This window comes from Flavobacterium cutihirudinis (assembly GCF_003385895.1).
GTDB lineage: Bacteria > Bacteroidota > Bacteroidia > Flavobacteriales > Flavobacteriaceae > Flavobacterium > Flavobacterium cutihirudinis.
On record NZ_QRDQ01000009.1, the window covers coordinates 1 to 115,343 of the forward strand.

Genomic DNA, 115,343 nt, shown 5'->3' on the forward strand with positions numbered 1-115,343 from the left:
GTGCTATACCCCTCGACTTGCATGTGTTAAGCCTGCCGCTAGCGTTCATCCTGAGCCAGGATCAAACTCTTCATCGTATATTTTTATATTATATAGTCGATGCCTTATCTAGTGGTTCTTTTCGAATCTTGCGATCCTATTACTCTTATTCTATTTGTTTTGAGATCGCTCCCAAAACGGCTGTCAATTCAATATGTCTACGAACGTGTATTCTTTTTTTGTTTCGCTTGTTTCTCAAAGCGGGTGCAAAAGTAGAAAACTTATTAGCATTTACAAGCCTTTTTGTAATATTTTTTTAAATATTTTTAGTACATTTTAATTAACTCACTGATAACATAATACTTGAGGGTTAAAATTTCTAGCTGAATATTAAAGATTTTACCTACAATATTAAATTTCAAACAGAAAATCATTACAACACTCACTGATCTTATTATGTACTCGAGCTTATACATTAAATAATATCGCATCATTAAAATAGAAGAATTACCTTTTGTACTACAAAAAATCAAACAATTACAAAAGGTATTACGAAATTTCATTTTCGACATTAAAAAAACATCTACAATTATAAGAAAGACCAATAAATACGATTAAAGTTAAAACAAGCATTAAAACAGGCAATATCATCCAGAAATTAGTTCCTATTTCTCCTTCCGACATCCCGCCGATAACTGTCAAAACTAAAACGTCTGTAAACATGTAAAAACTACTATAATATATATTGCGAGTTTTTAGCAATTCCTAAACTGCTAACCATTTGGTTAAAAATTAAGAATACGAAGAAAAAAAGAGCTGGTAAAAAATTCAATTAAGAAGTAAAAACTAAGTATACAACAATCCCTCCTACAATCATATGCGCAAGCAGATGCGGTACTTAAATTTATTTTATAAAAACGGAATGTATAAAATGATGATAATATAGATAAGAAATTTCGAAATCGGATATGCCATTTGAACTATTATATGACGTATACTTAGCTACATTTATTGCTATTTATTGGATGAGTAAGTTAATCCGGAAAATTTCACTTTCTAGTTTTTACAACAAATCCACTTTCACACTATTAATTTTACCATCAAATTTAAAAGGTGCTTTTTTATAATATCGGATGGAAACTGGTCCTCCAAGATCTTCACCAACATCAAAAGTTTCACTAGCTGTAAAGGCAACTGGAACAGTTCGTTTTACTTCGCCTTTGGCATATTCTTTTCCGTCAACTGAAATAACAATTTCTGCAAGAGCTCCAGGTTTTGCAATTGTGGTTAAAACTTCTATTTTATGTTTTCCTGCGGGAACTTTTGCGGAAGATTCAACATTATAGCGTTCAATAATCAGCATGTTATATTCGTAAACTAACTTTCCGTTATCCATAAACAAAGTCACACCGCCACCAGAACCACCAAGTGCATACAAAACCCCTGAAGCATTTTCTTTAATTTCAACATCGGCCACAACTTTATTACTTTTTTTACCTAAACCGGGCGCGCTGAATTCGGGCATGCGTTTAGTGGTTTCATCAAAAGTCCATGAAGTATAAGGCGCTTTTATAACATCTTCAGGATGAATACGAAGCCAGATTCCGGCTCCAATTGGATAATCTTTATTCTTTTTGGCTTCTTCATTAAAGACTTCCTGAAGTTCCTTAAGTTTCTGCGGATTCTTAGATGCTAAATCATTAAACTGAGTATAATCCTCCTTGATGTTGTACAGTTCCCAAACATCTTTCGTTGAATCCCATTCGGCTAAACCTTTTTGAGCAGGAATCCAAGGGTATAAAGGTCCAAAAGTACAGGCGTACCAGCCATCTTTGTAAACTCCCCGGCTTCCGTTGTTATCAAAAAACTGAACTTTGGATACTTCTTTTGCTTTGGCATCATTAAATGTGTATTTAAAACTGACCCCGTCTATTGGCATTTGCTCAAAACCATTTACGACTTTTGGCGCTTTAATATTCAAAATATCATAAATAGTCGGCACAACATCGTTTATATGATGAAACTGACTTCTAGGCGTATTATCCGGTTTTATCATTTTTGGCCAGCGAACAACCATTGCATTCTGCGTTCCTCCAAAATGAGAAGCGACCAATTTTGTATGTTTAAAAGGTGTATTTCCGGCCCAGGCCCAAGCTGCATGATAATTATTTTCTAAAAGAGGACCACCAATTGCATCTAATCCGCCGAGTTTGTTTAAAGCATCTAGCTGTTGCTGAATGGTGTTTGAAACTCCGTTTTGAGCCAATAATTCACTGATGGAACCATTTTGTCCTTCGGCACTTGAACCATTGTCTCCCCAGATAAAGAAAACGATTGTATTGTCTTTTTGTCCATTCGCTTCAAGCGCATCCAAAACTCTTCCAACTTCATGATCTGCATGCTCAACATAACCCGCAAATACTTCCATCATACGAATCTGAAAAGCTCTTTCTGATTTTGGAATACTTTCCCAAGAAGCCATAGTTTTGTCTCTCGCCGTTAGCATGGCATTTTTAGGAATCCAGCCTAGTTCTTTCTGACGTTTAAATACTTTTTCGCGATAAGCATCCCAGCCGTCATCAAATTTTCCTTTGTATTTATCTGCCCATTCTTTAAAAATATGATGTGGAGCATGACCAGCACCCGGAGCAAAATACAGTAGAAATGGTTTATCTGCAGCGTAAGATTTATGTTGATTCATCCACTCAATCGCGTGATCTGCCAAATCAGTTGTCAGATGGTATTTTTCGTCTTTTGGTGGTTCAACCGGAGTAAAATCATTTATCAATCTTGGTTCATATTGTGAAGTTTCTCCAGCAAGAAATCCGTAAAAATGCTGAAATCCGTAATTGACCGGCCAATAATCAAATGGTCCAGCAACTGTTGTTTGGTTAGCAGGAGTATTGTGCCATTTTCCAAAAGCAGAAGTACTATAACCATAATCTTTTAAAACTTCGGCAACTGTGGCAGCTTCTTTCGGAATAATTCCAGTGTAACCGTCCCAATCTACGGCTCTTTCGGCAATAGTTCCGTTTCCTACATGTGTATGGTTTCTGCCTGTTAGTAAAGCAGCACGGCTTGGCGAACAGATTGATGTAGTGTGAAATTCATTGTACGCAATTCCTTCTTTGAACACTTTTGTTAAAGTTGGCGTGTTTACACCGCCTCCAAAAGTTGAGGGCGTACCAAAACCTAAATCGTCCATCAAAATAATAATGATGTTTGGTGCATCTTTTGGCAAATGATCAGGCTGTGCTCTTCTTTTGTGCGTACTTTCTGCAAGGGTTTCATTCGCAATACTAGCACTTGGAACTGGCGGAAAAGGCAACACATCCTGAGCATAAATTTTAATGTTACTGATAATAATCAAAACAAGTAATAAAAATATACTACAACCTTTGTTTCGAAAAGAGCCGTTAAATTTTAAATTACTGATTTTCTCTAAACTATAAAATTCTTCCATGATTTTCAAATCTTAAAGGTTTTGATACAATTTTTAAAACTGAGTTTATCAACTTTTCTTTGTATATACAATTTTAGTTTTTCCAATTTTTCCATTAAATGAAAATGGAGCCTGATCAAAATAATCTAAGGAAACTGGCGAATCTAAATCGGTTCCGATATCGAAAGTGGCATTTGATGTAAAATGAAGAGACATAGCTGTTGGAACCTTTCCCTGTCCAACCGACGAACCATTTACTTTTAACGTCACGTTCATCGAGCCGCCAATTTTATCAACCAATTTTGACTCGATTTCGATTTTTACTTTGCCTTTCGGTAGTTTATCTTTCGATTTAATTTTTGTTCGTTGTACTTCAAACAAATTAAACTCATAATTTAAATAACCCTCTTTTACATAACAGGTAACACCGCCAGAAAATCCCGCTAGCGCATACAAAACACCATTTGCGTTTTCAGGAACTTCCACATCCATTGTTACGGTGCTGCTTACTTTTCCTAATTTTGGCGCTGCAGATTCCGGCATTCCTTTAATAGGCGAATCAAAAGTCCATTCTGTCAAAGGCGAAGAAGGTGCGTCTTCAGGATGATACAGCGCAGTTGACCATAATCCACCGCCAATTGGAAGGTTTTTATTTTTTGCTGATTCCGTTAAAAATAAAGCTTTTAGTTCTTCCAATTTTTTAGGTTCTTTCGCTGCGAGATCAACTGCTTGAGACCAATCCTGATCAAGATTATACAATTGCCAAGTATCTGTAAGTGGTGACCATTGTTTAATACCTTTCGGAATTCCTCCTACCCATGGCTCTCTTGGTCCTCTGGCGCTTGCAAACCAACCATCCTGATAGATTCCCCGGCTTGCCATAATATCAAAAAACTGTGTATGACGTGTTCCTTTTGCTTTCGGGTCAGTAAAAGTGTAAACCATACTTACTCCGTCTAATTCATCCTGAGCAAAACCATTTACTACTTTTGGAACCGGAATTTTATCAATTTCATAGATTGTCGCAGCGATATCAATTACATGATGAAACTGCGGTCTTGGTGTTTTATCGTGTTTGATTCCTTTTGGCCACGAAATAGCCATTGGCTGACGAGTTCCACCAAAATAAGCACCCTGCAATTTTGTTCCCTGATACGGCGTACTTGTAGCCCAAGCCCAACCTGCATTGAACATATTATCGGTTTTTGGCCCGCCAAGAACATCTAAACCTCCTAATTCATTTAAAGCAGTAATATGTTGTTCTATTTTTGTTGGAATTGCATTTTGTGCCAATTGTTCACTAATTGTTCCATTTAAACCTTCTGCAGAAGAACCATTGTCTCCCCAAATATAAATTATCAATGTATTATCAAGTTCTCCTAATTTTTCGATTTCGTCGATAACTCTTCCTGCATTAAAATCGGCATGTTCTGCAAAACCAGCCCAGATTTCCATAAGTCGGCGCTGAAAAGGTTTTTCTGCTTCTGGGATATTTGCCCAAGAAGTCATCGATTCAGCCCTTGGCGTAAGCAAAGTATTCTGCGGAATCCATCCCAGCTCTTTCTGGCGTTTGAATACTCTTTCGCGGTAAGCGTCCCATCCATCATCAAATTTGCCTTTGTATTTGTCTGCCCATTCTTTCATCACATGATGCGGACCATGCGCTGCACCGGGCGCCCAATACACAAAAAACGGTTTTTCGGGTGCATATGCTTTTTGTTCAGTCAGCCACAAAATTGCATCGTCGGCCAAATCCTCTGATAAGTGGTAATAACCATGACCTCCAGAAGTTTTTGGATGTTCTACATAAGTTGTATTTCGTACCAAAGTAGGTTCATACTGCGAAGCTTCTCCGGCAAGGAAACCATAAAAATATTCAAATCCATAACCTGTCGGCCAATAATCGAAAGGCCCTTTTGACGTAATTTGTTCTTCGGGCGTATTGTGCCATTTTCCAAATGCTGCGGTGTTATAACCATAATCTTTTAGTATTTCGGCCATTGTAGCAGAACTCTTTGGAATGGTTCCGCTAAAACCATCAAAATCATTGGCTATCGCGGCAATCTGACCATTACCTACACGTGTGTGATTACGTCCCGTAAGCAAAGAAGCACGCGTTGGCGAACACATGGCTGTGGAATGGAAACGATTATATGAAATTCCTGTATTTGCAACTCTGGATAATGTTGGCGTATTGATTTCTCCACCATAAGTTGAAGGCGCTCCCGGACCTGCATCATCCATTAATATTATCAAGATATTTGGTGCATCTGCCGGCAAATGTTTTGGTTCTGTTCTTTTTTTATAAGTCGATGTTTCAATTGTTACACCAGCCTGAGAAGCCGATGGAGCTGGAGGAAATGGCAATACATCCTGCGCATTTACAAAAAACACGGATAAAAAATTTATACTAAAAAAGACAATGATCTTTATATGTTTTTTAGCTTCCATTACAGACAGTTTATTATTTGAATCTTTACTTTTTCTACATTTTATAATGCACTAGAAGAATTATTACTCAGCACCCGGTTTCTTCAAACCAATATCCTTCATTGGATATTTTTGATAAGTTGCCAAATGAGCAGCTATAAGACCCATAACACCCGGAATTCCCCATTCGAAATAACGGTGTCCTTGGCTCAATTGTTCTTTTGGATCAGCATAAATATTATAAACCCATGGACTCATTCCGATACTTTGAATTGTGGACTGATCCAGATTTCTTCTTGTTGCCGAAGTATTAAAAACATTCATGTGCACTTTATATTCCTGCCAACGAATCGCCATAAATTTAGTTTCTGAATACATAAAAACAGCATTTCGATTCGATACCCCTTTATCTGACAAGAAAAAAGATAACTGATCTACTCCATCAATATAATTAGATGCCGGAATCTTATCTACAACTCCTGCTGCCGAAAGAGAAGTATTAAACATATCACAGATATCAAACAGACCATCGCTGATACGTCCCGGAGCAATCATGCCTTTCCAGTAAGCAATTCCCGGCACTCTTACACCGCCTTCCCATGTGGTTCCTTTTCCTCCTCTAAATGGTGTGTAACCACCGTCTGGCCAGACATCTTCATTAGGTCCATTGTCAGAAGTAAGGAATACTAATGTATTTTCATCAATTTTTAAATCCTGTAAAAGTTTCATTAGTCTTCCCACAATATCATCGACTTCTACAATTGCATCTTTATACGGAATTGCTGCTGGGCTTTTTCCTTTATAACCTTCAGATACATAGTTGTCATTATGCACTTTTGAAAAAGAATGAATCAAATAAAATGGTTTATTTTCTTTTACCGAACGTTTGATGAAGTCCTCACTGTAATCGGCAAAAACCTGATCTACTTTAGACAATTCTTCAATAGTCGAAATGGGTTGTACTACTTTATTTTCTTCTCCTTTTTTACCTGTCAGGATATTTTGATTTACCATTTTTTTAACCGCATTGAGTCTTTCTGGTTTATTAATTAAATCCGGATAAATCCACTCATTTACAAGCTGTGCATATTCTGACTGAACAGAACCAAATCCTAACCATTCATCATAACCTACTTCGTTTGGAAGACTTCCTTTGCTTTCGCCTAAATGCCATTTACCAGAAATGGCCGATTTATAACCATTTTGAGAAAGTATTTTAGCCGTTGTATTTTCTGAAGCCCAAGGATTAACTTTCGGATTTTCTCCAGTTAAAGTCGGCCTTGTTAGTCCCGATCTTGCCGGAATTCTTCCCGTCATAATTGCTGCGCGACTTGGTGTACAAGTTGGTTGCGCATAAGTCGAAGTTAGCTGTAAACCTTCATGCGCCAATTTATCCATATTTGGAGTTGGTGCGCCAATCGCTACACCTCCACCATAAACACCAATATCTCCATATCCCATGTCATCAATAAGAATGATCAAAATGTTGGGTTTCTTTTTTAATTTGCTCATTTTGTCCTTCATTTCTTTATCCTGATCTGGATGCGGAATTGCAGGTTCTAAATACTCTTTTACTTTAACTGTCGGATTAAAATAATTTTGCTACGCGCTGATTTCAGTAGCAAAAGCCAAAACAACGAATAAAACAAGGTACTTTCTCATAATTCTTTATTTATGCTAAAATTTTTAATTTACAATTCACCATTTACAATTAATAGCTATTTCAGGTCAATATTCACCTTGTCAATTTTTCCAGTAAACTTAAATGGAAGCTTATACGAATAGGCAACCGGAGATCCCGTATCTTCGCCAATTCCAAAAGTATCGATTCCGAAACGAGCTGCTACGGTTTTATCAATTCGTCCTTCACCTACTAACTTATTATTGATATAAAGTTTTCCGGTTCCTCCTTTTCCAGTTCCACCGCCATCATAAGCAAAATCAAATCGTACGGTGCTTTTTCCAACTGGTAATGCTTCTTTTGAAGTAATGACATAACGGGCATCATCAAAATAATTATAATGATATACCAGTTTCCCGTTTTGAACATATAAAGCAAATCCTGCTGAGCTTCCGCCAGAAGCCACAATAATACCGCTATCTGATTTAGATTTCAGCTCAATTTCAGCTGTAATGCTATGCGATTTATTTTTAGTGTTTGGCGAAGCCGTTTCAGCCAGTCTCGTTGCTCCGGCATAAAAGGTAAAGTGTTTGCGTTTAGGATCTGACGGTGTAGGTTTAGGTGAAATCAATCGGCCAGTTCCTCTGTCATCTAGCGGATAAACATTGTATTTTTTTGCTTCTTCATTAAAAATAGTTTTCAATTCCTCAAGCTTTTCCGGATATTTTTTAGCCAAATCAACCGATTCGCTGTAATCTTCCTCAATATTATAAAGCTCCCATTTATCTTTATCCCAATTTCCCGGTGCAAAATCCTGTCTCCACGGGAAAGTGTGTTGCGTTGCCGCAACCCAACCATTATCATAAATGGCTCTGTTACTGAAGATTTCAAAATATTGTCTGGTTCTAACCGGTTTGGCATTTTTATCTGTAAAAGTAGACAAGAACGAAACTCCATCCATAGGTTTCTGTTCCACACCGTCAACCGTTTTTGGCGCTGGCAAATGAGATGCATCTAAAACTGTTGGAAGCACATCAATCAAATGCACAAACTGGCTGCGCATTCCACCTTTATCTTTTATCACTTTTGGCCAGCTTACTACCATAGGATTTCGGCTTCCGCCAAAGTGAGAAGCTACTTGTTTTACCCATTGAAAAGGCGCATTTCCTGCCCAAGCCCAACCTACAGGATAATGAGGCTCTGTATTAGGATTTCCAATTTCATCAAGATGTTTTAAGTTGTCTGCCAAAGGAGTGGCTATTCCGCTCAATGCTTTAATTTCGTTGACTGTTCCTTCCATTCCTCCTTCAGAACTTGCACCATTATCTCCAACAATATAAAATATCAGCGTATTATCTGCATCAGGAAGTTTGCTGATGGCTTCTAAAAGTCTTCCTGTTTCATGATCGGCAAACGAAAGATAGCCTGCATAATTTTCCATCAAACGTGCAAAAAGTTTTTTCTGATCTGCTGAAAGTTTGTCCCAAGGTGTAACCCAGTCTGGTCTTGGAGTTAATTTTGTTCCTTTTGGAATAATTCCCATTTTTAACTGGCGCTCGTAAGTTTCTTGTCTTACCACATCCCAACCTTTGTCAAACTGACCTTTAAATTTATCACGCCATTCTTTTGGTGCATGATGTGGGGCGTGTGCAGCTCCGGGAGCAAAATATAGCATAACCGGTTTTTGTGGTGCAACAGATTTGCTGTATTCCAACCAGTTGATTGCTCTATCGGTCATATCGGTCATGAAATGATAGCCTTGTTCCGGAGATTTGTCTGGTTCTACAGCTTTGGTATTTTCAAAAAGAACTGGGTAATACTGATGAGTCTCTCCTGCATTAAACCCATAAAAGTAATCGAAACCTAACCCCGTAGGCCAACGATCAAAAGGACCTGTAACAGAAGTTTCCCAATCTGGCGTATTATGATTTTTTCCAAACCAGCTGGTGCTGTATCCGTTTCCTTTTAAGATTCTTCCTGATGTTGCAGTGGTTTTAGGAATCATACAATTGTAACTTGGATATCCTGTCGCCCATTCGGCCAAGAAACCAGATCCAGCATTGTGATGATTTCTTCCTGTCAACAAAGCGGCACGCGATGGTCCGCAAATTGCTGTTGTATGAAATCTATTGTATTTTAAACCATTTGCAGCGAGTTTATCCAATTCCGGAGTTGGAACAGGACCGCCGAAAGTACTTACTTGTCCAAAACCAACATCATCTAAAAGAATGATAATTACGTTTGGTGCACCTTGCGGTGGAGTAACCAGTTTTGGCCATTCTTCTTTGGAATCTTTATATGTTTCCCCAATTTTTCCGCCAAAAGGTGGTTCTGGAATTGGAAGTATAGTTCTGTCTAATTCTCCCGAATCTGTTTTTTCTGTTACAGAATCATTTTGTTTTGATTGATTGCAGCTGAAAAAAAAAACAGCTAAAATTAAGAATAGCTTTGGGCTAATAAACGATTTCATATTCGAAGATTTTGAGATACGCACTAATTTACAAACACTGGCAGTACAAAATCTTTTGATGATGTTGCAAATTATAATTTGCAACCAATTTTTAAAACTAAAGCATTTAATTTCTTTTCATAATTCCTTTATCAGCAAAAAAAGAATGTTTTTTTCACTTGACAACATCTCAATCATCTCCTGAAAAAAAACTAAAAATCATAAAAAAAGGTGTTGCTTCAAAACGAAACAACACCTTTTAATTTTAATTGTATTTTATTAATTCTTCTTTTTAACGCCTTTCGGTTTACTTGCTGAGAATCCCAATTTTAGTTGAAATCCAGCAGAAAAATAATTACTTTTTTGTACAATCGTTTTATTTTCAGAAACACCATTTGCCTGCGTATTTTCAATTCCGTTTGGGGCATACGTAACTATATTGAAGTTTTCAGTATTTTTTACCAAATCTGAAAATCCGTAGTCAGCAAAAATTCCTGTGTAAAGCTGTAAACCTTCTTTAAGTTTAAAGCTCAAGCCTGTTTCTAAACTTGCTAATAATGAAGTTTTAAGATCAACAGAAGTCTTGTCTTGCCAATTTTCTATTTTCCCAAATCCGTGTGATGGCAGATCATCAATCACAAGATCAATATCCGGATAATAACCGCTTAACTGCAATTCATTGGCAGAAGCTTTTACATTTTGTTTTCCGGAAAATAAAATTTTTCCACCAAAACCCAAATACCACTGAGATTGGTTTGAAATTGCAGTTCTGTATTGTAAAAGTAACGGAATTGCAAAAGAAACAAAATGTTGTTTTTCCTGATATTTTTTTGGCGCGACTCTGTATTCGAATGCCGACATTTGATCATCAACTTCATTAGAATTGATGGTTATTCCTTCCTTTAACTTAAAAGTATTCTGATTGTAAAGAACATCAATACCTGAATTAATTCCCCAATTATTATTTAGGAAATAAGTGTAACCAAGTCCCAGACCTCCGCCAAATTCTAAATTTCCATTTCCTACGGCACTCTCATAAAGAATGCCAGACGAACCTCCGCTAAGTTTTATGTTAATTTCCTGTGCCTTTATAGAACTGCATAATAAAAATATCGCGATTGCTATTTTGATTTTCATTTTGATTTTAATTTTCATTGATCTTACACTAAAACTCATTTTATTTTACCAACAGATTAATCGTTTTTTGCTCGCCATTTGATAACGTAAGTAATACAATATAAATAGCGGTCTGTGAAGGTGCAATTATTTGATTCTGAGTTTTCACGTTAGAAACTGTCTGCACTAATTTCCCATTGATATCAAAAATAGTTATAACAGCATCTTTCAGTTGTGCCTCACTAAAATTACATTCTAAAGTAAATTCGCTTGACCATTTTACCGGGTTAGGATATATTTTCATACTATTTGAAAATACAATTCCATTGATTTGAAACAAGCAAGATTTAATTTTATTTCCGTCTTTATCTGTAGCTACAACATAGTAATTGCCATATAAAGCTTGATTTTCTTTAAAATACTGTTGGGTTGCACCCGAAATAGCAGTTCCGTTTTTATACCATTGCCAAGAAACAAAGTCTTTGTTTTTATTATCAAAGAAAAGAACATCAGACCAGTGTTGTTTTATAAGTCCGCTCTGTGTAACTTCTACAGGTTTTAGGACTGATAATGCCGGATTATGATTTTGATCTCCATTCTGAGATGCTGTAACCGAAGTGTATCCTGATTTTTTTATTGCTAAATTATTACCTGAAACCTCAGCAATATTGGTGTTCTCTACCGAATACGTTATTGGCAATCCACTGTTAGAAACTGCATTAAGATTTATATTATTTTCGGATTCGCATCCAATTTCTAAAACTTGATTCCAAAAAATAACCTGATCGGCTTTGATAATTTCAAAAGCAGCACTTTTAAAAGCAATTTTGTAATTTTTGCCTGCATCAATTGTCCCCCCCTGAATGTTGTATTTCCCAACATTTTCGCCTGCTTCTCGCGAAAGAGCTCCTGTTACAATTGCCTTTGTATCGCCATTTACAAGTCCTGAAACTGTATATCCAAAAACTGGATCAGTTGTACCAAAAACTTTCTGATGTTCCGCCGAAGCAGTAACAGTAAGCGTATATTTATCTGTGGTAAAACTAATTTCATTTCCGTAAGTCACAAATCCATTACTGTTTATTGCATAGGCTTTTACATAATAATTTGTATTTCCTTTTAAGCTCACCAGCGTAGTACTGATTGATCCTAATGTACTACCTACAACAATCTTACTATCTGTTATTAGCGGATTTGCTTTAAGCGAATAAACAAATCCTGTTTCTGTCAAACATTTTCCATCGTTAGTTTCTGACGAAATTGTTCCAGAAACCACTGCTTCAGAAACCGTTATATTTGATGCGGCTAATGTATTTACTGCGAATGACGCACCTTCTTCAATTTCGACAGTTTTTGTAATAGAACAAGAATTTGCATCCGTTATTGTTACAGAATATGTTCCCGGCGCAAGTCCAGTTGCTGTAGCTTTATTTCCCGCTTTTGATGACCACAAGTACACATAAGGTTCAATTCCTCCACTAACATTTACAGATGCAGTTCCATCGTTTCCTTTATAACAAGATACGTTGGTTTTTGAAGTCACAGCTTCCAGTAATTTTGGTTCAGTGATAGTAAAACTTTGTGTTGCTGTACAATTTTTTTCATCGCTAACAGTTACTGTATAAATTCCCGCGCTAAGCCCTGAAGCTGTTGCTGCATTCCCGCCAGATGGAGACCATTTATAAGTATATAAGCCTGTTCCGCCAGTTACATTCACTGTCGCTGAGCCTGTATTCCCACCATGACAAGCGATATTGGTTTGAGGACCAACTGATACTACTAAAGCATCTGGTTCCGTAATCGTAAAACTTTGTGTTGCTGTACAATCATTTTCGTCGCTAACAGTTACTGTATAAATTCCCGCGCTAAGCCCTGAAGCTGTTGCTGCATTCCCACCAGATGGAGACCATGAATATTTATACAAACCTGTTCCGCCACTTACATTCACTGTCGCTGAGCCTGTATTCCCACCATGACAAGCAATATTGGTTTGAGGACCAACTGATGCTACCAAAGCATCTGGTTCTGTAATAGTAAAACTTTGTGTTGTTGTACAATCATTTTCGTCGCTAACCGTTACTGTATAAGTTCCGGCACTAAGTCCTGAAGCTGTTGCTGCATTCCCACCAGATGGAGACCATTTATAAGTATATAAACCTGTTCCGCCCGTTACAACTACAGATGCCGATCCTGTATTCCCACCATGACAAGCGATGTTGGTTTGAGGACCAACTGATGCTACTAAAGCATCTGGTTCCGTAATCGTAAAACTTTGAGTTGTTGTACAATCATTTTCGTCGCTAACCGTTACTGTGTAAGTTCCGGCGCTAAGTCCTGAAGCTGTTGCAGCATTCCCTCCAGATGGAGACCATTTATAAGTATATAAACCTGTTCCGCCAGTTACAACTACAGATGCCGATCCTGTTGTTGCACCGTGGCATAATAAATTAGTTTGAGATGGTGTAACTGCTAAAGCTGACGGTTCAATAATTGTAAAATTTTTCACAATAGAGCAACCATTTCCAGCACTAATCAGTACAGAATAATTCCCTGCAGCAAGACTACTTGCGGTAGCATCCGAACCACCAGTCGGTGACCAAACATAGGTAAAAGGCCCCGGTGTCCCAGAAGCGACTACCGTAGCTGAACCTGTGTGAGCACCATTACATAAAATATCATTTTGACTTGTAATAGCAACTAAAGTGTTGGTTGTAGTAATAAAAACGTTTTTGGTAAGTGTGCATCCGTTAGCATCTGTGATTACACAAGAATAACTGCCAGCAGCTAATCCCGTTGCTATTGCTGATGTTTGACCCGAAGACCATAAATAAGAATAAGGACTTACACCACCGCTAACACTTACAACTGCCTGACCACCTGATGCACAGGTCGCATTTATTTGAGATGTTGAAGCGCTTAAGGCAGCAGGCTCACCGATAGTAACTGATTCTATTACAAAACAACCATTAGAATCAGTGACTTTACAATTATAAATTCCAGCTTTCAAACCAATTGCTGTTGCTGCGGTACCTCCAGAAGGTGACCATAGGTAAGAATACGTTTTACTTCCACCTACTGGAACTGCAGTTGCAGTTCCTGTTGCTCCACCGTTACATAATACATCTGTTTTACTAAATGACAATGTCAAAGGTGCAGGTTCATCTATTATAACGCTTACTTTGCCTGTACATGAATTTCCATCTGTAATAGTGACCGTATAAGTACCCTTTGAAAGTCCTGAAGCAGTAGCTTCATTGCCACCAGTAGGTACCCATACATATGTGTATGAACCTACTCCACCTGAAGGTGTTACAGTTGCGGATCCGTTTGTTCCTCCACTACAAGAAACATCTGTTTTTACTATTGTACCAGATATTTTTTCAGGTCCATCCACTTCAACAGTCTCAACTAAAGTACATCCTTTTGCATCTGTAATTGTACAAGTATAATTGCCGGCAGCAAGTCCATAAGCGACTGATCCTGTTCCACCAGAAGGTGCCCATGAATAAGAGTAAGAAGGGCTTCCTCCTGATACCGCTACACTTGCACTACCATTTGCTCCTCCAAAACAGCTAACTCCCACTGATGCCGTAGTTGCTGAAAGGACACTTCCTGGTTGATCGATAGTAAAATCCTGAATTGCTGTACAACCATTTTCATCTGTAATAGTAACACGATAATCTCCTGCTGTTAATTCGGTTGCTGTAGCACCTACACCTCCAGACGGCGACCAAGCGTAAGAATAAGAACCCGTTCCGCCCGTTACATTTACAGTGGCTGATCCTGTTGCTTCTCCATGACAATTTACATGAATGATTGTTCCTTGAGAAGCTGCCAATGGATTTAAAGGTTCTTCAATTGTAAAACTTTTTGTTGCCGTACAAGAATTTTCATCAGTAATGGTAACCGTGTATGTTCCTGCTTTTAGTCCTGAGGCTGTTGCTGCATCTCCACCAGATGGAGACCATTTATAAGTATATAAACCTGTTCCGCCAGTTGCACTAACTGTAACTGATCCTGTATTTGCGCCATAACACGCAACATTTGTCTGAGACTCTTTTGATATTACAATTGGTTCTGGATTTTTAATTGCGAAACTCTCCGTTATTGAACAATAATTTGCATCGGTCACGGTTACTGTATATGTTCCTGCTCTAAGTCCCGAAGCTGTTGCTCCGTTCCCGCCAGAAGGTGACCAAGAATAATCATATGCTCCAGTTCCTCCTGTTACACTTACTGAAATAGATCCATCAGCATCACCGTTACAAGTTGGATTCGTTTTTGTTGGCGTAATCACGAAAGCCTCTGGCCCGGAAACTGTATATGTTTTGTTTACTATACAGCCAGTCGGAGTAGTTATAGCTACTGTATAATCTCCTGCTGTTAATCCTGTTCTGTTTTGTGTAGTTATTCCATTACCCCAATCATAAGTGTAATTATCATTTGTTGGAAGAGTTAATGTGATTTCTCCATTACTTCCGCCATAACATCTAACATTCGTAATTGCCGCTGTGGGCTCAATCAGATTAAACTTTATATTTCCTCGTGACTGACCTCTTTCTTCTGCAATACGAAATTCAACTGTACTATTACTGTCTAAGAAACCGTGCCAAACATTTGTATGTCCCTCACAACATTTATCATCACTATATTCCAGTTGGCCATTCACATATAGTCTAATCCAATCATCGTGCATTGGAATATCAATTGTATAATATCCGCAAGGAAATCCTTGTCTTTTCGCGCTCCAGGAATGATTATCACCATTTACTTTGCATCCTTGGTAACCTGGAACAGAAGAAGGAACATCATAATCTGCAAAATAATCTTCAGAATTAAAATTTAATCCGCTAGCTGTAAAATAGCCTGAATAATCGGATTGCCAAGCTAGACTATTATAGGTACCTTCATTCCATGCATATACATTCCAAACATTATCACCAAAAACAGTAGGATCACCTACCGGAGTTGTGGGGTTAAGACTAATATTAACACTGCCCGTAGTGCTACAACCATTATAAATATCTGTTGCAGTTACGGTATATGTTCCCGCAGCCAAACCCGTCACAGATTGGGTTAATTGTGCTGGTTCTGTATTCCATTTATATCTATAATACCCCGTGCCACCTTTTACTGCAACTGTTGCTGAACCGCTTACAGCGCCGCCACAAGAGGAATTCGTCTGGACAGCTATTGCCTCTAGTTCTCCGAGACATGGCATTACTGTGATACTTGCATAGTTCATCTGACCTATGTCATCAAAGACAGTTACAGAATATTCATTTCCTTCAATTAAATCAGATATGGTTTTAGTCGTTTCACCAGTTGACCATGAATACCGATAAGGAGGAAAAAGTTCCTCATCAATATTGACAGTAAGCGAGCCCAGTGGCGAAAGTGGACTCATATCTGTTCTGTCTATGGTAAATGAAAGTTGCCCAAACATATTGGCTGAGGCAAAGAGAACGAAAATAAATGTAAAAATTAAATGTAGTTTTTTCTTCATATTTTGGGGTTAGTTTATTCTTTTTGGATATAAAACACTGATAAAAAAGAATCAATACATTTCTTGGCTATATCCTTTTTTATAAAAATATAGGCTTGTTTTAAAAAAATAGTAATGAAACTTTGCGCGCAAAATTAGATAAGTGGAGAAGTTCAAAAGCACTCCAAAAAGTTTTGGCAATAAAAATCTATAGCCCAAAAAGTTTTTTAAGGATGGAAAATAGAAGAGAAATAAAAAAAGATTTTAAACTGCAATCTCAAATTCCTGCTTTTGCAGTTCAGACGGCAGAATACCATGATATTTTTTAAAAGCTGCAGTAAATTTGCTGGTATTTTCGTAACCCAGTTTATACGAAATCTCTTTGATCAAAAGTTTGTTTTCAATGATAAGTTCTTTGGCCAGCAACATTTGTTTTTCTTGGAAATATTTGTAAATAGGTTTTCCAAAAAATTGTTTGAATTCTGATTTAAGTTTACTTTCAGAAATTTTAAATTTTTCTGCCAACCAATCTATTCCCGGAAATTTATCATATAGATTGCTGGTTAAATAGTTTTCTACTTTATTGATACTAAATTTATCTTTATAATCAATTGCAAAATGCTTCTCGATCACTTGCTGGTCGATGCAAATCTTCAAAAAGTCAAAAATTAAATTTAAGGTACAAAGTTTAAACTGCAGAAAATCGATATGGCTTGCTTCATTATTCATATTCATAACCTCATCAAAAATGTTGAAGTTTTTCACTACTTCTTCATTTTCGTTAAGCGGCCAGGCGATGTAAGGTTCATCAGATGAGATAAACTTATTTAATCCGGCTTCTGAAAATAAACTGTTTTGAACCAGATTTTTCTGCAACCATTCTTCATTAAAATACAAGGTGATGTATTTATTGTTGGCACCTTTAAAATTTAAATCACAATTACGTTCTTTTGGTTTAAAAAATGTCCAACTGTAATTTGAAAAGCACAATTGTTTTTCACAAATATCTGTCTCGATTACTGCCTTATTGGTAACATTATTAAGACTAAGCATATAATAGCCTTTGTCTTCCATTTTCATTTCTTCGGGATTATCATAAACAAGATCAAAAGCCACATTGGTTTTGTATTTCATTTTTGAATAAATAACCCAAAGTCCTTCTTCTAATTCTTGATAATTGAAGCCACCTTCACAAAATGGTGTATTGGCAAAAATGCTCTGCTTAACTTTATTGTGTTTTATAAATGGATAGTTGGCAAAACTATCTACAAGCGCTTGTGGGGATTTACTGCTGTAAGGAAGATGATAGAAACCGTCGCTGTACGTAAAAAAGTACTGCTTAAACTGATTGAGCCATTTCTTTAATGTTTTTTGGAGCATTTCGACGCCAAAGATAAAATTTATTTAAAGTTTACCAAATCCTTATAAAGCTAAAAATCTGAAATAAAACAATAATTAAAGTACTCTTAATGAGCAATTCAATAAATGGAATTTTAGATAATTTAACTAAACGATTTTTCCTATATTCATTACTCAACAACTTCCCTAGCAAATCAACAGTAACCGATATTCACCTTCATTTTCTATTGGCGCTCTGTGAATACACGGTAGAACTTGCTGTTTTGGATGATCTACAGCCAGTCGCCAAAGATGTCCTAAACCTAAATTAATCGGTTCTGCATCTGCATGTAACTGATAATGCAAGTCAAAATAATTTTCCTTCAGAAAGCTTTCGAATCCTTCTGCTGGACCATCATAAAGTTCTTTTAGCTTTGCCCTGATTTCCGGAATTAAGATTTTTTGCTCTGCTTGCGAATTAGAAACAATATCACTTGCAGCTCCGTGATAGGTACATAAAAAAGTATCTGTCGCGATAGGCGAACGATCAACATGAAACGAATACACATCGGTTGATATGAAATCAAATTCATCATCACGTTCGTAACACTTTAGTAAATTAAGAGAGGGTGAAGCTCCAAAATCAGTTAATAATTGCAAATCATTTAAGATTATATCCCTTGCTATATTTCCTTTTTCTGATAGTTCGAGTGCAATTAGATCTTCGGGAGAAACTTCCGTTATATTTTCTTTTAAAGACAACCTGGCAACAATCTCATTAAAATCGCCATCCAAATTTCTGTACCAGCATAACGCATTCATTTCACCTTTGAAATCTGTATTTACAAGTTCAGAGAAAGTAGATACCATTGCAATTTGGCTGCTGTCAGAAAATGTATTGCTCATAGAATGATAAAAAAAAATCGTGTCGCAATTTAGAAAAATATTACGAAATGCCTTAAACTACGAAGGTTCATTTTCTCCCACTCTATTAGATCTTTTTTTGTGCTTCTAAATTGTATTCTTCATAAAAATATCCAGCTGCAACAAGATCTTCTAAAGCGTGTCCAACTGATTTAAAGTAGGTAATTTCAGTATCAGATGTTCTGCCGGTTTTTGTATTACTGCAGAGCTCAAACAAATCTGCTTTAATGGTTTCTTTTGTGATAATTCCATTAGTCAGCGGAATCAAAATATCACCGCTTTCCTTAAGTCCGCCTTGATAGGTATCTAGAAACAGACTTGATTTTAAAACCGCTTCATCATCGGCCTCACGCATGTCTTTTTTGTACGCTCCAACGAGATCTAAATGCTGTCCTGGTTTCAGCCATTTTCCAAAAACAAGCGGTACAGGTGATAAAGTCGCTGTCGAAATAATATCAACTTGAGAAACAACTTCCTCTATAGTTGAAACTGGTTTACAAGTAAACGAAGAATTTTTGAGTGCATCGCAGACCAATTGTGCTTTTTCTATAGTTCTTCCCCAAACGTAAACCTCTTTTATAGGCCTCACACTTGCATGCGCCTGAATTAAATTAATAGCCAATGCTCCTGTGCCAATCATCAACATAGACGAAGCATCTTTTCTCGAAAGATAACTGCTTGCTAAAGCAGATGTTGCAGCAGTACGTTTTCCTGTTAGTGATTTTGCATCAAGAATTGCTTTTATGTTTCCTTTGTGTCCATCGAGATAAATATAAGTTCCTTGAATTGAAGGCAAATCATATTTACCATTATTAGGGCTTACCGTAACTATTTTTACTCCTAAATCTTTACCCGATTGAAACGCCGGCATTAGCAACAATGTCGAATCTTTGCCTTCCTCTGGATTTGGAAAATCATGATGATGGCGCATAGGCACTTCTATAGCCGAATTCGAAAACCCTGTTCGAAGTCTTTCTATAAGTTCTTTAAAATTACATTTTTCTTCTATGAAATGATCTGAAATAAGTTGTATTGGTTCCATGTATTCTGTTCAAATTTTATTAAAAATAGGAGATTTTTTTATCACAATACTATTTCACCTTCAATCAGATAATATACACTAATTTAAGGTTAATATAATACAACTTCATTAAGTCACTGTGATAAAAAAATCTCCTTTTTTTTTAATTTTTTGAGAATACAATTGTAATAGCTTTAAGCTTATTTCTTTTTATTCTTCTTCCTTTATTGCTTCAATTTGTGTTGATGATAAAATCTCATTGAATACTTTTAAATCTTTGATTTTTCCGATAAAAGAATTCTTGCCGCCTCCAATTTTATCAAGCGGAAAAAACAAGGTTTTCATCACCCAAATAGAGTCTTTTTCATATCCGGTCGGAATTTTTTCTCTTGTGAGTTTTTTAACCAATTCTCCGCTTACATACAAAGTCGTTGAATTATTATCTCCAGTAAAAACAACATTTGTCCATTTATTTTCCGGAATCGAAACACCAAAATCATAATCCTTTCCTTCGTGAGAAAAACCAATACTAGACGTATTGCCTTGTTTTAGTTTTACAACTGAATGATTCGATTCAAAAAGAACACTATTCGCAACATTATTTTGAGACGGATTTATTTTGAAACTAACCGTATAATTATATCCAATTTCATTGTATGGAAGTTTTACATAGCTATCATTTTTTTTCAAACTTAGAACCTTTCTGTTTCCATCAAGTACATAATCTGCATTTTGTAATTTCTTTATTTCCTTATCGTCTCCTTTCATCTTATAATTTAAAACCAAAGAATCTTTACCGGAAATTTTCCCTCTCAAATTAAGTCCCGGACCTTCATTTATGTCTTTAGCTTTCGCTGAAAACGCATTAAAATCTACCACCTCATTAGTACCGCTCCACATTTTCTCACTCAAAACCTGAAGTGCCGGAAATACTCTGTCTGTAACATCCTGAGCGGTGATTCCGTTTTTCGCAACATCATTCCATACCGCAAACATTCCGCCTCTAACAAAAGGATCTCCCATCTTGAAAACCACATCTCCAATGGCAACTGGTTCCCATTTATTATATAAATATTCCAAATTTAGATAATCATAATAATAACCTGCAGCAGGCACAATATATAGAAAACCATCAGGTGTACTGATTAACGGATAACCCAATTCTTTCATTTTCACAGGATCGGCATAGCCATTATACCAAGCGTTCATAGTAACGCCCTTTGTAGTAACCGGAGTGTTTCCTTGTGCGTGGGTCAAAGCGCCCCAAACCCTTACATCTTTACCAAAACTTTGCACATACTTTATAAAATGATCAGTGAACTTTCTAAAAGGTTCTGCTTCTTTTTTATCATATTCATCCGTTCCGATATGTACTTCTTTAAAACGGAAAACCGGATTTTCTCCTTCCAAATATTCTTTAAATATGTTTTCTACTATGGTATACGTTTCCGGATTTTTTATATCTAAATGGTCTTTACCAAATTTTGCACTTGCAATTTGCGGAAATGCCTTTGAAATAGCCAAAGAATGTGCTGGAACATCAATTTCAGGGATAATATTTACGCCATAATTTTCGGCAAGTATTTGCAAATCAATAAACTCTTTCTTGGTATAATATTCTCCTTTCGTAGGCAATTGTGGATATCTTTCATTTTCTAAACGAAATCCGCTATAAGTGCTGTCCCAGTCATTGTTAAACTGTTTTACAAAACCATTATCACTAAGATGCAACTGAAAATCACTTATCTTATAATAAGACATCAACTTCACATAATCCTGCAAAAAGTCGATTTTGAAATACTTTCTTCCAACGTCAAGCATAAATCCTCTTACCTCATATTTAGGATAATCTCTCGAAATTCCTTTTGGCAAAAAACAATGCTTTGGATCGCTTTCTAAAATTTGCAAAATAGTACGCGTTCCCCAAAAAGCGCCTTTATATTGCGCCGCATTGATCGAAACATAGTCTTTTATCGAAAGCGAATAACCTTCTATATCCAATTCTTCTTTATTACCATTTAGAGAGATAAAAATATCACCTGCTTTTGGAGTTCCTGAAAGAATAGCCGGCTTTATTTTGTAGTCATCAAACAAATCATTTTGAAAAATATTTGCCAACTTTTTAAGCGCTGTTGCATATTTTGGATCCAACACAATTCTTGTCTTAGCCGTCAATACAAAACTACCTTCGTCACCGTGCCACTCACGTAACGAAGGAATCACAAATGGTTTCGCATTCTTTCCCGGATCGTTGTACTTCCCTTCTACTTTTACCGAATACGGAATTTCAATAGAAGAACCGTCATTTATTTTACTTGCTTTAAATAACAAATTGACTGTGGTATTTTGCAAAGGCGTGAAAATGGTTCCCGATTTGGTTATTACCGAAAGATTGTCCGATCCTATTAGTTTCAATTCATATCCTTGCGGATTTACAGGCATCTTATAGGTTGAAGTTCCTTTTGCAATAAAAGGTTCCATTACTACTTTTTCTGCCAGAAAAATCGAATCTGACTTCATCATTTTGGATTGTGCCAATGCCTGTATCGATACCAATAAAGAACAAACAACCCCGGTGTAAAACTTGTAACTCATATTATTTTTATTGTATTTTAATTATCCTAGTTTACTGAAACTAAAGAAAATTTACAGCTATAACTGTATGTTTTAAATATACAAAAGAGATGATTATATCATCTCTTTTGTTTTTTGTTATTTTATTGTGCTTCCAAAATCCATTGTTGATTTGCAGTTCCAGTTGTGCCATTAATACTGTATTGAACAATCTTAGTGCCGCTTGTGGTGCTGCTTCCCGGATTATCCAGTACATAATGGTTGGACAAATTACTTTGAATGACATATTTATTGGAGCCCGCCGAAATCAGATTCCATTGTTGATTTGTACCATTTGAAATAGTATATTGAATAATATTTCCGCCTAATGTCTGTGTGCTTCCTGATATATCAAGTGCCTTATTACTATTGGCATTAACAATTACATAAGCATTTCCTTGAGCGTTAAATTTCCATTTTTGCCCGTTTCCAGTAGCACTTGTACTCTGAACAAGAAATGTACTATTTGCAGTACTGTTATTTTCAATGGCTAAATAAAGACCACTCGAAGCGTTTTTAATTTTGTACCAAGTATTGGCAACCGGACCAGATGTAACCGGTACTACTAGCGGAGTTGAACTTTGGTTGAAAATATCGGTAATCGTAATTCTTACCGAATAAGTTCCCGTACCAAGTGTGCTGGTAATAGTAGCAGATCTTTTTTGAGGCAACACTTCATTTACAGTACTTACTACAGTTCCGGAAGGATTAAGTAATTCTACTTTCGAAGAAAATTGTGGACTTTTAGTTTGATTGTTTGTCCAGTTTACCGTTACTATATTTCCACTACTAGAAGCAGTAGCCGATTGAATTTGACCAACAGTTAAAGTTGGCGCTGTACCCTGATTCGTTTGTACAGGAAGCGTTAAGGTGCGTCCCGTTCCAAATCCGGCGCTTGGCTGAACACTGCCACCATGCTCCATAAAATAAGCATCTTCTGTAGCATCATAACCTGAATTGAATGCTCTGTCGTAGATTCCGTTTCTTCCTTCATCGCCAGCATTTGCACTAAAACTTCTGCTGGTATGTTTTTCCCAAGTATTGTTTACATTTAAATTCCAACAATCCTTAAAAAAGGCTTTTCGAACAAAACTACCATCATAAGCAGTATCATATCCTGTCCAGTTTTCTAAAAAAGCATCATTGCTTGCGCCTAAAAAAGTTGTTCTTTCAGGAATAGCGAGTGTAGATGTATGAAACCAATTCCCGGTTGATAGATTTTGAATGAAAGTACCGATGTATAATTTACCATTCAATTTCCAGGCTCTTAAAGCGATATTATACCAAGTATTCATTGCCCATTGGTACGGATTAATGGTTTTGTATCCATCACCTTCGCCTCCAAATCTGCTGCTAATAGTTTCTGGGCCAGTGTAGGCAATTTCAGAAAAGATTCCACCCGCCGTATTAGGATCCCATAGCGAAGAAATCAAAATATTAGGTGTTCCAAAAGAAGTATCCGGAGTTTGTTGCAAACCGGCATAACCTCCTTCATAATTATGGACAGAGAAATATTCAGCATTCGCCGATTGTGTAATTTTTATTTTATGCAATTTAACAATGGCATCAGATGGAAAAGAAAAGTAAATATGTTCTGATGGAGCGGCATTTTCTCCGGTCACTTGCGCAGTCTTGGCAAAATTTTGTGCCGATTTTGATGATTGCGGATCTTTACCAACACTGGTATCTTTTTCGCAAGACGTTAAAATAGATAAAAGCGAAAACAAAGCGATTAATAGCCTTGAAAAACGAATATTTGATTTCATAATTTTAAAGTTTGTTATTGTTAATATTATATTTCATTTAATACAGGACAAAAAATATAGATTCAATAGTCCTTAACAAATCAACTGCTTAAAAACCGAAACAATAAACTGAGGTTCAGTTTGTCTTTTTTAATATTTATGCTATTCTATTGGTAACAATGATAAAAAATTCTCTACTTTAAAAGCCCCCCTTTTAAACCTTAAACAGTAAAAAAGGGGTGTCTTTCTCTAAATTTAATACTTACTAATTCAAAATTAATTTTTGGTTGTGTAAGGAATTTTCATTTTCAATTCCCACGTACCTGTGTCATTAATTTTTACGCCCCATCTGATATAAGCTCTGTTTCTGATTTTACCTGTAGCCGGATCAGTATAAACAGACCAATCTTTTGCTCCATTTGCTGCTTCAAAAGCTGCTTTATCTACTGTAAAAGCATCCGCTGTTGTAACGTAATACATTAAGTACGCATCATTTCCACCATAATTTCTTGCATATTGAGGAAATGGCGGAGCTGGTAATCCAAAAGTGGTACTTTCAGCATCCAAAACTACTCCGATCGTATTATCATGGTAGTTTTGCAAAGGTTTATCACCACTCATATTAAAAGTTACTTTGCTAGGATCAAGCGCTGCTCCATGACTATCAGCAATAATCATTTTTACTTTAATAGCCAATTTTGGTTCGTCACTAATTTTGGTAATCGTAATATAAGGATCAGTGCCGTTTAATACACCTGGCACTTTAGGATCATTGTCATTTAATACGGAATAATTATAACCCGTATCATAAACTCCTCCTCCTTTACCTAATTGCAATCTTGAACGCATTTCAGTTTTGAATTCAACTGGTACAAAAGGTCCCATTTTTATACGCGTAAACTTATCTAACTGACGTTCTCCACGAACATTTTTAGCATTTACATTCACAATAAAGTCATCCGTAACAACATTTTTGGAGGCTTGTGTAAAGACAAATTCTCCACTTACAGGATTCATTATTATAGAAGGCTGCGGACTCAATTTTAATTTTTTCATTGCTAATTCCAACGTAGTATCTGTCGTTGGGTCAAACGGAGCCGTCCAGGTCAAGATCTCATGCTGGTCTTGCAATTCGGTATTTGGATTACCATCTTTATCTGTAATGCTCGTGATTGCCCACTCCATCGGGTAAGTTGATCCTTCAACAGCAGGCGGTACAGAAGTAAAAAACACGCCACGAGGAACCGTTATAGTGTCCTGAAGTGAATGTATATTATCGCTAATATAGCCAACTTCAGGTTGTTCACAGGATATTGCAAATAGCGAAATCCCTAATAAATAAATTATCTTTTTCATATGTATATATTATTTTTAAAAAATATCAGAAATAGCTCCGAAAATTAATTCATGCAATTTCCTTTAATTCTAATATTGCTTCATTAAAAACGAGAAGTTAATCTGTGTAATTAGAAAAATGATGTGTTCCTTGTAATACATGAATTACTCCATTTGTCGAAATTAAATTAGAGGTTCTTACAAGAGTACGAACATCATCATTATTGCCACCTTCATTTGGATTAGGTCCCCAATAATCATCCTCTCCTTTGAAATAATAATAAACATACTCCGGGAATTCATCTAATTGATCATTGTATTGGTCAACAGGTTCTAGAGAAAGTTTTCTTTCTTCTCCATTATTAGCGATATAAATTTTACCTTCTTTTACCAATTTGCTGCGATCTAAACTTTGGTTGAATATATATCCGCCCAACATTTCTTTCAAATCGGCAACCGGAATATCATCAATACCATAATCAGGATTTTCTTCTATCTCTCTCATATGAAAAATATAATCTTTGATAGATAAGTTATTTGGAGCAAAAAGTGTTGTTGATTTAGCATTCACAACATCAATCATATCGGCTTTTTCAATCAGTAAAGCCAAAGTATCTAATTGTTTGTGCGACTTTAAAAAATCGTAAGTCGACACGCCAACATTCTGATCAGCTAAGCCACCGTCTATAAGGTAGTCGTCGTTTGTGCAGGAATACAAGCAAAATACTGCAACTATTATATATAAATATTTCATGTTTATGTTCTTTAAAAATTATTGGAATAAATTATAATTTTCCTTTCCAGTAGTCGGTTTGAATAATAGCCGAATTAATTGAAATTACACTTGGATCAATTGGCCAAAAGCATCCTTTGTGAGCAAGTCTGCTTGGATTCATCCAGCTCACTCCTGCATAGTAATTCATTCTGATTCTGTCAAATCCTGATTGTCCTTCGCCTACAAATTCAATAGCACGCTCATCAAAAATGGCTTTCGTAAGTGATGTAATGTCAGTCGCTCCTGTATAATTTGGCACATTAGCTTTAGATCGGATCATATTAATATCTGATACAGCCGCTGCAGTATTTCCTAATTTCATATTTGCTTCGGCACGAAGAAGATAAACATCTGCTAATCTAAAAATTAAGATATTAGATTCTGAAAATCTCGCATACGGATCAGTTGACTGACCGTCACGGCTTGTTTGAGAATACTTCATCAAAGAAGATTTTTCATTTGAATCAAAATTGCTAAAAAACAATTCCTTACGTACATCGTTGTCTCTGTCTGAATCTGAATCCATCATGTCTTTCCCATAAAAATCACCATTAATGATTGGTGCATTACTGTTTGCACCTGCAAAGAACGGTTCTGTTAATGTTAGTACTGTCGGAGTGCTATCTCCTCCATCAACACGGTACGATTCATTCATTGTAGAACTGATGTTAATTTCAAAAAGACCTGTTTTAGACTGACCAATACACATCTCGTTAAAACCTTCTACACCTTCATTTACATAATCAATAAGCGAAGCATTACTGTTTTGAATTACTGAATTGGCAGCGGCAACAGCCTGATTAAGCATAGTCGTATTATCATGATCTCTACTCGCATACCAAAGCGTGATGTGTGCTTTCAAAGCTTCGGCACTTGCTTTGTTGGCAGTAATAGCCCATTTTGGAGCATTAGGAGAAGAATACTCTAATAAATCAATGGCTTTATTTACAGCAGCCAAAGAAAAATCTAAAACTTTAAGTTCGCTTTCTCTTGGTTTTGTAACGATATTACCATCTTTAATCAATTGTTCAGATGACTCTAAAACCTCGTCTACAATAGGTGCATCACCCCAAATACGAGCCAAATAGAAATAAGAAAGTGCTCTCAAAAATGCTGCCTCTCCAATAAGCCTGTTTTTTTCAGCTTTAGATCTGAAGGCGCTGTCAGGCATTTCATCTACGTGTTTTTCGATTGCAAGCGCCCAGTTTGCTGTTCTGTAAAAACCTTTCCAATTACGAGAAGCGTCACGATAGGCCAAAACATAATTACCGCTTCCTTCTATATAATCTACAATCCAGAATTGACTGTCCATAAAAGTCATTCCAGTAAACTCTCCCCACAACATGAAGTTTGAATCTTGCATCAACGCCTCTTTAAGCAACCCATAATCTCCAGCTACTGCAGATTCAACGTTGGCTTGCGACACCCAAAAATTTTGTGGAGTTGCCAACCCCATAGGTTCCTGATCTAACATATCTGTACAGCCAAATAGACTAAACAAACATAAAGTCAGAACCGTTAATTTACTATATCTGTATTTTTTCATTTTCAATTCAATTAAAATTTAACATCCAATCCAAGAGAGATTGTTTTTGCTTGTGGATAACTATTTCCTAACGTATATCCCATTTCATCTACCTGAGAAGCATCTGCAACTACTTTAGAACGTTGCCATTGGTATGGATTTAGGATTGAACCATAAATACGTACGCGTGAAATGTGAATTTGCTCCAAAACGCGGCTTTTCTCAATTGTATAACCAATAGCTGCATTTGAGATTTTCCAGTAATCACCACTTTCTATCCATAAAGATTGACTAGTTCTAAATCTATAATAAGGAGTTTCATTAGGACGAGCCGGGTATAGAGCCGGGTAACGTGCTCCTGCAGCACCATCTCCAGGTTTTTCCCAGAAACTTAATCCACTTAAATCCTGAAGACCTTTCACAGCCCAATCATCTCCCCTGTCGTAATTATCTAAATAACTTGCTGACGCCGAATCGATAATATCAGAACCAAATGAGAATTGGCTGTAAGCTTGTAAATACCATCCTTTGTATCTTAAATTGATATTTAATAAACCTGTAAAATCAGGTGTTGATTTAAATGAAGTATTCAATTTATAATCACCAGCCTCATCTAACAAATAATCACCATTGTAGTCTTTCCATATTGGAGTTCCCGGTGCGATAGTTCCCCACGCAGATTTACCGTGAAGTACTTCTCCTGTATATGGATTTACCGGTAACTGGTTTAGGTCATCAAGAATATATTCGTTCTTGAATTGTACCGGAAGATTTAACGGCATCCCTACTACATATCCGTAATCTCTACCTGTATTTGGATCATATCCGTAATAATCTTTGTTTCCGTTAGGAAGTTTCGTTACGTAATTTTTGTTTTGAGTTGCTCCTACGCTAAGTTCCAGCTTCCAAGGATTGCTGATTGAAAAAATTTGGAATTTAACCAATGCTTCCCATCCATAATTCAGCACACCTGCAACATTTGATTTTGCCTGATTGAATCCTGAATAAGCAGGGAAAAGTGTTTCAAATAACAGATTTTCTGTTTTTTTGTTGTAAGCATCAAAAGTTACATTGATTCGATTGTTAAACAAATCCATATCGAAACCAATATCCCATTGTTTTGAAGATACCCATGTAAGATCAGGATTTCCGATAGTATTATAATCTGTCACAACTCCTGTTGTTCCTCCGTAAGTAGAAACAATCATCAAATTAGACCATAACGGATTTCCACCATATCCTAACTTATACGATCCGTATCTTAAGAAATTATCAGAGATTTCACCTCCATTTACACCATAACTTCCTCTTAACTTACCATAAGTTAAAACGTTTCCTACGAGATTTTTGATGAAAGGTTCATCAGAGAAAACCCAACCCAATGCTACTGAAGAGAAATTAGCATAACGAACATTTTCTCCAAAACGAGAAGAACCATCTCTACTGAAAGCAACATCAATCATATAGCGATCTTTATAACGATATCCTACACGACCAAAATAAGACAGTAATGCATTTGACTCTATTCCTGTATTACCATTAATTTGACCTTGAGTATAACGATCATTGATTACCTTAATAGCGTCTACACCAAATCCTTTAGCGTACATAAACATATTTTCGTATTTGTTGTAATCCGTTTTTTGCCCTACTACACCTGAAACGGTGTGATCGCCAAATTTTTGAAAATAGTTAAGGTAAAGATCAGACGATAAATTTTTACGATTATACAAGGCATAACTTGCAAAACCATCTCCATCTTCACGAACTGTTGATGGCTCATAATAATTTTTCTTTTCAGAACTATACACGTAATTAAATTGACCGTTCAATGAAAAAGCACTCGAAAAATCATATTTCATAAAATCAGATAAAGTCACTTGTATCACTTCATCCGTATTCAGTTTTTCAGATAATTCTCCCTGTAGTGATTGTATTTTTGCATCAGAAACATAAAATAAAGAAGAATTTAAGTTCGAAGGATCCGTAGGCAAAGTATTATTGAATTGAAATCCGCCTCCATCAGGATTTCCCTGACCTGTCTGATTTTCGGTTTGTACTAAATTCACACGAAACTGATTATCAAAACTTTGCCCTACTTTAGAGTTCAAGTTTCCGGCAAAAGTATAACGTTTAAAACCAGAGTTTTTAATAACTCCTTCTACATTATCGTATCCTAAAGCCAATCGATAATTGGTAGCTTCATTACCACCTCTCATACCTAAATTATATTTATTAGAAATTCCTGTTCTATAAAATAATCCCTGATAATCTACTTTATTATTAAACGCCGGATTCAAACTATCAGACAAAACCATTGGTACCGTTGAGTACTGAAGATCATCTGATCTCCACCATTTTTTTAACATCGCCATCTTAGCATTTCTCTCCGCAGATCCTATATTCATTGGTACTAAATTAGGAATAGGAGAAAATCCAGTATTTAATGAAAAAGTGAATTCCGGTTTATCTAAAGCTCCTCCTTTTTTAGTGGTAATAATAATAACCCCATTTGCTCCTCTTGATCCGTAAATAGCGGCCGCAGAAGCATCTTTTAAGAAATCGATTTTCTCAATATCATTTGGATTCAAAGAAGCCAAAAAGTCGGTATTGGAAGTATTGTATCCTGCTAAATCTTCTAAGGAAGTTTGTACACCATCAATTACATAAAGAGGGCTACTGTATCCGGAAGCAGACATACTAGTATTACCACGTATAACAAGCGAACCTCTTCCTCCTGGCGCACCAGTTTGTGTAGGAGTCTGAATACCAGTGGCCAAACTAGCAAGAATATTAGAAACACTAATTACAGGAATATCCTGTAAATCTTTGCTCGAAATAGTAGATACAGCGGCATTAACATTCTTTTTGTGTACTTTTTGGTAACCAATAATTACAACATCATTTAAATCGTTTTGAACCGATTTAATTTTAATGTTTAATTCTTTTTGCTTACCAACGGTTACTTCTTTTGTAGCATATCCCATAAAGGAAATAACTAAAACATCAGTCTCTTTCGCTGCAATAGAAAAACTTCCGTCCACATCCGTAGTCACTCCATTGCTAGTTCCTTTGACTTTAACAGTGGCTCCAAAAAGGCCTTCGCCTAATTCGCTTGTTACTTTTCCGGTAACGGGATTACTTTGAAAATACACCACATTTTCGTCTGCGTTTGTATTTCTCAAATCTTCTATTACACTTTCTTTCTCTGTGTTTAAGGAAAGCTTTGAAGTACTTGCAAAAGAAGATATACTAACTAAGGGGACAAAAATGAATAGTACTTTCTTTTTTGTCCAAAACAATATTTTTTTTCGTTTGGTTAATGGCCCCGTATTTACCGGGTCAAATTGGTTTTTCATAAAATTGTTTTTTGTTTGTTTATAATTGTGAGAACTGGTTAATTAGGAGTAGTACAGTTGCCTTATTGGGCACGTTGTTGGCGTTTTAATTTTAATTGGAAATAATCAAAAATTAGGATCAAAATAGATCCATAATGGCTTGATATAATTTGTTTATTTATTTTAAAAAAGGCATAAGAAAGGCCATTATCAAACTGAAAACAGCTTAATTTTCTTACTATCAGGCATTAAAAAATAATTGTGCTTTGGGTTTATTAGGAATTTAGGAACGTTTTAAAAAATGCTTTTATAGTCCTATTTTTTCCCTATAAATCTACCTATTACTTTGGCTTACCCTTTTCGGGTATCAGATGATCTAATAATGGAAGTTGAATCTGAAAAAAGTTTTGCTTTTTTTCCTTTTTTTGATCAAATATTTCAATCTCATTTGATTCTTCTTGCAACCAGTATTTATATAGCTGTAAGGTTTGCATTTCACCACAATTCACCTGAACGTATTTCTTAACTAAAAGAAAAATACTATCCGGAATAGCAAAAGCAGACTCCACTTTTTCATTGGCATTTACTGCTAACGAAAAGAATAAAAATAAGGCAACAAGACTTTTCTTCATATGAAACTATTTAATTTTAGCGGGCAATTCCATTAATTTTAGGTATAATTTTCACTTTAAATCTGTCTCATTTTCTGTTCAAAAAATAAAGTAGCACTAGAAAATGAGCTGTTTTTTTGTTTGCAGATATGACAGTACACTATCCATAAGCTTAATCTGCGTTTTTGCTCTTACTAAATTTTGATCTTCGTATGTTGTATTGTAATAACTATCATTGTTTAAGTAATCTCCCAAGAAACGGCAAGCTTGTTCGAAAAGAATTAATGGTAAGCTCAAATGAATATTTTTTGCCTCTTCTTCAGACATAAAACAAGATGCTTCATTTACATAAGCCTTCATAAAAGCTTCGTAAATTTCTACGTCAAAGCATACTTTTGACAGGTCTTTTTCTTCCTCAGTAGAGGTATTCGCTCCAGATCTTAAGGCATCACCTACGTCATGAAAAATACTTCCTGGCATCACCGTATCAAAATCGATGATACAAAGGATATTATTGTTTTTATCAAAAAGCATATTCCCAATTTTTGTGTCATTGTGAACCACTCTTAATGGTATTTTTTGTGCATTTATATCGCTTGCAACTCCTTCGATCGTTTTAAAATTAGATTCTAAAAACAATATCGATTCTTTAGCTTTTAATAATCTTTCTGAAGAAGCATTTTTTAAACTTTCTTCAAAATCAGAAAATCTTTTTATGGTATTATGAAAATCCGGAATTGTGTATTCTAATTCCGAAATAGGAAAATTGAGTAATGCTTTATGAAACTTACCAAGATAAGCCCCAACCTGACTTGCTACTATATTCGAATCAATTCGATCCAAAACCACTGAAGGAATATAAGTCGATAGCTGCCAAATTGTTTGACCTTGCTGCGAATAAAAATGGCCTTCTTTGTTTGCAATAAATTTCAAAGTAGGAAATCCGTTTGCGTTCAAATACCAACTGGTTTTTATCTTATTGTTCAGTAATGATTTTATATTTGGAAACACAACCTGATTCATTTTTTGCAAAATATAATCCCCATCAGCAGTCTCAATTTTGTAAGTACTATTGATTAGACCAAAATCGATGGCAGAATAAGTAAGGATCGTTTTGCCCGGATAAAAATCGTTAAAGACTGTTTGAATTAATTCTTCCATGCTTCTTTTTTAAAATTGCCTTGATTCTGTATTGTTTTAAGTTTTAATTCAACCATCATTAATGTTAACTTCATGTATTTCTATATTTTTTATTACTTTATACTAAAAACAAATCTTAATTTGTTTTGCTCAATTAACTCTTTAAGAATCTTCTGTTTAAATTAAAAAATGCTTGTTTTAAGACCACTATTCTACAATTTCAAAAAATACTTTAAACAGTGTTAATACTCCACTTATCCAATTCATAAAAAAAACTTAAATCAGAATGGAATAGTAAACAAATAATATCTTTATCATTAATAACCTACGAATTAGACATCATTTTTTACAATTATTTGACTAAACTATATTTTTTTTTTAACATAAAAAACAAAAATCGAAAAAAATGTGCTCGTGCACATTAAATTTATGTGTACGAGCACATTAAAATTGATATCTCAACCCATTTCTGCTCTTTTTTATGAAATATATTAAAATTGCAAAAAGTAAGAAAAATAATGCGATAAATTTTCTGGGATTAACACTGAATAAGAGTGTATTTTTTTGACTTTTAACTCCAAAAAAACATCCTTTTATCACGATAAAAATTTATTGCCAGTACAAGAAAAATAGTGTCGTATTTTGTATCGAAAGAAGCAAAAAACACAAGCCCTTCTACCGGCAGATTGTCCTGCTCAGAAAGATGAAAATCCTACAAAAAAAGCACTTGACCTTATTAAGAATGAAAGAGTATTTAAGTACATTTTACTAGAAAAAAACAAAAAAAATAGTGCAAGTCAATACAGTTTGAATCTTCCTGATGAACAATACTATTTAGAAGAAATAAAACCGATATCATGAAAAAAAAAAGCTTGCTGAAAAATTTTCAACAAGCTTTTTTTAATTTATTGTATCAAGCTACAAGCCTTTCCTAATAATGTAAAATCGTATTTCTTCCTCTAATTCTACTGCCAGATTTTCAAAATCCTGATTCTTCTGGAAATTACTCTCAAATTTTCTCTTGTAAATTTGGGCATTTGCAATGCTTTCGCAATAATTATCACAGATAACTTTGAATCTGTCATCTTGCAGATACATCTTTTTTATGGATTCAAAATGCTCTGCAAATTTTACATTATATAGTTCGTCAGGCAGTGCCATAGTTCTAAAGTTTTAAGATTATGATTAGTAGTAGACGACAAAACGATCTAAATTGTGTTTCAATCTCACAAAATAAAAATATTATAAGTCTACAATTTGTTTCATTGTAGGAACATAATTATTTAACTTCTTCAAAATCTCCAGGTTTCCAGGTTCCGTTAAATGCACCTCCTTCTGGGCCGTAAATTCTAAAATAGGCAAACCAACCTACATTTGGAATCGTTTTAATCCATTGTCCTTCTTTTCCGGCTGGTGCTTTTGGCCCAAAATACAAATCGATAGTTTGGCCACCTATTTTATCTTTTAATTCAAACAAAGAACGGAGTGCGGCTTTGTTTTGATCTGTTATAACCTGACTTCTCGTTTTCGCGTCATAGATTGTAACCGACCAGAATAATTTGGCAGGAACAGGTGTTGGTATCGTTAATTTGTACGTTTTACTTCCATCAACATATTTACCTGTATTGTCTTTAAGTCCAAGCCAATATAAAGAACCTCCGCCTTCTTTTCTTCTAAACATGGACGGAGAAGCCCCAATCGCCTGATAAAACCAGGTTTCACGAGCATCAAGATCAACATAATCCGGAGTATTGAAATCACCATCTTCAAATCTGAGTCCAACCCACTCCCACTGACGATCTTTCCAAACAACACGATCAGGACGACGGTCAGCAAACGACTGAACACGCATTTGTGCATTAGCTATTACAGCCGCTTTTTCAAGTATTGCTTTTAACCTTGCATCTGGTTTAAAAGGCTGCCCTTTTTTAATTCCAAGTACTGCAAGTTCTCCATAGTAGTTTCTATAACCTTCAAAAGTTGGCTCACGCTGAATAACATCGTTTAAATTTTCCCAATATTTGATGTTTTTTTCCCAGCCAATTGGTGTAGTGTTTTGAGGTTTATCGGTAAGATCAAGCCAATTTGGTTCGGTCCAATTTGCCGGTTTGTTTAACGGATAAACTTTAACCGTTTTTATACGGGTTATAGCAGCATTTACATCGCCGCCAACAGGAAGTGAACGTATTCCCACCGTCAAATTATTAGAAGAGGACTTCCAGACATAATAACCCGAAGCTGGAACTACGCCTTTGTATGCAGGCGGTAATAACAAATGTTTTCCACCGTTGCCTGCATCAGGTCCCGGAATTCCCATATCGGCAACCCAACGCTGATTGACATCCATTGCTACCACAATAAGTGGTCCTTTTGGAACATCTATAACCATTGGTCCTTTTGATAAATCAATTGGAATTGGCCCATAAGGCGTATCTGAATTTAGTGTAAAACCAATTTGTCCCGGCTTAGTATCTAAAGTTCCAAACGATTTATTTGGAATAATTTTAATACTGTCATTTCCTTTCACCAAGCCTTCTCCCGAAACTGTCGGATAGAAAAATTTATAAGCCTGTATGGCACGAGTCAAGTCGGCATCATCATAAGCTTTTTTAATAGTTGCTTCGGTTGGATAACCGCCTACAAATTCATAATCTGAAACTATTTCAGCCGAATCAGCGGTATTTTTTGCAGTTTCTGTTTCTTTCTTACAACTCGTAAAAACAAAAAGAACAAGACAGATATAAACTGATATTTTTTTCATTTAGTTTGATTTAGAGGATTAAACTTCAAAAGATTATCAAAGTTATACCACTCAATCAATTTTAAATTGTTCCAGAACTCAAATTAGGTTTCATTTTATAACTTGAAACAAAGTTTTGAAAGTAGCACATCTCAATAGAAAGGCTGATTTTTTTCTTTTTGGTAGTATTTGCAAATTATTTTTCATCACATTTTTTAAAACAATCGGCTGAACCTCTTTTAAAAATTTATCAAACCAATTTCCTTTTATTATAAAAAAAGCAGCATTTTTTTTCAATTTAGAATTTTATATCGTAATATTGCAATATAAAAATAAACCGATGGGCGCAACAAAAACAGATCACTTTACAGAAAGCCAAAATGAATTGGCTGTTTTAGCAAAAGCAATAGGACATCCGGCGCGAATTGCTATTATAGAATATTTATTGAAAGTAGATGCTTGCATCTGCGGAGATATTGTAAACGAACTTCCTCTTTCTCAGCCTACTGTTTCTCAGCATCTTAAAGAATTAAAAAATGCCGGCTTAATCAAGGGAAGCATCGAAGGAAATTCGATCTGCTATTGCATCAATGAACCTGGATTGGAAAAGATAAAAGGTTTCTTTGAGCATATATCAGCTCATCTTGCAAAAAAGAAAAACGAATGCTGCTAAATTAAAAGATTATGGAAATCAGAAAACTACTAGCCGAAGACTGGCAACTTGTTGAATTAATCTACAAAAAGGGAATACAAACCGGCAATGCAACTTTTCAAAACAGCACTCCATCATGGGACGACTGGAATCAATCGCATCTTGCATCCTGCAGAATAGTAATGGAAGATGATGGCAAAATAATTGGCTGGGCTGCTCTTACTCCCGTTTCTTCGCGATGCGTTTATGCAGGAGTTGCAGAAGTGAGTGTGTATGTTGATCCGGAACATTCAGGAAAAGGAGTCGGCCTCGAACTTTTAAATGAACTTGTTAAGCAAAGCGAAACTGAAGGTATCTGGACGCTCCAGGCTGGAATCTTTCCCGAGAATATAGCAAGTCTGCGGATTCATGAAAAAGCGGGATTCAGAATACTGGGAATAAGGGAAAAAATTGGAAAGCAAAATGGTATCTGGAGAGATACTGCATTGCTTGAAAGAAGAAGCACACTTATCGTTTAGAGATTATTGTTGAATAAAAATATAGTTTAACGAAATATAAAAAATTATGAAACTTTCAGAAATTAAAGAAGTACTAAAAACCATAGAAGCTGTAAATTTTGAACTTCCAAACGGAAATTTTGTTCCGGAATATTTTCACGTAACCGAAGTAGGTCTGATTACGAAAAACTTCATTGACTGCGGAGGAACCGTAAGAAAAGAAACTGTTGTAAACTTCCAGCTTTGGGATGCTAATGATTATGAGCACCGACTTAAACCACAAAAACTAATTCATATCATTGAACTTTCAGAAAAAGTATTAGGAATTGAAGATCATGAAATTGAAGTGGAATATCAGGACACCACTATCGGTAAATATGATTTAGATTTTAATGGCAAAAATTTCACTTTACTAAATAAGAAAACTGCCTGTCTTGCACAAGATCAATGCGGAATCCCATCAGATAAACCTAAAATAAAATTATCACAATTAAATGCTGATGCTGCTAATTCCTGCACGCCAGGCGGAGGATGTTGCTAATCAGTAAATATTAAAAAACTAATACGACCAAAAAACTATGTTATATTCAGAAATTGAAACTACTATTAATTCATTTGATTTTGATCAGATCTCTGCAGGTCGCAAAAATGTTCTTCAGCCATTGATAGACTATATCCAAAACAAAGTTGACAATGAGCTGGAAATCAGATTAAACTTAATTTGCACACACAATTCCAGAAGAAGTCATTTATCACAGGTTTGGGCACAGACTGCAGCTACCTATTATGATGTAAAAAATGTAACATGTTATTCAGGAGGAACCGAGGCTACGGCATTGTTCCCGATGGCAGCCGAAACTTTGAAGGATTCCGGATTTAGGATCAAAGCTATTTCAGAAGGTTCAAATCCGGTCTATTCAATTAAATTTTCAGCAAATCAACATCCTATAATTGGTTTTTCTAAAACATATGATGATGATTTTAACCCTAGAAACGAATTTGCAGCAATAATGACCTGTTCACAGGCTGACGGCGGTTGTCCGTTTATTGCCGGTGCCGAGAAAAGAATTCCGATTACTTTTGAAGATCCAAAAATTTCTGACGGAACACCACAACAGAAAGAAACCTATTTGAAACGCAGCCTACAAATAGGAGCTGAAATGTTTTATGTATTCTCACAAATCAAAAAATAAAACATTCATAAGTCATGCTTACTCCAATTCAAACCATTCATTAACTTCTCTTGCGATTGTATCTGTAATTCCAGGATTTTCAAATTCATTTGTTGCAGGATTATAGACGTAATCTTTCTTCCATTTTTTGTAATTCAATGCTACTTGCTCAATTGCATTACAGATAAACAAAAGTTCTTCATCTGTAGTTATTGGATGAAGTGACAAGCGCACCCAGCCCGGCTTATTGGTCTGATTTTTCTGCAACAACTCATTTGTAATTGCTCTGGATCTTTTCTCATCAATATTGAACAAATAATGCGCATACGTACTTGCACAAGACCATCCGCCACGAACCTGAATACCAAAACGATCGTTTAAAAGTCTAACAATTAAATTGTAATGAATATCTTCAATCACAAAAGAAACACAGCCAATACGTTTGGTTTGTAAATCTCCTAAAATAGACAAACCTTGTATCTTTTGGAGTTTCGAAAAACAAAGATTTAAAAGCTCTTTTTCTCTCTTTGCGATTCGCTCGACTCCCATTTTTTCTTTTAATTCTAAAGCCAATGCAGCTCTAATTACCTGCAAAAATCCGGGTGTTCCTCCATCTTCTCTTACTTCTATTACATCACTGTAACAATAATTTCCTGACGGATTGGTCCATTTTACATTTCCACCGCCCGGGTTATCAGGAAAATCAGATTGATATAATTTTTCATTAAAAACCAAAACACCGCAGGTTCCGGGCCCTCCCAAAAATTTATGCGGAGAAAAGAAAATAGCATCTAATTGTTCTTCCGGATCTTTTGGATGCATGTCAATTTTTACATAAGGTGCCGAAGCAGCAAAATCAACAAAACACAATCCTCCATTTTGATGCATGATTTTAGCCAAATCGTGATAAGGCGTAATAATTCCTGTTACATTTGAACAAGCTGTAAACGAACCGATTTTCAGACTTCTATCTGCGTATTTTTTTATCTCTTGCGAAAGAATATTGGGATCAACTAAATTGTCTTCATCAGCAGGAAGAATTACCACATCAGCATTAATTTCATACCACGGAACCTGATTCGAATGATGTTCCATATGTGTAATAAAAACAACTGGCCGATCTTTTTCATCTTCATAAATTTTTCTCAAACCTATAATACGCTGCAATTTTGATAATGCTGCTGTCATTCCTGTGCCAGTTGTCACTAAAACATCAGAATCATTGGCATTAACCAATTTTTTAATTATATCTCTGGCATATTGATATGCGTAAGTCGAAGTCTTTCCTGTCTGACTAGAAAGTGAATGCGTATTGGCAATCATCGGACCAATTTTGTTTAGCATAACATCTTCAATCGGCGCGTATAATCTTCCGCTGGCAACCCAATCTGCATACAACAGATTTCGTTCCCCATAAACCGATTCGAAAGTATGATCTATTCCTACTGTATTTTCTCTAAATTTAGAAAAGTAACACTCAGATTCTGTTGGTTTTGTTGTTGGTTCAATAGCATTCATTTCCCTATCATTTTTAAATTAACAAATTGTATTATAAATTGAATTTCGCAATATTGTCATTCCGAGGAACGAGGAATCTCACGCGTAACTCGACAAAGATTGACGAGCTTCTATATGGATTCTCTAGTGTGATTCCTCGTTCCTCGGAATGACAAGATTGTGTATTTTCTTTATTAAATTTTACTTTCCAAAAGCGATTTCAATGTCGATTGCAACTCTTCTCCATGAAGATTTTTGGCAACAATAATTCCTTTGGAATCCACTAAATAATTGGCCGGAATTGCTCTAACACCATATAATTTAGCTACAGCACTGTTCCAGAAAAGCAAATCGGAAACATGAGTCCATGTTAGATTATCATCCTGAATACCTTTGATCCAGTTTTCTTTCTTTTTGTCTAATGAAATCGCAATTATATTAAATCCTTTATCGTGAAATTCTTTGTAAGCCGCCACAATATTTGGATTTTCTCTTCGGCATGGACCACACCAAGAAGCCCAGAAATCAACTAAGGTGTAGCCTTTAAGATTTTCAGAAAAACGAATTGGTTTTCCCTCAGGATTATTTGCTGTAAAATCAGGCGCTTTTTTTCCGACTGCTAATCCATCAAGCACAATTGCCAGTTCTTTTAATTCTTTCACGTAAGTGGTACTTTGTTGGCTTTTATCTAGCAAAGCAATATTTTGCGTGATTTGTTCCGGAGTTAAACGATACGACCAGTTTCTGTATAAAACATAAGCCGAAACAATCGATGCCGGATGTTCTGTAATGAATTTACTGATTTCAACGTCTTTTGTTTTTTTATACGTTTCAAACAAATCCTGAGCAGTAGAACCTTCAACAACTGAATTCGTATAATATTTTTTCGGACTTAATTTAACTGTAATTGGCCCTTTTTCCAGAAAAATATACAATGGCGAATCTGCTGTATTAACGCTTAAACCATACAATTCCGGCGTTTTAACTTTAGTTTTAAAACTAAAACTTCCGTCTTTTACTTTTACCGAATCAATCGTGGTAAACATCTTATTGTGAAACTTTTGCAGGTAAACATATTGTGCAACGGTATCGACAACAGTACCTTTTAATTGCAAATTATTTTCCTGCGCCTGTGTTTGGAATATTCCAAGAAATAGAGCAAAACCTAATAGTATTTTTTTCATTTTATTTTGAGTTTTAAGATTATATAAGAGAATGTCTGGCCAATGTCAGAAGTCAATAGCAATAGCATTTATAAGAAAATTGAGGAGAGAAATTACGGCTTCACATTCGAAAGAAAGCAAAACTGTTTTCTTCGAAAATTGAATTTAAAAGTTCATAACCGGCGTATAAAACTGAATCTGTTTTCATTTTAAAAAAGTAAAGATTTAACATTGATGATCTTATCCGATTTTAGCAATCTTGTTTCTTATCTGTCCCACAAAACGGGAAGGATTTAGCACCTTATTCGGCAACAGGTTGCTAAGACTTCATTGGGCCAATTCCCTCAGTCTTTCTGGATAAGTATCATTATATAAATTTTGAACAATGCAAATATATACTAATTCTATTGATTTAGTCAAGTATTAAATTAAATATTTTCAAAAAACATGATACAAGCTTTACAATAAAGCTATAACAAACTAATCTACAGATAATTAACAATTATAAAAAACTTATATAATCATCTTAAAAAACAAAAACAAACGAGTTAAAATACTTTAATTTAACTCGTTTGTCTTTATTTTTACTTTTTAATTTCTGCAGCTGATTCTGCAGATGTAAGGAATTTGATAAAAAAACCTCTTAACAATTGCTTCCTTTTTATTGGAATGAAATTGTATCAGACAAGTTTTCTGCGCTGATAAAGGCTTCAATGTATTGTTGCACTTCACCTCTTTGCTCTTTTTCAGTTTCAAAAGTGTTAATATGAAACTCTTCGTCCTGATCTAAAATATGGATAATTTCTGTGTATCCTTTAGAGATCAGGCTTCCTTTTAATTTAATTACCGTGAGCTGCTGGCGCGGGTCCAAATCTTTTCTCACTTTAAGATGTATTGCTTTCTCCACTGCTAAAGATTTGTTGGTTAGAAGATTATATTTTCAATTTTCAAATATAATTATTTTAATTCTGACTTTGAGCCCTGTAAATGTTAAAAACAGCTACTGAAAGTGGAAATTTAACAATGACTTAAAAAAATTATGTAAAACTTAATCTGGTGAAAATTGTAATTTTAAAACCCTAAATAACAACACCTTACAAACTCCTAACAAAATCCCTCGCCATGAACTCAAAAAACAATCATTATCCAATGCGGAAATCAACTGATAACGCAACTTCATATGAAGAGCAACTGCTGCTGAATTATGATGCGTACTTACAAGGCACATTATCTTCTTCAATTTCTACCAAAAGGCATTTTATTCCTATTAATGATGATTTAGATCAAGATCTTGAGGAAGATTTCGAAGCTGAATATGATGAAAATGACTGGGAAGAAGAGACTATTGAACCAGAAACTTTTTCAGATGATGGATTTAAAGTTGACTAATCGAAGACACTTAACAAACTAGCTTCGAAAATAAGGTTTGAACAACAGCAACCTAAAAACATAATTTTTTTTTACTGAAAATTATATATTTTTACTTCAAATCATCAGTGGCAAATCCATTAGATGCAATCATGCCAAAATCCTCAATTTGAACAACAACAATCTTGTTTCCGACTATTATTTCCTTCAAAATGGAGGAGAATCAGCCCAGATTATCCAAAATATAGACTGGAGCAACCACTCGTTGGGAACTCCAGAAACGTGGCCCGAAAATCTAAAAAATACTTTGGCAACACTGCTTTCATCCAAATTTCCAATGTTTCTTTGGTGGGGTGATGATCTTATTCAGTTTTATAATGATTCGTATCGGCCAAGTTTGGGTAATGATGGAAAACATCCAAAAGCCATGGGAGGAAAAGCTATTGACAGCTGGCAGGAAATATGGTATTTTATTCATCCATTAATTACTAAAGTATTAACCACGGGAGAAAGTATTTGGTACGATGATTTGTTGCTTCCTATTTACAGAAATGGTGCGCTTGAAGATGTATACTGGACCTTTAGCTACAGTCCGGTGAGGGACGATAACCGTGAGATAAAAGGCGTATTGGTTGTTTGTACAGAAACCACAGAAAAGGTACATTACAATCAAAAACTGGAACAAAATAAGGACGAACTTGAGTTTGCAATTAATGCCGCTGAATTTGGAACCTTTGATCTAAATCCAAAAACCGGTAGGTTTTCAGCCAATGACAGGCTTAAAAATTGGTTTGGCCTAAAATGCGGTGATGAAATTCTTTTAGATGATGCATTAGCCGCAATATCAGAATTAGACAGACAACGTGTTATAGACTCGATCTCTACAGCACTTCGTTACGAATCCGGAGGCAAATACGATATCGAATATGATATCATCGATCCTCAAAGCAAGTCTAGCAGAACCGTTCATGCACTAGGAAAAGCATGGTTTGATGAGAACCAGACAGCGTATCGTTTTAACGGAACACTTCAGGATATTACTGAACATAAAAAAGCTACTGAAGAACTTCACAAATCAAGACAGCTCACAGATCTTACTATCAAAAGTATGGGTCTAGGGCTTTTTAATGTTGATTACACGGACAATAGCATAGATTATTCACCGGAATTTAGTGTACTACTTACCGGAAGTAAAAAAACTGATTTAAAGAGAAAAGATTTTTTAAAATACGTACATCCTGATGATTTGCACCTAAGAGCAGATGCTATTCAAAACGGAATTGAAAGCGGTACTTTTTATTATACACCGCGAGTAATTTGGGATGATGGCAGTATTCATCGCATTGCCGTTTCGGCTTCACGAATATTTAATGCCAAAGGAAAAGCAGCCGCATTTTCAGGAACAGTAGTAGATATTAGCGAACCAGAAAATAGTCGACTGGCGTTACAACAAGCTGAATCAAGACTCGAGAAAAGTAAACTTGAAGCTGACCGCCTTTTCCAGAATGTTACTGACAGTTCGCCAACCGGATTATGGCTTTCTAATAAAGAAGGTATTCTTAATTATTTCAATAAAACACTTATTGATTTTACAGGTCTGCCATATGAAGAACTACTTGCAGGCAATTGGTCGACAGTAATTGTCCCTGAAGATTTACAACAAACAAAGGATGCTTACTTAGAAGCAATTGCCAGAAAAGGGCATTTTGATGTGCTCTTTCGTGCCAGAAAAAACAATGGAGAAATGGTTTGGTGCAGAGCTGCCGGTGATCCTTTCTATGAAGCAGATGGCCAATATGGCGGATATGCAGGTTTTTGCATGGATATTGATGAAATAATTTCGGGTCGCAAAGCCGTTACAGAAATTCAGCATCAGGTGACCTCCATGATTGAGCAATCGCCGGTAGGAATATGTCTCTTTACAGGCGATGATATGAAAATTGAAATTGCCAATGATATTATGATTGGCTATTGGGGAAAAGACAGATCAGTAATTGGATACGCTTTAGAAGATGCTGTTCCAGAATTGAGAGGACAATCTTTTCTCGAAATTCTACAGGAAGTTTATCGCACCGGCGAAACCTATTATGGTCATGCCGTGCCAGCAGAACTAAAAATAAACGACGTCGTAAGCACTTATTATTTCGAATTTACATACACTCCAATCAGAGATTCAAACGGAAAAATTTACGGCGTAATGGATATCGCCATCGATGTTACTAAGCAGGTCACTTCATCTGTAAAACTTGAAGAAGCTAGAATAGCGCTCTCTGGTGCTGTTGAATTAGCTGAACTTGCGACCTGGCAACTTGACGCTCATAATAATACGATAACTTGTTCGGATCGTTTCAAAAATTGGCTTGGTGTTACAAATAATACAGCTGAAAGAGATGTATTCCTGGAACTAATTCCCGAGCCTTACAGACAAAAAATTGCGCTGTCTTTAGATGAGGCGTTGAGCAACTCCACTGAAAATTTTTATGATTATGAATTTTCTATTGTCAATCAGATAACTGGACAACCTCGCATAATTCATGCTAATGCTCAGGTACTGTATTCAAAAGACGGTCTTGTAGAAGGCATAAGTGGCACTGCACAGGATGTAACCAAAGAAAGACAGCTTCAGGAAGAATTAAAATTTAAGGTAAAAGAGAGAACCGCAGAACTCCACGCAGCCAATGCCGAACTGGAAATCAATAACCGTGAACTTTCGCAATTTGCTTATATCGCTTCACACGACTTACAAGAACCAGTACGAAAAATAAGTGTGTTTACGGATATGCTAAAAAACAGTCTGAATAAAGATCCGCAAAAAGTGAGCCTCTATCTGGATAAAATCTCAACTTCTGCCCGAAGAATGGAAAATCTTATTAAAGATGTTCTTCAGTTTTCCCGCCTGACCAATATTTCGCAAAAATTTGAACTTGTCAGCCTTGACGATATTATGGCTGATATCTTAACCGATTTTGATCTGACAATCGAGCAAAAAAATGCTTCTATTCATGTTGGAAAATTACCTCAAATTGAGGCTATACCGCTTCAGATGTCGCAACTTTTTGGAAATCTAATTTCTAATGCTCTAAAATACAGCAAACCGGATATTGCACCGGAAATTTCCATAATGGCTGAAAAATTGTCTCCATCTGAAAAGGAAGAAAACGGCCTGAAAAATGATGTGGAATATTTCAGAATACGCATTACGGATAATGGTATAGGATTCTCGCAACAATATGCAGAACAGATATTTAATATATTCCAGCGTTTGCATGGCAATGACCAATTCGCAGGAACCGGTATTGGCCTTGCTATGTGCCGAAAAATTTTGCAAAACCACAATGGAACTATCAATGCGGCCTCTCATGAAGGTATAGGAACAATTTTTACTATAATAATTCCTGAAACCCACGAAAAAATAGAGGGTTTTTAACATATATAATGTGAAAATTGTATATTTACTCCCTCTTACAGCAATAGATGAAAACCATTTTTTTAATTGATGATGATCCAGATGATCGCGAAATTTTCGCTGAATCATTATTATCTGATCATCCGTCATTTTTTTATCGTGAGGCCGAAAACGGTGCTGCAGCATTTGCATTATTGCAATCGGAATCATTTGTTAAACCAGATTTGATCTTTTTAGATCTTAATATGCCCATAATGGACGGAAGGGTTTTCTTAAAAAAGATAAAAGAGGATCCCGCTTTAAACAATATTCCTGTAATCATTTATTCTACATCTTCTAGTGAAGCTGATAAAATGTTTGCTGCAGAACATCAGGCAGCACTTTTTTTGACTAAACAATATTCTTTAGAGCTCATACGCGCAGATATTCGAAAAGCTTTGGAAAGTTTTCTAGGCCTGTAAAAATCTCGAAACCCAAATCCGTTTTGCTTTTCATAATTAGTTCTTTTGCTTTACAATCATATGCTTCAATAAAAGCTAAATCAAAATAAACTTTGAACTAATTAATAAAGATATAGCCCCTTTTTGAGAGGCTATATCTTTATTAATTAGTTATGAAATTTAGCTTTGAACTAAAAACTAGTTTGGCTAATATTTCCAAATATATCTGTTTCAACTTATTCAACATTTGTAATTTCAAGAATAACACTGCTTTCTTGTCTGGATGATGAAGTCTTCAATCCAATTTTCATTAAAAAATCACCGGAAAAAATAGTTCCTGATTCTTCAAATGTATTTTTACTATTCGGCATAGTATTAATTTCTTTTACCTGATATTTTTTAGCAGGATCTAATCCGTTTAGTTTTACAAAACCATAATTAGGATCGGTTAATGGATGCAGTGTATAAGAGAAAAGCACCGATTTTGTTTTATCCTCATTAACGTACATCAATACTGCCCTGCTATCTTCATAAGGAGAAACCAAACGATACAAATCCCCTTGTCCAATTACGGTGCTTAATCGCTTATAATTGGCGACTGCTTCCTGACAATATTTCAACTCGTTTTCTTTGAGATCTGCGACATGAATATCAAAACCCAGTTTTCCCATCATGGCAACATCTGTTCTGAACTTTATGGATTGTTTTCCCATAGAAGTTACATGATTGCAAACTGCCAATGCAGGATAAAAATTAGAATAACCCCATTGTATAAAAATGCGATCAAAAGGATCTGTATTGTCGCTTGCCCAAAACTCAGTAAAATAATTCAGCATTCCGTAATCAACTCTTCCTCCGCCTCCGGCACAGAGCATCATTGGCAAATTTGGATATTTGGTCTTTATTTTATCCAAAACCTTATATAATCCTCTGGTGTATTCAATGAACAAATGAGATTGTTTGTCTTTCAAATAAGTCGAATATGCACTGGTCATCATTCGGTTACAATCCCATTTAAAAAAGGCAACGCCCGATTGTGTCTGCATAATATCATCTACAACCTTAAAAACAAAATCCTGTACTTTTGGATTTGCTAAATCCAATACCAACTGCGTTCTATAAAGACTTTTTTCTCTGTTTGGCAGACTTAAAACCCAATCCGGATGTTTCTCATACAATTCGCTTTTTTCATTAATCATTTCCGGTTCGATCCAAATACCAAATTTCACATTTGTTTCTTTAGCTTTTTGCATTAGAAAACCAATGCCATCCGGAAGTTTCGTTTTCGTAGCTTCCCAATCTCCTAAACCTGATGTAGAACCACTTCTTGGATATTTATTTCCAAACCAACCATCGTCCAGCAAGAACATATCGACGCCTAAAGTTTTGGCATCATCAAACATTTTGGATAATTTATTCTGATCAAAATCAAAAAAAGTAGTTTCCCAATTATTCAATAAAGTTAAACGAGGTTTCTCCCCATCTTTTATTCCATATTTTCTTGCCCAGTTATGCAAATTTCTACTTGCCTGCCCTTTTCCGTTATTAGAGAAAGTATAAATAAAAGGAGGTGTTTTGAATACTTCCCTTGGTTCTAAACTATACTCTGAAGCAAACTCATTGATTCCTGAAATAACTCTTAACTCATTGTTATTATCAAGCTGAAATGTAAATTTGAAATTTCCCGACCATGCAATCGAACCCGCAATAACCTCTCCGGTGTTTTCTTCCGATTTTGCATCTAAAGAAAGAAAAAAACTTGGTGCAGAAAACATGTTGGTTCGTACTCCTAATTGTGAATCAATAACTTTGCTGCCACGCGTAAGCTGACTTTCTTCCATTCTCATTTCTTCTACAACATCACTATAAAACTGAGTCAGCCAATATTTATCTGCATCTAAATGAAGTGCCGAAGATGCAAAATTGTAGAGCGTTACGGCTTTTTTCTCCTCATGTTGTATTTCCGACCACGATTCTATTACATTTTCCTTATTGAATACTTTGTAATAAAGCGTAACATAAACAGGATATTGAGGATCCTTTAACTTAATACTGGTTTCTGATATATTAGAATCAATTTTCTTTGTAATATGACTTTGATATTCTAATTCTAATGAGGGATTTTTATCATTGTGCGTAATGCGAATAGCAGGTTCAAACAAATTGTCTGTACCAAAAGTCGGATACGCCGAATGACGAAGATCGATTAAAGGATTACCATCATTTATAACAAACTTTTTAGTGTTTTCTTTTGAAACGAATTCGTATTCTGAACCATTATTTAGCTTTGCGCCAAAATAGGTTTGATACAGTTTTTTATTTTTCCCCACTTTCAAAACTAAAGCTGAATTTTCGGTTTCAATTTTAATTAGTGAACTTTCCTGTGCCTGAACAGCAGAAAAAAAGATTGTAAAGAATAAAAGTAATAATCGCTTCATTTTTTTATTTTTTAATGATGATTTAGAAGTTTTAATTAATCTGTTCGAGATGACAATTAAACACATAGAAACATAGATTACCTTTCTCTAAAAAAGAAGATAAAAAGAAACTAGTTTCTAACACATAGCTGATAAATATAGCCCGAAGTTTCAACTTCGGGGACACAAAAATTGATGATTTAGAAATTAACTATGTTTGTTGTTGCAAGTGAAACGCCTTTTTAAGCGCAACAAAATCTATGTTTCTATGTGTTTAAAATTTTCATTGCAAATCAGCAAGCGTTGTTCCTGATAATTGAAATTCATACGGCCATTGTTCGTCCGGCGTTTTATCAGCATTATCGCCCCATCTTTTTGGTCTTTGCCAATGTTCTGTTGGCGCACCTAAAACTACCAACCATAAATGCTCGGTATCTTTTGGCACTTTAAAAGAAACTTTTCCAATGTTTTGTTTGAAGGTTTTGCTGTACACTCGTTTTCCATTTTTAAGCTGACTTACAAAACCATATCGCCAGCCTGCTTTTTCTATTTTTACTTTTGAAAAACCATCTGCTCCGGCAATTCCTTTAAAGTTTAATTCCAGTTTTGTTCCCGCTTTAGGAATCGTAAGTTTTATTCCGTTATAACCATAATTTTGAGGACAATTTATCGAATCTACTCTGTACCAATTGTCTTTCAATTTATTAATTTTAGTAAAATGTTTATTTGCATAAGGTTTGGCTACAGAATCGATTCTTTGTAAATCCCAGGTAATAAACCTTCTCGAAGCATCAAACATTTCATCATTAAATTGTTCCTGATTAATGGCATTTAAACGCTTGTAGGTCATCACGGCATCTTCACCTTCTTCAGAATTACGCATTAGTTTTCCAAAGAAATCTTTTCCGTGTTTTTGCGACCAATATTCTATTACATAAGGCGAATGATACATATTATACGGATGCAGAAATCCGTAATGTGTCCCTTTTAAATAATCGACTAAATGATAATTTTCAAAAGTCATCCAATCTGAATAAACCTGCCAAAGCATATATTGCGCCGACATTTCCATTATGGCACCGTCAGGCCCTTTTCCTGTATCGGCATGGCTTAAATATTGAAAACTGTGTCCTAATTCATGCGCCAAAACGCCATAAGGTTCTTTATTTACGCGGACGGCCGGTGTCCAAAAAATTCCAATTTTATCTTCATCGCCGCCACCAAATGCAGTTTTTTCTTCACCTTTAAATACAAAAACCAAAATTTTATACTTGTCAATAAGCGAATGTCCGGATTGAACCAATTTTAACTGGTTTACAAATACATCATAAATCCGTTCACATTCACTCAGCATTTTATCAGGATTAAATCGCTCAATTTCTTCTATATTATTCGGTGGACATTTGCCATAATCTTTGTGCCAGAAGATTGCAAAATTTTCTGAGGTAATCATGTACTCAAAGTTGTAGTCGCTCTTTGAATCTTTAAAGTCATTATTCTCAGGCAGCATCCATACTTTCTTAGGAATATAGAGTTCTTTCTTTTTTATTTCCTGAGCCGAAACAACGAAAAAAGCACCGTAGATGATGACTATTAAAAACTTTACAAAAGGACTTCTATTTTGCATTTAAGCTTGATTATTAATGACCTAACAGGTTTTAGAAACCTGTTAGGTCTAATTGATTACTAAATGATGTTTTATTTCAACTCTTGATTCGTATTAATATCCAAAAGGATTATCGACACTGTGCATTGGTGTAGTAAACCATTTTGGACCATTTTCAGTCATATAAAAATGATCTTCATGTCTGATTCCGAATTTTCCAGGAACACAAATCATTGGTTCATTACTTACGACCATACCTTCCTGTAGTTTTATTTCGCTTCCGCGGACTAAATACGGATATTCGTGAATATCAAGTCCGGTTCCATGCCCTACTCTGTGAGGCAATCCCGGTAAATCATAATCCGGGCTTAATCCCGCTTCTGATAATGTTTTTCTCGCTGCATCATCTACAGATCCGCATGACGCGCCAATTTGTGCGGCTTCAAAAGCGGCAAACTGAGTTTTCTGTTCTAAATTCCAAATGGTTTTATATTCTTCTGAAGGTTCGCCAAAAGCATACGATCTTGTAATATCAGAAAGATATCCTTCAAGTCTGCAGCCAGTATCAACAATTACAGCATCATTTTCTTTTAAAGGCTGAGGAACAGAAACACCGTGAGGATATTGTGTATCATCGGCAAACAAAACAATACAGAAATAAGAACCAGAAGAAATTCCAGCTTTTATATGCGCTTTATTAATAAAGTCAGTCACTTCGCTAACTGTAATTCCAGGTTTCAATATTCTTGCAGCGGCTCTTTGCACCTCCATTGTAATATCTTTTGCTCTTTGAATTATGGCAATTTCATTTTTAGATTTCTGCATTCTGCATGCCGAAGTAATTTGCTGCGCCGTTATAAAATCATACGAACTATTTGCTTTTGCAATTCCGTCAACTAAAAAATAAGCCGCCGATTCATCAATAGCAATTTGGCCGGAAACATTTTTAGCTTCTAATAATTTTCCAAACAAAACATATGGAGATTCATGTTCTTCCCAACTATTAATAGTCGATTGCACTTTCATATATTTTTTGAAAGTACCTTCTTCAAATTTTGGAGCGATATATTCTAAAGAACCGTCATCAAACAAAATACCTCCTACCATTCTTTCTGAAGCACTCCAAAGTGTTCCAGTAAAATAATACAGATTTGTTCCAGCATTAAGATAAAGTGCTTTTACAGAAAGCGTTTTCATCAACTCAACTGCCTTTTTAATACGTTCCTGATATTCTTCTAATGGAATAGCCTGAACACCTTGAGTTCTGTTTTCTATTTTTTCTAATTCAGCTATAGCATTTGAGCCACCTATACCTTTTGTCATTTTTATATATTTTATTATTGAAAAGCCTAAATTAGTATTTATTCTTATTTTGGCTTTGACTCATTCATCAGTTTAACTATTTCCTGTTCTTTAAGTGCATAATCATACAAGCGTAATGAAGCAATAAATCCCGAGAAATTCTCTCCAATATCTGATGCGCCAATTATAATCTTGGCTTTGTCAATAGCCGATGAAAGCAACATATTTTGCGAATTATCCAAAACGCCGTCTACATATACTTTTTCCACAACACCATCAAAAGTCAAAACGATAAAGTGCCATTTGTCTGCTTCTGGGACTTTAGTATATTTCATATCAAAATGACCATCTAAATGAACTCCTGCACCATAATTTCCGCTATTGTAAGCCAAAGCATTATAGGAATTTGCCAGACCAAATTCATTTCTGTCACACCATGAAACCAAGATTTCTCCTTCTTTTGGAATTCCAGGATTTTTAACCCAGGTCGCTACAGTGTATGAACCATTCCAAGCCAAAGTTTTTGGCACTGCTTTATCTAAAGTAAAAGCGCCGTTTTTGAAATTAAAAGCTTTTATTCCATCGACTTTTTCTAACGTTACGTCGCCACTTTTGGTAAAAATCCCGGCAAGTGAACCTTTGTTAGAAATCTTATTTATTGCATTTCCCTGAATTTTATTGGCATCAAAATCTACCAATAATTTCTTAGTACTTTTTACAGCCGGAAGATTTTTCGATGCTGCATTCTGCAATGGCAACGGAAGATCAAATAGAGAACTATACACTTTAATATTCCAAACGGCTGGATAAAGACCCATTTTTTCAGTACCAAAAACAGTAAGTTTAATGTATTGCGCTCTTACATCATTGTCATCAATCATTGGACTTCCTGCTGTTCTATTTTTTGATTTATCTGCGAACAGATTCCATTTTTTTCCATCATCAGAATACTCCAATTTATATTGATAATAATAACTCGCAAATTCAAATTGCGTCATTATTCTTTTAATCGTTTTTTGAGAACCTAAATCAATAATTAGATTTTGAGGAGTAGTATTGTCAGCTGCTTTCCACATTGTGGCATTATTATCGTCAGTTGCAAATGAAGGTTTGTATTCATAATCATATTGCGTAGATTTTAAATGATAAAATGAAGATGCTTTTATTTTAGCTCCAAATGCAATATCATCTGGCACATTCGATTTAACCAAATCGTCAATTCCTTTGCTTGAAGGTACCACTTTTGCGATTGTCGAGTCGTTCTCAAAAATCATTCTATCAACGCAAACTTGTCGAGCCATTCCGCCTCTTGTCATTGGATAATCGTGTTTGTGATAAACAATGTAATAATCATCTTTATCATGTAAAACAGAATGATGACCGGGGCCATGAACCGTCTGATCTTCGTTGGTACTCAAAATCGGATTATTTTTTCCGGGTGTAAAAGGTCCATAAGGCGAATCCGAATAGGAATAACGCACATTATATGTTTCATCATGACAAGATGCTCCGGAATACATTAAAATATATTTAGACCCTTTTTTCATCATATAAGCTGCTTCAAACGGTTCCGGAGTTTGCTCTAATGGAATATTCTTCGAATTAACCATTTCGCTCAAATTTTTCTTTAATTCTCCTACCGCGTAACCTCCATTATAATGTACCCAGGTTCCCCAATATCCATATATTTTGCCATCAGTATCTTTAAAAAATTGTGCATCAAGTGAAGGAAAATTTTCCCTTGGATATCCGTTTGAAATGACCGGAACATCATTCTCGCTTAGTTTTTTCCATGGTCCAACAGGAGTATCTGAAACGTAACCATATATATTACAGCCTATTTCGCAGTTTCCAAAATACAAGTAATATTTACCGTCATCACCTTCAACAATATCTGGAGCCCAAAAATTGGTAATTGATTTTGCCGAAAAAGACGGAATTTCCATGATGTAATTGTACCAGTTTTTAAAGTCTTTACTGTACCAAACTGTCGGTGCGCCGGAAGCCAGCATTTCGTTATCTGTAGTTGCATAGATATAATAAATGTCTCCAAACTTTTTGATAGTAGGATCAGCAAACCAGCCCGGCAAAATTGGATTTTTTGCTTCGGGAATATTTACCTCAATTCCTTTTTGAGCAAAAATTGTTCCCGTAAAAGCTAGTATAATAAGACTGTAAAATAATTTCATTTTTCTGTAACTCTTAAACTATATTATTTTAACACATAGAAACATAGTTTTTCTTTGTGTTAAAAGGTGTTTCACTTGCATCAATTCACATAGCTATGTGTGAAAACTTGTTTTTCTTTCTACTCTTTTTTAGAATTTACAACCTATGTTTCTATGTGTTTAAAAAATCATCTAAGAGATTATTCTTAATATTTCCACACCACTACATCAGCCGTTTTTATGGCTTTTGTTCCGATGATAACCTTTGCGGTTTGTGGCAAATTGATGTTGAAAACTTTATCTGAATAATTGACCGCAATTCCAAATCCATCACGATAATCGACCATAATTCCTTCAGGATAATTTTCTATAGAAACATTTTGCTTTTGATATAATTTCCTGATCACTTGCTTTTCTAAATCTCCATTTTTCGAATCTAAACCAATGTAAGTAACTGTTCCTTTGCCCAACTTGCGCGAAGTAATTGCAGCTGTTCCGGAATAAAAATCACCTTCGTGCGTTGCCCAGATTTCCGTTTCTTTTTCAGGTTTTAATAAGTCGCCCCAGCTTGTCCATCCAAATTCCTGATTATCAAATTTTATAATCCCTGGAGATTGTGGCATTAAAAGATCGTACGAATCCACTTTAGAACCAATTAAACTCCACATCGGTTCATAAAATTTAGCTTCCCAAAGATGACCTTGACGATTTTGAATTCCAGATCGACAGCTCAAAATTAAATTTCCACCGCTTTTGGCATATAAAGTCAATTTATCGATCATTTTCTGATCTATCATTTGATAGGCTGGCACTATCAGGAAAGGATATTTTGAAAAATCTGTTGTATCTCTAACAAAATCTACAGGCGCGCCTATTGATTTTGCGGCTTTATAATATTTCAGGAAATGTCCGATTGTGTTCCACTCTTTGGTTTGTTTATTTAGTTCGATGCCCATAACATTATCACCATTAAACAGAATTCCAGTTTTACGTTTTAAGTAATAATCTGGCAATTTTGCTTTAGCATCGTACTTTTTTCGAAGTGTATCAATTTCTTTTATAAACTGATGAAATTCTGTACCGCCTGGCGTTGGCGTTACACCGTCTGTACCAACAATTCCGTAGTGAAATTGCTCATAACCATACAATGGAGCACGAAAACGATATGTGCAAGCAAATTTACTTCCACCAGCAAAAACATGCCAAAGCCACATTCGTACACTACCCGGCAATGGTTGCGGATTGATACTTCCCCAGTTTACTTGTCCGGGTTGCAATTCCATACAGCCATACATCCCTTTTAAAGGACGGAAAAAATCATTTGACATTCCGATAGCGGCATAATCTCCTAAGCGATATCCTTTTGAACCAATTCCGAGACTTCCTCCGTAAACCAAATAACGAGTGTAGCAGTCAAAGTCTAATTCCTTGCTCATTCCAACAAAACTTTCGTCATAATTGGATCTGTAATTAGACGTAATCCATTGGTCTTTGCTAACATATTTTCTTATCGTCACAGCTTGCGAATCCAAAAAGGTTGCCGTTTCCTGATCAGCAAATCGATAATGATCTAATTGAGAGTGCAAGTTCATTCCCCATTCCTTATGTAAAGGGATATTAATTTGACTAAAGTCAGAATAGGTTCCGCTCCAAAAACTATTTCCCCAAGATGTATTTAGAGCGTCAATATTCTGATACTTTTCTTTCAGCCAATCTCTATAACGTTGCTGCGCATCTGAACCATAATCAAGAAATCTTGAAGGTTCGTTATCAACCTGCCATCCAATAATGTTTTTATTATTGCCGTATCTTTTCGCCAGCTGTTCGATCATTTTCAGCGAATAACTTCTATAATAATTACTAGAAAATGAAGCATGCTGTCTCGAACCGTGATCTGTTTTTGTACCATCCTCATACGTAGCGAGAATATCCGGATGCTTGCGAACCAACCATACCGGAGGTGTCGCCGTAGAGGTACACATTACAATTTTTAACTTATATTTTGCAGCAATTTCTACTGCTTTATCAAGCCATTTAAAATCATAAACTCCTTCTTGAGGTTCTAATTGTGCCCAGGCAAATTCGCCAAAATGAGTAAACTCAAAACCCATTTCGGCAATTTTTTTCAGGTCACGATCCCATTGACTTTCATCCCAGTGTTCCGGATAATAATAAACTCCTACTGTAGTCAGATCTTTTTTGGGAAAATACTTATCGAACTTTTGAGCAACTGAATTTAAACCAACGAGTAGTCCAAATAAAACAAATAGTACTTTTTTCAAGAAGGGTATTTTTGATTTCTGATTCATTACAATTTAATTTGAATCGCTTTATTTTTCAAAGCAATTTTGTAGGCACCTCTTACTTTTTCATAAGACAATTTCACATCCTGATCTACTCTTAAATAAGCATTTGGCGTATAAGTTGTTTTAGGATCTAACGTAATTGTAACTGCTCCCGTTTTAGTATTATAAGTTACTTTGTTAAAAGTTCCCGCGTCTAATGTTAGCCATAATTTTTTCGGAGCAACAAATACTTTAGATTTAGCGGCCGTTGTAATTTCTACTTCAATTTCATCCCCTTTCTCATTTACATTACCTCCAAAAGCCAGCCAGCCATATTCTTTTTCATTTGTAATAAAAGTAGCTGTGTTTACAGCGTAACCAAAGAATCCGGATCCGTAATCTCCCGATAAATAATCAATTCTTAAAGTTTCTGGATAAGAGTGGAAAGCAGAAGGACCAAAACCATCTTCAGTGATATTAGAAATTCCGCCTAATAATCCGCCATAACCCACTTTTAGCAAATGAAAATCTTCAGGTGTTTTTTTGAATTGTTCCAAAACCGGAATAGCATTCAACGCAGAACCGTAATGATGAATTTGACGTTCTACTCTCGATAATTTTCCTCCGTATAAGAAATCCCAATATCTGCGTGCATTACCATTATAAGCCCAGTGAGGCATTGTTGGCATATAAGCCAAAATTGCATCAAGCGTAACTTTTGCTTTATCATTATATCCAAAATAATCCGACCACATGTATACTTCTTCCTGACCAGTAGAATCCCAAGGCATTTCACTTCCGAAAGGATAATTAAGCGATTTCCAATGGTCAGCTCTTTCTTTCATTTTCGCCTCCAGATTATTTGCCATTTCGGTATAACCTTCGGTTTTTAAATCTTTCAAAATCAATAAAAATACCGTTCCTTCCATTTGTCCGAATTGTGCATAATAAGGTGCAACTCTTGTCATGGCAATACTGGTTTCGTATGCATTTTTCAAATACCAATCCCAACTATGATTGGTTACCAAACCATCATGGTATCTTGCTAAACGATACATTGTCCAGTGGGCAGCCGCAACGTGCGGATAATTATAAGATCTTCCAGGATCATCAGCACCTTTTTTGTCCCATGCAGCCCAGGTTTTATAATTAATATCTTTGCTGTACGTTCCTTCGGGCATTTTTGTAGGTTCGTAATAAAAAACACTTTTTTTAACGCCATACTTTAATGTATCGGCAGTGTTGTACTGAATACCGCCCCAAAGTGTATTATCTATAAACTTCTCCAACTTTTCGATCTCTTCTTTTTTAGGAGCAATTAATTCTTTCATTATCGCACCCAGCCAGCCTCCTGCTCCACCTTCGTCACTTAAACCGGCAATCCAGACACGACTGTCTTGACTTACTTGTTTTTTAGTTTCATAATCGTACGAAATCACAGAAGGGTTTCTATGAAAAGGATCATCTTTTTTATCGAACCATTGTGCCGTTGTCGAAAAATGTCCAAAATCATTTACTGTATTGGTTTCTGATTTTATGACTTTATAATTAATGGTTTGCTCTAATCCATCCTCGTAGGTAACTGTCAATCTTGCTCTTCCCCATTTTTTTCCGTGTACAACATATTGAAAATAACCGTTTTTGTTTTTTGATTTTTCTTCAACTGTCAAAGCGTCTTCCGGTTCAATTTTAAGTGATTTTACGGCTTTCTTATACTTCAAAAAAAGCTGTCCGTTTACATCCAAAGGCAAAACATATCCAGGAACTCCAACGGCAACTGGACGTTCATTTTTGATTAAAGAAGATTGTATGTTTTCAATTTGATCAACCAAAACAAACTTCAAAGCAAAACTTTTAGTCTCGCCTGATTTTAAAGTCAATGAAGTTGGTGTATTCCATTGTTCTGCCGATTTCCATTCCTGTTCTGCATAAGCTTTACTAAATGGCATCCACTCATGGAAACCTTCAAAAACAATACTTCTAGGTGTTTCATCGTCCAATAATGGTCTGTAAGCTTCAAATGGCATATTCGTTTCGGGCAGTAATAGCAATGCCGGACCGTGACCGCTTAATCTTTTTACTTCAAGATAACCCGCATCTTTACCAATATAAGGATCGAAAAATACGTTGTGAAGATGCGTTTCGTCTAATGTTTTTCCTTCCAGAATATTATTAAAAACCATAGGAACGCCTAACGCACCGATTTCCTGAACGGCATTTGATTTGTTCGTAATTTCAAAACGAAGAATTAAATTACCATCTTTCTGTTCGTAAAAACGTTTTATCGTTACCGGAATATCGGCAGGTAAAGTATTTGAAAGATCGGCTGCTGCCAAAGTATTTCCGGAAACATCTAAAGCTGTAACGGTAGCTCTTTTTGTAGCAGTTGAATAGCTTTTCCAGCTTCCGTCAGCCGCTTTGATTCGAAGATTTATATCTCCTAATTGATATAAACCATCCTTATCACGAATTGAAAGTCGTTCACCCGGCGTAAAATCGAAAGTCTTATCTGAAAGAGGAGACAACGCTGCAACAGTTTGAGAAGATTTCAATAATTTAAGTTCAAACGATTTTGTATTCAAAACCGTAACTCCTTTTTCTACTTCGAGCGTTGATTTTTTTGCTTTAATCTTATCCCAATATTCCTGTGACTGCAAGTTATTTGAAGCCATTGCGCAACAAAATACCAAAGCAAGTAGTTTAATATTCTTCATAATTTTTATTGTTTTTGGGCAATTTGTTTTATTTCGATTCAGCTTTTAAACCGTTGGTATACTTCATTTTTTTTTATTCAACACATAGAAACATAGATCTTATTTCAAGAAAAGAAACTAAAAAGAAACTAGTTTCTAACACATAGCTAACTATGTGTATTTGAAACAAGTGAAACGCCTTTTTAATCATTCCAAATCTATGCTTCTATGTGTTTAAATTAATTTCACCCAACGGGTTCAGCTTTTATTTTAATTATTTAAAATCAGTTGAGAACTTCCACTTCGTTTTGTAATCCTCAGAAACTGGTAAATCTTCTAATAGTATTCGCAGCATTTCTACCGGAACCATATTTTCTTTTAAAACACGGTCATGAAACTGTTTTTCTGTCCATCCTTTTGCTAATAATTCGTTTCTTAAAGCAAAAAATTGCAAACCTCCTGTCATATATGCAACTTGATAAAGAGGTGCGTCTCCGCTGGCAAACGAACGTCTTACTTCCGCTTCAGCGTTAGCCCTTTCGTGTCCAACTTCATTTACTAATAAATCAATGCATTGCTGTGGTGTCAATTCTCCTAAATGGTATTTTAAAGAAAAAATAATTCGGGCGCAACGATGAATTCTCCAGAATAACATTCCTAATTTTTGTTCCGGAGTTTGCGGAAATTGTTTGTTCCAAAGTATGATTTCCCAATACAAAGCCCAACCTTCCATCCAAAAAGGAGTATCAAAAGGCTGACGATACGATTTGTAACGGCTGTTCATGAAAAACTGCAAATTATGTCCCGGCAATAATTCGTGTTGTACAGTTGCAAAAGAGAAATTTGGATTGTTCCCACGCATACTCATCAGTTTATCTTTTTGATCCATATCCTGAGTAGGATATGAAATACTGATTTCCCAGCCTCCTGTAAAAAACGGATTTATTTTTTGGCGTTCCGGTGTCATCATGATCATTTGCCACGTTTCTTTTGTCAAATCCGGAAGCGTGATTAAATCCCTGTCTTCAATAAATTTTACCGATTGATTGTATAAATTCGTAATCGCCTGTGGCTGTTCGCCTGCAGGTACGTAAGTGTCTTTTACATGTTCTAAGGCTTTTTTCCAATCATTTCCATAACCTAATTCAGCAGAAGCTTTGATCATTTCTTTTTTGCACCATTCAAACTGACTTTGCGCAGCGGCAATTAATTCTTCCGGTGAGTAGGGAATATATTCGTAGGATAAACTTTTAACTACGGCATCTCTTCCAATTGGTTTTCCGATGATACCGCTTCCGTCATCTTTAACACTAGTCTGAGCATAATTTGTTTTTAAGAAATCTTCATAAGTTTTAAGTTTTTCGGAAAGCTTTTTATATGGTTTTTCCATCCACCAGGTAAAATCAGGATCGTAGCTGTAATAAAACTCATATGCCTCTTTTAGTGATCGCGCAAAAGAAGCTACAGATTTTGAAGCTTTATCTGCAGCAAACCAGTCTTTGAAAGGTTTCGTTTTTAAGAGTTCTGTTTTTTTATCAATCGCCGATCCAGCCAAATCAAAAGTCTTTGCCAATTGATTGGAAACTGGACGTTTTCCTCTTCTTCGTTGCTCAATAAAAACATTTATTTCAGATGAAAAATCCAAAACAGAAGCTATTTCTTTATAAGCTTTATAATCTATCTGCAAAAAATAATCTTCCTTACTAATCAGATTTTTCAACAATAGATAATCTACTTTTCCGTCTTTAGATAATTTTTCAAAATCAATATCTTTTACCGTTTTGTTCCAATCCGAATAAAATTTCGAAAGCCTCAAATAATATTCTTCTGATTCATGGTTGGAATAAAAATTTTGCAATGCCGATTTATCCGCCTGAAAAGTATTCACAACATCTATCAATTCACTCGAAAATGAAGATGTTATCATAAATAGAAATAAAATTAGGCTTAGAATTGTTTTTTTCATGCTTTTGGTTTGGTGTTTTTCGGTATTTGTAAATTCTATTAAGCCACTAATTACACGAATTTACACTAATTCAATTCTAGAAAATTCGCGCAATTAGGGGCAGTCTTTTTAAAATAAATTTTAATTTTTATATCTAATCCGTTGGGTATAATCATTTTTAACATATAGAATCATAGCTTTCTAAGCTTAGAAAAGGCGTTTCACTTGCATTAAAAAACATAGTTATGTGTTAAGAAACTAGTTTCTTTTTTTTATTCTTTTGCACATTTAAAAATCTATGTTTCTATGTGTTAAATTGTTTTTTATTAATTAAACCAAGTAGTTTTTCTATTTATTATTTTAAACTAACATCCAGATAAACAGAATGACGTCCGTAAGTATCATAAAACGGTTTATACGAAACTCCATCAATTGTAAACTCTAATTTTTTAGGATCTCCCTGAATTGATTTCCCAAGATCTTTAACATCAAGTGTTACTTTACGCCAATCTTTTCTTGGTTCTGTTTCCTGCGCTGCCAATAATATTGGTCCGTAAAATAAGCTTGCAATATTTTGTTGATCCATCACAGGTTCCAAATGAAATTCAAACGGCATTCTCAACTCCACAACATCACCATCTTTCCATTTTTTGTTTAGAGTCAAGTAGGTTCCAGGTGTTGCTTTTACTTTTTCTTCTTTACCATTTATTTTTACAAAAAAGCCTTTTGTTGCCCAATGTGGCACACGAACTTTTACATCAAATTTCCCGTTTCCTTTAATAGTCAATTTGGTAAAATCTTGTTTAGGAAAATCTGTAGTCTGTGTGATAGTTACATTTTTTTCTGTCCAATTTAAAGTTGACGGCACATAAAGATTTACATACAACGCATTATTGTCGGCACTTTTAAAATAGATTGAATTCTGAAATTTGGTATTACTTTCTATTGCCGTTCCGTTGCAGCAAGTAAATCCTGTCATATGCGCATTACCAAATTGTTTAACAGAACCTGGTCTTAATGGAACGTGATACGTATTTGCCGGACTATTTTCGGCTACCGAAGATAAAATATGATTATAAAGTCCACGCTCATAGTAATCCATTAACTCACCGCGTTGATCGTATAAAAATAAATCTCCAGTTAATTTAAGCATGTTATAAGATGCACAAGTTTCATTTTGACCTCCAGATGAAAATCCGTTTTCATAAATTGTTGCCGGCTGACTGATAAAACATTCTGCATTTGCTGGATTTCTTGCCCCCGCAACTCCTCCAATGCTATACATATAATCGTTTACGGTTTTGTTCCAAAAATTATCAGCTACATGATAATAATCTGCAGTATTAGAATCACGATACATTTCAAGCGCTCCCATAATTTGCGGAATATGCTGATTGGCATGCAACCCTCTGAAAGTATCTACATTTTTTGCCAATCCGTGTGAATGATTTGCATCTCCATAAAATACTTTAATATTGTCAAATAATTTTGCAACTTCTAAGTAATGAGGATCTTTTGTAATTCTGTACAATCTCGCCATAGCTTCATTCATTCCACCAAATTCTCCGGCGATATATCTGTTCCACATACTGATTAGCGTTTCTGTCGGAAGTTTTTTCATGCGGGCATAAACCCAGTCGCCCATACCTTTTGCTGTAGCAAGTGCTTTTTCATTACCGCTTACTTCATAAACATCCATTAATCCGGCAAGAATTTTATGCAACGTATAATAAGGCGCCCAAATTTGAGTTTTTTGCCCTCCGTAAGTTGCACCGTTTTCTAACATAATAAATTGATCCGGCGGATAAGCGCTGATAAATCCGGTTCCCCAATTCTCATAATCCGTACGGATTCCTTCCGGACTCAAATCGGAATCATAAGCTGTTTTTCCGGGACCAAATGGAACAGCAGTCGGATCTGACACAAATTTTCCTCCTGCTGTTTTTGGTTTGCCCGAAAGCTGAGATAATTGGTACAAAGTATTTACCATATTATCCATTTTATTAGCAAAATTTGCCTGAAGTGTTTTATCATAACCCGTACTTGCATACGCCTGAGCGATTGCGGTTAGATAATGTCCTGTCGCGTGACCACGAAGTTTTGTTTCCTGAGAATCCCAAACACCAAGCGGTTCGGCTTCTTTTGGCTGTTCTTGCCCGAATGCATTTCTAAACATATACAGGAAAGAATCCGGATCTGTAGTCGCCAATGTGGTCAGGAATTTATCGCGATTCTCGATAAATTTGGTTTGATTTCCATCAGCATCTGTATTTAGTAAAACTTGCTCTAATTTAAAAGCTTCCAGTTTACGTTCCGGAACAGCTTCTTTTCCTTCCTTTACATTTACAATTGCTTTTGGTTTTAAATCGGTTCCCGAAACACTTCCGGTAATGGTAAATTGTCCGCTTTTTAAAACCTGACTGTTGTCCTTCGGCGCAGGCCAAATTACACGAACTTCAGGACCCTGAACTCCATTTTTATAAACGCCTTTTACATAACTTGGTAGTCTTGGAAGTGTTCCAACAACGGTTTGCACATTTACATCTGCAACACTTTCTAAAAATTGATTATAAAGCTGCGGTGTTGTAGCGGCAAACTTTGGCAAATCTGCTTTTTGTTCTTCACCAGAATCTTCTCCTTCTTCATTTTCTTTAAAGGCATTATTAAAAATTCTTGCAACCTGCTTGTCTGTCAAAGGAACTCTGTAAATTCTAAAATCATGCAATTTTGCATTTAAATAAATATTTTCATCAGCCAGCGATTTTCCTATATAAAGTTTGTTTTTGTCCGCTTTGTTGTAATCAAATAATTTTGACAAATTCAGTTCCGCATTCTTGGTTTCGCTCACCAGTGAACCATTTTCATAAGTGCTGATTAATTTTGCTGGAATATTAATAACCACCACTATATGATGCCATTTTCCAATTTCCAGAGCTGCTGATTTCGTTTTGTATTTTCCACCGTTTTCTGTGATAACTTCGGTCAAAGTTCCGTCTTCTTTTTCTGTTCCTGTCGGAGCAAAAAACAAATGCGAATTGGTGTTTTTTCCGAAATCAAAGAAACGCTGTCCTTTTTGTGCCGATCTTAAATAAATCCATCCCGAAATACTTATTAATTCTTCTCCTATCAATCCATCAGCAGGAATTGAAACAAATGCTTTACTGTCTGCCGGCAAAGAAAGTACTTTACCAAACAGCTCATCATTTACGAATTTCGCTTTGGTATCTTCAATTTTACCATGCAAATTATTTCGTGACCAATCTTTTGCATCACCACCAAAAACGTAGCGTGCGATTAATCCTGTTTCTCCAATTCCGTCTAAAATCTGGTCGCCGTTTTGCGCGCGCAAAGTTGTGGTAAATGATGCGCAAATGCTCAGTGCAACACAAATAAATAATTGATATTTTTTCATCACTAATTCTTTTTCTTCTGATTTACAAAATCTCGTTTTTCTGTCTTTCTATATTTTTACTTATAAATTTCTTCCCAGCTTGGTGGAATCACTCCCAATAAATGCTGTACAAAATAGTCTCTTCTTTTGCGTTCACCGTAATCGCCTCCGGCAGAATGTCCCATTCCGGGAACAGTTACTAATTCGAAATTTTTATTGGCTTTTATTAAGGCATTTGCAAACTGCATTGTTGATGCGGGATCAACATTATCATCCAATTCTCCTAAAATCAACATCAGATTTCCGTTTAACTGAGCGGCATTTGCAGTGTTTGAACAAGCTTCATATTCCGGACCAACCGGATATCCCATCCATTGTTCGTTCCACCACATTTTATCCATTCGGTTATCATGACATCCGCAAGATGCAACTGCAACATCATAAAAATCAGAATTAAAAACCAAAGCCGCTCCGGCATTTTGACCTCCTGCTGATGTTCCGTGAATACCGACTTTATCAATATTCATATAAGGATATTTTGCAGCGGCAGCTTTCATCCAAAGTTTTCTATCTGGGAAACCTCCGTCTCTTAAGTTTTTCCAACAGATATCATGAAATGCTTTAGAACGATTTGAGGTTCCCATTCCGTCAATCTGAACTACGATAAATCCTAATTCTGCCAAAGATGACATTGCCCAATAATAAGGCTGGAAATTTTTAGGAACAAATGAATCCTGAGGTCCAGCGTATATATATTCTATAATTGGATATTTACGATTTGGATCGAAAGTCGTTGGTCGCACTATAATACCCCAAATATCTGTTTTACCGTCTCTTCCTTTTGCTGTAAAAACTTCCGGCGCTCTCCAGCCTGTTTTTTGCAATTCTGAAATATCTGCTTTTTGCATTTCAACAATTGCCTTCTCTGCATCTGTGCTTTTTAAAACCGTAATTGGCGCTAAATCAACTCTTGAATATTGATCGACATAATATTTATAATCAGGTGAAAATGTTACTTTGTGATTTCCATTTTCAGTGGTTAATCTTTTGAAGTTTTTTCCGTTAAAATCAATTCGGCAAAACTGCAACAAATAAGGGTCTTGATCTTTATCTAAACCACTTGCTGTAAAATAGATTTGTTTGCTTTCTTCATCAACTTTAATAACCTCTCGAACCGGCCAATTGCCTTTTGTAATTTGATTTTTTACTTTTCCAGTCGAAGCATCATACAAATACAAATGGTTCCAGCCATCACGTTCTGAAGCCCAAATTATTTCATTGCTCTTTTTAATATCATGACGGAATCTTTTTCCGCTGTATTCTACAAAAGTCGGACTTGTTTCTTCTATAATAACCTTGACATTTCCGGTTGCAGCATTTACTTCTAAAACGCGATATACCTGATGCCCACGCTGATTATACTCAAAAGTAAAAGCACTGCTGTCGCCTTTCCATTCCATTCCGAAAATATCATATTGTTGCTGGAATAAATCTGTTGGAACCGAAATTTGTTTTTTTGAACCTACATTAAACAACTGCGGACTTTTAAATGGCAATTGATCGCCCGGTTTTAAATAATCGCGCGTTTGCAATTTTGGCTGAAACTGATCTTTTGGACTTGACTCTACAAAATAAATTTTATGATCTTCACCTGGTCTTACTTTGTATGCCATAATCTCCTTACTATTTGGAGACCATTGCATATACGATGAATAATAAAATCCTTTTGAACCATCATAACTTAACTGAGTTTCAGTCTTTGTTTTTTTATCTTTTATAAATAAGTTGTAATTTTTGATGTAAGCTGTATATAAAGAATCTGGCGAACCTACTGGCTTATTGCCTAGTTCATCAAAATTATCTCCCCAATAATCATTCTTTTTAGGTGCACTTTTATATCCACTGATTTTCGTTAATTCATAACTCTTTAAATTACAAGAAATTTTAAGTGTATCTGTTGTAAAAACAAGGTTTGACAAGGTTTTATCAAACTCTAAATTTTCGATTGGAAGATCATTGGCCTTTACATCTTTTTTCAAAAATTTTGATAATGACTGCGCCAAAAGATTATGATCAAAAGCTACAGCTTGCTTTTGCTTTTTGGCATCGACCAAAAGAAATTCTTTTCCTTTCAAAATATTATTGCTGTACCATACATATTCATTTCCTACCCAATGAAATTCTTTTGGACTGTTAATGACTTTATTTTTAAATAAAGAATCTACGGCATTTGCCTTTTTATATTCTTTCAATGTGCCTTGCGAATGACCGATGACACACCATGAAAGTGTTAAAAATACACTTATTTTTTTGCTAGTTGTTCCCTTAATTTTCATATCAATAAAAATATATAATATTATTTGTGCAGAATGGGTTAATATTAACAGATACTAGTATTATATTACCCATGGAAATTTATTAGTGCGGAATATCAGTTACTAAATACATAGTGAGACTATAAAGTCTGTTTTTCTTAACCTCAACAGGATTAATATGATAGTTGCGAAATTTTTTATTCGGTTTCCTAACAGGTTTTTATAGCCTGTTAGGTATTAAATTATATTTACTTAGAAGATATTGCAGGTGGACACATCTGTGTGGAGACGCTGTTTGTAGACGCAATGAATTGCGTCTCTACGTACAAATTTTAATCTTTTTCTTTTATTAAATAATAAACGGGAATTCCGACTAACATAATTAAAACGCCCCATCCGCAAGTTGAAAATTTCACAAATAATAAGGAAACACAAACTGCTGAAGCTATTAGAATATAAAGCAATGGCAAAAATGGGTATCCGATTGCTTTATACGGACGAACTAAATCCGGGATTTTTTTGCGAAGACGGATAATTCCGTAAATCGTAAGGATGTAAAATATGAGAACAATGATAATAACAAAATCAAGTAAGTCGCCATATTTACCCGTAAAACATAATACAGAAGCCCAAATACATTGTGCCCAAAGTGCCCAAGCCGGAACGCTTGCATTGTTAAGTTGTGCTGCTTTTTTAAAGAATAAACCATCGTTTGCCATTGTGTAATAAACTCGTGCACCAGCCATGATTAATCCGTTGTTACAAGCAAATGTCGAGATCATAATCATAAGCGCAATAATTAGTGTTCCGATATCTCCAAAAATATATTGCGAAGCCACTACCGCTACCCTGTCTGATTTTGCTCCGGCAATTTCGCTCAACGGAATTACAGCAACATACATCAAATTGGTCAGTACATAGATTATTGTTACGATAAGCGTTCCTAAAAACATGCTTAAACCAACATTGCGTTTTGGATTTTTAATTTCTCCGGCAATAAAAGTAACTCCAGTCCAGGAATCACTGGAGAATAAAGTTCCGACCATTGCTGCAGAAATACCTGTAATTAGCGCGGTAGTTCCTATTGGCATCCAGGAACCAGTTTCTTTATCAAAAGCATGCGGCGCCCAGGCATCGCTCCAATTGGCATTCCAAACAGACGCTTTGGCCGCTAAAGTGAATCCGAAAATAATTAATCCTGAAATAGACAGAATTTTTATAATGGTTAAAATCGTTTGTAAAATCTTGCTGTTTTTTACGCCTCGGGTATTTAAATAAGTGAGAAAAATGATTGTTATAATAGAAACAATCTGTGCTACATTGAGTTTAAAACTTCCTATTTCATATAGAATATTTTCATCGCTAACGGCAGGAATTAAATAAGCTGTAAATTTTGAAAATGCAACTCCAACCGCTGCAATAGTCCCGGTTTGGATAACGGCAAAAAAGCTCCAGCCATACAAAAAGGCAATCAGTTTATTATAAGCTTCTTTTAAATAAACATATTGTCCGCCCGCATTTGGAAACATGGCACTTAATTCTCCATAACTTACTGCCGCTATCATCGTTATAATTCCCGAAAGCAACCATATTAAAATAAGCCATCCCGTTGATCCCACTTGTCGGGCGATATCGGCACTTACAATGAATATTCCTGATCCTATCATCGAACCCACAACTAGCATAGTGCCGTCGAGAAGCCCGAGTTCTTTTTTAAATTCGTCTTGGTTTTGGTTTTCCATTCTTTGGTAGTTTTTTGTTTTTGTTTGGTAATGCATAAATCTAAATATGGTCAGTATTTAGAGATTTAATGAGTTGAATCAATATTCCATTTTTGTATTTTTTAATTACAAGCTTCGGAGAAGCGTAATATTTATAGCTAAATTTAAAACCGTTTAATACAGCTCCATCGGAGCGATATATTTAAATTTATAAGCGATAAGATAGATGTCGCTCCGATGGAGCTTTTGTCTGTAAATTCAATTTTTCTATAAATATTTCGCCTCAAAGAGGCTAAACAGATTATTAGAAAAATTAATTTGTGCAAATTCGAGTAATTTGTGGCAAGAAATTCAACAGAAAAAAATCAGCTTCATTATAATTTAAATGAAGCTGAATCTTTAGAGTTGAAACATTTCTGTTTTTACTGAAGTTGGTTTGCCGGAAATAATCTCTGCAACTATTTTTCCGGTTGCCGGAGCCAGACTTAATCCCATCATGGCGTGTCCTGTTACCAAAGTCAAATTTTTGAGTTTTTTGTCTCTTGTAATTATTGGCATTCCTGAAGGTGTACAAGGTCTAAAACCAAACCATGTATCTTCTTCTTTTGGCATATTTATCTTTAATTCCGGATAAAAATCATTAATCGAATTTACAATTCCCTGCAATCTGTTCTGATTGATTTTAGTGTCATTTGTATGCGTAATTTCCATTGTCCCGCCAAAACGAATATCGTTATTCATAGGCGTTACAGCTACTTTTCCTTCGCATAAAATACTCGGAATTGAAGGCTTGTGACTTTGATCTTTTAAAGTAAAACTATATCCTTTTCCTGGCAATATCGAAATATTGACATTCAGTTTCTTTGCAATGTGCGGACTCCATGATCCTGTTGCTAAAACTAATTCATCGGTTGTAAAAGTGCCTTTGTCTGTAATAATTTCCGAAACTGAATTATTCTTCAAAACAAAATCGGTTACAGTTGTATTAGCATGAATTTTTACATTCATTGTCGCCAATTCATCTTTTATAAACTGCATGAATTTCTGAGGGTAAATATGCGCATCACTTTTATAATGAACACCACCAATAACATCTGTTACTGTTCCTTTTTCTAAATTCGACACTTCTTGTTTAGAAAGAAAATCAACTTCTAAACCTAATTTTTCTGCCAATATTCCTTCATGCTCAATTTCTTCTCCTGTTTTGTCCGTTTTATAAAGCATCAAAAGACCTTTTTCTTCATAGAAAAATGAATTACTTTGTTTTGCGAAATCCTGATATAATTCTTTACTTAAAAGTGACAAATCACAAAGCGCCGGCATTGATTTTTCAACATGTTTTAAATTGGCATGTTTGTAAAACTGCAATCCCCATTTCATTAAATCTGCATTTAATCTGGGCTTTACATAAAACGGACTCTGGCTGTCAAACATCCATTTTATTCCTTGAGCGATCATGCCCGGTTGTGCCAACGGAATAATGTGTGAAGGAACAATCATTCCGGCATTTCCGTAAGAGCAGCCGTCGTTCATATCTGATTTATCAAAAACAACTACTTCATAACCTTCTTTAGCCAAATAATATGCTGAACTTAACCCTATTATACCTCCGCCAATTATACTTACTTTTTTCATTATTATTATAAATTTAAAAATTCATTGGCTAGAAAATTTCTTAAAAACCAATGAATTTCTGATATTTTATTTCATCTTTAAATTACCTGAAAACCAAACGCATACGGATCATCATCTTCATCAATAATGATGTTATTATAACCGTAAACTTTTGCCCAGCCCTGAATACTTGGTACAATTGCTTTTATATCGCCAATCGAAGTTTCTTCTTCCACTCTTCCAATAAACTTACTGCCAATAAAACTTTCATGAACAAAATCTTCACCTTTTTTCAGTTTTCCTTTGGCGTGAAGCTGCGCAATTCTTGCTGAAGTTCCTGTTCCGCATGGCGAACGATCTATCGCTTTGTCGCCATAAAACACAGCATTTCTTCCTGAAGAAGTAGGATCAAGAGGATCTCCTGTCCATAACATATGACTCACATCACGAATCGTATCATTTTCAGGATGAATAAACATATTTGGATATTTCTCATTAATACGTTTGCGAACTTCCTGACTGTACTGCACAATTTTTCCTGCTGTAAAATCCTGAATCCCTGAAAAGTTTTTTTGCGGGTCTACAATAGCATAATAATTTCCTCCATACGCCACATCAAAAACAATTTCTCCTAATTCCGGACAATCTATTGTTAAACCTTCGGCAGCCAGATATGATTTTACGTTGGTCAAACGAACCCAATCTACTTTTTTTCCGGTTTGCTGATATTCAATCTGAACTAGTCCGGCTGGTGCTTCCATTTTAATTTTTCCGGGAATTTTTGGTGTAACCAAACCTTCTTCGATCGCAATTGTAATTGTTCCGATAGTTCCGTGACCGCACATAGGCAGACAACCCGAAGTTTCGATAAACAAAATTCCAAAATCATTTTCAGGATTACTTGGCGGATACAAAATACTGCCGCTCATCATATCATGACCACGAGGTTCAAACATTAGCCCTTTGCGAATCCAGTCGTATTCTTTTAAAAAGTGCTGGCGTTTTTCGCTCATGTTGTTTCCAACCAGATTTGGGCCACCTCCGGCAACCACCCTTACAGGGTTTCCGCAAGTATGTGCATCAACGCAAAAAAATGTTTTTCTAGGCATATATTAAATAGGATTTTTGGTTATTATGTCGTTAACAGTTCTATTAATATTTAATGGATTTGAATCCTGCAGAGCACTTGGCAGCAACTGATCTGGCCAGTCCTGAAAAGTAACCGGACGCACCCATCTTTTTACCGCTATTAATCCTACAGATGTAAATTTAGCATCTGAACTTGCAGGAAAAGGTCCGCCATGCGTCATTCCGGAACAAACCTCAACTCCAGTCGGGACATTATTAAAAACTAATCTTCCCACTTTATTTTTAAGATTATCGATCACTTCCTTAAAATCTTCGAATTCTTTTAAGTCAGCATTTAAAACTGTTCCAGTCAATTGCCCTTCCAAATCCTGAATAATTTTATTCAGTTGTTCAATATCATCACATTTGACTACAACAGAAAAAGGTCCGAAAACTTCTTTATGAAATGTTTTATTTTTTAAGAAAGTATTGCCGTCCACCGAAATTACATTTTGCAATGCATAATTTGGCTTCACTTCTTTATCTAAATTGGTTAGCTGTGTATAATCCTGTTGCTCAAGAACTTCAGATTTGAGTTTCTCGTATTGACTTTTAATTGCAGGATGCAGCATACAGGTTGGCTCTAATTTATCTATCTCTAAAGCTAAAATAGAAATAAAATTTTCTAATTCTTTACTGTCTACACCTAAAATAAGTCCAGGATTGGTACAAAACTGACCTGTACCAGCCGTGATAGATCCGGCATAATTTTTAGCCCATTTTTCGCCTTCATTCTGTAAAGCCGATGGTAAAATCAATACAGGATTTATGCTTCCCATTTCTGCATAAACCGGAATTGGAATTTCTCTATTGGCTGCAATTTTGCAAAGTGCCGTTCCTCCTTTAATGCTTCCTGTAAAACCAACGCCTTTTATTGACGGATGTTCTACCAAAGTTTTCCCAACTTCAATTCCGCCGCTGTTTAAGTTCGAGAAAACACCATTTGGCATTCCGGTTCTTTTTGCTGCTTTTATAATAGCTGAAGCAACCAATTCGCCAGTTCCCGCATGAAGCGGATGCGATTTTACAACTACAGGACAACCCGAAGCCAATGCGCTCGCTGTATCTCCGCCTGCGGTAGAAAAAGCCAGCGGAAAATTACTAGCTCCAAATACTGCTACTGGCCCAATTGGAATCTGTATTCTTCGAATATCTGGTTTGCCTTCTGTTTTATTGATAATCGCTTCAACCCAAGAACCTTCACGCAACATTGTAGCAAATGCTCTTAATTGACCGGTAGTTCTGCCGCGTTCTCCATTTGCTCTTCCGGCCGGAAGTCCCGATTCGTTAACGTAAGTTGTTAATAAATCTTCACCCAGAGATTCAATTTCTTCAGCAATAGCTTCTAGAAATTCTGCTTTCTTTATATCTGAAATTGTTCCGTAGGTTTTAAAAGCTTCTTCTGCTAAAAGTACAGCTTCAGAAATTTCATCTTCTGTTGCTTCATAAAAAACAGTTTCGTTCTCCAGATTCAGTTCCGGGTTTATAGTCTTAAATGTTGTTTTACCTTTTGCAGAAAGGGATTCACCAATATAATTTTTTCCTGTAGTCATCACTTTCTTCTAAAATTTAATTATATAGCTTTATAATCCGGCAATGCGGGTCTGTTTTTCATTGCGAAATCAATGATTGATAAAACACGTTCTCTTTCTGATCCTTGCAAAGGCAATCTTGGCGCTCTTACATTTTCTGTACCAAGTCCCGTTGCAACTTCAGCTAACTTGATGTTTTGTACCAATTGCGGAGAAATATCCAACTCTAATAATGGCATAAACCATCTGTAAATTACTAAAGCTTCTTCAATTCGTCCTGCTTTTACCAATTTATAAATAGCTACCGTCTCTTCCGGATAAGCAACTACTAAACCTGCAACCCATCCGTCGGCTCCAGCCACTATACTTTCGAGAGCCAAAGTATCAACGCCACAAAGCACTTTTAATCGGTTTCCAAAACGATTTCTAATTCTTGTTACGTTGCTAATATCTCTAGTAGATTCTTTAACTGCCTGAATATTATCAAGTTTCAATAATTCTTCAAACATATCTAGTGTTACTTCAATTTTATAATCTACTGGATTATTGTAAATCATAATTGGCAATGAAGTACTTTTTGCAATTTCTTTAAAATAAACAACTGTTTCGTAATCTGTTGCTTTGTATCGCATTGGAGGCAAAAGCATCAAACCATTTGCACCTAACTCTTCTGCACGTTTTGCAAATACAATTGCTTCGCTTGTTGTTTGCTCAGCAATATTTACAATAACCGGAATTTTTCCTTCTACTAATTTTAAAGAAGTAGTAATTAAAGTCTCTTTTTCTTCTTTAGTCAAAGTGCTGGCTTCTCCAAGTGTTCCGCCTAAAATAATTCCATTAACCCCGGCAGCAATTTGTGCTTTAATATTCTTTTCGAACATTACGAGGTCCAGTTGACCTTCTTCTGTAAACTTTGTTGTTACAGCTGGCATTACACCATCCCAATTTATTTTCATATCTTAATATCTTAATTTTTATCAAAAATAAAACTTAAACAAAAGGCTGTCTTGGTCATTATTAACCTATATCAGGACTATATTACCACATCTGTTGCATAATCTGATTTTTTTGTTAATATTTACATATCCAAAAAAAACTATCCGTTGAAAATCTTACCATTTAAAATACCAAAAACCGAAAGAGAAGCACTTATCTATCAGGAAGACATTGAGCAGGTATTTTATGATCAATTGCACCAACATGAAGAAATTCAGATAAGTTATATTTTAAAAGGTGCCGGAACACTAATTGTCGGGGATTCGATAAATGATTATAAAGAGGATGATATTCTGGTAATTGGCGAAAATGTACCACATGTTTTTCGAAGTAATATTGAGGCAAGTCCGGAATCTGTTATGTTGACTTTGTTTTTTACTAAAACTTCTTTTGGGAAAGATTTTTTTAGTCTGAATGATATGAGCAGCGTTGAAGATTTTTTTAAGGAATCTGAATATGGAATGAAAATTTTATCCAATCAGAAGAAAATTATTCATCATTTTAATAAGCTCAAAAAACAGAATAAAATACAAAGGATTGCTTCGTTTTTAAAAATTATAAACATTATAATTTCTTCTGAAAAAACGCCACTTTCTTCTTTTGTCTACAAGAAAAAATATACTGATGATGAGGGAAGAAGAATGAGCGCCGTTTTTGAATATGCTATTGAATTTTACCACCAAAATATTACACTCGATGAAGTTGCCGAAAAGGCCAATATGAGTAAAAATGCTTTTTGCCGATATTTTAAAAAACGTACCAATAAAACATTTTTTCAGTTTTTGATTGAAATCAGAATTGAGAATGCCTGTAAATTATTGCATCATAAAAAAGATCTTTCGATTGCTTCTATTTCTGAGCTTTGCGGATTTCAAGATATTGCGAATTTCAACAGGAAGTTTAAGGAGTTGAAAGGGATTTCGCCTTCGCATTATCGTGCGCAGTTTTGATTTTTTTTTCTCTCGCAGATTTGGCAGATTGAGCAGATTTTATTTTTAATTATTTAGCCTATATAATCTGTATAATCTGCCAAATCTGCGAGAGAAAAACAATTCACTACTATTTTACAATTTAAAAATAGATTTTCTGATTTCTAATTGTAACCCCGAAGCTTCAGGCAATTCTTTGATTTCAAAACTTCGTTCGATTACATTCTCTTTTTTAACATCGGTATTTATTGGACTTAAATCTACTTGTAAGCCGGCGTATTTTATATACTTTTGATAATCAATTTCGTTTACTGTTTCTACGTACGATTTTATTTCTGCTAAAGATTTTCCAGACATTTGTTCAGCGGTTTGCCAAAATTCGGCTTCAGTAAAACCTCTTTGTTTTTTTTCATAATATTCATTGTACAAATAGCGCATTACATCGTCTAATGATTTTTGATTTTTTGTGTTATTTCTGATTTCTAAATCCAATAAAAAACCAATTATTGGCCCTTTATTGTAATACGATATTGTGGTTTGCTGTGCATTGCTTTCACGGTTAAAAAAATTCAGCCAAATATCAAAACTAGATCGGGACAAAGACATGTGTTTACTGCCTTCGATATTTTCATATCTTTTTATGGATTCGGTAATATACTTTAGAGCTGCTTTTCCGTCAAGCAAACCAGCTTTCATCATAATGATATATTCGTAGTAAACCGTAAAACCTTCAGAAACCCATAACATTGAAGTGTAATTTTCTTTATTGTAATCGAAAGGCCCTAACTCAATTGGACGAATTGCTTTTACATTGTAAAGATGAAAATATTCGTGTGTTACAAAATTTAGAAAGTCTGTATAATCTTCATTTGATTTAAAATCGAAAGATCCTGTTGTAAAAATGGCTTGAGAATTCCAGTGTTCCAAGCCGCCTCCGCCCGCTTCCATCATGATATAACTGTAGTAATCATATGGCACTTTTTTCATAAGCGAAGTTGTGGCAGTCATTATCTTTTTTAGATCTGAAGTAAATTTCTCTTCATTTAATCCTTGTGGCGTAGCTATTCCTAAAGAATAAGATTTTCCTTCGTGCTCAAAATGGATTATTTTTTGGTTTCCCAAATAAATCGGACTGTCATAAAAAATATCAATATTTTTTGCTGTAAAAGTCAATTTGTTTTCAGGAACAGCTTGTAATCCTGTCGAAATTTTATCCCACTTTTTAGATGGATTTATGCTGAGTGTTACTGGATTTTCAAGCGCATTTTCAACGTGCATAAAAATAGTGTTTGGCATTAAGAAAGCTTTTTCAGCATCGACATAAGATTCTGCAACTGATTTTTTATTGGCAAAAACTTTATACTTCACTTTGATTTTTGAAGATTTACCGTTTTCAACAACCCAATTGTTTTTCGTTTTCTTTTTCCATTTTATTGCATTTCCATTTGCATCTAAAGCTTCAAAATCGACAATATATCTAGGTGTATCTAAAATTAGATAATAACCCGGCGTCCAGACAGGCAAAATTAAACTTGTCTCAGCCGATTTCAGGTTTTCAAAATCCAAAACCACTTCAAGATAATGAGATTCGGGATTTGCAAAAGCAACCGAATAGTTCATTTTTATTTTCTTGCTATCACTCTTGCTTGTTGTCTGACTATAAATTGCTGTTTGAAAAAAAACAACACAAATACAAAACTTGATTATTTTTATTTTTGATCTCATACTTTGGTATTTTTAAAATGAAAAGCCATTCCTAAAAGAAGGAACAGCTTTTCACACACTTATAATTACAAGTAACCAACTTGTAAATTTTCAACCATTTTATTATAAATATCCTGGATTTTGTTTTAAATTTTTATTGGTATTTAACTCCTCTAACCCAATTGGGAAAAGAGTTGTATAATCTCCTTTTGGAACATGATTGTACCAATTTTTCTTCTGATAAACTCCAAAACGAATCATATCAGTTCTTCTTCTTGCTTCAGCTGCAAATTCCCATCCTAGTTCGTCAAGGAATCTACCGTACTGAACTGTTGATTGATCTCCAAGTTGATCGATAGTTCCGTCTTCTGCCAATGTACCATATTTAAACCCTGAGTTTTGTTGAAGTTCTGCTCCTGTAACAACAGCATCGGCAGGATTATCAAAAGATCTTGTTCTTACTTCAGTTACTAATTGAGCAGCTGCGTCGCTTTGACCTGTTCTTAATAGACATTCGGCTTTCATCATTAAAACATCAGTATATCTCAAGAAAGGTAAATCATTATTAAGACTTCCTGTAGCACCTGTCTGTATCTGGTATTTTCCACATCTGAAACCTTGTGTTGCATCACATGAATAGATACTTGGCATTTCTTTAGTCAAGACAAATTCAACATTACCATTTTCAGCGTTATATTGATTTCCCATAAGCCATGTATCTTTCAAACGGTTATCTTTTGGATTATACGTATCAATAAATTGCGGATTACAGCTTGAACCTCCCCATGGTTGTGTTTCCATTCCGAATACTTTTCTATGACCAGGTAATAACATCTTCATATGCGCACTAAAACCACCAGCGTATTTCTGGTCATAAGGTATTGCAAAAACCATTTCAGGGTTAGTTTCGTTTGTTGCACTAAAAATTGCTTTGTATGAATCTGATTTTCTAAACAAACCACTTTGAATGATTTTATCACATGCTTCAATACATTTTTGCCATTGTGCAGTTCCTGAATAAACCTCTGCATTTAAGTACACTCTTGCCAATACATGATAAGCTGACCATTGCGTCATACGCCCGTAAGTACTCTTATCTACTTTTGATGGCAATTGAGGAATTACTTCATTTAATTCAGATACTATAAAATTATATACTTCCACTCTTGTATTTTGCACCGGTAATTGATCACTATAATTAGGAATTATAGGCACATTTCCATGTGTATCAACCAAAATTGAATAATACAATGCTCTTACCGCTCTCATTTCTGCAAGAATAGCTACTTTTTGTTCTTCACTAATAGGGAAATTTCCTGATTCCATTTGAAGCATAACTCTGTTTGCAGCATTGATTCCGTTAAAACATGTTATCCATGTATTTCTTGGTTGCCAGTCTGTTTTTGTCCATTCATGAAAATGCATTCTTTTGTAAGTTCCTCCATCGTCCCATCCATTTGGTCTTGTTGGTGTAACAAACATATCGCCCGGTTCTTCCTGAACATCGAATAATCCTTGCCAATCCATAACATATCTCAAAGGTGTATATGCCGAAGCCATGATTGCCACGATATCTGATTGTGAAGCGACAAAATTTGATTCGGTTACTTCTGAAAATACTTCTTCATTTAAGTCTGTACAACCAGACAATGAAAGGCCAGCTATAATAATTAAGCCGAAGTATAAAATCTTCTTTTTAAGGAAAGATAATTGATTAAATAAATTTTTCATGTCTCTTATTTTTTAAAGTGTGATGTTAAGCCCTAATGAAAATGATCTAGTTGAAGGATATTTATCTCTGTCATCATTCCCCGGATCTAATCCTTGTCTGTTTACTTCAGGGTCAATTCCTTTATATTTTGTGAAAGTAGCCACATTGTTACCAGCAGCATAAATTCTTAAAGCCTGAATAAATTTTAAACTTGTTTTAGGAAGTGTAAAACCTATCGTAATATTATCGATTTTTAAGAAATCCCCATCTTCAACGTAATAGCTAACATAACGCTGAACATCATTTAAAACAGCTTTACCATAAACTTTATCATATGCAGAGTCTAAAGTATTGTATGCAATTGTTGGGTTTTCATAAAACATTCTTGAAAAGTTCAAAATCTGATAATCCATTGCGCCTCTTAAATTCACATTCATATCCCAATTTTTGTAACGCACAGTATTGTTTATACTGTAGTAAGAAGTTGGCAAACCGTTTCCTAAAATCTGACGATCTTCGGTTGTTGCTTCTGTAGCCGGAATTCTAGTTCCGTCAGGTTTTTCAATGATCCATATACCATCATCAGTAATATCTACACTTTTTAGACCGTAAAAGTTACCAATTGGCTGTCCTTCCTGAACACGGTGTGTTGAAATTTGGATTGGCTCTCCAGTGTATCCTGTATCAAAAAAGTCATTAGTAAGCTGAAACTTATCATTAGATAATGATACAATTCTGTTTTTATTAGTAGAAAACGTCAGGTTTGCAGTCCATGAAAAGTTCTCCGTTTTTACAGGTATAACATTTAATAAAATTTCTAAACCTGAATTTGTAATTTCGGCAGCATTTGCAGCAATTGTTCCATAAAAATAAGGTGGTGTCGGAACACTATAATCCATAAGAGCATCCTTTGTTCTTCTGCTATAATAATCAATAGCACCACTAATACGGTCATCCAAAAATCCAAAATCTAAACCAAAGTTAAGCTCTTCTTTTTTCTCCCATTTTAAATCTGGGTTTGCGTTTCTTGTTGGAACCAATTCTCTAATCCATTTTCCGTCATTTAAGAAATAGTTACCATAAGTTAACCCACTTAATGACTGATAATTCTGTCCTGCATTAATTCCAGTAACACCAAAACCAGCTCTTAATTTTAAATTGTTAACCCATTTTACATCGCTTAAAAATTCTTCATTATTAACACGCCATCCTGCAGAAACTCCCGGGAAATTTCCCCATTTGTTATCTTCTCCAAATCTAGAAGATCCCTCATGTCTGATACTAGCCATAAATAAATACTTATTGTCATAGCTATACGTCATACGTCCAAAGAATGCGATAAGCGTATTAGAGTTTTTATAACTTCCCATTCCTGCTTCTCCAAGTTGAAGCCCCTGACCAGAACCTATATTATTGTATGTGAAAGCATCAGTAGGAAAACGTCTGTTTGTTGCAAAAAATCCTTCCGTTACGTTATCTTCATAGTTGTAACCTCCAAGTGCTGTGAAATTATGTTTCCCAAAAGATTGTTTGTAGTCTAATGTAAACTCACCATAATTTCCGCGGTAATCTTCTGCACTTCTTGAAGCAAATCCATCCTGCCCGTATTTTACTGTTGAAACGTGGTTTTTTGTTTGGTAAAACCCTCTCATGATTGAATTACCTTTTCTGGTATAAACTCCTTTTAATTTAAAATACTTATTAAAATCATAGCTCATGCTAAAATCAAAACGAGTATTTCTAGCTCTGTTTTCTCCCATTGTTTCTTCAATGTAACCTACTGGGTTATCATAGAAATAAACATCTCTTTCATACCATTTTCCGTTTGCATCTTTTACAGGTTCAGTAGGATTTCGTATAAGCGCTTGTCTGTATATATAAGGGTTGAAGCTGGTTCCGTCACCTAAAGCGTTATAAATCTGCTCGCTCGCTATAAATCCAATATTCGTTTTTAATCTTTTATCAAACATTGAATGACCTACATCTACTCTTCCAGTCAATCTTGTATTGTCTGATTTTTCGAATATTCCTTCAGCTCCTTTATAATTTACTGAAGCACTAATATTTGTATCATCATTTCCGCCTCTGAATAATAAATTATGCGTTTGACTAAGGGCTGTACGCGTAATTTCATCAAGCCAATCTGTATTTGCTCCAAAGTCCTCATTATTAGCTCCGATAAATTTATATCCTTCTGCCATTTTTTCTCTCAACTGACCAGCATCCAGGAAATTCATCTTTCTGCTTATTGTAGAAACTGTAGAATATCCATTGTATTCAATTGTTGGTTTAGAATTGTAACTTCCGCTTTTTGTCGTAATAATAATAACTCCATTTGTTCCTCTTGTACCGTAAATTGCCGTTGCAGATCCGTCTTTAAGAACATCAATAGAAGCAATATCCTCAGGAGCAACTGTATTTAAGTTACCCGGAACTCCATCTACTAAAACTAAAGGATCACTACCGCCCGAAATAGACGAGAATCCTCTCAATTGAATCTGAGAACTTGCTGTTGGATCTCCAGAAGGTGCAGATACGCTAAGTCCGGCAACTTTACCTTGAATTAACTGCGCCGCATCTCGTACATTTCCCTGAACAAAGTCTTCAGATTTTACAGAAGCAATGGCACTAGTAACATCTCCTTTCTTTTGCGAACCGTATCCGATTAAGACTACTTCTGTTAATTCATTTACATCAGCTTCTAGAACTACTTTAAGCTTCTTACCATCAGATTTTACTTCTTTACTTTTTAATCCTACATAAGAAAAAACTAATATGGCGTTATTTCCTTTAGTATTAATTTCAAATTTACCATCGAAATCACTTGTAACTGCGTTGGTTGTATTTTTCTCCAAAACTGATACCCCTGGAAGTGGAAGGTTATCTTTGTCTGTAATTGTACCGCTGATCTTTTGCTGCGAAAAAGAACTAAAAGCAACAAACAGAAATAAAATTGTAAAGAACATCTTGTCTCTATAACAGGACGTTGCAGTACTTTTAAAAACTTGCATGACTGGTTTCATAATTTAACAATTTGGTTAGTGTATTTTTAACACTTGTAAAATTATGTTAAACTAGAGTTAACAAAAATGACTATATTACCATATGCTAATACTATATTACCCTTTTTTTAAGCGAATACTAACATATTAGGAAATTGCTGTATAATTTGACAATTAACAGTATCAAAAAATACAGCATCTGTAATTTTAAACTTAATTATAGAAGTTTTATACAAAGATTTCTAAAGGAAAAATTGAAAAAAAGCCTTTTACAGCAAGAGAGAATTAGTTTTCTATAAAATAAGAAGGATTATTTTTATAGTTGTTGATTAAAACAAGACAGTTTCCTTAAAAAAGATTTATTCGTAATCTAATTCCACCTCCAAACCACTTTCTAGCCATAAAAATTTATCATTTATTTCTGATTTGTGAATTTCATTTTTTAATGATGCTACCGATTCCTTAAAATGCCACCAGCCTTTATAATGAATTGGAATAACGGTATCCGCTTTTAAAAGTTTTGAAAGCTTAATCGCTTCTTCTCCATTCATGGTAACTCTCAAATTCTTTTTTAAATAAGGAAATGCCCCCGCTCCCAAATGCAGAATTGCTGTACCAACATTTTTCTTCTTTTCCAACTCATAAAGATCATCAAAGAAAACGGTATCTCCTGAAATATAAATACAGCCTCCAACCTGTCCTTCCCATTCTATTGTAAAACCAATAACTTGTCCCATAATTTTGTCCAGCCTTTTTATATTTGTATGTTGCGCCGGAATTGCAGTTATTTTGAGCTGTTTTACTTTATCAGTAGAAATGTTGTACTCTTGCCATTTTTCGAGACCAATTGTATTTGGATTCTTCAAACGCTTTTCAGCATCTTTTGTAGACAATACTAATGGAACTGTTTTAATGAAAGCTCTTCCTTTTTTATCCAGATTATCACTGTGATGATCATGGCTTAATAATACCAAATCTACATCTCCTATTTCCTTTACGGAAAAAGCAGGATCGATATACTTTTTAGAAAAAGCTAATGGACTACTTACATACTGAGGAAAAAAGCGATCTTTCTTATCTAAAGTCGGATCGGTTAGAATTTTAAAACCATTAATATTGATTAAAACACAAGCTGTGTCAATGTGGGTAATAGTAACTTTCATTTTGTATCAAATTTTATTTTTATAATGACACAAAATTGTTTTTAATAAATGAGTTCACAATTGACTTTCGTCAAGAAATTCTTTTTCGGATTCGGCTTAAAGTTTCCGGCACAACGCCAATGTAAGAAGCAAGATATTTGAGTGGAATTTTTTCAATATATCTCGGCTGATCCTTTAAAAGCTGCTCGTATCTTTCTTGTGGTGTTTTAGTCAACAAATCCAGTTCTCTTTTTACTTTTCTGTCAAGCAAAAATTCGGTAGCAGTTCTGCCAATTTTTTTTGCAGTCTCACATTTCTCATATAAACTTTGCAAACTTTCATACGAAATCGAATACAACTCGCAATTGGTTAATGCTTCAATATAGGTTTCTGTTTTTGTTCTTCTGTAAAAAGAATCATAAGCGCAGTAAAATGAATTTGTAAAGGCAAAATCAAACGTAATTTCTTTATCATTGGGAGTTACATAATAACGAACTATTCCGGAATGAATAAAAGATAAATAATTCTCGGACTGACCATTTGCCAAAATCAAGTCGCCTGCTGCGAAATCTCTTTTTTTAACATGGCTTAAAAATTCAGATAAATCATTTTCAGAAAAGCCAAATTTCGCAAAATATGCTATTAATGAGGTCATTAATTTTATAGTTCTATTTATTAATCCTTTAAGTTATAAGATTGAAAAAACTCAAAAGCTCTTTTCTCTGCATAGGAATAGGTTGAATTACGCAACGGAAAAGCACAATGACCTCCATATTTTGGAGTTTCCAGATACACAAAACTACTGTCTTTTGCTATAGCTCTTGGATAACATCTTTCACCCAAAAAAGGATCGTCAAGTGAATTGACAATTAAAACCGGAGTAGTAATATTTTTAAGAGAAAACTCTGGAGAAACACGATGGTAATAATCGTCACGGCTGGCAAAACCGTGTAAAGGTGCTGTAAAATATTGGTCTACTTCATCAAAAGAAGTAATTTTATCAATCTGATCGCGATTTATAAAATCGGGAAACTGTGCCGCTTTGTACTTAAGTTTTCTTTTAATGTCTATTGTAAAATTCTTTAAATAAACGCGGTTAAAACCTTGTTTGAGTACTTCAGCACTTGTTGCAATATGAGTTGGTACTGAAATCGAAACTGCAGCTTTTATTCGTTTATCAATTTTTGTCCAACCTAAATAATTTAGAAGCTGAACACCACCCATTGAATATCCTATCAAATAAACATCTTCAAATCCTTTTCGCAAAACAAACTGAACAACCTCATCCAGATCATCAACAGCACCATGATGATATAGTCTTGGAAGACGGTTCATTTCTCCTCCGCAGGTACGATTGTTCCATGCAAAAACTGAAAAGCCTTTTTTTAGAAAATAAGCTGCACAGCTATTATTGTATGTTCTTCGGGAATCACCTTCTAAACCGTGGCAAAGAATAACTGCCTTTTTAGAATCGTTTAGGGCAAAATCAATATTTATAAAATCGCCATCATTGAGTTCAAGCTTTTCTCTTGTATAATCAGGCACATCGAACTTCTTAATTAAAGCAGCATAAATAGTAGAAACATGTCTGTTGCGATAAATAACCGAAGGAAAATTATATTTTGATTGTTCAATTATTGGCATGATAAAAAGTTTTTTGGCGCTTATACAAATCTAAGAAATCAATCAATATGTAATCCTAAACTGTCTTTTTTTATTTTGCTAAAACAACCGAAATTAGAAACAGACAATTTTAAGGCACTTTTTTTAGTGAATCACAAATAACTTTCAATCAACTTTTCAATTTCAACACTTGAAGGTCTTGGCGCATCAATATTAATAATAGCACCATCCTTGCCAAATAGCACGTAACGCGGAATAGTAGCTAATTTAATTTTATCTAATAATTGATCTTTATCCGATTTTACAAGTAAAAAACTATTGTCTTTGTGGAGCATTGTTCCATATTCGCTCATTGCTTTTTTCCATGCAGTACTACTTTTGTCAATTGATATAAAAACAAAAGCTACGTTAGGATATTTTTCCATTAGTTTTTTCTGACTGGGAAATTCTTCGCGGCACGGCATGCACCATGAAGCCCAGAAATCGATTAAAATAAGTTGGTTTTTATAATTCTTAACTATATTTTGCAAAACAATTGGGGTTGTTTTGGGCTGTAAATCCTGATTAATGATCTCTAGATATTCCTGGTTTTTACAGTTTTTTCTAAACAATTCGATAATCTCATTGCTCACTTTATTCTTTGTTCTGGGCGTATTTATTGCATAGTAAATATTGTAGTACAATAAATAATCAATGATTTTTTGATTTGTAAAATGATTTGCAACAAATTGCATTCTCGTAGACAAATCAAGTGGAGAGTTTGCCTTTTTTAATGATTGATCTACGTAGTAATATAGTAATTGTCTGTAACTTTCGACATCAAGTAATTTATCAACGTCATCAAAGCTGTTTTTTATAGATAAAAAAACGGCTTCATCTTTTGGACTTTTTTCTAATTCATTATACTTTATCAAAGACCAGTACATTGAACTGCAATAATCATAAAACTCCTTTGAAATTTTATCTTCTTTAAAATAAGTTTCAAGCAATTCTTTCTCTTTGATATATTCTCTATCGAATTCTTTTTCTTTATTAACTGATTTTCTAATTAGTTTAAGTTCATTATAATCTGAAATATTTTCAGTTTTCCCATATTTCGTAAAAGATTCATTTAAAAAGTCCGATTCAGATTTACGGTAACGGTTTGTTTTGCAGGAATAGTTTATCAAGCCTTTTTCATTTACAACAAAATCTATAGTTTCATCTGGCGAAGCAAAAATCATAGTGCTTCGATTCATATCATCACAGAAAATTGTTGCAGTATTATCTGTTTTAAAAACGTTATTGCTTTTGCTGAGAACTGTTCGGTTCATTAAATTTTCTCTTGAAAAAGAGGAAAAATTAATATGCTCGTCATTGCTGCCAACATATTTTACCAAAATTTGCTGAGAAAAAGCAGTTGTTGAAATTATTAAAAGTAAAAGTGCGTTTTTTAATCTGTTCATACTTAATTTACCATTTTTACAGTTTGTTGTTTACTCTTCTTCCGGTTTAAAACTTCCGTCATCCGGATATTTGATAGTGTCTTTTAATTCTTCAACACGTTTTGGATCAAACTTCGGTAGTTGTAATTCGTTGTTATCTTTCCATTTTTTAACCGTTTCAGAAATCTCAGCCGATTTTTCGCTTGACGGAAGAATATCCCGCGTCATATAAAGTGTTTGCGAAGGATACGCTAATGATGTTCCGCTATTTTCTATAATATCCATCATTCGTAGTAGTAAATCTTCCTGAACCTCTTGTGATGTATCAAAATTTATTGCTTCTATATAAGCCGTAATTTCAACTTTTAAAGCATCGGCAGTAATGCCTGTAAAACGTACAATAGGTGGCGTATTCAGTACCGCGGGATGTGCAAACAATAAGGATTTGAGTTCTACCAGCAAGTAACGCATCTGATCAGGAGTGGTTTCCATCCTAAAAGTAAATATCGGATTAAAAATGAATCGGTCACGGTGCGCGTAATTTTCGATTTTGCTGGCCGATAACTGTCCGTTTGGAATAGTTACAATGGTACGGGCAGCAGTACGAAGCGTGGTAGAACGCATTCCGATTGTTTCTACAGTTCCTTTGATATCATCTACACGACAATAATCACCAACTCTTAAAGGCTGATCGGCAATAAGACTCACACTTCCAACAAAGTTTTCTATTGTTTTTTGTGCTCCCAAAGCCAACGCGATACCTCCAATACCCAATGCAGCAAGTCCGGCAGTAACATCTACTCCAACAATTCCCAGGATAGCAATTACACCTATAAAAACGATAGCAACCTTAGTAGTTCTGCTTAAAAATAATATAGCCGATACAGCAGAAACACGACCGTTTTTTATCATTTTGCTTCGTACAAACATGGTTACAAAATCGGTCATTCTCCAAAGCAGAATCAAAAATGCTAAAATTCCGATGGTTATTATAATGATACTAAAACGCTGGCGCACCACAATAGAAATCCCCATTCGTTGTGTTAATCCAACAAATAGAAGTACAGTAAGATACATTTGAACGGGTAAAACCAACGCCTCTACAACGGCAGCACCGTTTTCACTATCTGCTTTTTTCCATAGTTTTTGAACAATATAAACCAGCAAAAAGAGTAATAATCGTGCTAGTAAATACGATATTACCGTCATTATGACTACTACTGCCCAATGACCAATTGGAACATTTCCTAATTTTTTTTCTATTAAAACAGGAGGAAGTACACGATCTAAAAAGGTTTTTTCTCCAGTAACATCTGCTGAAGCAATGGCTTCAACGGTTTCAGCAGAAAAAAGCCATAACGCAGGCTGACTGTCATCTGACTGATTTTCTACATAAAGTTGAATCGCTGTTTTACTGGTTGATATACTTCCGACCAAATCAACGCCTGTGGCGAGATCATCATCGGTGCGACCGATTTCTTTGCTACTTATGATAGAAGACGGTGAGAAATTACCGCCCTGATCCAGCAATTGCTGAAAAGCTTTTACAATTCTTATTCTTTCAGCAGTTTTGCGATACGAACGTTTGCTCAACACAAAATACTGACTGGCACGCAAATAATTTTGGTCGCTTATTGCCTTGATAAATCCGTTAACGGTTCCTTGCGGAGTTCTTCTTCCAAGGGAATCTTCCGGTGTTTTTTCAGGTTCTTCTGTTGTAGTTTTAGCCGAACCTAATAGTTGAGCTTCTGCAGTGTGAGGCTTTATTAATAAAACTATTAGCAGCAATAAATAAAACAAACGCTTAGCACCTAAAATCATAATTTATTTATTTTAATGATTTAAAATACTAAAAATAAGAAATCTAGATCAAAAAAGAAACCCTTTAAAAAAGATAGTTTTTCTTTATTCCGAATTTAAGCACTTTTCACATATCCCTTTCGCCAATATTTGAATTTCATCAATCTGTAATTGCGATTCCATATTTTCCGGCAAAATGACTTCGTCCCGACAGGTTGTTTCTTTACATTTTTTACAATAAAAATGCAGGTGACGGTCTTTATGATTGTCTTCACTACATACATCACCGCAGAGCTTATATTTTGCGACATTTTCGTCTAGTATTTTATGAACAAGGCCACGTTCTAGAAATGTTTGAATTGTTCTGTAAATAGTCACTTTATCAGCCTTATGAAAATACTTCTCTATTTCTAAAAGTGATAGCGCCACTGTTGCAACTTCCATATACTCATAAATTAAAATACGCATGGTAGTCAAACGAATGTTTTTGGTCGCAAATACTTCTTCAGTTGATTTTTTCATATCCATTTTTCTTTATAAAACAGCATCAGAAAATGAAATCTTAAAAAGACATTTTTTTCTGATGCTGTTTTAAAATCTCTTTACAGTTAATGTTCGTGTTCTCCTGAATTGCTTAGTTTGGCATTTACAAAAAAGGTTCCTTTTATCACAATTTTAGTTCCTTGCGGTATTTCTTTAACTGGCGTTATAGCAGTGTAACCCAATTCAGAAACCCCTTTTGAAACCTCTATTTTTTCAAAATTCATACTGCTAGCTGCAACCTTTTTTCCCTCAGTTTCAGAATGATTCTCGCCAGTTTCATGTTCGTGTTTTTCCTCCGCTTTTTTATCGGTTTGAGCGAAAATATAATACTTTCCTTCCGCCTCGGCAATTGCATCATTTGGTACAGCTGCTGTTAAAGCATTGCCAATAGCAATCATTGCTGTAATGTTCATTCCATCAATCAAACCGGTTTTATTTCCGGTCACAGTGCAATGAACTGCAACAGTTTTGCTTTCATTCTCAAAAGAAGAACCAATATTAAAAACCTTCGCTGTATAAGACGTTGTTGGATTGTTCGTTAAAGTAAAATTCACTAGTTGCCCGATTTTTACCATCGGAAGATCTTTCTCAAAAATCTGAAGATCCAAATGAATAAGACTGTTATCTACAATTTCTACGACTGGAGATGAGACATCAACATAACTTCCAATTTTAGCAAATTCACTGCTTACTGTACCACTTACCGGACTTGTAACTGTCAATGCCGATTTTAAAGAAGAAGTTTTTATTCCTGCCGGATTAATTCCCATCATCTGAATTTGCTTTTGTAAAGATGCCTTGCGCGCGCGGAGCGAATTTACCTCGGCCGTTGCACTTTGCAGATTTTTTAAAGCCCCGGCGTTTCCTTCCTGAAGTTCGCGCTGACGATTTAATTCCTGATCGGCCAATATAATTTTGCTCCCAATAGTCAGATATTCCTCCTGAAGTTGTACAAATTGCGGATTCTCGATTGTGGCAATAACCTGTCCCTTTTGAACATGATCACCTAGCTGAACTTTAAGCGATTTAATTACTCCGCCATACAATGAGGTTGCATTGGCTTTGTTGTTATTAGGCACTCTTAAAGCTCCATTTGCTTTAATCGAAGCTGTAAGGTTTTTATTTTCAATAGTACCAAGTGTTATTCCCACAGATTTCATTTGATCCTGTGTCAGCGTTGCAATTGTAGCTTCATCTTCATGCTCTTCTTTTGTTGCATCCGCTTGTTCGGTTTCGACAACACCTTCATTCTCTTTATTTTTTTGTCCACAACTAATCAATGAGAAAACAGCGACTACAGCAATTAGTATTTTAGTTTTGACTTTCATATATGCTTTTATTTTTAAAATTATCAAATGAAATCCACCTATTTTCTTTAGACAGAAATCCTGATATTGTTATTTATTGTTAAAGTAATTAAACTGAACAGCAGATTGATTGTACTGATTTAGAACATCGAGATAGTTCTGGCGAATTCCAACCGCCTGACTAAGAAACTGTCCCAATTCGGCAAAACTGATTTCTCCTGATTTATAACTTAATGTTGCAGCTTTTATAATTTCTTCTGCTTGTTTTAATCCGGTTGTTTCATAATAATTAAGCAGTGAAAGGTTCTTTTCAATCTCAGCAATAGCTGAAGCTTTTTGAGTCTGTAATTGTTGCGTCTGATAAACCAGATTTTTTTCCTCCACTTCTTTCTCCGCGGAAGCTGCTTTTACCTTATTACGCGCATAACCTGCGCCAAATAAAGGGAAAGAAGCTGTGGCAGAAAAACCTGTATAAGGGTCATTTGCGCCCCATAATCGCTGACTGAAAACCCTTCCCGAAAATTCCGGCATATTACTATTTCTTTGGACAGAAACATTAGATTCGGCTATTTTCACATTTTGTTCCTGAAGTACTAAAAGCGGATGAATGCCATTATTTTCAGTTAAAACTACATCTGCCTTTCCTAACGGCGATTCTACAGGAAGCAGCCATTCGTTCTGATTTAAAAGCATCATCAACTGCTGTTGCTGAACGGTCATTTCCTTTTTATTCTGATCTGAAAAAGCTTTCAGTTCCTGAAGTCTTGCATCGGCAGCAATTCTATCAATTGCTGCTACATCGCCTGCTTTTAAACGAACCTCAGCGGTTTTGAAAAGCAAGGTGTAAATACTATCCAAACGTTTGTACAACAACTGTTTGTCCTGCAAATACCAAAGTTTATAATACGCCGTGCGGACATCTCTTTTGATTGTTGCATTTAAAACGCCAGTATTTAACTCCGCATATTTTAGCTGCTCATTAAAATAATCTTTTCTCGCTGCATAAAGACCTGGCCACGCAACAGCTTGTGAAATACCTATTTTTAATATTCCTGTATTATCCGATGGTCGAAGATCTTCGTTTTCTGCAAATATTCCTGTTTTTGGTATATCAACAGCCGTTTTCACATTCAGTCCGGCAGATCGTATTTCAGCTTCATTAACTCCTAACTGCTGATTGTTCTTTAAGGCAGTTTCTACCGCTTTATCCATTGAAATTCTTTGCTGCGCATTTGCAGATCCTAAACCCGCCAAACAAATCAGTAAGACAACTGTTGAGTTTCTCATTTTAAATTTTCCTTTAAAATTGAATTTTGAATTAAAAATAATATAGAGCAAAGGCAGTACAAATAAGGTAAGAAATGTAGCCGTTAGCAATCCGCCGATTACAACAGTTGCTAAAGGTTTCTGAACTTCTGCTCCCGCGCTGCTGCTGATTGCCATTGGTAAAAATCCTAATGAAGCCACTGTCGCTGTCATCAATACAGGGCGTAATCTGGTAATTGTTCCTTCTTTTACTCTTTCAAAAATATCTTTTATGCCTTCTTTTTCAAGTTGGTTGAAAGTTCCGATCAAGACAATACCATTCAATACCGCAACTCCAAACAAAGCAATAAATCCGATTCCGGCGCTGATACTAAACGGCATTCCACGAAGCATTAAAGCAAAAATACCTCCAATAGCACTCATCGGAATGGCAGTAAAAATCAAAATGGCCTGTTTGAAAGAACGGAATGTCATATACAACAATGCGAAAATCAAAAGAAGCGAAACCGGAACCGCGATCATTAAGCGTGCACTGGCTTCCTGAAGATTCTCAAACTGACCTCCATATGTAAAATAATATCCTGACGGCAATTTTACTTTTTCTGATAATTTCTTTTGAATATCCTCCACAACACTTTGAACATCACGATCTGCGACATTAAAACCTACCACAATTCTACGTTTTCCTGCTTCTCTGCTTATCTGCGCCGGTCCCAATTTATAATTGATGCTGGCAACCTGTGAAAGCGGAATTTGATTTCCTGTATTTGTCGGAATCATTAGATTACTTACATCGTCAATTCCACTTCTGTGAATACTGTCCAGACGAACAACAAGATCAAAACGTCTTTCATTTTCATAAACCTGTCCGGTACTTTTTCCTGCAAAGGCAGTACTTACAACATCATTTACATCCTGAATCGTCAGTCCATAATTAGCAATTCGGGTTCTGTCGTATTCGATATTGATTTGTGGCAAGCCGCTTACGCGTTCAATTTGTGGAGAAGTAGCACCTTCGACACTCTGAATAACTTTACTGACTTCTTTCGCATAAACAGCAAGCGTATCAATATTTTCGCCAAAAATCTTTACCGCAACATCCTGTCGAATACCTGTCATCAGTTCGTTGAATCGCATTTGAATGGGTTGATTTTTTTCGAAGAAAACACCCGGAATAAGTTCCAGTTTTTCTGAAATCGCATCTGCCAGTTCGTTATAATCTCTGCCTGATTTCCATTCCTTTTGCGGTTTCAGGACAACCATTAAATCTGTTGCTTCCGGAGGCATTGGATCTGTAGGAACTTCTGCAGCCCCGGTTTTTCCAACCACCATTTTTACCTCATCAAATTGTTTAATAATTCGAGAGGCCTGCATCGAAGTTTCGATACTTTGATTTAAAGAACTTCCTTGCGGAAGAATACAGTGAAATGCATAATCTCCTTCCTGAAGTTGCGGAATAAATTCACCTCCCATTCTGCTAAAACAGAAAACAGCAATCACAAATAAAAAACTTGTAAAACCAACAACAGCGTATTTAATATTTATAACTTTTTGAAGTAATGGCTGATAAATATTCTGCAGTTTCTGCATCATTTTATCACTGAAATTTTCTTTATGATTGGGTTTCTTGGACAAGAATAAAGCACACATCATCGGAATATAAGTCAGTGATAATATTAAAGCTCCAAAAATGGCAAACCCAACAGTCTGCGCCATTGGACGGAACATTTTTCCTTCAACACCAACTAGAGTAAGAATCGGAATATAAACAATCAAAATTATTATTTCTCCAAATGCCGCACTAGTTCGAATTTTAGAAGCCGACTGAAAAACTTCTTCATCCATTTCTTCCTGAGTGAGATTCCGCATTACTTTCCTCATGCCCAAATGATGTAATGTTGCTTCTACAACTATTACTGCACCATCGACAATAAGTCCAAAATCGATAGCTCCAAGAGACATTAAATTGGCACTTACACCAAAAACATTCATCATTCCCAAAGCAAAAAGCATTGCTAATGGAATAGCAGAAGCAACAATTAATCCCGCTCTCAGATTTCCTAAAAATACTACCAGTACGAAAATCACAATCAAAGCGCCTTCTACAAGGTTTTTTTCAACCGTACTGATTGCTCTTCCAACCAAATCGGTACGGTCCAGAAAAGGTTCAATAGTAACATCATCAGGTAATGATTTCTGGATCGTTGGTAATTTTTCTTTGATGCGTTTTACGACTTCATTACTGTTCTCACCTTTTAACATTAAAACTACGCCACCAACGGCATCTACTTCTCCATTGTAAGTCAAGGCTCCGTATCGTACCGCTTTACCAAATCTGACTTCTGCTACATCGCTAACATAGATTGGTGCCGCTCCGGTATTTTTTACCACAATTTTCTTTACATCATCCAATGATGTAACAAGTCCAATTCCTCTGATAAAATAGGCATTCGGTTTTTTATCAATATAAGCTCCACCAGTGTTTTGATTGTTTTTCTGAAGTGCCGTAAAAATATCCGGAATACTCACTCCCATTGCTTTCAATCTGTCCGGATTAACAGCAACTTCATATTGTTTTAATTCACCTCCAAAACTATTTACCTCAGCAATTCCGGGAGTTCCATACAATTGTCTGGCAACAATCCAGTCCTGCATTGTACGAAGATCTTTTGCATTGTATTTGTTTTTACTTCCTTTTTTAGGATGAATAATATACTGATACACTTCTCCAAGTCCAGTTGTTACAGGAGCCATTTTTGGTGTTCCGGCACCTTGCGGAATTTGGTCCTGAGCTTCTTTTAGTCTTTCATTGATAAGTTGTCTGGCAAAATAGATATCGGTTCCTTCATCAAAAACGACTGTTATAACGGAAAGACCAAATCTGGAAATACTTCTGATTTCCTGAATTTTTGGAACGTTTGCTATACTTTGTTCAATAGGAAAAGTTACAAGCTGCTCTACTTCCTGACCGGCAAGTGTCGGACAACTTGTAAATATCTGAACCTGATTATTAGTGATGTCAGGTACGGCATCAATGGGTAATTTAGTGGCGCTCCATACGCCCCAAATTATTAAAAGCAAAGTCATTATACCAATAACGATTTTGTTTTTTATACTGAATTTAATTATATTATCTAACACAATGTGATTTATTTTACGCTTAGAAAATAGTCTGTTTCACCAAAAGATTGGTGTGAAATCAGATTGTGCGCGAACAGTAAGCATAGTGCAAAAAATATTTTACAGCATGCTGTAGTGATTCTTAAAAAAGAAAAATCACTAACCGAATTGCAACACAATTCAAAAGAAAATTAAGCGAAAAATTTAGGCGGCTCCCATATATTTCCGGAGTATCTGGAAATAACCTGGCAGTCTCTTATTACCGTATTTTTAACGGTATAATTGTTTTTTGGAAGATTAAAATCCGGTAATTTGAACTGGACTTTTATAACGGAAACACTACAGCAGGCACACTGGCAAAAAGGTGTACAATGATCATCATCGTCCTGACTATGACTGTGGCTGGTTTCCTGAAGTTTGGTGTTATCTGTACAATTATTATAAACATCACTGCATGGCACTGCAAGAAGCGCCATAATGTATACTAATAATATTGTTGATATCCATTTCATTACAAATACAAATGTATGAAATAATTTATGCAATCGGATTGCAAAGTCGCAAAACCAAGTTGCAAATCTCCGTTTTCAGCACAATTTTAAAATCAAAAAGCCTGAAAAATTAAATTTTCAGGCTTTTTTTATATTGCTTTATCAAAGCATTCAATACTGTTTATTTTGCATCAAACCACAATTTTGTAGTAAGAAGATCTTTACCTTGAATTGCAATTGCAGCCTGATAACTGTCGCCATTCAACGATTGTTCTGTACCAGGATAAAAGAAACGTGAAGGTAATTTTCCGTCCAAAACCGTATTTGGTCCTGCTTTTAATACAGGATAATCCAATCTTCTCCACTCTGTAAAAGCATCAAGTCCTTGTCCGTAAAATGCAATCCATTTTTGTGTCCCTATCGATTTGGCATAATTTGTCGCATCATATTTCACACTTGTCTGATTAAGATAATTAGAAATAACAGTCGCATCAGTAATACCAAATTGAATAAATGATGCCGTAATTGCATTTTTATAAAGCTGTTCTGCATCACCCGAAATATAGCCTCGAGCTACAGCTTCAGAAAGATTAAACAACACCTCCGAATAAGAGAAAATTACAGCCGGTGAAGACGAAGTAAGGAAATAAGTTCCCGGTTTTGATGTTTTGGCAAAACCCTGACTATTCGCATCGCTATTTGATAATCCGTTTGCACCTCCAACATATTTACCAACAGTTGCATCTGATGGAAGTTGCGCATAAACTGGCAAGCGAGGATCAGAAAACTCATTTAGTTGATCCACCATTGTTTTAGAAATACGGAAATCATCACGTGTTTCAAACCATGCTGAAGCAGGGTTTTGCTGAGGCGAACTCGTGTAAGTGAACTTAAATGTTTCAGCATTACTGCTAATTAATCCTCCTGCATCTGTTGTTGCATCAATTACGGCTTGTTTCGCTAAAGCTGGTTCTTTGTCCGAAATTCTTAATGCGATACGCAAACGAAGGGAATTTACCAGTTTTTTCCATTTTGAAACATCTCCTTTATAAGCCAAATCACCTGTTACACTACCACCAGAAGTATTAAGTAAAGATTGTGCTTGTTTCAAATCTTCAAGCAATCCTGTATAAACCTCTTTTTGAGTATTATAGGCCGGCGTTACTTTTTGACCTGCTTCTTTATAAGGAATACTTCCGTAAGCATCAGTCAACAATAAAAAAGTCCATGAACGTAACGTCAATGCAATTCCTTTATAATTTGAATTTGCTTGCGCTTCAGGAAAATTAATAATGGTATTTAAATCTGTAATAAGAGTTGCATAACCTGTATTCCATAACGTTGTGAAAGACGTGTTGGATACATCATATCTGTCCGGTTCCGTATATTGTATTTTTGCCCAATGCTGAACAAATAATAATGACGAGTTAAAGTTATTAACGTCTCCCCAATATAAATCGGCGCCTTGTTTTAATGTTCCTGTCAACAAGTATGGAGCCAAAGGAGTTTCAGTTGCATTTGGATTTGCATTAATATCATCCAGTGTATCGCTGCAAGAACCCAGTGTCAGTGCGAAGAGTGTTATATATGATAGTTTTTTTAACATGATTCTGAGTTTTTAGAATTTAAAATTAAAATTAAGACTGAAATTTCTAGTCGTTGGCAACGCCAAACTCTCTAATCCTTGTGCATTTCCTGTATTGAAAGCTGTTTCAGGATCGATATTCGGTACTTCTTTGTAAATAAAGAAAAGATTACGACCCGCAGCGGTAACACTTGCTCCCTGAAGTCCCAGTTTCTTAACCAGTTTTTTATCAAAATTATAAGTAAGTCTTACCTCTCTAAGTTTTACATAAGTTGAGCTATAAATATAAGCTTCACTGATATTGTAAGATGACTTATAGTATTCTTGTGCACTAATTAGCTTATTGTTAGGAGTTCCATCTGCCAATACACCACTAAAAATCATTCCATCATCATAAACCACCGCTCCACTTGGAGCTACTCCTCCGTTCACTAAAGTTTTCGGATTTGTAGTAACGTTACCCGGGTAATAATAACTTAATCCGCCATTGGCTGCATCACGTCCAGGAAGTGTTTGCGCTAGTACACCTGTATAATTTCCGGTTCTGTTTGTTCCTGAAAAAAGTTCTCCACCTACACTGGCATCCACAAGAACAGAAAGTTCAAGATTTTTATACGTAAAAGTATTTGTAGCTCCTGCTAAATAATCAGGCGTATAATGTCCTAAAACTTTTTTCGTTGGATCCGCTTTTGGAAGTCCATTAGCACCTACAACAATATTTCCGTTCGCATCACGCTCATAAGCTGTTCCATAAAGAGCACCATAAGCTTGTCCTACAGATGCTAATACATCAACACCTCCTGAAGAACCTATTGTGTAGTTTTGAATCTTTTTATCGTAATCAAGAATTTCTACTTTACTTGTATTCTTAGAATAGTTTACACCAATATTCCATTTGAAATCTTCCGTTTGAATAGGAGTTCCGTCAAGCTGAATTTCAACACCATGATTGTTTATTTTTCCGGCATTAATTAATTGTGAATTATATCCACTTGAAGCCGTTGTTTTGATTTCCAAAATTTGGTCAAAACTATCTGTATCGTAATAAGCAACATCAAAATGCAATCTATTTTTCCAGAAAGAAGCTTCTACACCAAGTTCTGTAGAACGTGTAGTTTCAGGCTTCAGGTTTTCATTCAATTTTTTCTGTGACGAAGTTTGAATTGGATTTCCGTCGAACGCCGTTTGAAAATTGTAAACCGTAGACAATTGGTACGGATCTGCATCGTTACCAACTTCAGACCAACCTCCACGTAATTTTAAGAAATCAAGTGTATTGCTTTTTATATTCAAAGCATCTGTCAAAACAACGCTACCATTCACCGAAGGGTAAAAATAAGAACGGTTACTGCTTGGTAATGTTGACGACCAATCGTTACGTGCTGTAAGGTTTAAGAAAGCATAGTTTTTATAACCCAATTGCGCCGATGCATAAGCACTATACACTCTCAATCTTGATAACGTATTCGAAGATGTCAACGGATCGCGTGAATTTGTCAATGTATACAAATCAGGTACAGCCAAACGTGGCGCTTTTTGATAATTGTTTGCATCGCTGTGATTACGAACGTTGAATCCCGTTAAAGCATCTAAGCTAAAATCATCATTTAATTTTTTAGTATAAGTAAAAATACCTTCCGTATTTCTTTCTTCTACCGTGTATGCGTCTTCAGCATAAGACCCAAAAGGTGTTCCGTTTGTGCCATACTTAATCGTATATTTTCTACGATCGTTATAATAGTCAACTCCTGTACGGAATCTAAAATTAAGTCCCTCAGCAAGTTTTGCGTCCAAATGAATATCCCCAATCAAACGATTACGCTTTTGGCTGGTTGTGTTGTAATAAGCATTCCAATACGGATTACTATAGTAGCTGTTATTCCAGTTTCTTGTCCAGTCATTGTTCAAGTCATTAATATTTACCTGACGACCAAACCAAAGAAACTGCAACATTACACCCGCCGCACGTCCACCAGATGGACCACCCGGAAGTGCTGGAGCATCTGTAACAATGTAATTTCCAGTTACACCAACTTTAATACTTTTAGACAATTCGTAATTGGCATTAACAGTAAAATTTGTTTTATTGATTTCACTATTAGGCACAGTTCCTAATTGTTTTTGATTGTTTACTCCTAAACGGAAATCTGATTTTTCATCTGATTTGGCAACCGAAATACTGTTATCATATGTAAGACCAGTATTAAAAAAGTCCTTCACATTATCCGGATTTGCTACAAAAGGTACAGCTTCTCCATTAGAATAAAATTGTGGAATAAGACGTCCATCCAGTTTTGGTCCCCAACTTTCATCAACACCATCATTTATACCGCCACCTTTACCATCAACATAACTGAATTTTCCGTTGGATCCCTGACCAAATGAATTTTGAAAAGTAGGCAAAGTTGTCACCTGAGCCACTGTAATTCCAGTACTCACGCTTACTCCCAAACCTTTCTGACCTTTTCCTGATTTTGTAGTTACAAGAACAACACCATGTGCCGCACGCGATCCATAAAGAGCTGCTGCATTTGGTCCTTTCAATACCGTCAATGTTTCGATATCCTGCGGATTTAAATCGGAAATTGCATTTCTAAAATCACGAGTTGCACCACCAGAATTCAACTGAGAGTTATCTACCGGAATTCCGTCCACAACAAAAAGTGGCTGGTTATTTCCTGCGATCGAAGTTTCTCCACGAATAATAATACGTGAAGATCCCATATCTCCTTGTGAATTGGTAATACGAACTCCCGCCAGTTTACCGGTAAGACTATTTAAGAAATTCGTTTCTTTTGTATTTACCAAATCTTTCCCTTTAAGCGACTGAGTAGTATATCCTAAAGATTTCTTTTCTTTTGTAATACCAAGTGCAGTAACTACAACTTCTGACAACACATTTTGTTCTTCAGTAAGGGAAATTACAACCGAATTTGCGTTAACAGTTGTCTCTAACTTTTTATATCCCAAAGAACTTACTAATAATGTATAAGGGAATTTTTGACCTGTTTGGAAAAAGAATTTTCCATCTATATCTGTTACAACACCGTGCGTAGTACCTTTTATGTTTATTGAAGCTCCAATAACAGGCTCCTTAGTTACGGCATCTATTACTGTTCCTTCGAGTTTGGACTGAATCAACGGTTTGGCTTCCTGAGCTTTAACCGTAATGGAAATCAACAAAATACATAACCATGTATATCTTTCTAATTTTTTTTTCATTACTTTGTTTTAGTTTAATAATAAGGCGAGCAGAAAACATATTTTATTGATTTTTGCTTTCCTTCAAGAGATCTACAATTTCTTTAAGCTTCACCATTTCTGTTCCTGCAGAGATGGTTTCTTATTTGCAACACATTCGTTTTTTCATTTCTATTTTTTTTTATTTAATACTAGTTGAGAGGATTACAAGATTTCAACCGCAAATACAGGTCAATCTTATTTTAATTTTGGTATAAAAGAGGTCTGAAGGATTTTTACTATGATATCGATTTACAATACTTAAAACACAAATACTGATTTTTATTCAAAAAAAGCTTTCTGCCGACCTAATATTTTATACACTTTGCATGTTTTAAACTCTACTAATTTGATAGAACAAAAGTATGTTAAAAATTTTAACTTAAAAACTTTATTCGCTTTTTTTGCAAAAAAAATGTTAACTGAAGTAACTAAAAGGTTTTAGTTTCCTAAAAACAAACTAGTTAGCAAAAACCTTTTTTTTCTCGCTCCGTAAGATTTTTTTTAAACTTTTAACTTCAAATTAGCATTTAGCTTAGTTTTTAATGAATTCTATTATCCTAAATAATGCGATTTACTTATCTAAATTTCTCCTAAAAAAAAATCCAAACTCCATTTAAATTGGGGTTTGGATTTTATTAATTCTAAAATTTGAATTGAGAAAAATGCTCAATAAAATTGTGATTTTACATATAAAGAAGAAATCAGCACAGCGCAAAAAAAAAATCCAAACCCCAATAATGAAATTGGAATTTGGATTTAAGTATATCTGATTTAAAAATTTAGTCCAGAATAAAACTTACGCTAACATTTGCAGTAATTTCGATTTCTCCGATTGCCAGTGTCTCATTAGATGCACCAGCCGAATCAGCTTCTTTCATTCTCATCGCTGCATAAACTGGCTGCGGGCGATAAACTTGTGAATTATCAGAAATAGTAAAAGCTTTTCCGATTTTCTGACCTAAAACTGACACGTAATCTTCCGCTTTTGCTTTAGCATCTTTCATAGCTAATTTTCTAGCTTCAGCTTGCAATTGCGCTTCTTTAGAAGATTCGAAAGATACTCTGTCGATACGATTAATACCTTGCTGAACCAAGCCTTCCATCAATTCGTCATATTTAGACAAATCTTTCACTACAATTTCAACAGTTTGAGTAGCGTTGTAACTTGTTTTCTTTTTCTCATAATCGTATTGCGGATTAAGAGCAACTTGCTTAGTTTTGAAATCTGCCGTCGGAATGTTCATTTTCTTGATGAACTTTAAAACAGCATCCATTTTTTCGTCGTTTTGCTTTTTGACGTCTTTAGCATTATTCCCTTTTGTTTCAACAGTTGCTGAAATACAAACCTGATCAGGCGCTACTTTTACTTTTCCTTCCCCATTAACATTGATTAAAGGGATTTGTTTTGTTTCCTGGCCGTAAGACATAGTCATAAACATGATTGTTAAAAATAATACTAATTTTTTCATTTTTGTTATATTTAAATTATTTGATTAGCTCATTCCAAAAGTTGTGCCAAGCTTACAATTTGCCAAATTTTGCCATAACAAAAAGTATTATAATCGGGATTGCCAATAGGATTACCATTAAACTATGATCGGTAATTAATGATGGAGCTTTTATCAAAGTAATTAAGTATCCGCCAATTGCGCCACCAAAATGTGCTGTGTGACCAATATTATCATTTTTAGCCTTCATTCCGTAAATTGAATACAATAAATAAAGAATTCCGAAAAGATAAGCCGGAATTGGAATAATGCCAAAAATCCCCAGCATCATGTCCGGTTCAAATAAAATTGCCGAATACAAAACACCGGTTACGGCTCCAGACGCACCAACTGCACGGTAGCTATAATCGTTTTTATGAAATAATAATGTAAGTAAACTTCCAAAAATCAAACTTCCAAAATAAATCATAACAAAGGAAAAATTTCCTAACCATTCTATTACAACCGGAGCAAAGAACCAAAGCGTAAACATATTGAAAACCAAATGCATTATGTCAACATGCAAAAATCCGGATGACACCATTCTTAGCTGCTCTCCGGAACGAATACTTCCAATGTGGAATTCATACTTTCTAAAAAATGCGTAATCATTAAAACCTTTATAACTTATCAAAACGTTGGCAACTATAATCCCAATTAAAATGGTATTCATATATAATATTTATTGTGAAATGTAAAGATAGTCATTCTTAAACATAAGTTAGCAAGAAGCCAAAATATCGTTGGTTATCCATTTTTACTTTATATTTGTAAAAAAATTTTACATGCAATTTCTTGTCTATATTTTAGCCTACCCTTTCCTTTGGCTTATATCTATACTTCCATTTAGAATATTTTACTGGTTTTCAGATTGCGTTTATTTTCTTGTATACCATGTTATTGGTTACAGAAAAAAAGTAGTTCGTGAGAATCTTGCACTTACTTTACCACATTTAAGCGTTTCTGAAAGAAAAGAAATTGAAAAGAAATTTTATCAGCACATGTGCGATATGTTTCTGGAGATGATTAAAACGATGACCATCTCTCCTGAAGAAATGGAAAGAAGATTCACTATTACTAATATGGATCTTTTTCACGAATATGAGAAAAAAGGCAAAAGTGTCATTTTGGTTGCATCACATTATGCAAGTTGGGAATGGCTTTTGACATTGAACAAAAGAATGATTTTTAATGGTGTTGGGGTTTATAAAAAAATTGCCAATCCGTATTTTGACAAGCTCATTCGAAAAATCAGATCAAAATACGATGCTACTTTGGTTGAAACCAAAAAGGCAATCCCTATGATGGCACAAAATCAGCGTGACGGCATATTGAGTTTATATGGTCTAGCAAGTGATCAATCGCCAAAACTGGATCGTATTTTTCATTCGATGAAATTTATGGGAATTGAAGTTCCTGTTCATACCGGCGCTGAAATGCTGGCGAAAAAATACGATTTAAGCGTAATTTTTATTAAAGTCAAAAAAATTGGAAGAGGTTATTATGAAGCAACGATTGTTCCAATTGCAGACGATCCAAAAGAGTATGAAAACTTCAAAATTACCGAACTCTATTTGAAGGAAGTTGAAAAACAAATCCTCGAAGCGCCAGAATATTATCTTTGGACACATAAAAGATGGAAACATCGTGTTGATACTGAAAACAAAAAATAAAAAAAAGTCCGAAAAACTGCTAATTGTTTTTCGGACTTTTTTATCAAAAACAACTTAAATCACTTATAATCAACAGATAAATAAATTTGATGTGTTTTTGTAATGATTTTTTTAGCACAATAAAAAGAGGAAACAATTTAATTTTGATATTCCTTAATTATCGCAAAAAACGAAAAATCATTAAGCATGATCAAAAAATTACTTTCTACTATTTTAGTGTTATTTACCTTTTTAACTATTGCTGCTCAAAGTCCCAAAAGAGGAATTGCCTACGGATATCATTCAAAAGCAGATATGTTAGCCTTAAAACCCGGCCTTTCTTGGTGGTATAATTGGTCGCCAGAACCCGATGCAGATTTAAATTCAGATTATGAATCACTCGGAGTTGAATTTGTTCCGATGGCTTGGGGAAAAGTTAATGATGCAGATGTTGACGCCTTTATCAACAAAATTAAACCAGGAGCAAAATACCTGATTGCTTTTAACGAACCCAATTTTAATGACGGCTCAAGATTAACACCGCAAGATGCTGTAAATGCCTGGGTAAATATTGAAAAAATAGCAACTGCAAAAAACCTTGAAATAATAAGTGCTTCTCCTGCATACAATGGTCCGGACAGCTATGGCGGTTATTCAGATCCTGTGGCCTGGCATACTGATTTTTTTAAATTATGTCCTACCTGTAAGGTTGATTTCATTGCTTTCCATACTTATGATGCAACAGCAGGTTCTGTAATAGGCGTTACCGGGCTTCTCAAAAAGTTCAATCGCCCTTTGTGGATTACTGAATTTTCGAACCGCGTAATTCAGAGTGCTGAAGAAAAAATCGCTTTCATGAAAGAAATTCTGACTTCATACGAAAATGACCCTGATATTTTTCGTTATTCATGGTATTCAGGAAGGGTTAACCCGAGTTGGAAAGATATGGCTGAAAATCCATTATTAGACAAAGAAAGCGGTGTTTTAAGACCCATCGGAAAAGAATACATCAATGTACCTTATACTGCAAAAAAAATAAATGTTCCCGGCCGAATTCTTGCGAATAGACATTACAGACGAAAAGGAACTACTTTGCAAAGCACATCAGATTCTAATATAACCCAAAATGTTGGTTCAATCGATGAAGGTGACTGGAATGAATTTATGCTAAATGTTACTGATGCGGGAACCTATAATCTGACTTTTAGAATGGCCTCTATCAATGAAGGCAAATTTGATATTCTTGTAAATGACGTTCTTGTAAAAACAGATGAAACGTTTCCGGCAACAGGCGATTTTCAAACTTATACGAATAAAATTGTAAACGGAGTCAACTTACCAATTGGAGAAGTTTATCTTAAAATTAAATTTAAATCAAATGATATGAATTTTAATTTTATTGATGTTACAAAAGCAACACTTGGCATTGATGAGTCAGAATTTGAAAAAGATAATTTAACCCTTTATCCAAATCCGGTTAAACATCAATCTATTCTTCATGTAAAATCAGCTACAACAGAACCTTTTACAATACAAATAATCGATATGAAGGGAACTATCTGTTATTCTTCCACAGATTATTTCACAAATCAGGATATTAAAATTGGAGAAAAACTGGCGTCCGGAGTTTACATTGTCAATGTATCTTATGGCGCGATAAAAAAATCAATTAAAATAATAAAGAACTAATTTTTAAATACAAAAAAGCCTCTTTCGAAATTTCAAAAGAGGCTTTTTAAATCTTAAAACGCAAAAATTAAATTCCTGCGATTACTTTAATTTCATCAATGATTCTTAAAGCTAATTTATCTGCTGCATCTTGTGAAGGCGCTTCAGTATAAATACGAATAATTGGTTCTGTATTTGATTTTCTTAAATGAACCCATTCTGTAGCAAAATCAATTTTTACTCCATCAATAGTAGAAATATCTTCATTTTTATATTTATCAGTCATCGCTGCTAAAATCGCATCAACATCGATTTGAGGAGTTAATTCGATTTTATTTTTACTCATGAAATATTCCGGATAAGAAGCTCTTAAAGCCGAAACTGACATTTTTTTATTCGCCAAATGAGTCAGAAACAATGCAACTCCAACCAAGCTATCTCTACCATAATGCAATTCAGGATAAATGATTCCGCCATTTCCTTCTCCACCAATAACAGCATTATTTTTTTTCATTAATTCAACAACGTTTACCTCACCAACTGCACTTGCTTCATAACTTCCGTTATGTGCTGAAGTAACATCGCGCAAAGCACGTGACGAAGACATGTTAGAAACGGTATTTCCAGGCGTTTTGCTTAGCACATAATCAGCGCAGGCAACAAGTGTATACTCTTCTCCAAACATTTCTCCGTCTTCAGAAATAAAAGCCAGACGATCAACGTCAGGATCAACTACAACTCCTAAGTGTGCACCTTCTTTTACAACCAATTCAGATATATCAGTCAAATGCTCTTTTAATGGCTCCGGATTATGCGGGAAATGACCGTTTGGCTCACAATATAATTTTACCACTTCAACTCCCATTTGCTCTAAAAGCTTTGGAATAATAATTCCGCCAGATGAATTTACTCCATCTACAACCACTTTAAATTTGGCTGCTTTTACCGCTTCAATATCAACTAAAGGCAAGTTTAAAACTTCATCAATATGAATATCCATATAGGCATCATTCAAAGTGATTTCGCCTAAATTATCAACATCCGAGAAATCGAAAGCTTCCGCTTCAGCAATTTCCAAAATTCTTGCACCGTCAGCTCCGCTTAAAAATTCTCCTTTTTCATTCAATAATTTTAAAGCATTCCATTGTTTTGGGTTGTGAGATGCTGTTAAAATAATTCCACCATCGGCTTTTTCAAGAGGAACCGCAACTTCGACAGTTGGCGTTGTAGAAAGTCCAAGATCGATTACATTAATTCCTAAACCAATTAATGTGTTCACAACAAGATTGTGAATCATTGGTCCCGAAATACGTGCATCACGGCCAATTACGACAGTCAATTTGTCTTTTGAAATATTATTTTTTAAAAAAGTACCGTATGCCGATGCAAATTTTACTGCATCAACAGGAGTTAAATTATCTCCAACTTTTCCTCCTATCGTACCACGTATACCTGAAATTGATTTTATTAAAGTCATTTTTATTAGTTATCGTTATTTGTTACAAATATAGAAAAGTTACTAAGCTTCTTAGATACTAAGCTGGTAAGAATTTTTAAAAAAGTTGCTAAGCTGTTAAGACAGTAAGGTTTCTTATAAAGATGCTAAGCTACTAAGACACTAAGCTACTAATGTTTTTTTTCTAAAGATGCTAATACATTAAGCTACTAAGATTTAAATATTAAATTTTGAAGCAATGAAGTCTTCCCTAAAATGATGTAAAAATCTTTTCATACTTTTACTAAAATAACATAGTAACTAAAGATCCTTAGTCGCTTTTTAGCGCCTTTATAGTTAAGTATTACAACAGCTATATAAAAAACTTAGTATCTTAGTGTCTTAGCAACTTAGCACCTTAAAAAAATGAATTTCCTAGCCCATATATATCTTTCAGGTGAAAATGATCTCATAAAAATCGGAAATTTTATGGCCGATGGAATTCGCGGAAAACAATTTGAACATTTTCCTTCCGAAGTTCAAAAAGGAATTCTGTTGCATCGCTTCATTGATACTTACACCGATTCGCATGATACTTTCAGACAAAGCACAAAACGCCTTCACGAAAAATACCATCATTATGCCGGTGTGATTGTAGATATTTTTTATGATCATTTTTTAGCCAAAAACTGGTCACAATATTCAGATGAAAAATTAGAAGATTTCGTTAGCCGATTCTATAATTCACTCCATAACAACTATTCTATACTGACCGAAAAAACACAAGGTTTGATGCCTTATATGATTGAAAGAAACTGGCTTTTGAGTTATAGGACAGTTGAAGGAATTCATAACATACTGACGCAGATGGACAGAAGATCGAAAAATACTTCAAAAATGCAGTTTGCCAGCGAAGAACTAAAAGAATTCTACAATGAATTTGAAACTGAATTCACCAGTTTTTTTGAAGAAATCCAAGAACAATCCAAACAAAAATTACTGTCGCTATAAATCACCAGATATAAAACATATTTTCTGATATGAAAAAAATTACACTTTTATTCACATTCCTTTCTATCGCCGGTTTTGCTCAGGAAGGAACCAAGCCAACAGGTTTAGTAACTTCAAAAGCAATGGTCGTTTCCGCACGAGAAGAAGCGTCAAAAATTGGTGTAGAAATCATGAAAAAAGGCGGTAATGCTTTTGATGCTATGGTTGCCACCGAATTGGCTTTGGCTGTAGCCTATCCTTATGCGGGAAATCTTGGCGGAGGTGGTTTCATGGTTTACCGAAGAGCAAATGGCGAAGTTGGAAGTCTGGACTATCGCGAAAAAGCACCTCTTGCCGCTACAAAAGATATGTTTCTCGACAAAGATGGAAATGTAATTAAAGGAAAAAGCACCGAAACAGCTCTGGCAATAGGCATTCCCGGAACTGTTGCTGGTGTTTTTGCAGTGCATAAAAAGCTAGGTTCAATGCGAATGTCAGAAATTCTAAAACCTGTTATTGCACTTGCAGAACGAGGCGTAATTGTAACGCAGAAGCAACAAAAACAACTGGAATCTTATCATGATGCTATTGTAGCCGTAAATGGTCCAAACACACTTATGGCCGGAAAATTCAAAGAAAATGATACCATCAAATATCCAGCGCTTGCCCAAACTTTAAAACGCATTTTAAAAAATGGTCGAGGTGAATTTTACAAAGGAGAAACAGCTCGCATTTTAGTCGAATATCTTCAGGGAAAAGGTGGAATTATAACACTAAAAGATTTAGCAAGCTACGAAGCAAAATGGAGAAAACCACTTCAGTTTACTTATAAAGATTTAAAAATAACGTCTATGTCGCCTCCAAGCAGTGGCGGTATTTGTTTGGCTCAGATTATGAAAATGCTTGCACCATATGATTTATCAAAAATGGGACATAACAATGAAAAATCAATTCAGTTAATTGTTGAAGCCGAAAGAAGAGCTTACGTAGACAGAAGTCAGTTTTTAGGCGATCCTGATTTTGTAAAAATTCCGATAAATGGTCTTTTATCTGATAATTATTTAAAAGAAAGAATGTCCAGTTTTAATGAAAACAAAGCCAGTCTTTCCTCAGAAATAAAAGAAGGAAATATCACGTACAACGAAAGCACCGAAACAACTCATTATTCTATAGTAGACAAATTTGGCAATGCCGTTGCCGCAACCACTACAATCAATGATGCTTTTGGTTCTAAATATTATTGCGATGAACTGGGCTTTTTCTTAAACAACGAAATGGACGATTTCAGCGCAAAACCAGGTTCTCCAAATATGTTTGGATTGGTAGGAAACGAAGCTAATAGTATTGCCCCTCAAAAAAGAATGTTGAGTTCTATGACACCAACCATTGTAGAGAAAGACGGGAAATTGTTTATGGTTGTAGGTTCGCCAGGCGGTTCTACAATTATAACATCGGTTTTACAGGCAATTTTAAATGTTTACGAATACAATTTAAGCATGCAGGAAGCTGTGAATGCTCCGCGTTTTCATCATCAATGGTTACCCGATCTAATCACTTTTGAACCAAATGCTTTTGATACCACCACGATTGATAAATTAAAGGCCAAAGGATACTTGATTAATGAGAAAACAACTCCGGTAATTGGAAAACTCGACTGCATTTTAGTATTACCAAATAAAAGCCTCGAAGGCGGCGCTGATTATCGTGGAGATGACACTGCTGTAGGTTTTTAAAATTGCTTTTGAATTTTATAATTAAAATCGTGCAAATTTGAATGTTAAAAGTTAAATTTGCATTATCCCTAACTTTTACAGAAGAATGCTAAAAAAATATTTTAGAAAACTAGAGAGCATTATTGCTTTGGCTCAGTCATTAATGACTCCAAAACAGTTTATATTTTTATCAAGTGTTCTAATTGGAGTTTCATGTTCATTCGCGGTAATCGTTTTAAAAACTTTCGCACACAGCGTTTTTTCTTTTGCAACTTATATAAACGGAATCTTAAAATTAAGTTTCATCAACAGTATACTTCCTATAATTGGTATAGTGCTGACTGTTTTTGTAGTCAAGAAAGTACTAAATGGTACCATTCAAAAAGGAACCTCACAGATTTTATATGCGGTTGCAAAGAAAGCCAGTATCATTCCGAAAAAACAAATGTATGCCCAAATCGTAACCAGTTCCCTAACAGTTGGTTTGGGTGGATCTGCAGGTCTTGAAAGCCCAATCGTTGTTACCGGTGCTGCATTTGGATCTAATTTTGCCCAAAACTATAAATTAGCATATAAAGACAGAACTTTACTTATTGGTTGTGGCGTTGCAGCAGGAATTGCAGCCGCTTTTAATGCTCCAATTGCCGGCGTTCTTTTCGCTATCGAAGTTTTATTGGTCGACGTTAGTATTTCGGCCTTTACTCCTATTATGATTTCAGCTGCAACAGGTGCTTTAGTATCAGCGATTGTGCTGGATGAAACCATTTTGTTGTCTTTTAGAAAACAAGAAACTTTTAATTATCACAATATTCCTTTCTATGTTATGCTTGGTGTTTTAACTGGTTTCATGGCCGTTTATTATGCGCGAAATTTTCAAAGAATCGAACACTATTTTGCTTCATTAAATATTGGCGCCTACAAAAAGGCTTTAATTGGCTCTTCGCTACTGGCGTTACTTATTTTTATATTTCCGACGCTTTTTGGAGAAGGTTATGAAAGCATCAAAACATTATCTGAAACTGATCCAGGAAAGCTACTAGACAATACCTTATTTGCTGATTTTCGAAATAATCAGTGGATTTTGCTGCTTTTTATAGGTTGTACGATGATGGTAAAAGTTTTTGCCTCCGGACTAACAATTGGAAGTGGAGGAAATGGAGGAAACTTTGCTCCTTCTCTTTTCTTAGGATCTTATCTGGGTTATTTCTTTTCAAAATTTGTTACTTTAATTGGATTATCAAAACTGCCTATCAGTAATTTTACAATGGTAGGAATGGCCGGAATTTTAAGTGGATTATTTCATGCTCCTTTAACGGCAATTTTCCTTATTGCAGAAATCACTGGAGGTTACGGCTTAATGATTCCGCTTATGATTGTTTCTTCTATAAGCTTTGCAATTTCTAAACGCTTTGAAAAATATTCACTGGATGTTAAAGGTTTGGCTAAAAAAGGACATGCTTTTACAAGTAATAAAGATTCAAATATTCTGTCGACTCTTGACATTGATTCGATCATTCAATGCGATTATTTAACGGTTCATCCCGATGAAAACCTAAGTAGACTGGTTGATCTTATTTCGCATTCGAATCAGGTTGTTTTTGCGGTAGTAAACAATGAAAAAGATCTTGTTGGAGTGGTACATTTTAATGACATCCGCGAAATTATTTTCAATGCTTATCGCGTAAAGTATACCGCTATTAAGGACGTAATGAAAACGCCACCCGCAACAATTTCTTCATACGACAGCATGGAAATCGTAATGACCAAGTTTGAAAACTCCAAATCAGCATTTCTTCCGGTATTACGAAACGATAAATATTATGGTTTCATTTCAAAATCGATTGCATTGGAAGCTTACAGAATGAAACTAAGATCGATGACGATTGAATAATTTTTTGATTAGCACAATCAAAATACTTTATTTTCCAACCAAATACCACTAAAATCTGTTATGAAAATTAAAGCCATTATTGTTGATGACGAATCACGCGCACGCAGTTTCTTGAAAAATTTATGCAGTAGATATTTTGGGGATAAAATCGAAATAATTGATGAGTGTAATTCCGTTGCTTCGGCTTTAATTTCGATACAAAAAAACACGCCAAATCTTGTTTTTCTGGATATTCAAATGCCAGATGAAAATGGTTTTGAATTGCTTTCTAAATTTGAAAATATTCCGTTTGAAATCATTTTTACAACAGCTCATAAAGAATTTGCAATTGAGGCTATTCGCAAAAGCGCTTTAGATTATTTAGTAAAACCAATTGATGTAAACGACTTTAAAGTTGCTATTGACAGACTTGAATCTGCTTTAAAAAACAAACTCAATTTAAACAGATATCAGCTACTGGCCGAAAATTTAAACCAGCCAGCTTCGGGAAAACAAAGAATTGCATTTCCGACCAAAACTGGTTTTGAAATAATTCATGTAAATAAAATTATCTTTTGTAAATCTGATGGTTCTTATACCTTCATTCAAACCACAGAACAGCAACATTATACATCAAAATCTTTTAAAGAAATAGGCGAATTATTAGAGTCGGAAATCAAATTTCTAAAAGTGCACAGAAGCTATTTGATTAATGCCGAATATGTAAAGAATTTCAAATCCGATATTTATGTTTTAGAAATGACTTCTGGTGATGAAATTCCAGTTTCTGATAAATCATTCAATAAAAAAGAGCTTATTGATGCGATCACCAAATAAGACTTTTTTTCAACTCTTTTTACTTTTTATTACCTCATTTGCTTTTGGTCAATATTTTCCATCTACAAATTTCACAACCTCAGATGGTCTACCAAATAATGCCGTTCGTTCTCTATTTTTAGATTCCAAAAACATTTTATGGATAGGTACCGAAAATGGTGTTTCGAGAATGGAAAATGGGACTTTTACAACTATTGATGAAAGTCACGGTTTAGGCCATAATAGCTGTTGGGATATTGCCGAAGATTCAGATGGGAATATGTGGTTTGCCAGTTATGGTGGTGGCGTAAGTAAATTTGATGGTAAAAAATTTACTGTTTTTACAACCAAAGATGGTCTTCTTGCTAACAAAACAAGAAAAGTTTTTCCTTTCAAAAACAAAGTTTATGTTGGCACAGAACAAGGCGTATCTATAATTGACATTAAAACAAACAAACTTATAACTCCAAAAGTTCCAAAACACAAAGAAGATTTTATTTCTTTATACTTTGTTGTTTATAAAGATGTTGTCTATTTCACTTCTACTTTTGAAGGTTTGTTTAAAATAGATGAATCAAGTTCAGTTCCACGCCTAGTTCCAGTCATTTTACATAAAAATTCGTATTCGCTAGGCCTCTTTGGTTCTACACTTTATAGCGGAAATGAAGGTCATATTGATAAATTCGATTTTAATAAAATCTCAAAAGGAGACAAATCAGCTGTGACTTTTGGAAAATCTTTTGTCTGGCAATTTGCAAAAGACAAAAGGAATACCATTTTTGCAGCAGCGTGGGGCGTTTATACTCCAGACGGAGGTCTTTATACAATTGAAGACGATAAGATGACGGATGTTTCTGCCGTATATGGAATTGATTCGAAAGTATTGCTAAATGTTGTATATGATCAATTTAATGATATACTTTATGTCGGTTCTAACAATAACGGAATTTACCAGGTAAGGTTAAATAAAATTATCAATTACAATTCATTTGATAATTCATCTATTATTGATTTTGAAAATTTTAATGATAAAAAATTAATTTTAGAAACCAGAGGAATCAAAGTTCTGAACTCAAAACAGCACATTATAAAATCAATTTCTCTTGACGATTTTAAGCAAACTGAAATGCGTTTTTACAAAAAAGGAAAAAACATCTTCAGCAAACAATCTGCAGAATCAAGAGATTTTGAACTAAACTTTGACATTCCGACCAATGAAATTGAGTTTTATGAAATCGTGAAAAATCAAAACTCGTTCTGGATCAACAGTAACATTGGAATTTTTGAAATAGATAAAAATTACAAACTCGTCAATTACTTACCAAAGCATAGTTTGAAGATTGGTTTTACGTACGACAATAAACTAATTGAAACGATTACCTATGCAGGAACTCGTGTTTATGAAAATCTAAAAACACTTGAAAATACTCATTATTCAAAGTTCGAAAAAAACACACCGCAATACATTGTTAAAATATTAACCAACAAGGATAAAACGTATCTTTTGTCCGTTTTTAATGGTTTGTATGTCTATAAAAACAGTCAATTTCAGTCGTATCTGGCAGACGGAATCTGGAAAGAAAAGAAGTTCAAACACATTACAAAAAACAATAAAGACCAACTTATTTTAGCTGCTGAATTTGGTGACGTTTTCGTTGTTGATGATTCTAAATCTTTTAAAATCTTAAAAACGATTTCAAAAAAACAGATTATCGGGAATACTATTTTGTTTCTGGAATCATATAAAGATTATATCTTGATAGGTACTGAAAAAGGTATCAATATTTATAAAGATGGTATTATCAGACTAATCGACAAAGAGCAAGGATTAAAAGATTGCAGAATTACGACTTCTCAAATTTTTGACAATACCTTATGGCTCGGAACCCAAAAAGGTTTTTACAACATCGATTTAAACCGTTTGATTGCCGCTCAATTAACCGTTTCTGAAATCGGAATAAGTAAAATAGCAATCAATAATATCCCTTTAAAATCTTCAGCATACAAATGGTTTAGATACAATTCTAAACAATTAATTTCAGATTACAAACACAATTCTTTTTCGATAGATTTTGTTCCAAAAGGACATTCATTTGCTAACAAATTAAAATTCAGGTATCGATTAAACGAAAATAATCGCTGGAGTCCGTATAGCGAAAAGACCAATTTATTCTTGCCTTATCTTCCTTCCGGAAACTACAATTTAGATATTGAAGTTTTTGATATGAATGCTGGAAAATCTAGACTTTTCAGCATTTTACAAATTAAAGTTCAACCGCCTTTTTGGCTAAGTTGGTGGTTTATTACAATGGCAGTAGTCGTTTTATCTGGATTACTGGTTTACATTTTTATTCGAATAAAAAGAAAATCCAATGAAAAAATCATTATTCAGCGTCGTATTGCAGAAACCAAACTGGAAGCATTGTTGAGCCAAATGAATCCGCATTTTACCTTTAATGCAATGAATGCAATACAGGACTTTATAATAAGTAACGATATCGACAACTCGCTTCTCTATATTAGTGAATTTTCTAAATTAATTCGGAAAACTTTAGAAAACTCATCCAAACAATTGATTACGATTGACGAAGAAATAGAATATCTCGAAGCGTATATTACGATCGAAAATATGCGTTTTGACAATCGAATAAATTTTGAAATCCAAATTTCCGAAAAAGTGGATACTTGTTTTACAAAAATCCCGACAATGCTTTTACAGCCTTTTGTTGAGAATGTTTTCGTTCACGCTTTCACCGAATCTAGTATTGCCCCTAAATTGATTATTTCCTTTCAAATGATTTCAGAAACTATTCTGGAATGTAAAATCATAGACAACGGAATGAGTTTAAATGCTGCCAAAAAAAGCAAACTACATCAGTCAAAAGGAATTCAATTAACTAAAGAGCGTCTTTCGCTTTTGCAGGATTTAAAAAATAATTCAATCGAAATTGATTTTACTGAAAATCAAGGTACGAAAGTAGCTATTCTATTATTGATTTAATATCTTTTAATCTTATTGAAAAAGCACTTGTTATTATTGGACAAGTGCTTTTTTTGTTTATAAACCAAAATGATGGTTTCATGGTAAATTTATTGGTGTTTATAAGGTAAAACCATTGGTGATTTAGTGATGGTTTATTTTTGAAAAATAACCTTTCAAATTTTAAAACATGTCCAATTTTTATTGCGAATACTGCGGAACCAAAAGTTCAAGTATCTCAAATCTGACTGCAAATTCATGCTCTCGCCATCCTCTTGGTTCAAGCAAAGGCAAACATAAACTTTACGAAGGATCAGAAAAAACAAAATACAGCTGCAAATATTGTGGTACTTCTGCATCAGCGATTTCAAGTCTAACCGGAAATTCTTGTTCCAGACATCCCAATGGAAGCGGAAAAGGAAAACATGCACCATCATTATAACTAATACTAAAAATTAAACAAAATGGAAATTACTATTGTATCAATTATTAGCACTTTAGTTTTAACAACTTTAGTATGGATAATTTTCTTCAAAAATATTCAAAGCAAACTAACTCATGATAAAGAAAAATTATCAATTGAATTATTCAACATAAAAGCAAACATTGATTTTGAAGTCAACAGAAAACTTGAAGAAAAAGTAACGATTTTAAACGAACAAATTCTTGAACTAAAAAATAAATGTATAACTATTGAAAGAGAGTCATATGAGAAAGGGAAAAAGGATGCTTCAAAAGAATTTGAAAAAGACTATTTTGTCAACGTAATCCCTTACAAAGAAACATACGAAGCTGATAGAGAGTATATAATTTTTGGCAAAAAAAGCAAATATGTTAACGTAGGTTTTCAACGCCAACTATTTGTCAAAGGAATTCCAGTTTTTGAGCCTGTGTATTCTTTTGTTGAAAGATATGAATTTAATGAATTCAAACTTAATGAAGAGGCAATAAACAGACTGGTTAATAATGCAATTAAAGCGATTGCTCCACAAGCGGGAACATTTATTAAAGTCACAGAAGATGTAATGGAAAAATGATGAAAAAGCTACTCCTTATAGTTGTCTGCATCCTGCTAATATCTTGCTCAGACAAATCAAAAATCAAAAATGAAATCGACGAATACGTTGCAAAAAATTTTAACGACCCAAATAGTTACGAGTTAATCGATTTAAAGCTAATCGATACAATCACAGAAAAAAAAGTTTCAATTTTTCTAAAAAAAGAAAGACTAAATAAAATCGAAAAAATAAAAAACTTTATCAAAGAAAAAGAAGAAGAAAACGGAAGATTAGCATCTAGAGCATTTTTTGGTGGAAATCGTTTTTATTTAATGAACACTGTTGATAAACTCGATAAGGAAAAAAAAATATTAGACAGTTATGAAAAAGATTCTATAAAATTAATTAAAGATGAAATTAGAGTTTTAGAAAAATTTACTAGTTCAAATAAAACAAGTCATTTTCGATATCTTCATGAATATAGAGCAAAAAACGATGTTGGTGCTTTAGTAAAATGTACAGATACTTTGAGAATAAACAATGAACTTAAATTAATCTTAGATTTTCCGGATTTTATCATCAGGAAATATGGCGTAGGTTTAGAATAATAAAAAGAAAACTTAATAAATTATGATAAAAAAAATACTAATTGGATTTATATTATTACTTGGATTATCGCTACATAGTCAAGCAAAAAAAGCAGAACCCTCACTCGAAATTAAAGTCAAAAACTATGTAAAATGGTTTGAATCACTACCAGATTACAAAAAACGAGAAGAATCTATAATATTAGTAAATAAACTTAACAGATTGACTCCACATGATAAAGGAGTTTGGCTGGCTTTAATATCTAAATACAGTACTAAAGAAGTTAAACAAAATATTCCTGACAGCTTGACTAATGATGGTGTAAAAAAGAAATTATTACGCGAATTTAAAAATAGTAATTATGTACAAACTAATGAAAAAATAGACTCTATAATAATTCTTAACGCAACAACCGGAAAAGAAAGAACATTAGCAAAAAATGAAGCAACAATAAAAAGGATTGCATTTTTAAAAGCTATAATTGCAAAAGCCGAAAAAAAGATGGATAGTATAGGTGGAGATGTAGATTCTCAATATCGCAATGGCAATATAGAATATATGGATGCTTATCATAACTCTAAAAATGCTACTTACGAGCTTCCTCAACTCAGAGAAAAACTAATACTTTACCAAGGTCCAGGAGATAATAACTGGAATTCTTATTTAATAGATCAATATGAAATAGAAATACATCTTTTAGTTCCTCACAAATTAACAGATGAAGAATTAGATACTGGCATGACTAGTACTTCAAAATTTGATAAAAAGAAAAAAATATACATTGCTGAATTTATAAGAGGAACGAATTACTATAAGGATAACATACGTGATGATAAATTGAGCAGATTTAATATAAACGAAAAAGTAGATTATGATGATGATGATGATGAATAAAAAACAGTTCTTCGTTTCGAAATTGTAACATTAAATTTAAATATATGGCTTATTATCAATGCATGTTTTGTGGAAAAACTAGACCAATGAATTCTGCTATCGGAATTGCTATTAAATGTAGCAAATGGATTGGAATGTGTGTCTGGCAAAAACAGTAGCCCACCTCTTCAGTAAAATGAAAATGAAATTATTATTAAAAGAAGTAAAAACTAAATTCATTCTCCGCATTAAATATTTAAAACGCTAACTCATAGTTAGCGTTTTTTGTTACTATTTGTAACATAAACTTTTGCTATCGAGCACTAAAAGAACAAATCAAAGTGGTAACTTTGCGTTTTTGCCGAAATTTATGCTAGATAAAGACAATACTATTGAAGTTCTTGGTGCAAGAGTTCATAATCTAAAAAATATCGATATTTCTATTCCGC

Annotated in this window: 74 protein-coding genes, 1 rRNA gene and 1 riboswitch (1 of these 76 running past the window's edge); of the genes, 20 read left to right on the top strand and 55 right to left on the bottom strand. The window is 34.9% G+C overall.

The window, feature by feature from the left end; translation table 11 throughout:
* The 21 genes from BD847_RS11160 to BD847_RS11260 all read right to left on the bottom strand — a co-directional run.
* Positions 1 to 77, bottom strand: a 16S ribosomal RNA gene (locus BD847_RS11160); the annotation flags it as partial.
* 451 nt (positions 78 to 528) lie between these two features.
* Positions 529 to 702 carry a hypothetical protein gene (locus tag BD847_RS20840; RefSeq protein WP_167443851.1) on the bottom strand — a complete coding sequence of 58 codons (174 nt, stop codon included), beginning with the start codon at positions 700 to 702 and terminating at the stop codon, positions 529 to 531.
* Between the two features lie 340 nt (positions 703 to 1,042).
* Complete coding sequence (locus BD847_RS11165; RefSeq protein WP_115888366.1) at positions 1,043 to 3,442, bottom strand: arylsulfatase; 2,400 nt, start codon at positions 3,440 to 3,442, stop codon at positions 1,043 to 1,045.
* Positions 3,443 to 3,490: 48 nt separating this feature from the next.
* Positions 3,491 to 5,815, bottom strand: a complete 2,325-nt coding sequence (locus BD847_RS11170) for an arylsulfatase (RefSeq protein ID WP_244201589.1) — start codon at positions 5,813 to 5,815, stop codon at positions 3,491 to 3,493.
* Positions 5,816 to 5,935: 120 nt separating this feature from the next.
* Positions 5,936 to 7,363 carry an arylsulfatase gene (locus BD847_RS11175; RefSeq protein WP_208641797.1) on the bottom strand — a complete coding sequence of 476 codons (1,428 nt, stop codon included), beginning with the start codon at positions 7,361 to 7,363 and terminating at the stop codon, positions 5,936 to 5,938.
* Between the two features lie 206 nt (positions 7,364 to 7,569).
* Positions 7,570 to 9,942, bottom strand: a complete 2,373-nt coding sequence (locus BD847_RS11180) for an arylsulfatase (protein WP_115888368.1) — start codon at positions 9,940 to 9,942, stop codon at positions 7,570 to 7,572.
* A gap of 258 nt (positions 9,943 to 10,200) precedes the next feature.
* A complete protein-coding gene (locus tag BD847_RS11185; protein ID WP_167443852.1) occupies positions 10,201 to 11,058 on the bottom strand; it encodes an outer membrane beta-barrel protein in 858 nt (285 codons plus the stop codon).
* A gap of 40 nt (positions 11,059 to 11,098) precedes the next feature.
* Positions 11,099 to 16,543: an MBG domain-containing protein gene (locus BD847_RS11190; RefSeq protein WP_115888370.1), complete on the bottom strand. Its 5,445-nt coding sequence runs from the start codon at positions 16,541 to 16,543 to the stop codon at positions 11,099 to 11,101.
* Positions 16,544 to 16,786: 243 nt separating this feature from the next.
* Positions 16,787 to 17,902 carry a helix-turn-helix domain-containing protein gene (locus BD847_RS11195; RefSeq protein ID WP_115888371.1) on the bottom strand — a complete coding sequence of 372 codons (1,116 nt, stop codon included), beginning with the start codon at positions 17,900 to 17,902 and terminating at the stop codon, positions 16,787 to 16,789.
* Positions 17,903 to 18,067: 165 nt separating this feature from the next.
* On the bottom strand, positions 18,068 to 18,766 hold the full coding sequence (locus BD847_RS11200; protein WP_115888372.1) for a DUF1826 domain-containing protein: 699 nt from the start codon (positions 18,764 to 18,766) through the stop codon (positions 18,068 to 18,070).
* 85 nt (positions 18,767 to 18,851) lie between these two features.
* A complete protein-coding gene (locus tag BD847_RS11205; protein ID WP_115888373.1) occupies positions 18,852 to 19,826 on the bottom strand; it encodes an ornithine cyclodeaminase family protein in 975 nt (324 codons plus the stop codon).
* Between the two features lie 189 nt (positions 19,827 to 20,015).
* Positions 20,016 to 22,400: a family 20 glycosylhydrolase gene (locus BD847_RS11210; RefSeq protein WP_115888374.1), complete on the bottom strand. Its 2,385-nt coding sequence runs from the start codon at positions 22,398 to 22,400 to the stop codon at positions 20,016 to 20,018.
* Between the two features lie 122 nt (positions 22,401 to 22,522).
* Positions 22,523 to 24,184, bottom strand: coding sequence for a DUF3472 domain-containing protein (locus BD847_RS11215; protein WP_115888375.1), 1,662 nt, complete (start codon positions 24,182 to 24,184; stop codon positions 22,523 to 22,525).
* A 255-nt stretch (positions 24,185 to 24,439) separates the two neighbouring features.
* Positions 24,440 to 25,519 carry a DUF5007 domain-containing protein gene (locus BD847_RS11220; protein ID WP_115888376.1) on the bottom strand — a complete coding sequence of 360 codons (1,080 nt, stop codon included), beginning with the start codon at positions 25,517 to 25,519 and terminating at the stop codon, positions 24,440 to 24,442.
* A gap of 97 nt (positions 25,520 to 25,616) precedes the next feature.
* Positions 25,617 to 26,252 (bottom strand): fasciclin domain-containing protein, encoded by a 636-nt coding sequence (locus tag BD847_RS11225; protein ID WP_115888377.1) that lies wholly within the window; start codon positions 26,250 to 26,252, stop codon positions 25,617 to 25,619.
* A 31-nt stretch (positions 26,253 to 26,283) separates the two neighbouring features.
* Positions 26,284 to 27,819, bottom strand: a complete 1,536-nt coding sequence (locus BD847_RS11230; protein ID WP_115888378.1) for a RagB/SusD family nutrient uptake outer membrane protein — start codon at positions 27,817 to 27,819, stop codon at positions 26,284 to 26,286.
* Between the two features lie 11 nt (positions 27,820 to 27,830).
* On the bottom strand, positions 27,831 to 31,157 hold the full coding sequence (locus BD847_RS11235; protein ID WP_115888379.1) for a SusC/RagA family TonB-linked outer membrane protein: 3,327 nt from the start codon (positions 31,155 to 31,157) through the stop codon (positions 27,831 to 27,833).
* A gap of 320 nt (positions 31,158 to 31,477) precedes the next feature.
* A complete protein-coding gene (locus BD847_RS11240) occupies positions 31,478 to 31,768 on the bottom strand; it encodes a hypothetical protein (protein ID WP_115888380.1) in 291 nt (96 codons plus the stop codon).
* A 96-nt stretch (positions 31,769 to 31,864) separates the two neighbouring features.
* Positions 31,865 to 32,908, bottom strand: a complete 1,044-nt coding sequence (locus BD847_RS11245) for a phosphotransferase enzyme family protein (protein WP_115888381.1) — start codon at positions 32,906 to 32,908, stop codon at positions 31,865 to 31,867.
* Positions 32,909 to 33,805: 897 nt separating this feature from the next.
* Positions 33,806 to 34,048, bottom strand: coding sequence for a hypothetical protein (locus BD847_RS11255; protein WP_115888383.1), 243 nt, complete (start codon positions 34,046 to 34,048; stop codon positions 33,806 to 33,808).
* A 118-nt stretch (positions 34,049 to 34,166) separates the two neighbouring features.
* Entirely contained in the window at positions 34,167 to 35,648 is a 1,482-nt protein-coding gene (locus BD847_RS11260; protein ID WP_115888384.1) for a DUF1254 domain-containing protein, read from the bottom strand.
* 319 nt (positions 35,649 to 35,967) lie between these two features.
* On the opposite strand from BD847_RS11260, the gene BD847_RS11270 reads away from it, so the two are divergent.
* Genes BD847_RS11270 through BD847_RS11285 form a run of 4 tightly spaced genes read left to right on the top strand, consistent with a single transcriptional unit; the run spans position 35,968 to position 37,969 of the window.
* On the top strand, positions 35,968 to 36,300 hold the full coding sequence (locus BD847_RS11270; protein ID WP_115888386.1) for an ArsR/SmtB family transcription factor: 333 nt from the start codon (positions 35,968 to 35,970) through the stop codon (positions 36,298 to 36,300).
* An 11-nt stretch (positions 36,301 to 36,311) separates the two neighbouring features.
* Positions 36,312 to 36,797, top strand: a complete 486-nt coding sequence (locus BD847_RS11275) for a GNAT family N-acetyltransferase (protein WP_115888387.1) — start codon at positions 36,312 to 36,314, stop codon at positions 36,795 to 36,797.
* A gap of 46 nt (positions 36,798 to 36,843) precedes the next feature.
* Complete coding sequence (locus BD847_RS11280; RefSeq protein WP_115888388.1) at positions 36,844 to 37,317, top strand: DUF6428 family protein; 474 nt, start codon at positions 36,844 to 36,846, stop codon at positions 37,315 to 37,317.
* Between the two features lie 37 nt (positions 37,318 to 37,354).
* On the top strand, positions 37,355 to 37,969 hold the full coding sequence (locus BD847_RS11285; protein WP_115888389.1) for an arsenate-mycothiol transferase ArsC: 615 nt from the start codon (positions 37,355 to 37,357) through the stop codon (positions 37,967 to 37,969).
* A gap of 18 nt (positions 37,970 to 37,987) precedes the next feature.
* Here the strand turns inward: BD847_RS11285 and BD847_RS11290 are convergent, their stop codons facing one another.
* From BD847_RS11290 to BD847_RS11300, 3 genes are all read right to left on the bottom strand, one after another.
* Positions 37,988 to 39,466 carry an aminotransferase class V-fold PLP-dependent enzyme gene (locus BD847_RS11290; protein WP_115888390.1) on the bottom strand — a complete coding sequence of 493 codons (1,479 nt, stop codon included), beginning with the start codon at positions 39,464 to 39,466 and terminating at the stop codon, positions 37,988 to 37,990.
* A gap of 173 nt (positions 39,467 to 39,639) precedes the next feature.
* On the bottom strand, positions 39,640 to 40,629 hold the full coding sequence (locus BD847_RS11295) for a TlpA disulfide reductase family protein (RefSeq protein WP_115888391.1): 990 nt from the start codon (positions 40,627 to 40,629) through the stop codon (positions 39,640 to 39,642).
* Between the two features lie 242 nt (positions 40,630 to 40,871).
* Positions 40,872 to 40,972: riboswitch (SAM riboswitch) on the bottom strand.
* A 297-nt stretch (positions 40,973 to 41,269) separates the two neighbouring features.
* Positions 41,270 to 41,515, bottom strand: coding sequence for a hypothetical protein (locus BD847_RS11300; protein ID WP_115888392.1), 246 nt, complete (start codon positions 41,513 to 41,515; stop codon positions 41,270 to 41,272).
* Between the two features lie 215 nt (positions 41,516 to 41,730).
* Between BD847_RS11300 and BD847_RS11305 the strand changes: the two genes are divergently transcribed.
* The 3 genes from BD847_RS11305 to BD847_RS11315 all read left to right on the top strand — a co-directional run bounded on the left by BD847_RS11305 (position 41,731) and on the right by BD847_RS11315 (position 45,843).
* The gene (locus BD847_RS11305) at positions 41,731 to 41,997 is read left to right on the top strand and encodes a hypothetical protein (RefSeq protein ID WP_115888393.1); all 267 of its coding nucleotides are present in this window, start codon (positions 41,731 to 41,733) and stop codon (positions 41,995 to 41,997) included.
* 148 nt (positions 41,998 to 42,145) lie between these two features.
* The gene (locus BD847_RS11310) at positions 42,146 to 45,403 is read left to right on the top strand and encodes a PAS domain S-box protein (protein WP_115888394.1); all 3,258 of its coding nucleotides are present in this window, start codon (positions 42,146 to 42,148) and stop codon (positions 45,401 to 45,403) included.
* A gap of 47 nt (positions 45,404 to 45,450) precedes the next feature.
* Complete coding sequence (locus BD847_RS11315) at positions 45,451 to 45,843, top strand: response regulator (protein WP_115888395.1); 393 nt, start codon at positions 45,451 to 45,453, stop codon at positions 45,841 to 45,843.
* A 215-nt stretch (positions 45,844 to 46,058) separates the two neighbouring features.
* Here the strand turns inward: BD847_RS11315 and BD847_RS11320 are convergent, their stop codons facing one another.
* From BD847_RS11320 to BD847_RS11385, 14 genes are all read right to left on the bottom strand, one after another.
* The gene (locus BD847_RS11320) at positions 46,059 to 48,260 is read right to left on the bottom strand and encodes an alpha-galactosidase (RefSeq protein WP_115889001.1); all 2,202 of its coding nucleotides are present in this window, start codon (positions 48,258 to 48,260) and stop codon (positions 46,059 to 46,061) included.
* A 262-nt stretch (positions 48,261 to 48,522) separates the two neighbouring features.
* Positions 48,523 to 49,866 carry a DUF6055 domain-containing protein gene (locus BD847_RS11325; RefSeq protein WP_208641798.1) on the bottom strand — a complete coding sequence of 448 codons (1,344 nt, stop codon included), beginning with the start codon at positions 49,864 to 49,866 and terminating at the stop codon, positions 48,523 to 48,525.
* Between the two features lie 93 nt (positions 49,867 to 49,959).
* On the bottom strand, positions 49,960 to 51,168 hold the full coding sequence (locus BD847_RS11330; RefSeq protein ID WP_115888396.1) for a M24 family metallopeptidase: 1,209 nt from the start codon (positions 51,166 to 51,168) through the stop codon (positions 49,960 to 49,962).
* Positions 51,169 to 51,212: 44 nt separating this feature from the next.
* Positions 51,213 to 53,336, bottom strand: a complete 2,124-nt coding sequence (locus BD847_RS11335) for a family 43 glycosylhydrolase (RefSeq protein WP_115888397.1) — start codon at positions 53,334 to 53,336, stop codon at positions 51,213 to 51,215.
* A gap of 185 nt (positions 53,337 to 53,521) precedes the next feature.
* Positions 53,522 to 55,597 (bottom strand): beta-galactosidase, encoded by a 2,076-nt coding sequence (locus tag BD847_RS11340; RefSeq protein WP_244201590.1) that lies wholly within the window; start codon positions 55,595 to 55,597, stop codon positions 53,522 to 53,524.
* A 26-nt stretch (positions 55,598 to 55,623) separates the two neighbouring features.
* A complete protein-coding gene (locus BD847_RS11345; protein WP_115888399.1) occupies positions 55,624 to 58,314 on the bottom strand; it encodes a DUF5695 domain-containing protein in 2,691 nt (896 codons plus the stop codon).
* A 253-nt stretch (positions 58,315 to 58,567) separates the two neighbouring features.
* The gene (locus BD847_RS11350; RefSeq protein WP_115888400.1) at positions 58,568 to 60,259 is read right to left on the bottom strand and encodes a DUF885 family protein; all 1,692 of its coding nucleotides are present in this window, start codon (positions 60,257 to 60,259) and stop codon (positions 58,568 to 58,570) included.
* Between the two features lie 334 nt (positions 60,260 to 60,593).
* The gene (locus BD847_RS11355) at positions 60,594 to 63,650 is read right to left on the bottom strand and encodes a beta-L-arabinofuranosidase domain-containing protein (RefSeq protein ID WP_115888401.1); all 3,057 of its coding nucleotides are present in this window, start codon (positions 63,648 to 63,650) and stop codon (positions 60,594 to 60,596) included.
* A gap of 56 nt (positions 63,651 to 63,706) precedes the next feature.
* Positions 63,707 to 65,965: a S9 family peptidase gene (locus BD847_RS11360; RefSeq protein WP_115888402.1), complete on the bottom strand. Its 2,259-nt coding sequence runs from the start codon at positions 65,963 to 65,965 to the stop codon at positions 63,707 to 63,709.
* 311 nt (positions 65,966 to 66,276) lie between these two features.
* Positions 66,277 to 67,686 (bottom strand): APC family permease, encoded by a 1,410-nt coding sequence (locus tag BD847_RS11365; RefSeq protein ID WP_115888403.1) that lies wholly within the window; start codon positions 67,684 to 67,686, stop codon positions 66,277 to 66,279.
* Between the two features lie 378 nt (positions 67,687 to 68,064).
* Complete coding sequence (locus tag BD847_RS11370; RefSeq protein WP_115888404.1) at positions 68,065 to 69,300, bottom strand: NAD(P)/FAD-dependent oxidoreductase; 1,236 nt, start codon at positions 69,298 to 69,300, stop codon at positions 68,065 to 68,067.
* 77 nt (positions 69,301 to 69,377) lie between these two features.
* Positions 69,378 to 70,388: a 4-hydroxyproline epimerase gene (locus BD847_RS11375; RefSeq protein WP_115888405.1), complete on the bottom strand. Its 1,011-nt coding sequence runs from the start codon at positions 70,386 to 70,388 to the stop codon at positions 69,378 to 69,380.
* Between the two features lie 3 nt (positions 70,389 to 70,391).
* Positions 70,392 to 71,960, bottom strand: coding sequence for an aldehyde dehydrogenase (NADP(+)) (locus BD847_RS11380; RefSeq protein WP_115888406.1), 1,569 nt, complete (start codon positions 71,958 to 71,960; stop codon positions 70,392 to 70,394).
* A 20-nt stretch (positions 71,961 to 71,980) separates the two neighbouring features.
* Positions 71,981 to 72,895 carry a dihydrodipicolinate synthase family protein gene (locus BD847_RS11385; RefSeq protein ID WP_115888407.1) on the bottom strand — a complete coding sequence of 305 codons (915 nt, stop codon included), beginning with the start codon at positions 72,893 to 72,895 and terminating at the stop codon, positions 71,981 to 71,983.
* Between the two features lie 147 nt (positions 72,896 to 73,042).
* On the opposite strand from BD847_RS11385, the gene BD847_RS11390 reads away from it, so the two are divergent.
* Positions 73,043 to 73,885: an AraC family transcriptional regulator gene (locus tag BD847_RS11390; protein WP_115888408.1), complete on the top strand. Its 843-nt coding sequence runs from the start codon at positions 73,043 to 73,045 to the stop codon at positions 73,883 to 73,885.
* A gap of 114 nt (positions 73,886 to 73,999) precedes the next feature.
* Here the strand turns inward: BD847_RS11390 and BD847_RS11395 are convergent, their stop codons facing one another.
* The 16 genes from BD847_RS11395 to BD847_RS11470 all read right to left on the bottom strand — a co-directional run bounded on the left by BD847_RS11395 (position 74,000) and on the right by BD847_RS11470 (position 99,985).
* Entirely contained in the window at positions 74,000 to 75,484 is a 1,485-nt protein-coding gene (locus BD847_RS11395; RefSeq protein ID WP_167443853.1) for a M61 family metallopeptidase, read from the bottom strand.
* Between the two features lie 207 nt (positions 75,485 to 75,691).
* Positions 75,692 to 77,299, bottom strand: a complete 1,608-nt coding sequence (locus BD847_RS11400) for a RagB/SusD family nutrient uptake outer membrane protein (protein ID WP_115888410.1) — start codon at positions 77,297 to 77,299, stop codon at positions 75,692 to 75,694.
* Positions 77,300 to 77,311: 12 nt separating this feature from the next.
* Positions 77,312 to 80,302 carry a SusC/RagA family TonB-linked outer membrane protein gene (locus tag BD847_RS11405; RefSeq protein ID WP_115888411.1) on the bottom strand — a complete coding sequence of 997 codons (2,991 nt, stop codon included), beginning with the start codon at positions 80,300 to 80,302 and terminating at the stop codon, positions 77,312 to 77,314.
* 338 nt (positions 80,303 to 80,640) lie between these two features.
* Positions 80,641 to 81,444 carry an MBL fold metallo-hydrolase gene (locus tag BD847_RS11410; protein ID WP_115888412.1) on the bottom strand — a complete coding sequence of 268 codons (804 nt, stop codon included), beginning with the start codon at positions 81,442 to 81,444 and terminating at the stop codon, positions 80,641 to 80,643.
* Between the two features lie 70 nt (positions 81,445 to 81,514).
* Positions 81,515 to 82,078 (bottom strand): Crp/Fnr family transcriptional regulator, encoded by a 564-nt coding sequence (locus tag BD847_RS11415; protein ID WP_115888413.1) that lies wholly within the window; start codon positions 82,076 to 82,078, stop codon positions 81,515 to 81,517.
* A gap of 20 nt (positions 82,079 to 82,098) precedes the next feature.
* Positions 82,099 to 83,067: a YheT family hydrolase gene (locus BD847_RS11420; RefSeq protein ID WP_115888414.1), complete on the bottom strand. Its 969-nt coding sequence runs from the start codon at positions 83,065 to 83,067 to the stop codon at positions 82,099 to 82,101.
* 131 nt (positions 83,068 to 83,198) lie between these two features.
* A complete protein-coding gene (locus BD847_RS11425) occupies positions 83,199 to 84,491 on the bottom strand; it encodes a TlpA family protein disulfide reductase (protein WP_115888415.1) in 1,293 nt (430 codons plus the stop codon).
* Between the two features lie 30 nt (positions 84,492 to 84,521).
* Positions 84,522 to 86,291, bottom strand: coding sequence for a mechanosensitive ion channel family protein (locus BD847_RS11430; protein WP_115888416.1), 1,770 nt, complete (start codon positions 86,289 to 86,291; stop codon positions 84,522 to 84,524).
* Between the two features lie 84 nt (positions 86,292 to 86,375).
* Entirely contained in the window at positions 86,376 to 86,792 is a 417-nt protein-coding gene (locus BD847_RS11435) for a Fur family transcriptional regulator (protein WP_115889003.1), read from the bottom strand.
* Between the two features lie 86 nt (positions 86,793 to 86,878).
* The gene (locus BD847_RS11440) at positions 86,879 to 88,141 is read right to left on the bottom strand and encodes an efflux RND transporter periplasmic adaptor subunit (protein WP_115888417.1); all 1,263 of its coding nucleotides are present in this window, start codon (positions 88,139 to 88,141) and stop codon (positions 86,879 to 86,881) included.
* Between the two features lie 69 nt (positions 88,142 to 88,210).
* Positions 88,211 to 92,527, bottom strand: a complete 4,317-nt coding sequence (locus BD847_RS11445; RefSeq protein WP_115888418.1) for a CusA/CzcA family heavy metal efflux RND transporter — start codon at positions 92,525 to 92,527, stop codon at positions 88,211 to 88,213.
* 170 nt (positions 92,528 to 92,697) lie between these two features.
* The gene (locus BD847_RS11450; RefSeq protein ID WP_115888419.1) at positions 92,698 to 93,018 is read right to left on the bottom strand and encodes a DUF6660 family protein; all 321 of its coding nucleotides are present in this window, start codon (positions 93,016 to 93,018) and stop codon (positions 92,698 to 92,700) included.
* Between the two features lie 160 nt (positions 93,019 to 93,178).
* On the bottom strand, positions 93,179 to 94,603 hold the full coding sequence (locus BD847_RS11455; protein WP_115888420.1) for a SusD/RagB family nutrient-binding outer membrane lipoprotein: 1,425 nt from the start codon (positions 94,601 to 94,603) through the stop codon (positions 93,179 to 93,181).
* 12 nt (positions 94,604 to 94,615) lie between these two features.
* Positions 94,616 to 97,804, bottom strand: coding sequence for a SusC/RagA family TonB-linked outer membrane protein (locus BD847_RS11460; RefSeq protein WP_115888421.1), 3,189 nt, complete (start codon positions 97,802 to 97,804; stop codon positions 94,616 to 94,618).
* A gap of 800 nt (positions 97,805 to 98,604) precedes the next feature.
* The gene (locus tag BD847_RS11465; protein ID WP_115888422.1) at positions 98,605 to 99,294 is read right to left on the bottom strand and encodes an SIMPL domain-containing protein; all 690 of its coding nucleotides are present in this window, start codon (positions 99,292 to 99,294) and stop codon (positions 98,605 to 98,607) included.
* 52 nt (positions 99,295 to 99,346) lie between these two features.
* On the bottom strand, positions 99,347 to 99,985 hold the full coding sequence (locus tag BD847_RS11470) for a rhomboid family intramembrane serine protease (RefSeq protein WP_115888423.1): 639 nt from the start codon (positions 99,983 to 99,985) through the stop codon (positions 99,347 to 99,349).
* A gap of 112 nt (positions 99,986 to 100,097) precedes the next feature.
* On the opposite strand from BD847_RS11470, the gene BD847_RS11475 reads away from it, so the two are divergent.
* A complete protein-coding gene (locus tag BD847_RS11475; protein ID WP_115888424.1) occupies positions 100,098 to 100,985 on the top strand; it encodes a lysophospholipid acyltransferase family protein in 888 nt (295 codons plus the stop codon).
* A 186-nt stretch (positions 100,986 to 101,171) separates the two neighbouring features.
* Complete coding sequence (locus BD847_RS11480) at positions 101,172 to 102,653, top strand: glycosyl hydrolase (protein WP_115888425.1); 1,482 nt, start codon at positions 101,172 to 101,174, stop codon at positions 102,651 to 102,653.
* Between the two features lie 67 nt (positions 102,654 to 102,720).
* Here the strand turns inward: BD847_RS11480 and glmM are convergent, their stop codons facing one another.
* Positions 102,721 to 104,109, bottom strand: coding sequence for a phosphoglucosamine mutase (glmM, locus tag BD847_RS11485; RefSeq protein WP_115888426.1), 1,389 nt, complete (start codon positions 104,107 to 104,109; stop codon positions 102,721 to 102,723).
* A 384-nt stretch (positions 104,110 to 104,493) separates the two neighbouring features.
* Here glmM and BD847_RS11490 point away from each other — a divergent pair, with 384 nt between their 5' ends.
* From BD847_RS11490 to uvrA, 10 genes are all read left to right on the top strand, one after another.
* The gene (locus BD847_RS11490) at positions 104,494 to 105,078 is read left to right on the top strand and encodes an acyl carrier protein phosphodiesterase (protein WP_115888427.1); all 585 of its coding nucleotides are present in this window, start codon (positions 104,494 to 104,496) and stop codon (positions 105,076 to 105,078) included.
* Positions 105,079 to 105,107: 29 nt separating this feature from the next.
* Positions 105,108 to 106,790, top strand: a complete 1,683-nt coding sequence (gene ggt / locus BD847_RS11495) for a gamma-glutamyltransferase (RefSeq protein WP_115888428.1) — start codon at positions 105,108 to 105,110, stop codon at positions 106,788 to 106,790.
* Positions 106,791 to 106,875: 85 nt separating this feature from the next.
* Positions 106,876 to 108,660 carry a chloride channel protein gene (locus BD847_RS11500; protein ID WP_115888429.1) on the top strand — a complete coding sequence of 595 codons (1,785 nt, stop codon included), beginning with the start codon at positions 106,876 to 106,878 and terminating at the stop codon, positions 108,658 to 108,660.
* A 60-nt stretch (positions 108,661 to 108,720) separates the two neighbouring features.
* Positions 108,721 to 109,476, top strand: coding sequence for a LytR/AlgR family response regulator transcription factor (locus BD847_RS11505; RefSeq protein WP_115888430.1), 756 nt, complete (start codon positions 108,721 to 108,723; stop codon positions 109,474 to 109,476).
* A complete protein-coding gene (locus BD847_RS11510; RefSeq protein ID WP_115888431.1) occupies positions 109,460 to 112,456 on the top strand; it encodes a sensor histidine kinase in 2,997 nt (998 codons plus the stop codon). The genes BD847_RS11505 and BD847_RS11510 overlap by 17 nt, the downstream gene beginning before the upstream one ends.
* A gap of 169 nt (positions 112,457 to 112,625) precedes the next feature.
* Complete coding sequence (locus BD847_RS11515) at positions 112,626 to 112,877, top strand: hypothetical protein (RefSeq protein ID WP_115888432.1); 252 nt, start codon at positions 112,626 to 112,628, stop codon at positions 112,875 to 112,877.
* Between the two features lie 22 nt (positions 112,878 to 112,899).
* Entirely contained in the window at positions 112,900 to 113,472 is a 573-nt protein-coding gene (locus tag BD847_RS11520) for a hypothetical protein (RefSeq protein ID WP_115888433.1), read from the top strand.
* The gene (locus BD847_RS11525; RefSeq protein WP_115888434.1) at positions 113,469 to 114,041 is read left to right on the top strand and encodes a hypothetical protein; all 573 of its coding nucleotides are present in this window, start codon (positions 113,469 to 113,471) and stop codon (positions 114,039 to 114,041) included. Before BD847_RS11520 ends, BD847_RS11525 begins: the two co-directional genes overlap by 4 nt.
* A gap of 22 nt (positions 114,042 to 114,063) precedes the next feature.
* The gene (locus tag BD847_RS11530) at positions 114,064 to 114,915 is read left to right on the top strand and encodes a hypothetical protein (RefSeq protein ID WP_115888435.1); all 852 of its coding nucleotides are present in this window, start codon (positions 114,064 to 114,066) and stop codon (positions 114,913 to 114,915) included.
* Positions 114,916 to 115,264: 349 nt separating this feature from the next.
* Positions 115,265 to 115,343: the 5' end (the start) of an excinuclease ABC subunit UvrA gene (gene uvrA, locus BD847_RS11535; RefSeq protein ID WP_115888436.1), read on the top strand. It continues 2,753 nt past the right edge of the window; 79 of the gene's 2,832 nt are visible here — the first part of the coding sequence; it begins with the start codon at positions 115,265 to 115,267; the stop codon falls past the right edge of the window.

Bases quoted from the DNA above. Each gene is read 5' to 3' on its own strand.
- BD847_RS11455 (WP_115888420.1), bottom strand. From the start codon at position 94,603: ATGTTAAAAAAACTATCATATATAACACTCTTCGCACTGACACTGGGT.
- BD847_RS11510 (WP_115888431.1), top strand. From the start codon at position 109,460: ATGCGATCACCAAATAAGACTTTTTTTCAACTCTTTTTACTTTTTATT.
- BD847_RS11360 (WP_115888402.1), bottom strand. From the start codon at position 65,965: ATGAAAATTAAGGGAACAACTAGCAAAAAAATAAGTGTATTTTTAACA.
- BD847_RS11430 (WP_115888416.1), bottom strand. From the start codon at position 86,291: ATGATTTTAGGTGCTAAGCGTTTGTTTTATTTATTGCTGCTAATAGTT.
- BD847_RS11315 (WP_115888395.1), top strand. From the start codon at position 45,451: ATGAAAACCATTTTTTTAATTGATGATGATCCAGATGATCGCGAAATT.
- ggt (WP_115888428.1), top strand. From the start codon at position 105,108: ATGAAAAAAATTACACTTTTATTCACATTCCTTTCTATCGCCGGTTTT.
- BD847_RS11200 (WP_115888372.1), bottom strand. From the start codon at position 18,766: ATGAGCAATACATTTTCTGACAGCAGCCAAATTGCAATGGTATCTACT.
- BD847_RS11440 (WP_115888417.1), bottom strand. From the start codon at position 88,141: ATGAAAGTCAAAACTAAAATACTAATTGCTGTAGTCGCTGTTTTCTCA.
- BD847_RS11515 (WP_115888432.1), top strand. From the start codon at position 112,626: ATGTCCAATTTTTATTGCGAATACTGCGGAACCAAAAGTTCAAGTATC.
- BD847_RS11450 (WP_115888419.1), bottom strand. From the start codon at position 93,018: ATGAAATGGATATCAACAATATTATTAGTATACATTATGGCGCTTCTT.
- BD847_RS11355 (WP_115888401.1), bottom strand. From the start codon at position 63,650: ATGAAAAAATATCAATTATTTATTTGTGTTGCACTGAGCATTTGCGCA.
- BD847_RS11520 (WP_115888433.1), top strand. From the start codon at position 112,900: ATGGAAATTACTATTGTATCAATTATTAGCACTTTAGTTTTAACAACT.
- BD847_RS11225 (WP_115888377.1), bottom strand. From the start codon at position 26,252: ATGAAATATTTATATATAATAGTTGCAGTATTTTGCTTGTATTCCTGC.
- BD847_RS11470 (WP_115888423.1), bottom strand. From the start codon at position 99,985: ATGAATACCATTTTAATTGGGATTATAGTTGCCAACGTTTTGATAAGT.
- BD847_RS11375 (WP_115888405.1), bottom strand. From the start codon at position 70,388: ATGCCTAGAAAAACATTTTTTTGCGTTGATGCACATACTTGCGGAAAC.
- glmM (WP_115888426.1), bottom strand. From the start codon at position 104,109: ATGACTTTAATAAAATCAATTTCAGGTATACGTGGTACGATAGGAGGA.
- BD847_RS11425 (WP_115888415.1), bottom strand. From the start codon at position 84,491: ATGAACAGATTAAAAAACGCACTTTTACTTTTAATAATTTCAACAACT.
- BD847_RS11255 (WP_115888383.1), bottom strand. From the start codon at position 34,048: ATGGCACTGCCTGACGAACTATATAATGTAAAATTTGCAGAGCATTTT.
- BD847_RS20840 (WP_167443851.1), bottom strand. From the start codon at position 702: ATGTTTACAGACGTTTTAGTTTTGACAGTTATCGGCGGGATGTCGGAA.
- BD847_RS11205 (WP_115888373.1), bottom strand. From the start codon at position 19,826: ATGGAACCAATACAACTTATTTCAGATCATTTCATAGAAGAAAAATGT.
- BD847_RS11325 (WP_208641798.1), bottom strand. From the start codon at position 49,866: ATGCAAAATAGAAGTCCTTTTGTAAAGTTTTTAATAGTCATCATCTAC.
- BD847_RS11240 (WP_115888380.1), bottom strand. From the start codon at position 31,768: ATGAAGAAAAGTCTTGTTGCCTTATTTTTATTCTTTTCGTTAGCAGTA.
- BD847_RS11305 (WP_115888393.1), top strand. From the start codon at position 41,731: ATGAACTCAAAAAACAATCATTATCCAATGCGGAAATCAACTGATAAC.
- BD847_RS11190 (WP_115888370.1), bottom strand. From the start codon at position 16,543: ATGAAGAAAAAACTACATTTAATTTTTACATTTATTTTCGTTCTCTTT.
- BD847_RS11505 (WP_115888430.1), top strand. From the start codon at position 108,721: ATGAAAATTAAAGCCATTATTGTTGATGACGAATCACGCGCACGCAGT.
- BD847_RS11460 (WP_115888421.1), bottom strand. From the start codon at position 97,804: ATGAAAAAAAAATTAGAAAGATATACATGGTTATGTATTTTGTTGATT.
- BD847_RS11295 (WP_115888391.1), bottom strand. From the start codon at position 40,629: ATGAAAAAAATACTATTAGGTTTTGCTCTATTTCTTGGAATATTCCAA.
- BD847_RS11330 (WP_115888396.1), bottom strand. From the start codon at position 51,168: ATGACAAAAGGTATAGGTGGCTCAAATGCTATAGCTGAATTAGAAAAA.
- BD847_RS11270 (WP_115888386.1), top strand. From the start codon at position 35,968: ATGGGCGCAACAAAAACAGATCACTTTACAGAAAGCCAAAATGAATTG.
- BD847_RS11175 (WP_208641797.1), bottom strand. From the start codon at position 7,363: ATGAGCAAATTAAAAAAGAAACCCAACATTTTGATCATTCTTATTGAT.
- BD847_RS11385 (WP_115888407.1), bottom strand. From the start codon at position 72,895: ATGAAAATAAATTGGGATGGTGTAATGCCAGCTGTAACAACAAAGTTT.
- BD847_RS11245 (WP_115888381.1), bottom strand. From the start codon at position 32,908: ATGGAAGAATTAATTCAAACAGTCTTTAACGATTTTTATCCGGGCAAA.
- BD847_RS11290 (WP_115888390.1), bottom strand. From the start codon at position 39,466: ATGAATGCTATTGAACCAACAACAAAACCAACAGAATCTGAGTGTTAC.
- BD847_RS11345 (WP_115888399.1), bottom strand. From the start codon at position 58,314: ATGAAGAATATTAAACTACTTGCTTTGGTATTTTGTTGCGCAATGGCT.
- BD847_RS11420 (WP_115888414.1), bottom strand. From the start codon at position 83,067: ATGCCAATAATTGAACAATCAAAATATAATTTTCCTTCGGTTATTTAT.
- BD847_RS11490 (WP_115888427.1), top strand. From the start codon at position 104,494: ATGAATTTCCTAGCCCATATATATCTTTCAGGTGAAAATGATCTCATA.
- BD847_RS11185 (WP_167443852.1), bottom strand. From the start codon at position 11,058: ATGAAAATCAAAATAGCAATCGCGATATTTTTATTATGCAGTTCTATA.
- BD847_RS11180 (WP_115888368.1), bottom strand. From the start codon at position 9,942: ATGAAATCGTTTATTAGCCCAAAGCTATTCTTAATTTTAGCTGTTTTT.
- BD847_RS11530 (WP_115888435.1), top strand. From the start codon at position 114,064: ATGATAAAAAAAATACTAATTGGATTTATATTATTACTTGGATTATCG.
- BD847_RS11410 (WP_115888412.1), bottom strand. From the start codon at position 81,444: ATGAAAGTTACTATTACCCACATTGACACAGCTTGTGTTTTAATCAAT.
- BD847_RS11500 (WP_115888429.1), top strand. From the start codon at position 106,876: ATGCTAAAAAAATATTTTAGAAAACTAGAGAGCATTATTGCTTTGGCT.
- BD847_RS11275 (WP_115888387.1), top strand. From the start codon at position 36,312: ATGGAAATCAGAAAACTACTAGCCGAAGACTGGCAACTTGTTGAATTA.
- BD847_RS11475 (WP_115888424.1), top strand. From the start codon at position 100,098: ATGCAATTTCTTGTCTATATTTTAGCCTACCCTTTCCTTTGGCTTATA.
- BD847_RS11215 (WP_115888375.1), bottom strand. From the start codon at position 24,184: ATGAAATCAAATATTCGTTTTTCAAGGCTATTAATCGCTTTGTTTTCG.
- BD847_RS11235 (WP_115888379.1), bottom strand. From the start codon at position 31,157: ATGAAAAACCAATTTGACCCGGTAAATACGGGGCCATTAACCAAACGA.
- BD847_RS11220 (WP_115888376.1), bottom strand. From the start codon at position 25,519: ATGAAAAAGATAATTTATTTATTAGGGATTTCGCTATTTGCAATATCC.
- BD847_RS11395 (WP_167443853.1), bottom strand. From the start codon at position 75,484: ATGAACTATTCGGTTGCTTTTGCAAATCCCGAATCTCATTATCTTGAA.
- BD847_RS11525 (WP_115888434.1), top strand. From the start codon at position 113,469: ATGATGAAAAAGCTACTCCTTATAGTTGTCTGCATCCTGCTAATATCT.
- BD847_RS11380 (WP_115888406.1), bottom strand. From the start codon at position 71,960: ATGACTACAGGAAAAAATTATATTGGTGAATCCCTTTCTGCAAAAGGT.
- BD847_RS11195 (WP_115888371.1), bottom strand. From the start codon at position 17,902: ATGCTCCAAAAAACATTAAAGAAATGGCTCAATCAGTTTAAGCAGTAC.
- BD847_RS11400 (WP_115888410.1), bottom strand. From the start codon at position 77,299: ATGAAAAATTTATTTAATCAATTATCTTTCCTTAAAAAGAAGATTTTA.
- BD847_RS11365 (WP_115888403.1), bottom strand. From the start codon at position 67,686: ATGGAAAACCAAAACCAAGACGAATTTAAAAAAGAACTCGGGCTTCTC.
- BD847_RS11165 (WP_115888366.1), bottom strand. From the start codon at position 3,442: ATGGAAGAATTTTATAGTTTAGAGAAAATCAGTAATTTAAAATTTAAC.
- BD847_RS11280 (WP_115888388.1), top strand. From the start codon at position 36,844: ATGAAACTTTCAGAAATTAAAGAAGTACTAAAAACCATAGAAGCTGTA.
- BD847_RS11210 (WP_115888374.1), bottom strand. From the start codon at position 22,400: ATGAGTTACAAGTTTTACACCGGGGTTGTTTGTTCTTTATTGGTATCG.
- BD847_RS11405 (WP_115888411.1), bottom strand. From the start codon at position 80,302: ATGAAACCAGTCATGCAAGTTTTTAAAAGTACTGCAACGTCCTGTTAT.
- BD847_RS11435 (WP_115889003.1), bottom strand. From the start codon at position 86,792: ATGAAAAAATCAACTGAAGAAGTATTTGCGACCAAAAACATTCGTTTG.
- BD847_RS11260 (WP_115888384.1), bottom strand. From the start codon at position 35,648: ATGAAAAAAATATCAGTTTATATCTGTCTTGTTCTTTTTGTTTTTACG.
- BD847_RS11350 (WP_115888400.1), bottom strand. From the start codon at position 60,259: ATGAAAAAAACAATTCTAAGCCTAATTTTATTTCTATTTATGATAACA.
- BD847_RS11285 (WP_115888389.1), top strand. From the start codon at position 37,355: ATGTTATATTCAGAAATTGAAACTACTATTAATTCATTTGATTTTGAT.
- BD847_RS11415 (WP_115888413.1), bottom strand. From the start codon at position 82,078: ATGACCTCATTAATAGCATATTTTGCGAAATTTGGCTTTTCTGAAAAT.
- BD847_RS11230 (WP_115888378.1), bottom strand. From the start codon at position 27,819: ATGAAAAAATACAGATATAGTAAATTAACGGTTCTGACTTTATGTTTG.
- BD847_RS11320 (WP_115889001.1), bottom strand. From the start codon at position 48,260: ATGAAGCGATTATTACTTTTATTCTTTACAATCTTTTTTTCTGCTGTT.
- BD847_RS11370 (WP_115888404.1), bottom strand. From the start codon at position 69,300: ATGAAAAAAGTAAGTATAATTGGCGGAGGTATAATAGGGTTAAGTTCA.
- BD847_RS11480 (WP_115888425.1), top strand. From the start codon at position 101,172: ATGATCAAAAAATTACTTTCTACTATTTTAGTGTTATTTACCTTTTTA.
- BD847_RS11335 (WP_115888397.1), bottom strand. From the start codon at position 53,336: ATGAAATTATTTTACAGTCTTATTATACTAGCTTTTACGGGAACAATT.
- BD847_RS11465 (WP_115888422.1), bottom strand. From the start codon at position 99,294: ATGAAAAAATTAGTATTATTTTTAACAATCATGTTTATGACTATGTCT.